Below are 115,343 nucleotides of genomic sequence, written 5' to 3' on the forward strand. Positions count from 1 at the left end.
CACTTGTTCGGGGGGGGCGAGGGCCGTCATCCCCCCCCCCCCCCCCCCCCCCCCCCCCCCCCCCCCGCCGCCCTTTCGCTCCCCACCACCCCTGTTCGGCTGCCCCCACTCCTGTTCCGGCTTCCCCCGCCGCATGTCTGTTCATGCCCGTTCGTGTGGGAATGCTTCCGCTTCCCTGTTTACAAAGCGGAATCCCGGGCGTAGCCTCCCGTGAAACCACAGGTTCGGGCATGAGGTGGAGGCGAAAGGGCATGTACGCACCGGAGCGGCAGCAGGAGATCCTCCGGCTCGCCCGGGACGGCGGCCGGGTGGACGTGGTGTCGCTGGCCGAGGAGTTCCAGGTGACGGCGGAGACGATCCGACGGGACCTGAAGGCCCTCGACCGCGCCGGTGTGCTCCGCCGGGTGCACGGCGGCGCCATCCCCGCCGGCCGGCTCGACTTCGAGCCCGACCTCGCCGAGCGCGAGTCCACGGCGGCCGACGAGAAGGACCGCATCGCCCAGGCGGCCCTGGCGGAACTGCCGGCCGACGGCACCGTGATCCTCGACGCCGGTTCGACGGTGGCCCTGCTGGCCGCGGCCATCCCGCCGGAGACCTCGCTGACCGTCGTCACCCACAGCCTGCCCACCGCGGCCCGCCTCGCCGACCACCCCGGCATCCAGCTCCACCTGGTCGGCGGACGCGTGCGGCACCGTACGCGCGCCGCCGTGGACGCCTGGGCGCTGCGCGCGTACGGCGAGATCCGCGCCGACGTGGCCCTGGTGGCCGCCAACGGCTTCTCCGCCGGCCACGGCCTGACCACCCCCGACCTCGCCGAGGCCGCGGTGAAACGGGCCGCCGTCGCCGCCGCCCGGCGCGTGGTGCTGCTCGCCGACTCCACCAAACACGGCCAGGAGCACTTCGCCCGCTTCGGTGCGCTGAGCGACGTGGACCTGTTGATCACCGACAGCGGGCTGAGCCCCGACGACGCCGCCGCCGTCGAGCAGGCCGGCCCGGAAGTGGTGCGCGCATGATCCTCACCGTCACCCCCAACCCGTCCCTGGACCGCACCTACGAGGTGCCCTCCCTGGACCGCGGCGAGGTCGTCCGCGCCACCGGCGAGCGCGTGGACCCGGGCGGCAAGGGCGTCAACGTCTCGCGCGCGGTGACGGCCGCGGGCCGGCGTACCGTGGCGGTGCTGCCGCTCGGCGGCGCCCCCGGCGCTCTCGTGGCCGACCTGCTCGACGCCCAGGGCATCGAGGTGGCGGCGGTGCCGATCGCCGGCGCCACCCGGTCCAACATCGCGCTCGCCGAGGCCGACGGCGTCCTGACGAAGATCAACGCACCGGGGCCCGAACTGTCGCAGGCCGAGCGGGACCTGCTGCTGGAGACCGTGCGGCGGCAGTCCCGCGGCGCCGACTGGATCGCCTGCTGCGGCAGCCTGCCCCGCCCGCTGGCCCCCTCCTGGTACGCGGCCCTGGTCGCCCGGGCACACGCCGCCGGCGTCCGCATCGCCCTGGACACCTCCGGACCCGCCCTCCTGCACGCCCTGCGCGAACGGCCCGACGTGGTCAAGCCGAACGCCGAGGAACTGGCCCAGGCCGTCGGACGCCCCCTGACCACCGTCGGCGACGCCCTGAAGGCCGCGGAGGAACTGCGCGAGCTGGGCGCCCGCTCCGTCCTGGCCAGCCTGGGCGCCGACGGACAGCTGCTCGTGGACGAGGCGGGCGCCTGGTTCGGCAGCGCCCGCGTGGCGGCCGTACGCAGCAACGTCGGCGCCGGTGACTCCTCGCTCGCCGGGTTCCTCGTCGCCGGCGGTGCGGGGCCGGACGCCCTCGCCTCCGCCGTCGCGCACGGCGCGGCCGCCGTCCGGCTCCCCGGCAGCGTGATGCCCGCGCCGGCCGACCTCGACCCGGACGCGGTGACGGTCACGGCCGAGGTGCCGGTGGACCGCGCGCTGCGGGAGCCGGCGTCATGACCGCCGCGTGCGTGGCCCTTCCCCGGGCGACGGGCGGGCCCGCACCCCGGACGCCCGTCGCCGCCGTCCCGGGCCGCCGTGGCCCGGACCCCCGTCCCCACCGCAGCACCCCCGCCCCCCACCGCAGCACCCCCGCCCCCCACCGCAGCACCCCCGCCCCCCACCCCGTCCTCGCCCACCACCTCACCTCCCGGGCGATACGCGAGCTAAGGAGCCCGCGATGAGCGACATGATCACCGCGGATCTGGTCGACCTCGACCTGTCCGCCGACACCAAGGAAGCGGCGGCACGAGCCCTCGCCGGGCGGATGGCGGCCCTGGGCCGGGTCACCGACCTGGAGGGCTTCCTGGCCGACGTGGCCGCCCGCGAGGCGCAGATGCCGACCGGCCTCGACGGCGGCATCGGCATCCCGCACTGCCGCAGCGAGCACGTCACCGAGCCGACGCTCGCCTTCGGGCGCAGCGCGGACGGCATCGACTTCGGGGCGGCGGACGGCCCGGCCGACCTGATCTTCCTGATCGCCGCGCCGGCGGGTGCCGACGACGCCCACCTGACGATCCTCTCCGCCCTGGCCCGGCAGCTCATGAACGCCGAGTTCACCACCGCCCTGCGATCGGCAGGGGAGGCGGGGGAGGCCGTGGCCCTGATCCGGGGCGAGGCGCCGACCGACCCCGCGGACGGACCCCGTACGGCCGACGGACCCCGTACGGCGGACGGACCATCGGGCGCCCAGGACCCCGTGGCGGACTCGGCGGCGGCCTCCGCCGAGCCCGCCACGGACAGCAGCGGCAGGACGGACGCGGCGGAGACCGGCCGGGCGTCGGGGGCGGGGACGGGGGAGCCGGCCGCACCCGGGCGCCCCTTCCGTATCGTCGCCGTCACCTCCTGCCCCACCGGCATCGCGCACACCTACATGGCCGCCGAGGCGCTGGAGAACGCGGGCCGTGAGGCGGGCGTCGAAGTCGTCGTCGAGACCCAGGGATCGGCCGGCTTCAGCCGCCTCGACCCGGCGGTGATCGCGGCGGCGGACGGCGTGATCCTCGCCCATGACGTGCCCGTGCGCGAGAAGGACCGCTTCGCCGGGAAACCCACCGTCGACACCGGCGTCAAGGCCGCCGTGAACCGGCCCGGCGAGCTGATCGGCGAGGTCCGCGCCAAGGCGGCCCGCGGCGAGGCCACCGCCGCCGCGCCCGCCGGCCGGGCGCCCGCCGAGCGCGGCCGCGAGACCGGGGAGGGGTACGGCACCGCACTGCGCAAGTGGCTGATGTCCGGCGTCAGTTACATGGTCCCGTTCGTCGCCGCCGGCGGCCTGCTCATCGCCCTCGGCTTCGCGATCGGCGGCTACGAGATCGACAAGGCGCCGTCGGTGACGGACCACTTCCTGTGGACGCAGGCCGACAGCTGGGCGGCGCTGCTGTTCCAGATCGGCGGCGTGGCCTTCGCCTTCCTCGTGCCGGTGCTGGCCGGCTACATCGCCTACGGCATGGCCGACCGGCCCGGGCTGGTGCCCGGCTTCGTCGGCGGCTCGATCGCGCTGACCATCGACGCCGGCTTCCTCGGTGGTCTGGCGGCCGGTCTGCTCTCCGGTGCCGTGGTGATGGCCGTCCAGCGGATACGCGTCCCGGCGGTGCTGCGCGGCATCATGCCGGTGGTGGTGATCCCGCTGATCTCCGCGGCCGTCGTCGGGTTCCTGATGTTCGTGGTGATCGGCAAGCCCATCGCCTCCGCCCAGCAGGCGATGACCGACTGGCTGGGCGACCTGTCCGGCGCCAACGCCGTCCTGCTCGGCGCCCTGCTCGGCCTCATGATGTGCTTCGACCTGGGCGGCCCGGTCAACAAGGTCGCCTACGCCTTCGCCACCGCCGGCATCGCCGTGTCGGACCCGAGTGACTCCGCGATGAAGATCATGGCCGCGGTCATGGCGGCGGGCATGGTCCCGCCGCTGGCGATGGCCCTGGCCACGACCGTCCGCTCCCGGCTCTTCGACGCCGCCGAACGCGAGAACGGCAAGGCCGCCTGGGTGCTGGGCGCCTCCTTCATCTCCGAGGGCGCCATCCCGTTCGCCGCCGCCGACCCGCTGCGGGTCATCCCGGCGTCCATGGCGGGCGGCGCGCTGACCGGGGCGCTGTCGATGGCCTTCGGCGCCACGCTGCGCGCCCCGCACGGCGGCGTCTTCGTGGTCCCCCTCATCGGCAATCCGCTGCTCTACCTGGTCGCGATCGCGGCGGGCGTCTGCGTCACCACGGCCCTGGTGGTCGTCCTCAAGGGCCTGCGCAAGCCGGCGCCCGGAACGACTGCCCAGGGGCCCGGCGACGCCGATGCGTCCGCCGCGGCGCCGGGGACGAAGCGGCCGGTGGCCGCGTAGGGCGTGAGCGACGTCGATACGGCGCGCTCCGGGCCGGGTTCCGACGGGACCCGGCCCGGTCGCGTCGCCCCCGCGGGCGTCGGTCTCCCGGAGGCGCGCGGGCTCCTGGTCGTGGAAATGCTCAGGAGACCTGCGCCGCGCGCAGCTCCATCGCCCGCCGGGCGGCGTCCTCGCTCTCGTACACCTCGCACATGTGCCGCCCGTCGGGCGTGGCCGTGTGCTCGACCTCCCAGAGGGAGACCTCGGCGCCGTCACGCAGCAGGAAGGCGTGCTCGTAGAGCGAGAAGCCGACGCGGGCACGGCCCGCGCGGCCGGGGCCGCCGAAGGCCTGGGTGATCCGGTGCCCGGACGCCGTCGCCAGCCGGGCGGCGAGGTCGGCGCCGGGCCGGTCCGGGTTCTCCGCGCGGCGCAGCAGCCTGCGGGCGTGGTCCGCCGAGGCGTCCGGGACGTAGGCGTGCCGCGGGGCGGGGGCCGCGGGCAGCTGCACCTGCACCGGCAGTTCGAAGTCGGGTGCGTCCGGCGGCAGGGCCAGCCGGGCGGTGGCGGTGCGCAGCTCCTCCTCGTCGACGTACACCTCGTGCTGCGGTTCGCTGCCCGGCGCGGTGTTGTGCACGATCTCCCAGAGGGTGAGCGCGGAGCCGTCGGCGAGCAGCCAGGTGTGGCGGTACGTCTCGCGGTGCAGGCCCGCGCTGTGGTGCGCGGAGTGCAGCGAACCGTCGTGCGCCAGCGCGCAGTCCAGCTGTCGTATCGTCTCGTCGGGCAGCTCGAACGAGTTCAGGGCGCGACCCAGCAGTCGCATGAGGTGCTCCTCCGGAGACTCCGGCGACTCGGGTGGTTCGTACGCTGCCGTCTCGTACGGAACGCTCAAGGTTTCTCCCGGCGTTGCTGCATGTCACCTTGTGGGTGCATACCGTAGCCCCTAGCTCGGACATCATGTCCGGGAACCGAGAAAACGTACGCACGAAAAACGAGCGGGCCGCGCGAAATGTTCCCGCGCGACCCGACGGCCACTCAAAAAACGCTGCTCAGACGGTCGTTCGACCGGTCAGACGGCGCTGCCGTCGACCCACTCGCCCCATGCCATGTTCCAGCCGTTGAGGCCGTTGTCCGGCGCGATCGTGCCGTCCGGGGAGTTCTTGACGGTCACCACGTCCCCGATCAGCGAGTTGTCGTAGAACCACTTGCCGTCGGTGGCGCCCTGCCCGCCCTGGGCGTCCCGCAGCCCGACGCAGCCGTGGCTGGTGCCCTGGACGCCGAAGGGCGGATTGCCCCGGTTGTACCAGTAGTTGCCGTGGACGAAGGTGCCGGACTGGCTCAGCCGCATCGCGTGCGGCACGTCCGGGATGTCGTACTCCCCGCCGAAGCCGACCGTCGACCCGTCCATGTGCGTCCGCTCGGACTTCTCCGAGATCACCATCTGCCCGTTGTACGTCGGCGTCTCGGCGCTGCCCGCCGAGATCGGGACCGACCTGAGGGTCTTTCCGTCGCGCACGACCGTCATGGTCTGCGTGTCCGCGTCGACCGTGGAGACCTGGGCACGGCCCACCGTGAAGGTGACGGTCTTCCGCTGCACGCCGTGGATGCCGTTCGCACCCTCGACCCCGTCCAGGTCGATCTTCATGGTGACCTTGGAGCCGGCCTTCCAGTACTCCTCGGGCCGGAAGTCGAGCCGTTGGTCACCGAACCAGTGCCCGACCACCTCCTGGCCGCTGCTGGAGGTGACCGTGATGTGCGACTGCACGTTCTTCCGGTCGCTGATCGCCTTGTCGAAGGTGAACGACACCGGCATCCCCACCCCCACCGTGGTGCCGCCGTCCGGGGTGTACGAGCCGATGAAGCTGTTGGCCGAGGAGACGGTCGTGAAGACCGAGTCGGCGGCGGACGTACGGCCGCCTGCGTCCTTGGCCCGCGCCGTGATCCGGTACTTGGTGCCGCGCTCCAGCCGCTCCTTCGGCTTCCAGCTGCCGCCGTCCGCCGACACCGCGCCCGGCACGGTCGCGCCCGTCTCGGCCACCGTCATCCGCACGTCGGTCAGCCGTCCGTCGCTGACCTTCACACCGGTCGCGTTGATCGAGGCGCCGGTCGAGCCGTCCTTCGCCGAGATCACGACCTTTGCCACCGAGGTCTTCGCGGAGTCCGCGCCGCCCTTGCCGTCCTTCTTGTCCTCGGCGCTGGCGCTCCCGCCGCAGGCGGTGAGGGCGAGGGCGCCGACGACCAGGGCGGCGACCGCCATCGGTACGCGCCGCGATGCTATGTCCGCCGTTGTCACGGGCTGCTCCAGGTTCTGGTGTGTGCGGTGTCCGCTTCAGCCCTGTAGAGGCGGTCGGCGGCTGCCGGGGTTCCCACCGGTCGCCGGGAACGGAGACGCGTGACAGAACCGGGACAATCACCCGCCCGTCCACCCAACCGGCCCCGGAACGCCGTCCGTAGAGCCTCGCGTCCGTCCCCGCGCGGCCGCTCGGGAACCACCCCGCACCGGCCGGGAGGGGACCGCCCGTCGAAGCTCCCGGCCGGTGCTGGGCGGAGGCACTCAGGGCTGCTCCCCTCCGTGCGGCTGCTCGGGAACCATCCCGTACCGGCCGGGAGGGGACCGCTCGTCGAAGCTCCCGGCCGGTGCTGGGCGGAGGCACTCAGGGCTGCTCCCCTCCGTGCGGCTGCTCGGGAACCACCCCGCACCGGCCGGGAGGGGACCGCTCGTCGAAGCTCCCGGCCGGCGCTGGGCGGAGGCACTCAGGGCTGCTCCACCCCGTACAGCTCCTCGTAGGACGGCCAGGCCCCGCCGGGCCCGTCCACCGGCCCGGCGGCCCGTACGGCGCGCACGATCGCGCGGGTCACCACGTCCGCCCCCGCCGCCAGCACCTCGTTCAGCGCGAGCGGCTCACGCGGGTCGAGGGGGTGCTCGCCGGTCGCCAGGGCGAACACCGTGTCCCCGTCGCTGAGCAGGTGCACCGGCCGCACCGCCCGGGCGATGCCGTCGTGCGAGGTGCCGGCCAGCTTCTGCGCCTGGGCCTTGGACAGGTCCGCGTCGGTGGCGACCACGGCGAGCGTGGTGTTCAACGGCGGCGGCGCGTTCCTCGCCGCGACCTCGTCGAGACGCCGCCCGGCGGCCGCATGGACGGCGGGCGCCGGATGGCGGACCCGCCCACCCCGGAACAACTCCCCGTACAGAACCCCCGTCTCCGGATCCGTCACCGACCCCGCCGCGTTGGCCACCACCAGCGCCGCCACCGTGATCCCCGAGTCCAGCACGGTGCTCGCCGTGCCGATCCCGCCCTTCATCGTGCCGACCACGGCTCCCGTGCCCGCCCCGACGCAGCCCTCGGCGACCTCCGCGCCCGGCCCGCTCGCGTGCGCCGCCTCGACCGCCGCCCGTCCCGTGGCCGCGTCCGGCCGGGCCCGGAAGTCGCCCCCGCGCCCCAGGTCGAAGACGCAGGCCGCGGGCACCACCGGCACGACATGAGAGGGGTCCGGGCCGACGCGCACCCCACGCCGGTGCTCCTCCAGCCAGGCCATCACCCCCGACGCGGCGTCGAGCCCGTACGCGCTGCCCCCGGTCAGCACCACCGCCTGCACCCTCTGCACCAGGTTCCGCGGATCGAGCGCGTCGGTCTCCTTGGTGCCGGGGCCGCCCCCGCGCACGTCCACGCCGGCGACCGCCCCGCCCTCCGGCGCGAGCACCACCGTCGTGCCCGTGAGCCACCCGTCGCCGGTCCGCGTCGCATGCCCCACCGACAGGCCGGCGACATCCGTCAATGCGTCAACTGTCATGCCGCCAGTCTCGACGAGGCACGGACCCGTCCTCGACGAGGCGCGGGCACGGTCCCGACGAGGCGCGGACGCGGTCTCGATGAGGCGCGGCCCGGTCCCGACGACGCGCAGGCACGTTCTCGACGACGCGCGGGCCCGGCCCCGAACGAGGCGCGGGTACGTCTCCGCGGGTGCAGGCGCGGGTCCCACGGGCGAGGGGCGCGGTCTCCGCGTGGCCCGGGTGCGGGCGGACGGAGACACAGGCGCGGCGGAGAATGCCCAGGCGGTATCAGGCGCCGGGCGTCACCGGCTCCCGGCGGTGGACGCTCCGCCGCGCGGTCAGCGCCACCCCCGCCGCCACGGCCAGGGCCAGGACGATCCCGGCCACGAGCACGGCCATGTCGCCGAGGAAGGTGCAGCAGATCACGAGCAGCGCTGCCGTCGGCAGGACCAGCTGCTCGGCGAGGCCCACCTTGAAGTGCCGGGCGTGCAGGGCCCACACCGTGATCAGGAAGAGCGCCGTCGGCAGGGTCACCGACGCGGACGCCGCCAGCTCCGAGATGTGCGCCTTGCCCACCGCCTGCTCCACCGCCACCTCCAGACCGGCACCGATCGCCGCGGCGGAGGCGAACACCAGGTAGTGGCCGTAGCCCCACAGGAACGACTGCCTGCTGGACCGCAGGTACCCGTGGACGGGCACGACGAAGTAGATCCACCAGGCGGCGAAGACGATCAGCAGACCGCCCGCCGCGATGGGCAGCAGCTCGCCCAGCGCGTCGTTCTCCTCGATGCCGGACTTCACCGCGACCGTGGCCGCGGCGATGGTCTCGCCGAGCACGATGATCGTGAACAGCCCGTACCGCTCGGCGATGTGGTGCGGATGCCAGGACGACGTGTGCTTGCGCTCCGCGAAGGCCGGCACGCACAGCTCCAGCACCACCATGACCAGGAACAGCCAGCCCCGCCCGCCCTCCGGCAGGAACAGCAGCCCCAGCCAACCGAGCTGGCAGACCAGCACGCCACCGGCGTACCTCAGCGCCATCGCGTTCTCCGGCGGCCCGGCGGAACGGGCCGCCCTCAGCCACTGCGTCGACAGGGCCACCCGCATGAGCACGTAGCCGAGCACCACGGCCGTCCAGTCGTGGTCCTCGAAGGCCCGCGAGACCCCGGCCGCGAGCACCAGCACACCGGCGATCTGCACCAGGGTGACGATGCGGTAGAGCACGTCGTCGTTGTCGTACGCCGAGGCGAACCAGGTGAAGTTCATCCACGCCCACCACACGGCGAAGAAGACCATCGCGTAGTTGAGGACGCCCTCGCCGGCATGGCTCTCGGCGACGGAGTGCACCAACTGGGCGCCGGCCTGGGCGACGGCGACCACGAAGCACAGATCGAAGAAGAGCTCCAACGGGGTGGCGGCGCGGTGCGCCTCGTGCCGACCGCGGGCCGTCAGCCTGCGCAGGGGCGGGCGCACGCCCGGAGCGTCGGGCGGCCCCGAGGGCGCGCTTGCGGGGGTCGGACTGGACGTCATGGTCCCCAGCAGAGCAGAGACGGTCCGGATGTGCTTGCGGACGCTCCCGTACGCCCGGAGCTGCGGGGACGGCGGAGCGCCGCCCACCGGACGGAGTGGCGAAGACGGACCATCGGCGGTCGGCAGGGACCGGGAGGGCGGGGCGTCGGCGGTCGGGAGGGGCCGGGAGGGCGGGGCGTCGGCCGTCCGGAGGGACCGGGACGGCGGAGCGTCGGCCGTCGGGCGGGTCGTACCCTGGAGCCATGAGCACCGCCCCCGATCCCGAGCCCCGCGCACCCCGGCCCGCGCTGGTCTTCGACGACCCGCTGGACCAGCAGACCTCGGACGACACCGACCACGGCTGGGGCGAGCGGACCGAACGCGACAGCGCGGCCGACCTCAAGCGCTTCCTCGACGAGAAGCCGCCCCACCACCTGTGAGTGAAGCGGGCACCCGCCCGCGCGCCCACCGTTCCCGCCGCGGGCGGCGACGGTGCTACGGGCGGTCGTGACCCGACCCGCGCTGCGCGACCAGCGCGTCGCGGATCTCCTTGAGCACCTCCAGCTCGGAGACCTCGATGATCTCCTGCGTGCTCTCCTTCGCCTTGCGACGGGCCTCCATCCTGGCCAGGTACTTCGACATGGGCAGGACCATGAGGAAGTAGACGACGGCCGCGGTGATCAGGAAGGTGAGGGTGGCGCCCAGCACCGAGCCCCAGAGGATCCGCACGCCCGTCGCACTGTCGCCGGTACCGGTGCACGGGCCTTTCAGACAGGAGCTGTAGCTGTCCAGGCTCTGGGTGCCGAACGCTCCGATCAGAGGGTTGATGACCCCCTTCACCACCGAGTTGACGATGTTGGTGAAGGCGGCGCCGATGACCACCGCCACCGCCAGATCGATGACGTTCCCACGCATCAGGAAGGCCTTGAAGCCCTGCCAGACGCTCGGCTCGTTCTTCTCGCTCACCTCGGGGGCTCTCCTCGCATGAACAGGTCCCGCCCGACCCGGGTGTGCGGCAACGAAGCGCGCACGAACGGGTCTGTCGCGGACCAGGTGGGGAACAAAACGCTCCGCAACCTACGTCAGCGTTGGGCCGTCCTGTCCAATCAGGCCCCTCGATCGAGCGACCGGAGGGCGCTGGGCGGTCGCGGGTGCTCAGCACAGCGTCACCGCCAGCCGTGCCGAGGCCCCCGCGCCGACCAGCCGGTGCGCGGTGGCGCGCGGCACCGAGACCACGACCAGCGCCCCGCCCGCCGCGGCCCCGTCCTCGGGCTCGGGCAGCTTGGTCACCCGCGCTCCGCGCGCGATCACCGAGGCGTCGCCCGTGCCGCCGTCGCCGGCCGCGACGACATCGACCCGGTCGCCCGGCCTGAGCAGTCGGACGGTGGCCGCGTCGGCGATCCGCAGTGGCGCCGTCACCAGCTCGGCGCCCTGCCGCTTGCGCACCTGCTCGGTGACCGGATGTCCCCGCGCCCGCTGGGCGTCCTGGGGACCGGCACCGGGGCCCGGGCCGGCCGCGACCAGCGCCGCGGCGGTGACGACGAGCCCGGCGGTCACCGCCCGTCGCCGGTGCCTGAGGAGCCGGTGCAGCTGCTGCCGGCCGCCGCGCACCCGCACGGGAGCGAAGTGCGGCACCTCGCAGGTGGGCGGGGCGTCGGTGCCGAGCGGCAGTGCGGCGTGACCGGTGGGACGGGACAGGGACATGGGGACCACCACCTGTGACGAGGGAACGGCTTGCGGACCCACGATGGGCCCTTTCGCCGCCGCCCGCCGGAGCCCGTGGACCACCGCCCGACTGTGGAAAACTCCGCCACCCGAACGTGACGCTCCGGTCGGTCCGGGCTTCGCCGCCCGCACAGGCCGGCCCCGCGGCCCGCCCGAGCTCCCGCCTCGCCCCGGCCCGGTCCCCTTGGCCGGCCCCGCCCCGCCTCGCCCCGCCCCGCCTCGCCCCGCCCCGCTCCATCCCGCCCCACCCGGCGCTACGGCAGCGCGATCCCCGGGTCCATGCCGCCGAGGGCCGTCGCGCACCGGCAGTCGCGCGCCCCGGTCGCCGGGAGTGCGGCCACCGTGTCGAACAGGACGCCCCGCAGCCGGTCCACGTTCGCCGCGAACACGCGCAGGACCTCCTCGTGGGAGACCCCCTCGCCGCTCTCCGCGCCGGCGTCGAGGTCGGTGACGAGGTTCAGCGAGGTGTAGCAGAGCTCCAGCTCACGGGCGAGTGCCGCTTCCGGGTGGCCGGTCATGCCCACCACCGACCAGCCCTGCGCCCGGTGCCACAGCGACTCCGCACGCGTCCCGAAGCGCGGTCCCTCGACCACGACCAGGGTGCCGCCGTCCACGGGCTCCCAGTCGCGTCCCCGGGCCGACTTCAACGCGGCGGCCCGGCCGACGGCGCAGTAGGGGTCGGCCAGCGAGACGTGCACGACCTTGGGCACCGTGCCGTCGGGCATCGGCAGCCCGTCGAAGTAGGTCGACGGGCGGGTCCGCGTACGGTCGACGAACTGGTCGGGCACCAGCAGGGTCCCGGGACCGTACTCGGGGCGCAGGCCGCCGACCGCGCACGGGCCGAGGATCTGGCGCGCGCCGACCGAGCGGAGCGCCCAGAGGTTGGCCCGGTAGTTGATCCGGTGCGGCGGCAGATGGTGGCCGCGCCCGTGCCGGGGCAGGAACGCGACCCGCCGGCCGGCGACCTCGCCGAGGAAGAGGGAGTCGCTGGGCGGCCCGTACGGGGTGTCCACCTGGACCTCGGTCACGTCGTCGAGGAACGAGTACAGACCGGAGCCGCCGATCACGCCGATCTCGGCATTCACCTTGTTCGCCATGCCCGCACCCTAGCCGCCCCGTGAAACGCCGAGGACCCCGTCGTCGGCGGACGACAGGGTCTCGGGAGGAACCGTAGAAAAGCCTCGCAGCGACGGAGCCCACGCGGCCCGTCGGCCTACCCGGCCCACGCGGTCACGGAGACCGCACGCCTGCCGGGAACTATGCGGCGGTCGAACCCGCGGAGCTGCCGGAGCCCGACGAGGAGCCCGACTTCGAGGACGAACCGGAGCCCGACGACGAACCCGAGTCCGACGAGGACGACGACGAGGAAGACGAGGACGACGCCGAGGAGGCGCCCGACTTCGAGGACGACGACGGCGAGCTGCTGGACGAGCTGCCGCGGCTGTCGTTGCGGTAGAAGCCGGAGCCCTTGAAGACGATGCCGACCGCGGAGAACACCTTCTTCAGGCGCCCCTGGCAGTTCGGGCATTCGGTCAGAGCGTCGTCGGTGAACTTCTGCACCGCCTCGAGGCCCTCGCCGCACTCGGTGCACTGGTACTGGTACGTCGGCACTTGTCTTCCTCCTGGCACTCTCACTCGATGAGTGCTAACGACGGTCCATAGTGACGCATTCCTCGGGATCAGTCCACTACGGCAGGCTCGCGGTGACCGACGCCACGTGTGACCGTACGCGCGACCTCACGCGCGCGCGGCCGGGTCGCCAGCCGCGAGCGCAAGGCCAGCAGCGTCGCCAGCGCGAGCACCGTGCCGCCCATCGGCACCAGGAACCCGGCGCCGCCCCACAGCCGGTCCTCCAGCTGGCCGGAGACGGTCACGGCCGCCGCCTGGCCGAGCGCCACGGCGCCGGTGAGCCAGGTGAAGGCCTCGGTGCGGGCGCCGGCCGGGACCAGGCCCTCGACCAGGGTGTAGCCGGTGATCAGGGCGGGCGCGACGCACACGCCGACGAGCAGGCCGAGGCCGGCCAGCACGAGCACCGAGTGCGCGGCCCACAGGCCGGACGCGGTCAGCGCCAGGGCGGTGTACCCGACCAGGAGGCGCCGCTGCGGGGCGGCCTTCCAGGCGATGGCGCCGCAGGCCAGACCGGAGAGCATGTTGCCCGCCGCGAAGACGCCGTACAGGACGCCGTTCAGCCCGGGCTCGCCGATGGACTCGGTGAACGCGGCCAGCGACACCTGCATGCCGCCGAAGACGGAACCGATGCCCAGGAAGACCACGATCAGCACGCGCACCCCGGGGATGCGCAGCGCCGGAACGTGCTCCACGCGCGCGTGGTCGCCGTCGGAGCGGCCGACCACCGGCTGGGTGCTCTTCTGCGCGGCGAACAGCAGACCGCCCACCAGGGTGAGCGCGGCCTCCGTGACCAGGCCCGCGGCCGGGTTCACGGCCGTGCACAGGGCGGTCGCCACCAGTGGGCCGAGGACGAAGGTCAGCTCGTCCGTGACGGACTCGAAGGCGGCCGCCGTGCTCATCAGGGGGGAGCCCTTGAGCTTCACCGCCCAGCGGGCCCGCACCATGGGCCCGACCTGCGGCACCGAGGCGCCGGTGGGCACGGCCGCCGCGAACAGCGCCCACAGGGGTGCGTCCGCGAGGGCGAGGACGGTCAGGGTCAGACCGGACGCCGTGTGCACCAGTACGCCGGGGAGCAGCACGGCGCGCTGGCCGTGGCGGTCGGCGAGCCGGCCGCTGTAGGGGGCGAACAGGGCCATGGAGACGCCGGTGACGGCCGCCACGGCGCCCGCGACGCCGTAGGAGCCGGAGGTGTGCTGCACGAGCAGCACGATGGAGAGCGTCAGCATGGCGAAGGGCTGGCGTGCCGCGAAGCCGGGGAGCAGGAACGTCCAGGCGCCGCGGGTGCGCAGCAGCTGCCCGTATCCGGGCCGGGCGGAGCCGGGCGCGTGCGGGTCCCTCTCCTGCGACTTCTTCGACGGGGTGACCGTGGATGCCACGGCCCGTGCCTTTCTGCCGCCTGGTAGCGCGGTTCCCGTCCATGGTTCGTGGCCGTGCGGGAGCGCCGAGAGCTGTCCTCTTGCGCGGACTGCGGTAGATGCCGGAGCCCGAAGGGGGAGGGGGCGTCCCGGCCGCCATACGGTCGCGCCAGCTCTGCGTCAGGCAGAGTTGGTTCGATCAGGTGCCGCCTTCATCGTACAGGGATCAAAGGGGCGCGGCCTGTGAAAGCGAGCACCCCTCTCCCGTTCACCTGCGATTGCCGCCCGTGTCTCCGGAGTGCAGCCAGCCGGCCAGCTTGCCGCCCTGGCCGACCGCGCGCAGCCGCGCCTCGGCGGCGTCGCGGACCGGGTCGGTGGCGACCACCAGCAGCTCGTCCCCGCGCCGCAGCCCCGTCGTGGGCAGCGGCACGAACGACTTGCCGTCGCGGACGACCAGCGTGACGGCGGACCCGGCCGGCAGCCGCAGCTCGTTGACCTCGACGCCGTGCATCCGCGATCCCTCGGGGATGGTCAGGGACAGCAGATGCCCGCGCAGCCGCTCCAGGGGCGCCGACTCGATGCCGAGGTCGGCGGCCTCGTCGGCGTTGCCCAGGCGCAGCTTGCCGGCCAGCCAGGGCAGCGTCGGCCCCTGGACCAGGGTGTAGACGCAGACCAGCACGAAGACGATGTTGAAGATCCGGCGGCTGCCGTCGACGCCCTCCACCATGGGGATCGTCGCCAGGATGATGGGCACCGCGCCGCGCAGCCCCGCCCAGGACATCAGCGCCTTCTCCCGCCACGGCACCCGGAACGGCAGCAGGGACACCACGACGCTCAGCGGGCGCGCCACCAGCGTCAGCACCAGCCCGATGACCAGGGCGGGCAGGATGTCGTCGCCCAGTTCGTGCGGGGTGACCAGCAGGCCGAGCAGCACGAACATGCCGATCTGCGCGAGCCAGCCGAGCCCGTCGGCGAAGCCGCGGGTGGCGGGCCAGTGCGGCAGGCGGGAGTTGCCCATGACCATCGAGGCGAGGTAGACCGCGAGGAACCCGCTGCCGTGGGCCATCGCGCCGGCCGCGTAGGCCGCGACGGCGATCGACATGACGGCGATGGGGTAGAGGCCGGAGGCGGGCAGCGCGACGTGCCGCAGCCCCCACGACCCTAGCCAGCCGACCGCGAGGCCGATGGCCGCGCCGATGGCCAGCTCCAGGGTGATCTCGCCCAGCAGCAGGTACCAGTGCTCGATCGGACCGGCCGCGGAGAAGGCGACCACGAGGATGACCACCGGGGCGTCGTTGAAGCCCGACTCGGCCTCCAGCGTGCCCGTTATGCGTGCGGGCAGTGGAATCCTGCGCAGCACCGAGAAGACGGCCGCGGCGTCCGTCGAGGACACCACCGCCCCCACGATCAGCGCCTGCCGCCACTCCAGCCCGGTCAGGTAGTGGGCGCCCGCCGCCGTGACGCCGACACTGATCGCGACTCCGACCAGGGCCAGCGCGGAGGCGGCCGGCAGGGCCGGTTTCGCCTCCTTCCACTTCGTGCCGAGGCCGCCCTCGGCCAGGATCACGACCAGGGCGGCGTAGCCGATGACCTGGACCAGTTCGGCGTCGTCGAACTTGATGTCGCCGATGCCGTCCTGGCCCATGGCGACGCCGATGGCCAGGTAGACGAGCAGGCTGGGGAGCCCACTGCGCGAGGAGATCCGGACCGCCGCCACGGCGATGAGCAGGACCAGTGAGCACAGGAGCAGGAGCTGGTTGAGGTGGTGGACAGTCAGCGGCCGTTCCCTTCCCTGGCGCACAGCACGGTTCACAGCACGTACCACGGCGGACGGGCGCGCCCGCGCGGTGAGCTACAAGCACACCCCCATGGCACACGCAGCCGCAGTGCTCCGCGGACAACTACTTCGTTACCTTACCTAACTCTTGACGCTTTCTTGACGCTCGCCTTGGCAAGATCGAACGCCCGTGCGCGCTCGTACCCGACTCCGCGTCAAGGGGGAGTGGGGCCTGCGCCTACAGTTGCTCCAGCGCTCAGTACAAAGCACAGCCCGCCCCTGCCGCTCGTGTTAGGACAGCAAGGACAGCGATGCCCCCCACCAAAACCGCCTCCACGGGTCAGCAGCCCGGCAAGTCCGGCAGGAAGAAGGGGCGCAAAGCGCGCCTGCTCGTCCTCGTGCTGGTACTGGCCCTCATCGGCGGCCTCGTCTACGGGGCGTACTGGTCGATCAGCACCGTCCGCGCGTCCTTCCCGCAGACCAAGGGCTCGATCACGCTCGAGGGCCTGGCGGGACCGGTCGACGTCAAACGCGACGGCTACGGCATCCCGCAGGTCTACGCCTCCTCCGACGAGGACCTGTTCATGGCGCAGGGCTACGTCCAGGCGCAGGACCGGTTCTACGAGATGGACGTGCGCCGCCACATGACCGCGGGGCGCCTGTCGGAGATGTTCGGCAAGGGCCAGGTCGACAACGACGAGTTCCTGCGCACCCTGGGCTGGCACCGGGTGGCGCAGGAGGAGTACGACGAGAAGCTGTCGCCCTCCACGAAGAAGTACCTCCAGGCGTACGCCAAGGGCGTCAACGCCTACCTGAAGGGCAAGGACGGCGCGGACATCTCCCTGGAGTACGCGGCCCTCGGGTTCACCAACGACTACAAGCCCCACGAGTGGACCCCGGTCGACTCGGTGGCCTGGCTCAAGGCCATGGCCTGGGACCTGCGCGGGAACATGCAGGACGAGGTCGACCGCGCCCTGATGACCAGCAGGCTGGGCCCCAAGCAGATCGCCGACCTGTACCCGGCGTACCCGTACGACCGGAACAAGGCGATCGTCCAGGAGGGCCGGTACGACGAGGTCACCCAGACGTTCGACGGCGGCGGGTCGTCCGGCGGCGACGGCTCCGGAACGGGCACCGGTACGGGCACGGGGTCCGGCACGGGCACAGGTACGGGGTCCGGCACGGGCACGGGGAGCGGCACGGGCACAGGTACCGGCACGGGCACGGGCACGGGCACCGGCACCGGCACCGGCACCGGCCTGGAGAGCCAACTGGCCAGCCTCCAGAACGTCCTGGACGACGTCCCCACCGCCGTCGGTGTGAACGGCAACGGCATCGGCTCCAACTCCTGGGTCGTCTCCGGTGAGCACACCATCACCGGCAAGCCGCTGCTGGCCAACGACCCGCACCTGTCGCCGTCGCTGCCGTCCGTCTGGTACCAGATGGGCCTGCACTGCCGCAGCGTCTCCGCCAAGTGCCAGTACGACGTCGCCGGCTACACCTTCGCGGGCATGCCCGGCGTGGTCATCGGCCACAACCAGGACATCGCCTGGGGCCTGACCAACTCCGGCGTCGACGTCACCGACCTGTACCTGGAGAAGATCACCGGCGCCGGCTACCAGTACGACGGCAAGGTGGTCCCCTTCGAGACGCGCGAGGAGACCATCAAGGTCGCCGGCGGCGAGTCCAAGAAGATCGTCGTCCGCGAGACCAACAACGGCCCCCTGCTCTCCGACCGCGACGACGAGCTGGTGAAGACCGGCAGGAAGGCCACCGTCGACACCTCCGCCCCCGACCGCGGTGACGGCTACGGGGTCGCGCTGCGGTGGACGGCGCTGGAGGCGGGCACCACCATGGACGCCGTCTTCGCGATCGACCGGGCGAAGGACTGGGACGACTTCCGCGAGGCCGCCACGCTCTTCGACGTCCCCTCGCAGAACCTCGTCTACGCCGACGCCGAGCACATCGGCTACACGCTGCCCGGCAAGATCCCGGTGCGCGCCGAGGACCACGACGGCTCCGTCCCGGCACCGGGCTGGAACCCCGAGTACCGGTGGACCGGCGAGTACATCGACCAGGACGAGCTGCCCTACGAGTACGACCCGGACCGCGGCTACATCGTCACCGCCAACCAGGCCGCCGTCGACGCGGACGAGTACCCGTACACGCTGACCGCGGACTGGGGCTACGGCACCCGCAGCCAGCGCATCACCTCCCTGATCGAGCAGAAGATCAAGGACGGCGGCAAGATCTCCACCGACGACATGCGCCAGATGCAGCTGGACAACAGCAGCGAGATGGCCAAGCTGCTCGTCCCCCAGCTGCTGAAGATCGACGTCGGCGACAAGGACGTCCGCGAGGCGCAGAAGCTCCTGGAGGGCTGGGACTACACGCAGGACGCCGACTCGGCGGCCGCCGCCTACTTCAACGCGGTCTGGCGCAACCTCCTCAAGCTCGCCTTCGGCAACAAGCTGCCCAAGGAACTGCGCGTCGAGGGCCAGTGCCTGTGGGTCGACCCGGTCAACACCACCGGTCCCGCGGACGAGACCAACAAGGTCCGCGAGTGCGGCCAGCGCGACGCCGACCAGGCGCAGCCCGACGGCGGCGACCGCTGGTTCGAGGTCGTCCGCAACCTGCTGGACAAGCCGAAGAGCGACTGGTGGACGACGCCCGCCAACGGCACCCGCAAGGGCGCCGACCACAACCGCGACGACCTGTTCAAGCGCGCCATGGTGGACGCCCGCTGGGAGCTGACCGCCAAGCTCGGCAAGGACATCGACTCCTGGAACTGGGGCCGGCTGCACCGCCTGTTCCTGAAGAACCAGACCCTGGGCACCGAGGGCCCCGGCTTCGTGAAGTACGCCCTCAACCGCGGTCCCTGGAAGCTCAGCGGCGGCGAGGCGGCGGTCAACGCCTCCGGCTGGAACGCGGCCGGCGGCTTCGGGGTGGTGTGGGTGCCCTCCATGCGGATGGTGGTCAACCTCGGCGACCTCGACAAGTCCCGCTGGATCAACCTCACCGGCGCCTCCGGACACGCCTACAGCGCCCACTACACCGACCAGACGGACAAGTGGGCCGACGGGGAACTGCTGCCGTGGGCCTTCTCGAAGAAGGCCGTCGACGAGAGCACGAGCGACACCCTGGTGCTCAAGCCCTAGCCCCGCACCGCTCGACGCGAGAACGGCCTCCACGCGCGCGTGGAGGCCGTTCTCGCGTCCGCCCGGGGGCCGGCGGGGAGTGTCCGCCCGCGGTCAGCGGAACCGCCGCACCCCCGAGGGCGTCACCACCGCGTCCACCGGCCGGTCGTGCGGTTCCCCTGGCACGTGCGGCACGACCTCCCAGTCGTACAGCAGCACCAGCAGCGCGGACCGCGTGTCCGCCCGCTCCAGACGTGCCAGGACCCGGTCGTACGAACCGCCCCCGCGCCCCAGCCGCATGCCGCGCGCGTCGACCGCGAGGCCCGGCAGCAGCACCACCCCGGCCCCGGTCACCGCGTCCGGCCCCAGACGCTCACCGGCGGGCTCCCACAGGGCCATCCGCCCCCCGTGCCGCACGCGCGCGAGGGACTCCTCGCCCGAGTACTCACCCCAGTCCAGGTCGTTGTCCGGCAGCAGCGCGGGCAGCAGGACGCACACGCCCCGCGCGCGCAGCGCGTCGAGGAGCGTGAGGGTGCCCGGCTCGGCGCCCACCGACACGTACGCCGCCACGGTGTGCGCCCCCGCCACCTCCGGCGAGGCGAGCGCCCGCGCGGCCAGTGCGTCCGCCGATTCCCGCACGTCATCCGCGGTCAACCTGCTCCTCGCCGCGAGGAACTCCCGCCGCAACGTGCGTTTGTCAGGTTCGCTTCCGGGGTCGATGTGACGCACTGCTCACTCCTCGAACGCTCTAATGCGCTCATATGAGCGCCACTGATTCGGAGTCACAGATTCTCCCTATTGGCACCGGATATGGTGTCGCGCATGACTCAGTCCCACCCCAGGATCAGCAAGGCTGTCATCCCCGCAGCCGGGCTCGGTACCCGGTTCCTGCCGGCAACGAAAGCCACTCCCAAGGAGATGCTGCCGGTCGTCGACAAGCCGGCGATCCAGTACGTGGTCGAAGAGGCCGTGTCCGCCGGTCTCGGCGACGTCCTCATGGTCACGGGCCGCAACAAGCGCCCCCTCGAGGACCACTTCGACCGCAACTACGAGCTGGAGTCCGCCCTCCAGAAGAAGGGCGACGCCGGCCGGCTGGCCAAGGTCCAGGAGTCCAGCGACCTCGCCATGATCCACTACGTCCGCCAGGGCGACCCCAAGGGACTCGGCCACGCCGTGCTCTGCGCCGCCCCGCACGTCGGCAACGAGCCCTTCGCGGTCCTGCTCGGCGACGACCTGATCGACCCCCGCGACCCGCTGCTGCAACGCATGATCGACGTGCAGGAGCAGCACGGCGGCAGTGTCATCGCCCTCATGGAGGTCGCTCCCGAGCAGATCCACCTCTACGGCTGCGCGGCCGTCGAGGCCACCGAGGACGGCGACGTCGTCAAGGTCGGCGGACTGGTCGAGAAGCCCGACCCGGCCGACGCCCCCTCGAACTACGCCATCATCGGCCGCTACGTCCTCGACCCGCACATCTTCGACATACTCCGCAAGACGGAGCCCGGCCGCGGCGGCGAGATCCAGCTGACCGACGCCCTCCAGCAGCTCGCGGAGGACGAGAAGGTGGGCGGCCCGGTGCACGGCGTCGTCTTCAAGGGCCGCCGCTATGACACCGGCGACCGCGGCGACTATCTGCGTGCCATTGTCAGACTCGCGTGCGAACGTGAGGATCTGGGCCCGGACTTCCGGACCTGGCTTCGCAGTTACGTAGCCGAGGAGATGTAGCGACGTTGAGCAGCACCGCGCACCGTGACGCCGGCCACGACCACACCGCGGCGGACTTCGGTCCGGACCGGCTGTGGTCGGTGCAGGAGCACCTGGACGACATCCTGGCCACCGTCCGCCCCCTGGAACCCATCGAGTTGAACCTGCTCGACGCCCAGGGCTGCGTCCTGGTCGACGACGTCACGGTGCCGCTCTCCCTGCCGCCGTTCGACAACAGCTCCATGGACGGGTACGCGGTGCGGGTCGCCGACGTCGCGGGCGCGAGCGAGGAGTTCCCCGCGGTCCTGGAGGTCGTCGGGGACGTCGCCGCGGGCCAGGCCGACCCGCCTTCCGTGGGCCCCGGCCAGGCCGCCCGCATCATGACGGGCGCCCCGCTCCCGCCCGGCGCCGAGACCGTCGTCCCCGTGGAGTGGACCGACGGCGGGCTCGGCGAGGGCCCGGCGGCCGGCATGCGCGCCCGCAGCCTCGCGCCGGAGGGGGCCGAGGGCCAGGTCCACGTGTACCGGCCGGCCGAGGCACGCGCGCACGTACGCGCCAAGGGCAGCGACGTCAGGTCCGGCGCCCGCGCGCTGGAGGCCGGCACGATCCTCGGCCCGCCGCAGATCGCCCTGCTCGCCGCGATCGGCCGCGGCAGGGTCCGCGTGCGCCCGCGTCCGCGCGTGGTCGTGCTCTCCACCGGCAGCGAACTGGTCCAGCCCGACGAGGAGCTGGCCGCCGGTCAGATCTACGACTCCAACAGCTTCGCCCTCACCGCCGCCGCCCGCGACGCCGGCGCGATCGCCTACCGGGTGGGCGCCGTCGCCGACGACGCCGAGACCCTGCGGTCCACCATCGAGGACCAGTTGGTCCGCGCCGACCTGATGGTCACCACCGGCGGAGTGAGCGTCGGGGCCTACGACGTGGTCAAGGAGGCGCTGGCACACGTCGCCGACGAGGACGAGCCGGGCAGCGGCGTCGACTTCCGCAAGCTCGCCATGCAGCCCGGCAAGCCCCAGGGCTTCGGCTCCGTCGGCCCCGACCACACCCCGCTCCTCGCCCTGCCCGGCAATCCGGTCTCGTCGTACGTCTCCTTCGAGCTCTTCGTCCGCCCGGCGATCCGCACCCTCATGGGACTCCCCGACGTCCACCGTCCCACGACCACCGCGTCGCTGACCGCCGACGAGGCGCTGTCCTCGCCCAAGGGACGCCGGCAGTTCCTGCGCGGCACCTTCGCCGGCGGCGCGGTCACCCCGGTCGGCGGCGCCGGCTCCCACCTCGTGGCCGCCCTCGCGCACGCCGACGCGCTGATCGTCGTACCCGAGGACACCGAGACCGTCGAGCCGGGCACCGAGGTCGAAGTGGTCCTGCTCGGCTGACCCCGCCCCCTTGGCGGTACCGTGTCGCGCACAGCAGGCCCACGCGCCGCACCGCGCCGGGCCCGGACCGGGAGCGCCACACGAGCATGAGTACGCAGGACCGACCCCCGCACCACGGCCAGGACGCACACGACCCGCGAGGCCGGCTGACGCACATCGACGAGGCGGGCGCCGCCCGGATGGTCGACGTGTCCGGCAAGGACGTGACCGCACGCACCGCCCGCGCGAGCGGACGCGTCCTCGTCGCCCCCCGCGTGGTCGAGCTGCTGCGCGGCGAGGGCGTCCCCAAGGGCGACGCCCTCGCCACCGCCCGCATCGCGGGCATCATGGGCGCCAAACGCACCCCGGACCTGATCCCCTTGTGCCACCCGTTGGCGCTCTCCGGTGTGAAACTGGACCTGTCGGTCGCGGACGACGCCGTGGAGATCACCGCCACGGTGCGGACGACGGATCGCACGGGTGTGGAGATGGAGGCGCTCACCGCGGTCACCGTCGCCGCGCTCACCGTGATCGACATGGTCAAGGCGGTCGACAAGGGAGCGGTCATCACGGACGTGCGGGTCGAGGAGAAGACGGGCGGCAAGTCGGGCGACTGGAGCCGGTCATGAGCTACCGCGCGCTGGTGGTCACCGCCTCCAACCGGGCCGCCGCCGGGGTCTACGAGGACACGGGCGGACCGCTGATCGCCGACGGCCTGCGCCGCTTCGGGTTCGCCGTCGACGGCCCCCGGGTCGTCCCGGACGGCGACCCCGTGGAAGCCGCCCTGCGGGCAGGCGCCGAGGCGGGCTACGACGTGATCGTCACCACCGGCGGCACCGGCATCTCGCCCACCGACCGCACCCCCGAGGCGACCCGCGCGGTGATCGACCACGAGGTCCCCGGCATCGCGGAGGCGGTGCGGGCGTACGGCCGGGAGAAGGTGCCGACCGCGGTGCTCTCCCGGGGCCTGGCGGGAGTGGCCGGCCGCACACTCATCGTCAACCTGCCCGGATCGTCCGGCGGGGTGCGGGACGGCCTCGCCGTGCTGGAGCCGCTGCTCACGCACGCGGTCGACCAGCTCCGCGGGGGCGACCACCCCAGACCGGCCGGCGACGGGGGTGCGAGCTGAACAGCGCCTCCTGGCCCGTGGAGCTGGTGGACGGCGACCTCGTCCTCCGGCCGATAAAGCTGCGCGACCAGCGGATGTGGCGCGAGGTCAACCGGCGCAACCGGGACTGGCTGCGCCCCTGGGAGGCGACCATCCCGCCGCCCACGCCCGGTGGCCCGCTGGTGAACCGGCCGACCTACCGCCAGATGGTGCGGCACCTCAGGTCCGAGGCGCACGCCGGACGGATGCTTCCCTTCGTCATCGAGTACCAGGGCCGCCTGGTCGGACAGCTGACGGTGGCCGGGATCACCTGGGGCTCGATGTGCTCCGGGCACGTCGGCTACTGGGTGGACGAGGCGGTGGCCGGCCGGGGGGTGATGCCGACGGCCGTGGCGATGGTCGTGGACCACTGTTTCCGCACCGTCGGACTGCACCGGGTCGAGGTCTGCATTCGCCCCGAGAACGCGCCCAGCCGCCGGGTCGTGGAGAAACTCGGATTCCGAGAGGAAGGGCTCAGGCCGCGTTATCTCCACATCGACGGAGCATGGCGCGACCACCTGGTCTTCGCACTCACCGCGGAGGAGGTCCCCGAGGGGCTGCTGCGACGCTGGCACCGGTCGCGGGACCGCAGCGCACGGAACTCGGGTAATTGAATAAACGTTCGAAAATGATCGGGTGGTGACCGTCCCGAACGGATAATTTCCCGGCAGCGGCGGTGTGCTGATCGCATCGATCACAAAAAAAGTTCGAAATATCAGCCAGATCGTGCGACACACCGGCCCAATTGGCGGATGGCCTCGCGCAAACCCCTCTACCGTGTGAGGCGTGAGCAGCAGTGGCCTCATCTACGCAGTCATCGTCGGGGCCTGGGCCGCCTACTTGGTGCCGATGTGGCTCCGCAGGCAGGACGAGCTGAACGAGGCCCGTCCGACGGAACGCTTCAGCACCGCCATCCGGCTGCTGTCCGGACGGGCGGGCATGGAGCGCCGGTACGCCAAGGACCTGCGGTCCCGCTCCACCGACGAGGCGGAGCCCGACGCCGACGCCCCGGACGCCGTCACCGACTCGGTGGACGTCCGGGCCTTCGCCGTGTCCAGAACCCGCCGGTACCCGCAGCCGGACGCGGGAGGACGCGCCCACGGCCGCAGGCCCGGGCAGTCCACCGACCCCGCCCCGTCCCCGGAACCCGAGCGGACCCCCGAGCCCGACCGGACCCCGGAAGCCGAACGGCCCCGGGAGCCCGAGCGGACCGAGCGGCCCGGCCAGTCCGGACAGGCACCCCGGGGCCGCGGCCGGGCGGCGCGCGGACGCGTACCCCAGGCCCGGCGCGCCCCCGAGTCACCGGCGGCCGCGGCCCGCGCCCGGCGCACCAAGGCACTCGCGCGCCGACGGCGTACGACCGTGATGCTCTTCCTCGCCTTCACGCTCGGCTCGGTCGTCGCGGCGGTCGGCGGACTCGCGTTCCTCTGGGCGCCCGGCGTGCCCGCGGTGCTGCTCAGCGCCTACATCGCCTACCTGCGTACACAGGAGCGCCGCCGGTTCGCCTTCCAGATGGACCGCCGGCAGGCCGAGGTCGCCGCCCAGCGGCTGCGCGAGGGCCGCCCCCGCAGGCGCACGCCCGCCGACCCGGCGGCCCCCGCCGGCGACCCGGACGCCGAGGAGCCGGACGAGGGGCCCGAGGCGGAGTCCGACCCGGGACTGTCGGCTCTCGCCGCGGACCGGCGCGCACTGGTCGAGCAGACCGACCACGCCGAGTGGGTCGACCAGCAGCGCGAGCGGCAGCGACGGCCCCAGGGCGACAGCTGGGACCCCGTGCCGGTACCGCTGCCCACCTACGTGACCGCGCCGGTCGCCCCCCGCGCCACACCGGACGTGGACCTCTCGGCGCCGGACGCGTGGAGCTCGGCGCGGTCCAGTGCCGTCGCCCCCGAGCAGCGGGCCCGGGCAGCCGACCCCGGCCCGGACCGCTCCGCCCCCCAGGCCGAGGAGCGACCGGAGACACCCGGCCGCAGCGGCGTCCGCCGGGCCGCGTCCGCACGCCGGGCCCGGGAACGGGGCCGGACGCCGCTCTTCGACCAGTACGAGGACGGCGACCGCCCCCGCGCCGCCAACGAATAGCCCCTGCCGGGGCCGCCCCCTCCCGGTCCCGGAAGCGATTTTTGAGCAGGCCCCACGGGGTGCTAGAGTTTCACTCGTTGCAAGGGCCTGTGGCGCAGTCTGGTAGCGCACCTCGTTCGCATCGAGGGGGTCTGGGGTTCAAATCCCCACAGGTCCACGCACATTGACGAGGTCCCGTCCGATCATCACGATCGGGCGGGACCTTCGTCGTTTCCGGGATCGAGTCCCGCCCGTCGAAGGGCCCCGGGGACGCCTCGCCGCGTCCCCGGGGCCCTTCGGCGTCCGTGTCCTACGGGACCTGGAGGGCCTTCGCGTAGCAGAGGCTGTCCTCGTGGAAGCGGTAGTAGCCGAACTTGGTGCACGGCTCGTAGCCGCTGGAGGTGTACAGAGCGACGGCCTCCGGCTGCTTGGTGCCGGTCTCCAGGACCATGCGGGTCCGGCCGGCCGCGCGGGCGTCCTCCTCCAGGGCCGCCAGGATGCGGCGGGCCAGCCCGCGGCCGCGCACCTGCTCGATCACGAACATCCGCTTCAGCTCGGCGTCCCCGTCGAGGTTGCCCTCGGCGTTGGCGTCCTGGCCGCGCCAGCCGCCGGAGGCGACCGGGACGTCGTTTTCGTCGTAAGCGACCAGGTACAGGCCGTTCGGCGGCGCGAAGTCCGACGGGTCCAGGTGCGTGGCGTCGCCGCCGTCGCCGTAGCGGACGTCGTACTCGGCCTGGACCTCGTCGTTGAGTTTCACGGCGTCGGGGTGGTCGAAGGGGACCCGGCGTATGTTCATGCTACCTACCGTATATCGATGCGAGATCCGGGATCGGGGCACCGTCCAGTGTGCCGGTATCGTGCCCTGGTGCTCACCGTGACCTCTGTGAATGTGAACGGTCTGCGCGCCGCCGCGAAGAAGGGCTTCGTGGAGTGGCTCGCCGACACCTCCGCCGACGTGCTGTGCCTCCAGGAGGTGCGGGCCGAGCCCCAGCAGCTCCCCGAGCACGTCCGTACGCCCGACGGCTGGCACGTCACGCACGCCCCCGCCGCCGCCAAGGGCCGGGCCGGCGTCTCCCTCTACACCCGCCGCGAGCCCGACCGCGTCCAGGTCGGTTTCGGTTCGGCGGAGTTCGACAGCAGCGGCCGCTACGTCGAGGCCGACCTGCCCGGTGTGACGGTCGCCTCCCTCTACCTGCCCTCCGGGGAGGTCGGCACCGAGCGCCAGGAGGAGAAGGTCCGCTTCATGGGCGAGTTCCTCGCCTACCTCAAGCAACTGCGCGAGCGCGCCGCCGCCGACGGCCGCGAGGTCGTGGTCTGCGGCGACTGGAACATCGCCCACCGCGAGGCCGACCTCAAGAACTGGCGCGCCAACAAGAAGAACTCCGGGTTCCTGCCGGAGGAACGGGAGTGGCTCGGCCGCGTCCTCGACCCGGCCGACGGCGGCTACGTCGACGTGGTCCGCGCCCTGCACCCGGACACCGAGGGGCCGTACTCGTGGTGGTCGTACCGGGGGCGGGCCTTCGACAACGACTCAGGATGGCGCATCGACTACCACCTGGCCACGGCCGGGCTCGCCGCGCGGGCCGTCAAGGGATACGTCGAGCGGGCCGCCACCCACGCCGAGCGCTGGTCCGACCACGCGCCCGTGACGGTCGCCTACGACCGCTAGGCCGGCCGGTCGCTCCACTCGTCGTCGGCGGGCTTGCGTATCCGCCGGTCCATCGCCAGGGACAGTTCCGCCTCGACCACGCTGCGGGCGAGGGGGCGCAGGCGGTCGAGGTCCTGGGTGGGGGCGTGGCGTCGGATGAGGTCGGCGAAGAGGTCGGCCAGGGCGTCGGCGTGTTCGCGGACGCGGGCGCCGGCCCGGAGGACCTCGCCGAGCGGGATGCCCTCGCGGACCAGGGCCGAGGAGACCTCCAGCAGGCGGTGGCTGATGTGGACGAGTTCGTCCCCGTCGGTGCCGAGGTAGCCGAGGTCCATCGCGGCGGCCAGGTTCTCCGGGGTGACCTCGCCCTCGAAACGGGCGGCGAGTTCCTCGGGGGTGAGGCGGACCGGGGTCTCCTCGGTGGGTTCGCCGAGGCCGAGCAGGTCGCCGACGTCGCGGCCGTGGTCGAAGGCGTCGGCGAGTTCCGCGATGCCGTTCAGGGTGTGGCCGCGTTCCAGGAGGGCGGCGATGGTGCGCAGGCGGGCCAGGTGGTGGTCGTCGTACCAGGCGATGCGGCCCTCGCGGCGGGGTGGCGGGATCAGTTTGCGTTCGCGGTAGAAGCGCAGGGTGCGCACCGTGATGCCGGCCAGCCGGGCCAGTTCCTCCATGCGGTATTCACGCTTCTCGGTCACGCCCCGACCTTAAGTCGTACCGCGGGTAACTTTCCTCGCCGCGCCCCCTACCCATGAGTACGGAGCTGTTCTACGCTCCCATTGCGCCAGTGTTCACTGGCAGAGTTCTAGGCGACGCGTGGAGGCTTTCGGGATGGCCGAGCACGAGCAGGTTCAGGGACACGTGCGGGTGGCGGTGATCGGGTCCGGCTTCGGTGGGCTGGGGGCCGCCGTGCGGCTGCGCCGCGAGGGGATCACCGACTTCGTCGTCCTGGAGCGGTCGGACAGCGTCGGGGGCACGTGGCGGGACAACAGCTACCCCGGCTGCGCCTGTGACGTGCCCTCCCACCTGTACTCCTTCTCCTTCGCCCCCAACCCCGAGTGGCCCCGCACCTTCTCCGGGCAGGAGCACATCCGCGCCTACCTGGAGCACGTGACCGACACCTTCGGGCTCCGTCCCCACCTCCGCTTCGGCTCGGAGGTGAAGAGGGCGGCCTGGAACGGTGAGCTGATGCGGTGGGAGATCGAGACCGCGAGCGGCAGCCTGACCGCCGATGTCGTGGTCTCCGCCACCGGGCCGCTGTCCGACCCGAAGGTCCCGGACATCCCCGGGCTGGAGACCTTCCCCGGCGAGGTCTTCCACTCGGCCCGCTGGGACCACGACTACGACCTCACCGGCAAGCGGGTCGCCATGATCGGTACCGGCGCCTCCGCGATCCAGATCGTGCCGTCCATCCAGCCGCAGGTGGGCCGGCTCACGCTCTTCCAGCGCACCCCGGCCTGGGTGATGCCCCGCATGGACCGGGCGATCAGCGGTGCCGAGCGGGCCCTGCACCGGGCGCTGCCCGTCACCACCAAACTGCGCCGGGGACTGCTGTGGGGCATCCGGGAGCTCCAGGTGCAGGCGTTCACCAAGCACCCGAACGAGCTGGGCTTCGTCGAGCAGATCGCCAAGCGCAACATGGGCGCCGCCATCAAGGACCCGGCCCTGCGCGCCAAGCTGACCCCCGACTACCGCATCGGCTGCAAGCGGATCCTGCTGTCGAGCACGTACTATCCGGCGCTCGCCCAGCCCAACGTCGACGTCGTCGCGAGCGGCCTCGGCGAGGTGCGCGGCTCGACCCTGGTCGCCGCCGACGGCACCGAGGCGGAGGCGGACGCGATCATCTTCGGTACCGGCTTCCACGTGACCGACATGCCCATCGCCGAGCGCGTCGTGGGCGCGGACGGACGGACGCTCGCCGAGACCTGGAAGGGCGGCATGGAGTCCCTGCGCGGGGCTTCGGCGGCCGGCTTCCCCAACTTCATGACGATCATCGGGCCCAACACCGGGCTCGGGAACTCCTCGATGATCCTGATGATCGAGTCCCAGCTGAACTACCTGGCGGACTACCTGCGTCAGATCGACGTGCTCGGTGGCACGGTCGCCCTCGACGCCCGCCCCGCCGCCGTGCGGACCTGGAACCACCGGGTGCAGGAGCGGATGAAGCGCACGGTGTGGAACACCGGCGGCTGCACCAGCTGGTACCTGGACGCGAGTGGCCGCAACACCACCGTCTGGCCCGGTACGACCGCCGAGTTCCGGCGGGTGACGCGGCGCGTGGACCTCGCCGAGTACGAGGTGCTGCGGGCGCCGGTCGCCGCGGGGTCGGCCGCCGGGGAGAACGCCGGGGAGGCCGCCGGCAAGGGCGGGGCGCGGAGCACCGGGGTGAGCGCGTGAGCCGCATCCTGCACGACGCCGCCGGGCCGTACGCCCCGCCCGCCCCCGCCCACGAGACGACCGTCGTCGCGGCCGACGGTGCCCGCCTCCACGTCGAGGTGCACGGCCGCCAGGACGCGCCCGCGGTCGTCCTCGCGCACGGCTGGTGCTGCTCGACCGCCTTCTGGGCGGCGCAGATCCGCGCGCTCGCCGCCGACCACCGGGTCATCGCCTACGACCAGCGCGGCCACGGTCGCAGCCCGGCCAGCCCGGTCTGCTCCACCGAGACCCTCGCCGACGACCTCGAAGCCGTCCTCGCGGCCACGCTGGGGCCGGACGAACGGGCGGTGGTCGCCGGGCACTCCATGGGCGGCATGACGGTGATGGCCGCCGCCGCCCGGCCCCGGGTGCGGGCGCACGTGGCGGCCGTCCTGCTGTGCAGCACGGGCAGTTCGCGGCTGGTGGCGTCCTCGACGGTGGTGCCGCTCGGCGAGGGCCGGGTGCGGACCTGGCTGACCCGGCGGATCCTCGGCTCCCGGGCGCCGCTCGGCCCGGTCACGCCGCTCGCGCGCCGCATCCTCAAGTACGGGACGCTGGGCCCCGGTTCGGGCCCGCACATGGTGGAGGCCTGTGCCCGTATCGTGCACGCCTGTCCGCGCAGGGTGCGGCACGCCTGGTCGCAGGTGCTGGACCTGCTCGACCTGGACGAGGGGGTGCGGGAGTTGACGATGCCGGTCGAGGTCGTGGTCGGCACCGCGGACCGGCTGACCCCGCCGGTGCAGGCCCGTGCGCTCGTCGCCGCCCTGCCGGACTGCGCGGGCCTGACGGAGCTTCCCGGGGTCGGCCACATGACGCCGGTGGAGGCGCCGGACCTGGTCACCGGGAAGATCCGCGCCCTCGCCGCCGCCCACATATCCACTGCATGCGATGAGCGTGCCGTACCCGCAGAGGAGAGCGCATGAGCAGGGTGAGCCTGGAAGGACGGGTCGCCGTCGTCACCGGAGCGGCGCGGGGCGTGGGGGAGTTGCTGGCCCGCAAGCTGTCCGCGCGCGGGGTCAAGCTCGCCCTGGTCGGCCTGGAGCCGGACGCGCTCAAGCAGGTCTCGGCGCGGCTGCACAGCGAGAGCGAGCACTGGCACGCCGACGTCACCGACCACGAGGCGATGGCCCGGGTCGCCGAGGAGGTGAAGCAGCGCTTCGGCAGGGTCGACATCGTCGTCGCCAACGCGGGCGTCGCCACCGGCGGGCCGTTCGTCGAGTCCGACCCGGAGTCCTGGCGGCGGGTCATCGAGGTCAACCTGATCGGCTCGGCGGTGACGGCCCGCGCCTTCCTGCCGGCGCTGCTGGAGAGCCGCGGCTACCTGCTCCAGATCGCGTCCCTCGCCGCGCTCACGCCCGCGCCGATGATGTCGGCGTACTGCGCGTCCAAGTCCGGTGTCGAGGCGTACGCGCACAGCCTGCGCGGCGAGGTCGGCCACCGGGGGGTGAAGGTCGGCGTGGGCTATCTGTCCTGGACCGACACGGACATGGTGCGGGGGGCCGACCAGGACGACGTCATGCGGGAGTTGCGGCAGCGGCTGCCCTGGCCGTCGAACAAGACCTATCCGCTCGGTCCGGCGGTCGACCGGCTCGTGGAGGGCATAGAGCGCCGCTCCGCCCACGTCTACGGGCAGTGGTGGCTGCGCGGCATGCAGGGCGTGCGCGGGTACCTGCCGGCCCTCATCGGCACCGTGGGACAGCGTGAGATGCGGCGCTTCGGGGACCGGCTGGACCACGTGCGCGTGGGCCTGGTCGGGGCCGGCGGAGCCGCCGACGAACAGCAGCGGAACACCCCCGCCACCAGCGCCGCTACGGTCCGTAAGTGATCGACATGCGCAGGGTCACCGCCCATGTGAATCTGATCGAGCGCCCGGCCGATCCGGTCGGGCCCGATCAGCACAGGAGTGAACCCACATGGGTATGAAGGACCAGTTCCAGGACAAGGCCGAGCGCATGCAGCAGCAGGGCAAGCAGCGGGCCGAGCAGGCCAAGGACCAGTTCCAGAACCGCGACCGCCGTCGCGACGAGGACGAGGTCGACCCCGCCCGTCGCCGGGCCGCGGAGGAGCGGGACCCGTCCTCGCGCCGCCGTGACGCCGACGAGCGTCTCGAGGAGAGCTACGACGCCTGACGCGTCGGGGCCGAGGTGAAGGGGCGTCCTCCCACGGGGGAGGACGCCCTTTCTCCGTGCCCGTCCCTTGTCGTGTCAGGCCCGCGGCGGCAGCGGCGGGCGGGAGCGGTCGGGTACGTCCCCGTAGCCGGGGGGCGCGGCGGGCGGGTCGGTCTCCAGCAGCTCCAGCGCCAGCCGGACCGCCTCGTCCAGCACCGGGTAGCGGCCCTCCGCCCAGTCCAGCGGGGTGCGCAGGGCCTCGACGTCGGGGGCGACGCCGTAGTTCTCCACGGACCAGCCGTAGGCGTCGAACCAGGCCGCGTTCATCGGCACCGTGATCACCGTGTCGTCGCCGAGCCGGTGCCGGCCGGTCATGCCGACGACTCCGCCCCAGGTGCGCTGGCCGACCACGGGGCCGAGCCGCAGCAGCTTGAACGCGGCCGTGATCATGTCCCCGTCGGAGGAGGTCGCCTCGTCCGCGACGGCCACCACGGGCCCGCGCGGCGCGTTGGACGTGTACGACACCGGCTGCGCGTTCCGGGTCAGGTCCCAGCCGAGGATGGTGCGGGTCAGCTTCTCGATGACGAGTTCGCTGATGTGCCCTCCCGCGTTGCCGCGCACGTCCACGATCAGCGCCGGACGGGAGACCTCCATGCGCAGGTCGCGGTTGAACTGCGCCCAGCCGGAACCGCCCATGTCGGGGATGTGCAGGTAGCCGCAGCGGCCGTCGCTCAGTCTCCGCACCACCTCGCGGCGTTTGGCCACCCAGTCCTGGTAGCGCAGCGGTCGTTCGTCGACGAGCGGTACGACGGCGACCCGCCGGGCCGGACCGGAACAGCCTTCCCCCGGGGCGAAGGTCAGCTCCACCGTGGTGCCGCCCGCGCCCGCCAGCAGCGGGAAGGGGCCCGCCGCCGGGTCGACCGGCCGGCCGTCGACGTGCGTGAGCACCGCACCCTCGCGGATGCCCGTGCCGGCCAGCGGGGAGCGGGCCTTGGAGTCGGAGGAGTCGCCGGGCAGGATGCGCTTGACCAGCCATCGCCCCTCCCGGCACACGAGGTTGGCGCCGAGCAGGCCCTGCCGGCGCTGGTAGTGCACGGGGCCCTCGTTGCGCCGGGCGGCGGAGACGTAGGCGTGGGAGGTGCCCAGCTCGCCGAGCACCTCGCGGAGCAGGTCGGCGAACTCGTCCGGGGAGGCGACCCGTTCGACCAGCGGACGGTACTGGTCCAGCACCGCGTCCCAGTCGATGCCGCACATGCCGGGGTCCCAGAAGTAGGCGCGGATCAGGCGGCCCGCCTCGTCGTAGGCCTGGCGCCACTCGGCGCCCGGGTCGACCTCGTGCAGGATGCGGCGCAGGTCGATCCAGGTGGTCGTGTCGCTGTCGCCGGCCTCGGCGGCGGGCACCGCGCGCAGGTCGCCCTCGTCGAGGACGACCAGGCGGGTGCCGTCGCCGCTGACCCCGAACCAGTCGAGGTGGTCGACCAGTTCGGACTTCCTGGCCTTGGCGAGGTTGAAGTGCTCCAGGGTCGGCCGCTCGCTCGGGTCCGCCGGGTTGGCGAAGGTCTCGCCGAGCGCGCCCGAGATCGGCCAGCGCAGCCAGACCAGGCCGCCGCCGGCGACCGGGTGCAGCGCCGAGTACTTGGAGGCGGTGACCGGGAACGGTGTCACGCGGCTCTCCAGCCCCTCCACCTCGACGGTCACCGTGCCGCCCTCGCCGGGCTCGTCGTCGAGCGGGTCCAGGCCCCCGGCGGCGGGGCGGCCCTCGGGGTTCAGGGCGAAGGGGGAGGGGGTCGCGGAGGAGAGCGGCACCAGGTAGGGGCGGCAGCCCAGGGGGAAGGACAGGTCGCCGGTGTGCACGTCGTACACCGGGTCGAAGCCGCGCCAGGAGAGGAAGGCGAGGTAGCGGCCGTCCCGGGTGAAGACCGGGTTCTCGTCCTCGAAGCGGCCGTTGGTGACGTCGACGACGAGGGGGCCCTCCGGTCCGTCGATGCGGGCCATCCTGATCTGCCGCAGCGAGCGTCCGATGCCGGGGTGCGACCAGGTGAGCCAGGCCCCGTCCGGGGAGAAGGCGAGGTCGCGCACGGGGCCGTTGTCGGACCGGACCAGCTCGGTGACGTGGCCTCCGGTGGTTCCGGTGGGGGCCGCTGAGCCGCTCGCGTCCCCGATGCCGCCCGAGTCCCCGGCACCCCTCGCGTCGCCGATGCCGCCCGCGGCCAGGGCCTGGGCGGCCTCGCCGTCCTCCTCCGAGACGTCGAGCAGCAGCAGCCGGCCGTCGTGGGAGGCGAGGGCGAGGCGCTCGCCCGCCGGGTCCGAGACCAGCTCCAGGACCCGGCCCAGCGCGCCGGACGCCAGCCGCCGGGGTGCGCGGCTCCCGGTCGCCCGCGGCAGGTGGACGATCTCGACGGCGTCCTCGCCGGCCGCGTCCGTCACGTACGCGATCCGCCCGCTCGCCCCCAGCATCTCCGGCAGCCGCACCCGTACTCCCGGGGTGTCGGCGAGGGTGCGGGCCGGTCCGTCGCGGTGGGTGAGCCAGTACAGGCTGCCGCGCACCACCACGGCGCTCGCGCGGCCCGTCTCGTCGACGGAGAGGCCGCCGACGTGCTGGGCGGCGGGCACCGGGTGGGTGCGCCGTCCCGCGCGGGGCCCGCTGAGCCGGACGTCGAGCCGGCGCGGCACCGAGCCGGGCGCCAGGCCGTCCACGATCCACAGGTCACCGGCGCACTGGTACACCACGCGGGTGCCGTCGCTCGCCGCGTGCCGGGCGTAGAAGGCGTCGTGGTCGGTGTGGCGGCGCAGGTCGGTGCCGTCGTGGGCGCAGGAGTAGAGGTTGCCGACGCCCTCGTGGTCGGAGAGGAAGGCGATCCGGCCGCCGACGAAGAGGGGGGAGTGCAGATGGCCGCCCAGGTCGGGCAGGAGCCGCCGCCCGTGCAGCCAGAGCCGGCCGGTGGCGCCGCCCCGGTAGCGCTTCCAGGAGGCGGGTTCGTGCGGCGGGGTGCCGGTGAGCAGGAGCGTCCTGCGTTCGCCGTCGAGGTCGGCGGCCTGGATGTCGGTGACCGGGCCCCAGGGGAGTTTGCGGCCGGGGTCGCCGTCCGGGTCGACCTTGTAGGCCCAGGTGAGGTGGGAGAAGGGCTCACCGTGGGAGGCGACGGCGAGGATGGCGGCGCTGCCGTCGGGCTCGGGGGGCGACCAGCCGCAGACCCGGGTGTCGAGGCCGCCCCAGTGGGTGAGCCGGCGTCCGGGGCCGCCGTCCACGGGGACGAGGTGGACCTCCGGCACCAGGCTGCGCCAGCTGGTGTAGGCGATGTGGCGGCCGTCGGGGGAGAAGCGCGGGTGGCCGGCCTTGGCGCGGTCGACGGTGAGCCGCCAGGCGCGGCCGGGACCGTCGAGGTCCGCGAGCCAGAGGTCGTCCTCGGCCACGAAGCACAACTGGTCGCCACTGAGGTGGGGAAGGCGCAGATAACTCACCCACCCCATGCTTTTCCGGGCACGGGGTACCGGCAACTTATGGGGAGCTGACAACCGTGACCCAAGCCACGTACGAAACCGTTTCGTTTCGTTAGGGGCTGGGGTACCTTTGCGGTGTACGAAACGGTGTCGTTCTGACCGTCGGCATCCGGGGAAGTGGAGAGAGAGGTGAGCGAGATGACCGAGGCAGCCACCGTGCGCCGCAGTCGGATCACTCCCGAGCGCGAGGCCGAGCTGTACGAGGCCGTGCTCGACCTGCTCCGCGAAGTCGGCTACGACGCCCTCACCATGGACGCCGTGGCCGCCCGCACCCGCTCCAGCAAGGCGACGCTCTACCGCCAGTGGGGCGGCAAGCCCGAGCTGGTCGTCAAGGCGATGCGGCACAACAAGCCGGGGCAGATCAGCGAGGTCGACACGGGCACGCTCCGGGGCGACCTGCACGCGCTGCTGGCCCGCGAGGACGACTGCACCATGGCCCAGAACTCCGCGCTGATGCGGGGCGTGGCCATGGCACTGCACCAGAACCCGGACCTGCGCCAGGCCTTCCGGGAGCAACTCGTCGAACCGGAGATGGCGGAGTTCCGGCGCCTGCTGCAACGCGCCGTCGACCGGGGCGAGATCAGAGCGGACTGCCCGGCGCTGGAGTTCCTCGTGCACATGATGGTCGGCGGCTTCGCCACCCGGACGCTGCTCGACGACCAGCCACCCACCCGGGCCTTCCTCACCTCGTACATCGACGCCGTGATGCTCCCCGCCCTCGGCGTCTCCACCACCCCCTGATCCGTCCCCCCACCCTCAGGCGATCCCCACCTGGTCCCCGACCGCATCCACCTGAGCCCCATCCGAGCCCCACCTGACGTCACCGCTCACGTCGTCGGGCTGATCCCCCCTGCCCTGAAGACCCACGACCTGACCGGGAGTACGCCCCCGTGGCAACGTTCCTCTACAAACTCGGCCGGCTCGCCTTCCGCCGACGGCACTTCGTCGCCCTCATATGGGTGGCCCTGCTGACGCTCGCCGGCGTCGGCGCGGCCAGTGCCCCGCCCGCCGGCACCACCTCCTTCTCCATCCCCGGCACCGAGGCCCAGAAGGCCTTCGACCTGCTCGAGGAGCGCTTCCCGGGACAGAGCGCCGACGGGGCCACCGCGCGTGTGGTCTTCAAGGCACCGTCCGGCGAGAAGATGACCGACGCCGGCCACAAGGCCACCGTCGAGAAGGCCGTCGCCGACCTGGCCGACGGTTCCGAGGTCGCCTCGGTCGCCGACCCCTACCAGGGCAAGGCGGTCAGCAAGGACGGCGCGATCGCCTACGCGTCGGTCCGGTACGACGTCTCCGGCATGGAGCTGGAGGAGTCCACCAAGGACGCCCTGGAGGACGCCGCGCAGCAGGCGCGGGACGCCGGGCTGACCGTCGAGGTCGGCGGTGACGCGCTCCAGGCGGTGCCGCACACCGGCGCCACGGAGATCATCGGCATCGCGGTGGCCGCCGTCGTCCTCGTCATCACCTTCGGCTCGCTGGTCGCGGCCGGACTGCCCCTGCTCACGGCCCTGATCGGCGTCGGCATCGGCGTCTCCTCCATCACCGCCCTCGCGAGCGTGCTGGAGCTGGGCTCCACCACCTCCATCCTGGCGATGATGATCGGCCTCGCGGTCGGCATCGACTACGCCCTGTTCATCGTCTCCCGCTACCGCGCCGAACTCGCCGAGGGACGTGAGCGCGAGGAGGCCGCGGGCCGGGCGGTCGGCACCGCCGGCTCGGCGGTCGTCTTCGCCGGCCTCACGGTCGTCATCGCCCTGGTGGGCCTCGCCGTCGTCAACATCCCGATGCTGACCAAGATGGGCATCGCGGCGGCCGCCACCGTCGCCATCGCGGTCCTGATCGCCCTGACGATGGTCCCCGCGCTGCTCGGTTACGCCGGCCGCCGGGTCAAGCCGACCGGTGCGAAGGGCAGGCTGCTGGGCGGCAATCGGAAGAAGGACACCGCGAAGGACACCGCGACTGACGGTGCGAAGGCCGGCGGCGGGCCCGCCAGGGCCAACCTCGGCACCCGCTGGGCGAGCTTCGTCGTCCGCCGTCCGCTGGCCGTCCTGCTGCTGGGCGTCGTCGGCCTCGGGGCCGCCGCGATCCCCGCGGCCTCCCTGGAACTGGGCCTGCCCGACGACGGCTCCCAGCCGACGTCCACCACCCAGCGCCGGGCCTACGACCTGCTCTCGGAGGGCTTCGGTCCCGGCTTCAACGGGCCGCTGATGGTCGTCGTGGACGCCAAGGGCAGCGAGGCCCCCCAGCAGGTCTTCACCGACGTCTCCGACGAGATCAAGGGACTCGACGACGTCGTGGCGGTGACCCCGGCCGCGCCCAACAAGGCCGGCGACACCGCGACGATCACCGTGATCCCCGACTCCAAGCCGTCTTCCGTGCAGACCGAGGACCTGGTGCACGCCATCCGCGACGCGGGCGGCGACATCAAGGCCGAGACCGGGGCGGAGACCCTCGTCACCGGTTCGACGGCGATGAACATCGACGTCAGCCAGAAGCTGAACGACGCGCTGGTGCCGTACCTGGTCCTGGTCGTCGGCCTGGCCTTCCTCCTGCTGATCGTGGTCTTCCGCTCGATCCTGGTCCCGCTGAAGGCGGCCCTCGGCTTCCTGCTCTCCGTCATGGCGGCGCTCGGCGCGGTCGTCGCGGTCTTCCAGTGGGGCTGGCTGTCCGGCCTGATGGGCGTCGAGGAGACCGGCCCGGTCATGTCGATGATGCCGATCTTCATGGTCGGCGTGGTCTTCGGCCTGGCCATGGACTACGAGGTCTTCCTGGTCACCCGCATGCGTGAGGCCTACGTCCACGGCGAGAAGCCGAACCAGGCCGTCGTGACCGGCTTCAAGCACGGCGCGAGGGTGGTTACAGCGGCGGCGGTCATCATGATGGCGGTCTTCGCGGGCTTCATCGGGTCCAGCGAGGCGATGGTCAAGATGATCGGTTTCGGGCTGGCGATCGCCGTCTTCTTCGACGCGTTCGTCGTCCGCATGGCCATCGTCCCGGCCGTCCTCGCGCTGCTCGGCAAGAAGGCCTGGTGGCTGCCGAAGTGGCTGGACCGCGCGCTGCCCAACGTGGACGTCGAGGGCGAGGGCCTGCGCACGGCCGAGGAGCGGGGCTCCGGCCCCGACGAGGACCGGGAGCTGGTGCGCAGCTGACCCACCCCCTCCGACAGGAGGGGCGAACGACCAGCCGGTGAGGGCTTCCGTGGGGACGGGGCTGCCCTCACCGGCTTCCTCCGTGCCGGCCCCGCGACCCGCTCGCACGGGGAGCGCACACCCCGCTAGCGTGCCCCGCATGACCACCACCGACGGCACCCCCGACGCGCCCGCCGCCCACCCCCGTTTCGCCGAGGCCCTGCGGGAGCTGGGCCTGGGTGACCTGGCGGCGCGGGCGCGGCGCTTCCCCGACGCCACCCGCACCGCCGCCGAGGCCGCCGCCGCGATCGGGTGCGAGCTGAGCCAGATCTGCAAGTCGCTCGTCTTCGCCGCCGACGGCGTGCCCGTCCTGGTCCTCATGGACGGCGCCTCCCGCGTCGACCTGGAGCGGGTCCGCGAGGAACTCGGCGCCGCCAAGGTCACCCGGGCCGGGGCCGACGTCGTGCGGGAGACGACCGGGTACGCGATCGGAGGCGTGCCGCCCTTCGGCCACCGCGAACGGACCCGGGTGCTCGCCGACCGGTCCCTGCTCGCGCACGACGTCGTCTGGGCCGCCGCCGGCACCCCGTACGCCGTCTTCCCGATGGAGCCCGAGGAGCTCGTCGCCACCGCCGGTGCCACCCTCGTGGACGTCCGCGAGCGCACCGGGTGACGCCGCCGGCCGTCGGCGCCGTGCTGCTCGCCGCGGTGACGCACGCGGGCCGGAACGCGGCGCGGGCGGTGGCGTGGTGCGCCGGGCGGCCGTGAGGAGCACCCTGGAAGCAGGTACTCCGGAGGTGACCCGTCATGATGCACACCGCAGTGGGATGGCACGTCGAGATGGAGTTCATGGAGGACGACCAGCACACGCGGGCGGTCGCGATGGTGCGGCTCCCCGACGGCAGCGAGGTCCGCGCGCACGGCCACGCCAGCCGGCACCGCGTCGACGCCCAGCAGCCGAGGGTCGGGGAGGAGGTGGCGGGAGCCCGCGCGTTGAACGAGCTGGCGATGCACCTGCTCACCAAGGCGCACGAGGAGATCGACTCGGCCTCGGGGCGGACGTCCCACCCGATCCACGTCTGAACCGGCGGCGCCCGCCGGGTCAGCCCGCCTCGATCGACGCCCGTACCGCCCGCACCAGTGCCTGGGCCCGCGGGTCGGCCGTCACCGTCTTGCGGAAGCCGTTGGTGACGTAGCCGAAGGCGATGCCCGACTCCGGGTCGGCGAAGCCGAGGGCGCCGCCGCGGCCGGGGTGGCCGAAGGACCCGGGCGACAGGAACGGCGACGCGCTGCCGTGCAGCATGTAGCCGAGGCCGAAACGGGTGGGGACGACGAGGACCCGGTCCGGTCCGGCCGACTCCTCGCGGCGGGCCGCCTCCATGGTCGCCGCGTCGAACAGCCGCACGTTCCGGGTCACGCCGTCGACCTCGCCGATCAGCGCCGCGTAGAAGCGGGCCAGCCCCTCCGCCGTCGCGATGCCGTTGGCCGCGGGGAGGGCGGCGGCCCGGTAGACGGGGTCGTTCTGGTCGGGGAACGGCGTGATCGCGGCGAAGGCGCGGCGGGTGAGGGAGTCCGGGTCCCCGTAGGCCTCGGTGACGGCGCGCTTGGGGCGCAGACGCGGCCCGCCCCCCGAGGACTCGGGCTCCTCCAGGCGCCCGACCCGTCCGGCGCGGCCCGCCGCCTCCTCCGCGGCCGGCAGCCCCACCCACAGGTCCAGTCCCAGCGGCCCGGCGATCTCGTCCGCGATCCACTCACCGGCGCCGCGTCCGCCCGTCACCCTGCGGACCAGTTCGTCGAGCAGCCAGCCGTACGTCAGCGCGTGGTAGCCGTGGTCGGTGCCGGGCTCCCACGCGGGTGCCTGGGCGGCGACGGCCCGGGGGCCCCGCAGCGGGTCGAGGGCCTCCTCGGGGGTGAGCGGGCGGTCCAGGACCGGCAGCCCCGCCCGGTGGTTCAGCACGTGCCGGACCAGCACCCGCTCCTTGCCGTGCGCCTTGAACTCCGGCCAGTACGCGCCCACCGGCGCGTCCAGGTCCAGCTCCCCGCGCCGGTGCAGCAGCAGCGGTACGGCGGCGGCGACGCCCTTCGTCGCCGAGCGCACGAGCTGGGCGGTGCCCCGGCGCCACGGCTCCGGGTCGCCGGCGTCGCCCGCGCCCTCGACGTGCTTGGTGCCGCCCCACAGGTCCACGACCTTGCGCCCGCCCCGGTACACGGCGACCGCCGCGCCCCGTTCCCCGAGCGTCGCGAAGTTCCGCGCGAACGCGTCCCGGACCGGTTCGAAACCCCCGGCCACCGTGCCGTGCACGCCCACGCCCGCTTCCGCGTCCACTTGCCGGTGTCCCTTCCGATCGCCTGCGACAGTGGGTGCAACCCTCGCCGGGCGCCCGGGATTCCTCACCCGCGCGTGGACACCGACCGCGGGTCGAAGCCGAAGGGCAGCTCCAGGCGGTGGGCGCGCATCAGCGCGTCGTCGGAGAGCAGGTCCGCCGTCGGGCCGTCCGCCGCGATCACGCCGTCGCTGAGGATCAGGGCCCGGGGGCACAGCTCCAGGGCGTAGGGCAGGTCGTGGGTGACCATCAGGACCGTGACGTCCAGGGAGCGCAGGATGTCGGCGAGTTCGCGGCGCGAGGCCGGGTCGAGGTTGGAGGAGGGCTCGTCCAGGACCAGGATCTCCGGCTCCATCGCGAGCACGGTCGCCACCGCCACCCGGCGCCGCTGGCCGAAGGAGAGGTGGTGCGGGGGCCGGTCCTTGAACTCCGCCATGCCGACCAGGCCGAGCGCCCGGTCCACGCGGGCCTCCAGCTCCGCCCCCTTCAGCCCGGCCGCCGCCGGTCCGAACGCCACGTCCTCGCGCACGGTCGGCATGAAGAGCTGGTCGTCCGGGTCCTGGAAGACGATGCCGACCCGGCGCCGGACCTCCGCCATGTTCCGCCGGTCCACGGGCAGCCCGGCGACCGTGACCGTGCCGGTGCCGCCGCTCAGGATGCCGTTGAGGTGGAGGACCAGGGTGGTCTTGCCCGCGCCGTTCGGACCGAGCAGCGCGACCCGCTCACCGCGGGCGACGGAGAAGTCCACGCCGAAGAGGGCCTGGTGCCCGTCGGGGTAGGCGAAGGCGAGGCCGGAGACCTCCAGGGAGGCGGGCACGGTGTCGGTGGCTGCGTTCACAGGGTCCATCCCAGCAGACAGACCACGAGAGCGGCGACGGGCAGGGCCAGCGCGTACGACCACTGCGCCCGGTCCGCGGTCACCTCGTCGATCACCGGCATCGAACCGGTGTAGCCGCGGCTGACCATGGCCAGGTGCACGCGCTCGCCGCGCTCGTAGGAGCGGATGAAGAGCGCGCCGGCCGACTTGGCGAGCACTCCCCAGTGCCGTACGCCCCTCGCCTCGAAGCCGCGTGACTCCCGGGCGATCCGCATCCGCCGCATCTCGTCCGCGATGACGTCCCCGTAGCGGATCATGAAGGACGCGATCTGCACCAGCAGCGGCGGCAGCCTCAGCCGCTGGAGGCCCAGCAGCAGCTCGCGCAGCTCGGTGGTGGAGGCGAGGAGCACCGAGGCGGCGACGCCCAGGGTGCCCTTGGCCAGGACGTTCCAGGCGCCCCAGAGGCCGTTCACGCTCAACGACATGCCGAGCACCTCGGTCCGCTCGCCCTCCGCCACGAACGGCATCAGGACCGCGAACGCGACGAACGGCACCTCGATCAGCAGCCGCCTCAGCAGGAAACCGGCCGGGACGCGCGCCGCGTAGGCCACCGTCGCGAGCAGCAGCGCGTACACGGCGAAGGCCCACATCGCCTCGCGCGGCGTCGACACCACGACGATCACGAACGCGAAGACCGCGGCGAGCTTGGTGTGCGGCGGCAGGCCGTGCACGGGGGAGTGTCCGTGCCGGTAGAGCCGGTGTGTGTGGCCCGCGCCCATGTCAGACCGTCGTGTCCGTGTCCGTGTCCGTGTCCGTGTGCGTGCTCGTCGGGGAGGCGTCGTCGCCGCGGCGCCTGCGCACCGACCAGAAGACCGCGCTGCCCGCGACGACCGTGACACCGACCCCGATGACGCCCGCGAGGCCGCCGGAGACGCGGGCGTTCGCGATGTCCTCGACGCCGTAGTCGGCGAGCGGGGAGTCGGAGTACGCGTGTTCCTCGGCCTTCTCGTCGATGCCCTTGTCGGCGGCGACCTTCTCCAGCCCGTCCGGGTCGGCGGAGGCGTAGAAGCTGACGAAGCCGGCCAGGACCAGCGAGGTGACCAGGCCGGTGATCCACAGGGTGCGGTGCGAGCGGGCGGGGGCGGGGGCCGGCTCGGCCGCCGGGGCGTCGACGAGTTCGCCGTGCACGCGCAGCTTGAGCCGCTGCGTCAGACCGCGCGCCCCGTACACCAGGTCCGGGCGCACGGCGATGACCGCGCCGACGGTCAGCGCGGTGATCGCGGCCTCGCCGATGCCGATCAGCACGTGCACGCCGACCATGGCGGTGGCGACCTTGCCGATGGCGATGTCGGTGGTGCCGCCGATCCAGTACAGGAAGGTGAAGGCGAGGGCGGCGGCCGGGACGGAGACGAGGGCGGCGACGAAGGAGGCGACGGTCACCGAGCGGCGGGTGCGGGGCAGGACCTTCACCAGGCCCCGGAAGAGGGCGTAGGCGACCACGGTGGTGACGATCGCCATGTCGGTGATGTTGACGCCGAGCGCGGTCAGGCCGCCGTCGGCGAAGAGGATGCCCTGCAGGAGCAGGACCACGGAGACGCACAGCACCCCCGTGTACGGGCCGACGAGGATCGCGGCGAGGGCTCCGCCGAGCAGATGCCCGCTGGTGCCGGCGGCGACCGGGAAGTTCAGCATCTGCACCGCGAAGATGAACGCCGCGACCAGCCCCGCCAGCGGAGCCGTCCTCTCGTCCAGCTCGCGCCGGGCGCCCCGAAGGCTGACCGCGATGGCGCCCGCGGCGACGACGCCGGTGACGGCGGAGGTCGGGGCGTCGATGAATCCGTCAGGTACATGCACGAGTCGATGATAGAGACCAGTTGCGACTCGTTTGCAAGAGCGAGGTAAAGGCTGATCTCACATGTGGTATTCGGCTCGAAAGGCGTGAGACGGGAAATGTGGGACATTGGACAGGGGGTGGACGCACAGCTTTCGCCGAGGTGACGCAGCGCAAGGGGCGATCCGATGTCCGTAGTCGAGCAGTACGCACGAGCCCACATCCTGACGGACGCGGACGCCCCGGACGCGGACGACGGCGGAGCGATACCCGTCGTCCTGCGCTACGACCCCGACCGCGATCCCCGGTCGGTGTGCGTCGCCCTCCCGGCGCGGGGCGGCGGCCGCGGCTTCCGCGAGTGGACCTTCGACCGGTCGCTGCTGGAGCAGGGCCTGCGCGCGCCCGCCGGGACCGGTGAGGTACGGGTCTGGCCGTGCGGGCGGGTGCAGGCCGTGGTCGAGTTCCACTCCCCGCAGGGCTGCTCGGTGGTCCAGTTCGAGACCAAGGCCCTCATGCGCTTCCTGCGCCGCACCTACACGGCGGTGGCGCAGCCGGTGGCCCACTGAGCCACCGGCCGGACGCCCGCGCGCAGGTGCCGGTCAGCCGGCGTTCTTCAGCAGCGCCGCGACGATCGGGCCCGCGGTGTCGCCGCCGTGGCCGCCCTGCTGGACCACTCCCGCCGCGGCCAGATCGCCCTTGTACGCCGTGAACCAGCCGTTGGGCTTCTTCTGCCCGTCGACCTCGGCGGAGCCGGTCTTCGCCCCGGCGCCACCGCCGACCCCGGTCATCGCCTCGGCCGCGGTGCCGTACGCCGCCGTGTAGGACATCAGCTCCCGCAGCTGGGCCAGCGTGCCCGCCGACATGGTGCGGGAGGCCGTGGCGAGCTTGCGCCCGTCCACCGACGGGGCGACCAGGTACGGCTGGTGGAAGGCCCCGGACCGCACGGTCGCCGCGACGGACGCCATGTTCAGCGGGTTCATCCGCACGCCGCCCTGCCCGATGAGGGAGGCGGCCATCGGGGCGGCGTCCTGCACCGGCACCGCGCCGTCGAAGGTGGGCACGCCCACGGACCAGTTGTTCATGGACAGGCCGAAGACCTCCTTCGCCTGCCGGGTCAGGTCGTCGTTCTCCAGCTCGGGGGCCTGGCTGATGAAGGCGGTGTTGCAGGAGCGGGCGAAGCTCGCCTTGAAGGTGCCGTCCTTGATCTCGAACTTGTCGTCGTTCTGGAACTTCCAGCCGCCGTAGCTGAAGTACTTCGGGCACGGGTGCTTCTTGTCCATCGACGCCAGGTTCTTCTCGATCAGCATCGAGGCGGTGACGACCTTCATCGTGGAGCCGGGGGCGAGCGAGCCCTGGAAGGCGGTGTTGAAGCCGTGGCCGCCGTTGGCGACCGCGAGGATCTCACCGGTGGAGGCGCGCAGCAGCACCACCGACGCGCGCGCCTTGCCGGACACCTGCTTCTCGGCGGCGTCCTGGAGGGCCGGGTCCAGGGTCGTCCGCACGGTGCCGGGCGTGCCCTCGCTCAGCTCCAGCAGCGTCTTGTCGGACACCTTCGCCGCCTCGGACTCCTTGCCGCGCACCACGCGCAGTTCGACGCCCGGGGTGCCGCCGGCCTGCTTGCCGTACTTCTCGCGCAGGCCGTCCAGGACGGTGCCGAGCGAGGGGAACCTCGCCGCCGTCAGCTCCGCGCCGTCCCGGTCCAGTGCCTTGACCGGCGGGTCCCCGGACTCCCCGGTGACGAGCCGGTCGCCGTCCCGCAGCTCCGGGTGGACGACGGCGGCGCGCCAGGCGACCCGCGGTGCGCCGTCGCCCGCCCGGCGGACGACGGTCAGGGCGCTGTCGTACGCCAGGGGCTTCGAGGTCTTCTCGTGGGCGACGACGGCCTTCACGGCGAACGGGACCCTGTCGGCCGCCGCAGTGCCCGGGGTGAGCTGGACGTCCTTGACGCGGGCGTCCTTCGCGTAGCCGGTGAGCAGGGCCTTCGCGGCCTCGGCGTCGTCGGTGGCGGCGGCCGCGGCGGCGATGTCGCCCCGCTGCCAGGCGGTGAGGAACCGCTGGGCCGTCCCGGTGACCTCGGCGGGCGACAGGGGACCCGACTCGGCCTTCTCCTCGGCCGTCGCGGACGTCGTCCGGGCGCTGCCCTCGCCGGACCCGCCGCCGTACACCGCCCAGGCGCCGAATCCGGCGCCGGCCACGACCACGGCGGCCACGCCGCCGATCACGACGGGTCTGGTGTTCCGCCGCTCACCGGCGGCCCTTCTGCTGCCCACTGCGTCCCGTTCCTCCGCGGCTCCGGCCTCCCGGAGTGCCGCGGTGCCCTGTGTGCCTCACGCTTCCAACGACGGCGACCACAGTAGGGGCACCCGTCGCGCCCGGTGCGCCTCAGCCCCCCGCCCGCAGCACGTCCGCCACGATCGGGCCGGCCGCGTCACCGCCGTGGCCGCCCTCCTCGGTCATGGCCGCCGCGGCCACGTCGTCCCGGAAGCCGGTGAACCAGCTGTTGGAGGTGGTCTGCCCGTCGACCTCCGCCGACCCGGTCTTGGCGCCGATGTCGCCGCCGAGCCCGGACATGGCCGCCCGGCCGGTGCCCTGGGTGGCGGTGAGCCGCATCATCTGCTTCAGCTGGGCGGCGGTGCCCTGCGGCAGGCCCTTGGCGGTGGCCGGCTTCCGGTCGTCCAGCTCGAACGGGACGAGGTGGGGCTGGCGGAACTCGCCGGTGATGGCGGTTGCCGTCACCGAGGCCATGTTCAGCGGGTTCATCTGGACCTGGCCCTGGCCGATGGCGTTGGCCGCGCGGTCCGGGCCGCCGGAGGCGGGGACCCGGCCGTCGAAGGAGACGATGCCGGTCTGCCAGTCGTCGCGGCCCAGACCGAAGCGCTCCTCGGCTTCCGCCGTCAGCGAGGAGTCCGTCAGCGGGTCCTCGTCGACGAGCTTGATGAAGCCCGTGTTGCAGGACCGCATGAAGGTGTTGGCCAGTGAGGCGCCCTCGTCGGCCGGCAGACCGGTGAGGTTCTTGAAGGTCTGGCTCTGCCAGGTCGCCGTGTCCGGGCAGGGCGCCGGGCCGTTCATGTCGGTCACGCCGTTGTCGATGAGCATCGCGGCCGTGATGATCTTCATGGTGGAGCCGGGGGCGACGCGTCCCTGGAAGGCCGCGTTGAAGCCGTCCGCGCGGTTGTTCGCCACGGCCAGCACCTCGCCGGTGCTCGGCCGGACGGCGACCACCGAGGACTCGCCGTACCGCTTCACGGCCTTCTCGGCCGCCGCCTGCACGCCCGCGCTGAGCGTCGTCTCCAGCTTGCCCGGCTCTCCCTCGGCCAGGGTCAGCAGCGGGGTGTCGGCCGCCTCCCGGGACTCGTGCCGGACCGCCAGCTCGACGCCGGGGGTGCCGCCCGCCTTGTCCCCGTACTTCTCGCGGAGCGTATCCAGCACCGGGCCGAGCGAGGGGTACTTCTCCTTCGTCAGCACGGTGCCGTCGCGGTCGACCGCCTTGATCGCCGGGGCCGCGGACTCCCCGGTGACCAGGGTGTCGCCGGCCTTCAGCTGCGGGTGGACCACGGCCGCCTGCCAGTCGACCAGCGCGCGTCCGGTGGTCTCCCCGCGGACCACGGTCAGCCGGCTCCGGTACGTCAGCGGCTTGCTCGCGCCCTCGTAGGCCACCTTCGCCTTCACGGTGAACGGCACACCGGTGCCGGCCGTCGTGCCCGGCGTGATCTCGACGTCGGTGATGTGCGCGTCCGCGCCGTAGGCCGTCAGCAGCGGCCCGGCGGCCGCGGCGTCGTTCGTGTAGGACGCGGCCGTCGCCGCGTCCCCCTTCTCCCAGGCCGTGAAGAACTTCTCCGCGGTCTCCCCGACCTCGTCGCCGCTCGGCGGCCCGCTCTTCCTGGTGGTCGCCCCGGCGGCCCCCGTACTGCCGTCGCCGTCCAGCGCCGACACGATGTTGTAGGCGCCGTATCCGGCCCCGCCCACCATCACCGCGAACACGCCGCCTATGACGGCGACCTTGACCCCCCTGCCCATCGGCAGTCCCTCCCCGTTCGTCCCCGTAGAAAGCCTCCAGGCGCTTTGAACATGTTCAGAAGCGCGTGTGGTGGCACTCTATGTGCGGGGAGTGACCGGCGGTACGGGTGTTTCCGGATGTTGACCGAATGGAGATCCGGCGAGATCCGGCGCCCTCAGACCCACGTGTCGAGCCACATACGTGACCGCCAGTCCTCCATCGGGATCGCCGTCCCTGTGTAGATGGGCCAGAAGTAGATGAAGTTCCACGCGATGAGCAGCACCAGCACGCCCGCCCCCGTCGCCCCCGCGACCCGCCGGGCGTCGCCGCAGCCGGGGCGGCCGATGACCGCCCCCAGCAGCATCGCCACCGCCAGGCACAGGAAGGGCAGGAAGACGACGGCGTAGAAGAGGAAGATCGTGCGCTCCTGGTACAGGAACCAGGGCAGATAGCCGGCCGCGACGCCGCAGGCGATGGCGCCCGCCCGCCAGTCCCGGCGGAAGACCCAGCGCCACAGCACGTAGAGCAGCGCGAAGCAGCCCACCCACCACAGCAGCGGGGTGCCGAGCGCCAGGACCTCGCGGGCGCACTTCTCGCCCGCGTCCACCGGGCAGCCGTCCGCTCCGGCCGCCGGGGACTCGTAGAAGTAGGAGACCGGGCGGCCCAGGACGATCCAGCTCCACGGGTTCGACTGGTAGGTGTGCGGCGAGGTCAGGTGGGTGTGGAACTCCAGCACCTGCGACTCGTAGTGCCACAGGCTGCGCCACCAGTCCGGGAAGAGCCAGGACCAGGAGCTGTCCTTGCCGTCGGTCGCCGCCCAGTCGCGGTAGTAGCCGCCGCTGCCGTCGGCGGGGGAGAGGATCCAGCCCAGCCAGGACAGCACGTACGTGACCAGCGCGACCGGCACCGTCGACAGGAACGCCCAGCCCAGGTCGTACCGGAGCACCGCCCGGTAAGGCCGGCGGGCGCCCGCGACCCGGCGGGCGCCGACGTCCCACAGCACGGCCATCACGCAGAAGGCCGCCATGACGTACAGGCCGTTCCACTTGGTGGCCGCGGCCAGACCCAGCATCAGACCGGCCGCCAGCCGCCAGGGACGCCACCCGAAGCGGAAGGTCTCGGCGGTGTCCGCGTCCGGGCGGACGCGTCCGTCGTCGTCGACGGGCAGCGAGGCGGCCAGTCTCCGCCGGGAGCGGTCCCGGTCGGCCAGCAGGCAGCCGAAGGCGGCCAGCACGAAGAACATCAGCACGCTGTCCAGCAGCGCGGTGCGGCTCATCACGAAGTGCAGCCCGTCCACCGCCATCAGCGCGCCGGCCAGGCAGCCGAGGAAGGTCGAGCGGAACAGCCGGCGCCCGATCCGGCACAGCAGCAGCACCGACAGCGTGCCGAGCAGGGCCGTCATGAACCGCCAGCCGAACGGGTCGAAGCCGAAGAGCAGCTCGCCCAGCCCGATGACGTACTTGCCGACCGGCGGATGCACGACGTACGCCGCGTCCGTCGGGATCGGGACGTCACCGCCGGAGTTCAGGATCAGGTCGTTGGCGTTCTTGTCCCAGTTGACCTCGAAACCGCGGTGGATCAGCGCCCAGGCGTCCTTCGCGTAGTACGTCTCGTCGAATATCACCGCCTTCGGGCTGCCCAGGTTCCAGAACCGCAGCACCCCCGCCAGCAGCGCCACCAGCAGCGGCCCGCCCCACGCCGACCAGCGCACGAGCCGGTCGGCGCGCGTCTTGGACAGGCCGAGGAAGACCCACAGGCGCTCGCCGGGGCGCGTGTACGGGGGCACCAGCCGGTCGCGGACGTCGTCGGACGCGGGCCCCGCCGTGTAGCCGAAGCGGCGCAGCCGCTGCTGCCAGGTGGGCCGCTCGTCGAGCGGGGCCTGCTCCTGCCGGGTGTCCGTGGAGGACGCGGTACTGGTCACCGCGCCATCGTAGGGAACCGCGCTGTGCACGTCCCGCGCATGCCCCGGACCGGCCGGGCCGCGTCCCCGTCCGCCCCCGGGAAGGCATCCGTCCGCTCCTGGGAGGATGGGGGCGTGACTGGAACCCTTGTACTGGCGGGCACCCCCATCGGCGACGTCCGGGACGCGCCGCCCCGGCTCGCCGAGGAACTGGCCGGCGCGGACGTCGTCGCCGCCGAGGACACCCGGCGGCTGCGCCGCCTCACCCAGGCGCTCGGCGTCACGCCCCGGGGGCGCGTCGTGTCCTACTTCGAGGGCAACGAGTCCGCCCGGACGCCCGAGCTGGTCGAGGAGCTGGCGGGCGGCGCGCGGGTGCTGCTGGTGACCGACGCCGGGATGCCCTCCGTCTCCGACCCCGGCTACCGGCTGGTCGCCGCCGCCGTCGAGCGGGACGTGCGGGTCACCGCGGTGCCCGGCCCGTCCGCCGTGCTCACCGCCCTCGCCCTGTCCGGGCTGCCGGTGGACCGGTTCTGCTTCGAGGGCTTCCTGCCGCGCAAGGCGGGCGAGCGGCTGACCCGGCTGCGCGAGGTGGCCGGGGAGCGCCGGACCCTCGTCTACTTCGAGTCCCCGCACCGCGTCGACGACACCCTCGCCGCCATGGCCGAGGTCTTCGGCGCCGACCGGCGGGCCGCCGTCTGCCGGGAGCTGACCAAGACCTACGAGGAGGTCAGGCGCGGCGGGCTCGGCGAGCTGGCCGCCTGGGCCGCCGAGGGGGTGCGCGGCGAGATCACCGTCGTCGTCGAGGGCGCCCCGGAGCAGGGACCCGAGGAGATCGGCCCCGAGGAGCTGGTGCGCAGGGTGCGGGTGCGCGAGGAGGCGGGCGAGCGGCGCAAGGAGGCCATCGCCGCGGTCGCCGCCCAGGTGGGCGTGCCCAAGCGGGAGGTCTTCGACGCGGTGGTGGCGGCGAAGAACACCGGAGGGCAGGGGGCGTGATCCGGCCGCCCTTGACTCGTCCCTGACCTTTCGGGCCCTTGCGCCAAGGGCGGCCCAAATCGGCTCAAACACTCGGCAGATCCGGTGCTTTTCCGCCGGTGGAGGAGTCCACTGGACGCAGGGCCGACGAAGCGGCCGGTGAACCGAGGGAGCCGGGATGAGCATGAGTGAGAGTGCGGCGCGGTCCGGACCGCACGCCGGTGCCACCGCCGTCGTCCACGAGTCGTACTCCTTCGCCTGCATGCGCTGCGGGCACGGCTGGGAGCAGTCGTTCGAGATAGGGCACCACCGGGACGCGGGCGGCAACGAGTACGTGCAGTACGTCGCGGACGGCCGCGTCGTGCCCTCCCCGCTGACCCGCCCGACCTGCGCCAACTGCGACAGCCACGTCGTACGGATCATGCGTCCGGGCCGGGTCGCGTCGGTGCGCGACACCCTGTCCGGCGGCCACCCGGAGCCGTCGGCCGGCCTCCCGGGGGTGCCCGAGCGGCCCGGGCCCGGAGCGCCGGGGCTCGCGCCCGCGCGTCGACGCCGGCACCTGACCGACCTCCTGCACGGCCTCCACCTCCACCGCAGGGCGAGCTGACCCCCGCCCCGCCTTCCGTAGGATCGGGGCATGCCTTCGAACGCCCCGGCCGACAAGAACGCGGCCCCGCCGCTCCCCGAACCCCTCCGCGTCCCGGTCGCCGACTCGCACACCCACCTCGACATGCAGTCGGGCACGGTGGCGGAGGGCCTCGCCAAGGCCGCCTCCGTCGGCGTCACCACGGTCGTCCAGGTCGGCTGCGACCTCGCGGGCTCGCGCTGGGCGGCGGAGACGGCCGCCGCCTACGAGGCCGTGCACGCCACCGTCGCCCTGCACCCCAACGAGGCACCGCGGATCGTGCACGGTGACCCTGACGGCTGGTCCCGGCAGGGGGCGCGCACGCCCGGCGGGGACGCCGCGCTCGACGAGGCCCTCGCCGAGATCGACCGGCTGGCCGCGCTGGACCAGGTCAAGGGCGTCGGCGAGACGGGACTGGACCACTTCCGCACCGGACCGGAGGGCAGGGCCGCCCAGGAGCGGTCCTTCCGCGCCCACATCGAGATCGCCAAGCGCCACGGCAAGGCCCTGGTCATCCACGACCGCGACGCCCACGCCGACGTCCTGCGCGTCCTCAAGGAGGAGGGCGCCCCCGAGCGGACCGTCTTCCACTGCTACTCCGGCGACGCCGAGATGGCCGAGATCTGCGCCGGCGCCGGCTACTACATGTCCTTCGCCGGGAACGTCACCTTCAAGAACGCCCAGAACCTGCGCGACGCCCTCGCCGTCGCCCCGCCCGAGCTGATCCTGGTGGAGACCGACGCGCCGTTCCTGACGCCGGTGCCCTACCGGGGCCGGCCGAACGCCCCCTACCTCGTGCCGGTCACGGTGCGCGCCATGGCCGCGGTGCGGGGCGTCGACGAGGACACGCTGGCGACGGCCCTCGCGGCGAACACGGCCCGCGCCTTCGGCTACTGAGCGCTACCGGGCGAGAGGGAGTGCCGCGGAAAGGCGCACGACACGCGGGACATTCACCACGCTGAGTAGTGGTGCCGCTTTGGAGAGTGACGGGCGCTCCGCTAGGTTCTGGGGGCCCGATCCGGACCCTGGAGCGTGTCGGCGTGAGCAGAACCCAGCCCGAGACCCACGAGTCGCCCGCGCCGTACGACGTGCACAGCGCGCCGACCCTGGCATACGGGGAGACCTACCGCCCCGCCCGCCGGGCGACCGGGGCGGTGCTGCCCCGGCAGGGCGCCGCGAAGGCACCGGCGCCGGTGGCGGCCGACGGCAGGGCGGCACGCCGCCGCCGGGCCCGACGGGCCGCGCGCGGGGACGGCCCCCTGCGCCGGCTGGTGCCGCGGGCCCTGGTCGTGGCGTTCCTCGCGGGCGGCACCACCGCCTTCGTCGCCAAGGACAAGGCGGTCGAGCTGACCGTCGACGGCACACCGCGCACCCTGCACACCTTCGCCGACGACGTGACCGGACTGCTCGCCGAGGAGGGCGTCCAGGTCGGCGCCCACGACGTGATCGTGCCCGCGCCGGGCACCCCGCTGACCAGCGGCGAGGACGTCACCGTCCGCTACGGACGGCCCGTGCTGCTCACCCTCGACGGCCACCGGCGCCAGCTGTGGACCACCGCGGAGACGGTGCGGGGGGCGCTGCGCGGACTCGGCGTGCGCACCGAGGGCGCGTACCTGTCCACCCCCGCCTCCCGGCGCATCGGACGCGAGGGCCTCGCGCTGGACGTGCGGACCGAGCGGGTGGTGACGGTCCTGGCGGACGGCCGGGCCCGCACCGTCCGCACCAACGCCGCGACCGTGCGCGAAGCCGTCGAGGAGGCCGGGGTGACGCTGCGCGGGCAGGACACGACGTCCGTCCCCGCGACCGGCTTCCCCCGCGACGGGCAGACCGTCACGGTGCTGCGCATCACCGGCTCCCAGGAGGTCCGCGAGGACCCGGTCCCCTTCGCCGTACGACGGACCGAGGACCCCTCGCTCCAGCGGGGCACGGAGGTCGTCGAGCAGGCGGGCACCCCCGGCCTGCGGCGGACCACGTACGCCCTGCGCACCGTCAACGGCGTCCGGGAGAAGCCCCGGCGGCTGCGCACCGAGCTGGTGCGCGAACCCCGGCCGCGGATCGTGCGGGTCGGCACCCGCCCCCGGCCCGAGTCCGTACGCGGCGCCGACCACCTGCACTGGCAGGCGCTGGCCGCGTGCGAGTCGGGCGGCCGGCCGGACGCCGTGGACCCCTCGGGCACCTACGGGGGCCTCTACCAGCTCGACGCCCCCACCTGGCACAGCGTCGGCGGCGAGGGCCGCCCCCAGGACGCGGCGCCCGCCGAGCAGACGTACCGGGCGAAGAAGCTGTACGCGCGCAGCGGCTCCGCCCCCTGGCCGCACTGCGGGGCACGACTGGAGGGGTGACGGGCGCCTCCCCGGCCGCCCGGGCGGCCACGCCGCCGCCCCCGGCTACCCTTGCGGGGTGAGCAGCCCCACCCCCGACGCCCTTCTCGGGCCCGCCGACGTCCGCGAACTCGCGGCGGCGCTCGGCGTGCGCCCCACCAAGCAGCGCGGCCAGAACTTCGTCATCGACGCGAACACGGTCCGCCGGATCGTCCGCACCGCCGAGGTACGCCCCGACGACGTGGTGGTCGAGGTGGGACCGGGTCTCGGCTCGCTCACCCTGGCCCTGCTGGAGGCCGCCGACCGGGTCACCGCCGTCGAGATCGACGACGTCCTCGCCGGCGCCCTCCCCGCCACCGTCGCCGCCCGGATGCCGGAGCGCGCCGACCGGTTCGCGCTCGTCCACTCCGACGCGATGCACGTGACCGCGCTGCCGGGCCCCGCCCCGACCGCGCTGGTCGCCAACCTGCCGTACAACGTGGCCGTGCCCGTCCTCCTGCACATGCTGGAGACCTTCCCCGGCATCGAGCGCACCCTCGTGATGGTGCAGGCCGAGGTCGCCGACCGGCTCGCCGCCGGACCCGGCAGCAAGGTGTACGGCGTGCCCTCCGTGAAGGCCAACTGGTACGCCGAGGTGAAGCGGGCCGGGTCCATCGGCCGCAACGTCTTCTGGCCCGCGCCCAACGTGGACAGCGGGCTGGTGTCGCTCGTCCGGCGCAGTGAGCCGCTGAAGACCACCGCGTCCCGGCGCGAGGTCTTCGCCGTCGTCGACGCCGCGTTCGCCCAGCGCCGCAAGACCCTGCGGGCCGCCCTCGCCGGGTGGGCGGGCTCGGCCGCCGCCGCCGAGGCCGCGCTCGTCGCCGCGGGCGTGTCGCCGCAGGCGCGCGGGGAGGCGCTGACCGTGGAAGAGTTCGCGCGTATCGCCGAACACAAGGAGTGACGATCACGTGAGCGTGACGGTCCGCGTCCCCGCCAAGGTCAACGTCCAGCTCGCCGTCGGCGGCGTGCGCCCCGACGGTTTCCACGACCTGGCCAACGTCTTCCTCGCCGTCTCGCTGTACGACGAGGTCACCGCGGCCCCCTCACCGGAGGGCCTGCGCGTCACCTGCGAGGGGCCGGACGCCGACCAGGTCCCGCTGGACCGCACCAACCTCGCGGCCCGCGCCGCGCTCGCCCTCGCCGAGCGGTACGGCCGCCGCCCCGACGTGCACCTGCACATCGCCAAGGACATCCCCGTCGCCGGCGGCATGGCGGGCGGCAGCGCGGACTGCGCCGGCGCGCTGGTCGCCTGCGACGCCCTGTGGGGCACCGGCGCCTCCCGCGACGAGCTGCTCGCGATCTGCGCCGAGCTGGGCAGCGACGTGCCGTTCAGCCTGGTCGGCGGGGCCGCGCTCGGCACCGGGCGGGGCGAGAAGCTGACCGGTCTCGAGGTCGGCGGCGCCTTCCACTGGGTCTTCGCGGTGGCCGCCAAGGGCCTGTCCACGCCGGCCGTGTTCCGCGAGTTCGACCGGCTGGGCGAGGGGCTGGAGATCCCCGAGCCGGCCGCCGACCAGGCCGTGCTGGACGCGCTCGCCAAGGGCGACCCCGCCGCGCTCGCCGTCGCCGTCTCCAACGACCTCCAGCCCGCCGCCCTCTCCCTCTTCCCGCAGCTGTCCGACACCCTCGCGGCCGGGCGGGCGGCGGGGGCGCTGGCCGCGCTGGTCTCGGGCTCGGGGCCGACCACGGCCTTCCTCGCCACCGACGCCCGCTCCGCGTCCGACATCGCCGGGGTGCTGCGGGCCTCCGGCACCTGCCGCGACGTGCGCACCGCCTGCGGGCCCGCCCCCGGGGCGAGCGTGCGGGACTGAGTCCCGGTCCGGCCGGACTACCCTGGAGGGTCGATCGTCCCCCAGGCAGGAGAGAAATGGCCGTCAACCTGGTCAATGTCGAGAACGTCAGCAAGGTGTACGGCACCCGTGCCCTGCTCGACGGGGTCTCCCTCGGCGTCTCCGAAGGGGACCGCATCGGCGTCGTCGGCCGCAACGGCGACGGCAAGACCACGCTGATCCGGATGCTCGCCAAGCTGGAGGAGCCGGACACCGGCCGCGTCACCCAGTCCGGCGGGCTGCGGCTCGGCGTCCTCACCCAGCACGACTCCCTCGACCCCGCGGCGACCGTCCGCCACGAGGTCATCGGCGACCTCGCCGACCACGAGTGGGCGGGCAACGCCAAGATCCGCGACGTGCTGACGGGCCTCTTCGGCGGCCTGGACATGCCGGGCTTCCCGCAGGGCCTGGACACCGTCATCGGACCGCTCTCCGGCGGCGAGCGGCGCCGGATCGCGCTGGCCAAGCTGCTCATCGACGAACAGGACCTCGTCGTCCTCGACGAGCCCACCAACCACCTCGACGTCGAGGGCATCGCCTGGCTCGCCCAGCACCTGCGCACCCGCCGCTCGGCCCTCGTCTGCGTCACCCACGACCGCTGGTTCCTCGACCAGGTCTGCACCCGCATGTGGGACGTGCAGCGCGGTGACGTGTACGAGTACGAGGGCGGCTACTCCGACTACGTCTTCGCCCGTGCCGAGCGCGAGCGGATCGCCGCCACCGAGGAGACCAAGCGGCAGAACCTGGTCCGCAAGGAGCTGGCCTGGCTGCGGCGCGGCGCCCCCGCCCGCACCTCCAAGCCCCGCTTCCGCGTCGAGGCCGCCAACGAGCTGATCGCCGACGTGCCGCCGCCCCGGGACAGCACCGAGCTGATGAAGTTCGCCTCCTCCCGGCTCGGGAAGACCGTGTTCGACCTGGAGGACGTGACGGTCCAGGCCGGTCCCAAGGTGCTGCTCAAGCACGTCACCTGGCAGCTCGGCCCCGGCGACCGCATCGGCCTGGTCGGGGTGAACGGCGCGGGCAAGACCTCCCTGCTGCGGGACCTCGCGAACGCCGCGTACAGCGACGGGGAGCAGCAGCCGGCAGGGGGACGCGTCAAGGTCGGCAGGACCGTCAAGCTGGCCTACCTGTCCCAGGAGGTCGCCGAACTCGACCCCACCTGGCGGGTGCTGGAGGCCGTGCAGCGCGTCCGCGAGCGCGTCGACCTCGGCAAGGGCCGCGAGATGACCGCCGGACAGCTCTGCGAGACCTTCGGCTTCGGCAAGGAGAAGCAGTGGACGCCGGTCGGCGACCTCTCCGGCGGTGAGCGCCGCCGGCTCCAGCTGCTCCGGCTCCTCATGGACGAGCCCAACGTCCTCTTCCTCGACGAGCCCACCAACGACCTCGACATCGAGACCCTGACCCAGCTGGAGGACGTGCTCGACGGCTGGCCCGGCTCGATGATCGTCATCTCCCACGACCGGTTCTTCGTCGAGCGCACCACCGACCGGGTCTTCGCCCTGCTCGGCGACGGCGCGCTCAGGATGCTGCCGCGCGGCATCGACGAGTACCTGGAGCGGCGCCGGCGGATGGAGGAGGCGGCCGCGGCCTCCGCCCCGGTGCCCGCGGCGAAGCCGGCCGAGGAGGCGCCCGAGAAGAGCGCCGCCGACGTGCGCGCCGCCAAGAAGGAGCTCCAGAAGATCGAGCGGCAGCTGGACAAGGTCTCCGAGAAGGAGGCCAAGCTGCACACCCGAATTGCCGAGAACGCCACGGACTTCGCGAAGGTGGCCGAACTCGACGCCGAGCTGCGCGAACTGGCCGGGCAGCGCGAGGAGCTGGAGATGCGCTGGCTGGAACTGGCCGAGGACGCCTAGCGGCGGCAGCGCCCGGGTGCACCCGGGGGCGCGCGTGGCGTGAAGAGGGCGTGAAGGCGCGTAACAGAGGCATCACGGGCCGGTTCTCCCTTGGGTACAGGGGCGGACGCGGCCCGGTGTGCTGTCCGGCCCGGGTGATAGAAAGGCCGTCCGAGAACTGTCTGAATGACTGCCGTCGAACGACTCCGAGGCCAGCGCGTACCCCGGGGACGTGGCCAGAAATCAGTGAGTAATAAGGGGGAACGCGCTGATGAGCCAGGAGCCGAACCAGCCGCCGCAGGGCGGCTTCGGAGCACCGCAGAATCCACCGCCGGGAGGCTTCGGGGCGCCGACCCCGCCACCTCCGCAGGGCCCGCCCCCGCCGCCCCCGCAGGGCCCGCCGTCCGGACCGCCGCCGCAGCCCGGGTACGGCTACCCGCAGCAGCCGGGGCAGCCCGGCCCGTACGGGCAGCCGGGACCGTACCACTCCGGCCCGTACGCACAGCCCCAGCAGCCGGGGCCGTACGGCGCGCAGCCCGGCTACGGGTACCCGCAGCCGCAGTTCCCGGGCGCGCCCGGCACCCCGCCGCCCGGCGGTTCCGGATCGCGCAACCCGTTCAAGGGCAAGCCGGCCCTGGTGGTGGGCGCCGCGGTCGCGGCCCTGCTCGTCATCGGCGGCAGCGTGTGGGCGGTCACCGCGAGCGGCGGCGACGACAAGGACAAGAAGCCCGTCGCCGGCAAGAGCGACGACCCGAAGCCCTCCGGCTCCGGCGACGCCCCGGTCAACCCCGGTGACGGCAGCGGCGACGGCGGCGAGGACCCCGACAACCTCAACGAGGGCCGCCAGGCGGGCGAGTCGAAGGTGCTCTGGTACAAGGAGGCGCCCGACGCCCCCGGTTCCGGCGCCGACGCCCCCGGCATGTGGGTCACCGACAAGACGGCGGTGAAGGCCGCGTACAAGCAGCTCTTCGCGTACGACGTCGGCGACGGCAAGCCCTCCTGGGACCCGGTCGCCTTCCCGGAGAAGATCTGCGCGGTCACCCCGGAGAAGACGGCCGACGACAAGATCGTCGTCGCCTACATGAGCGGCTCCAGCGACCGCGCCAAGTGCAACAAGCTCCAGGAGATCGACCTCGCCACCGGTGCGAAGGGCTGGAGCGAGGAGGTCGCCGACGGCGAGCTGTTCGACTCCACGCTCTCCGTCGAGCTGAACCTCAGCGGCACCGTCCTCATGGTCGGCCGCTCCCAGTCCGGCACCGCCTACGACGTCACCAGCGGCAAGAAGCTGTACGACAAGAAGCGGTACGGCGACTCCTGCTTCCCGGCCGGCTTCGCGGGCAGCGCCACCAAGCTCGTCCAGGTCGCCTCCTGCGGCGCGGGCGGCAACAACGCGCACGACGAGATCCAGGGCCTCGACCCGAAGACCGGCAAGGTCCGGTGGACCTACAAGTACGAGAAGGGCTGGCGGGTCGCCCGCGCCTACTCCGTCGACCCGCTCGTGATCTACGCCACCAACGAGGACAAGAAGGTCTGGAACATCTCCACCTTCACCTCCGGCGGCAAGGTCCTCCAGCAGGTCGGCGTCGACGAGGACTTCGCCCCCGAGTGCGGCTGGGCCATCCTCGAACGCGACCTCCAGGGCTGCGCGGGCGTCGCCGTCGCCGCGGGCACCCTCTACCTGCCGACCGAGGCGACCACCGGCGCCAACGAGATCGTCGCGATCAACCTCACCACCGGCAAGGAGAAGTGGCGCGTCAAGTCCCCCGCGGACGAGACGATGACGCCGGTCAAGGTCGAGGGCGACCGGCTCATCGCCTACGTCCAGCCGTCCTACGACGCGGGCGGCCGGGTCGTGTCCATCGCCACCGGCGGCGGCAGCCACGAGCCGACCGAGCTGCTCAGGAACCCGCAGGGCGTCGCGGACATCGAGAGCAGCTTCTACTCCAAGGACATCGACTGGGTCGACGGGCGGTTCTACCTCTCCAGCACCCGTCTGACCGGGAACGACGACGCCAAGGAGAAGTTGATGCTCGCCTTCGGCAAGTGACTCCTCCCGCCCGTTCCGTCCCCTCCCGAGGACCCGTCCGTCCGGGCCCGCGCCGCCGGCCCGGACGGCTCTCCCCGCCGTCTCCGCTCCCCGAGGTACTCACGCCATGACCCAGCCGCCGCCCCCGCCGCCCCACCAGCCCCCGCAGGGGGGAGGCTTCGGCCCCCCGCAGGACCAGCCGCCGCAGCCGCCGACCCCGCCGTCGGGCGGCGCGCCGAACCTCGGCAAGACGCCGGAACCGGGCTACGGCTACCCGCAGACCCCGCCGGCCGCCCCGCAGACTCCTCCGTCGGCGCCGCAGACCCCGCCCCAGACGCCGGTGGGCCCGCCCCAGCCGCAGCCCGGGTACGGGTACCCGCAGGCCCCGCCGCAGCCGCAGCCCGGTTACGGCTACCCCGGCCAGCAGCCCGGCCCGTACGGGCAGCCGCAGCAGCCGGGGCCCTACGGGCAGCCGACGCCGCCGTACGGGCAGCCCGGTCAGCCCGGCTACGGCTATCCGCAGGCGACCGTGCCGATGCAGGCGCAGGCCCAGGCGGGCGGGGCGGGACGCGGCGGAAAGATCAACGCCCAGGTGGCGATCATCGTCGCGGCCGTCGTCGCGATCGCGCTGATCATCGGCGGCGGTGTCTGGTACGCCGGCTCCTCCGGTGACAGCGGCAAGGACGACACCGCCGGCTCCAGCGGCGGCACCGGCGGCAAGGGCGGCACGGACGGCAAGGGCGGCGAGGGCGGCGAGGGCGCGCCCTCCGGCAGCGAGGAGAAGGTGCCGTCCGACCCCGCGTCCAAGGTGCTCTTCCAGGTGCCCGCGCCCGCGGTGAGCAAGGACGACAACAGCGTCGTCGTCTCCGGCTCGTGGCTCACCGACCAGGTGTACGCCAAGAGCGGCATCGCCGAGGTCGTCGGCTACGACCCCGCCAAGGGCAGCAAGAAGTGGACGATCAAGCTGGCCGGGCCCGTGTGCACGGCCACCAAGCACGTCACCGACGACGACAAGACGGTCATCGTCCACCAGCCCGCGATGCCGACCAAGGCGGAGCCCTCGCACGGCTGCACCCAGGTCGCGGTCATCGACCTGGCCGCGGGCAGGACGGTGTGGACGAAGACCGCCGGTGACCAGCCGATCTCCTTCGACAACGTCACGATCAGCGGCGACACCGTCGCGGCCGGCAGCAGCGAGGGCGGCGTCGCCTTCGGCGTGGCCGACGGCGAGGTCCGCTGGTCCCCGAAGGCGACCGACACCTGCCAGGACATGGGGTACGCGGGCGGCGAGAAGCTGGTCGCGGTGCGCCGGTGCGGGTCGTACGACGCCCGGCAGCTCAACATCCAGACCATCGACCCGAAGTCCGGCAAGGTGATCTCCGAGTACAAGATGGCCAAGGGCATCGAGTACGCGGGCGTCGTGTCGACGAACCCGCTGGTCGTCGCCGCCGACGTGGCGGACTCCGCCGGTGACGGCAGCGGCATCTCGGACCTGTTCTCCATCGACAACAAGACCGGGAAGCTGCTCAACCGCATCTCGGTGCCGGGCGACGAGTTCGGGGCCGAGTGCGACATCATCACCAAGGTCGAGCAGTGCACCGGCCTCGCGGTCGGCGGCAACCGGCTCTACATCCCGACCGAGGAGCACGAGGGCAGCGGCGAGTCCTACAGCCGCACCAACGAGGTCGTCGCCTTCGACCTCGCCACGGGCAAGCAGACCGGGCAGCGCGCGGACGCCGGCGAGGACTACACGATCACCCCGCTGCGCATGGACGGCAACAACGTGATCGCCTACAAGCGCCCGCCCTACGACAAGGGCGGCCAGATCGTCAGCATCGACGGCGGGACCTTCAAGCAGACCACGCTGCTGGAGAACCCGGCGACGGAGACGATCCGGGACGTGGAGGCGAGCATGCTGCCGGAGTACTCCGAGTACCTCTACTCGCAGGGGCGCCTGTACATGGCGCAGACGTACGCCAGCGAGCCGACCAGCGCGGACGAGAAGGAGTACCTCGCCATCGGGTTCGGCACCAGCGGCTGAGACGCGCCGCTGCGGCTTCGTGCGGCCCCGTCCCTGTTCAGGGGCGGGGCCGTTCCCGTGGGGGCGCGCGCCGGCGGGGCGTGGCGCCGGGGGCCGGCGATCCGGGGCGGTTATCACCGGTAGGGCAGCGCGACGTCGAGCCAGCGTGTAGCTTCCGGGGCAGGCCGGGTGACTGGGGGGTTGCTCCATGGGAGTGAGGCTCATGGTGGTCGACGACCACCGACTGCTCGCCGAGGCGCTGGCCTCGGCGCTGAAGCTGCGGGGGCACCGGGTGCTCGCCGCGGCGGCGCCGGCCGCCGGGGCGGCGGAGCTGGTGATCAGCCGGGCGCCGGAGGTGTGCCTGCTGGGGACGGCGACGCCGGCCGAGCCGGGGATCTTCGATCCGGTGGTGCGGATCAAGCGGGAGCGTCCGCAGGTGGCGGTGCTGGTGCTGGGCCCGGTGCCGAACCCCCGCGGGATCGCGGCGGCGTTCGCGGCGGGGGCCTCGGGGTACGTCCGGCACGACGAGCGGATAGAGGGCGTCGAGCGGTCGATCATGAAGGCGCGGGCCGGGGAGGCGGCGGTGGCGCCGTCGTTGCTCCAGGGTGCCTTCGGTGAGTTGCTGAATCCCGCGGCGCAGCCCGACGACGAGGGACAGCGGCTGCTCCAGATGCTGACGCCGAGGGAGGTGGAGGTGCTGGTGCGGGTCGCCGACGGCGAGGACACGCGGCTGATCGCGGCGGGGATGGGGATCGCGCCGTCCACGGCCCGGACGCATGTGCAGCGGGTGCTGATGAAGCTGGGGGTGGGGTCGCGGCTGGAGGCGGCGGCGCTGGCGGCTCGGACGGGGTTGCTGGAGCGGGCGGGGGCCTCCGGCGGTTGAGCGGGGGCCTGGGGCGGTGGTGCGGGTGCCTCCGGCGGTGGTGCGGGGTGCCTGCGGCGGGCTGTGCGGGTTCGGTGGGGGTGCGGGTGCCTGCGGCGGGCTGTGCGGGTTCGGTGGGGGTGCGCGTTGCCTGCGGCGGGCTGTGCGGGTTCGGTGGGGGTGCGCGTTGCCTGCGGCGGGCTGTGCGGGTTCGGTGGGGGTGCGCGTTGCGCGGTGCGGTGGTCTTGGGGTCGGGGCCGGGCCGGGGGGTGTCCGTCCTCGGAACGGCGCGGAATCGGTCGGGGAACGGGGTGGCCCTCGTTGACGCGCCAACCGCTGCGGGCGGACACCCCCCGGCCCGGCCCCTTCTCGCCGTACGCGGCTCTCCGTCCGCGCAGCGGCACCCCTGTAGCGCCGGGGAGGGGCCCGGGGGTGCGGCCGGCGCCCCCGGGGACTGTGAGAACCCTGTCACTCCTCGGCAGCGGGGGGCGGGGGAGCCGTCGGGCGCAGCTTCAGCCAGGCCAGGAAGAACAGGCCGAGGAGCAGCATGCCCAGGCCCGTCCACAGGTTGATGTTCACTCCCTCGGCCTTGTCGATGTCGTCGTCGGACGCCACGAGGCCCGCGATCGTCACGATGACGCCGTAGACCACGAACAGGCCGCCGATGATGCGCCGGATGTCGAACAGCCGCGCGGCGGTGACGGACTTGGTCTCCAGCTCGGAGACCTCGTCCTGGACGTTCTTGTCGGAGTAGGAATCGGACATGCTCTCTCAATCCTCCCGCGGTCAGAACGAGAACGGGATGTAGCAGGCGGCGGCCAGGACGACCGCCCCCCAGCCCAGCAGTGCCGGCTTGCGGTACCACGCGTCGTCGCCCTCGGCGGGCGGCTCGGTCATGCCGGGAGACGTGGTGCCGTAGACCAGGCCCTGGAGCTCGGCGGTGGGCTTCGGGGCGGTGAACAGGGAGACCGCGACCATGACGACCGCGCCGGCCACGAAGCCGGCGATCGCCGAGACGAAGTTGGCGCCCTGGTCGGAGGGGATGTCGATGATGCCCTGCTTGTAGATGACGAAGTAGTTCACCATCGCCGCGGTGGTGCCGGCGATCAGGCCCCAGAAGCCGGACTTCATGGACGCCCGCTTCCAGAACATGCCGATGATGAAGACCACGAACATCGGCACGTTGAAGAAGGAGAAGAGCGTCTGGAGGTAGCTCATGATGTTGGAGAAGGACGAGGCCAGGAACGCCGTGCCGATGGAGGCCAGGACGCCGATCACCGTGATCAGGCGGCCGAAGCGCACGTAGTAGCCGTCCTCGCGGCCCTTCACGACGTACTTCGCCCAGATGTCGGTGGTGAAGACCGTGTTGAAGGACGAGACGTTCGCCGCCATGCCCGCCATGAACGCGGCCAGCAGGCCGGTCACCGCGATGCCCAGGACGCCGTTGGGCAGCAGCTGCTGCATCAGGTACGGGATGGCGTCGTTGTACTGGAGGTCGGAGCCGGGGGTGCCGATCTTCGGGACGAGGACCGCGGCGACCAGGCCCGGAATCATCACGACGAAGACGATGAAGATCTTCGGGAAGGCGGCGATGAGCGGCGTGCGCTGGGCCGCCGAGAGGTTCTTCGCCGACAGGGCGCGCTGCACCTCGGCGAAGTTCGTCGTCCAGTAGCCGAAGGACAGGACGAAGCCGAGGCCCAGCACGATGGTCAGCCAGTTGGCGCCCAGCGGGTTGTCGCTGCCGATGCCCGTGCCGCCCCACGCGGTCATGAAGTCGCCGCCGCGGGACTGGGTGAGGGAGTCGGACAGGCCGTCCCAGCCGCCGACCTTCTTCAGGCCCAGGATCGTGATCGGGATCAGGCCGGCCAGGATCACGAAGAACTGGAGGACCTCGTTGTAGATGGCCGAGGAGAGGCCGCCGAGCGTGATGTACGCCAGGACGAAGAAGCCGGCGACCACGATGGCCACCCACTGGGGCCAGCCCAGGAGGGCCTCGACGACGATCGCGAGGGCGTAGAGGTTGACGCCCGCGATGAGGATGGCGGCGACGGCGAACAGGACCGAACTGAGGAGGTGCGCGGCCCGGTCGAAGCGCAGGAGGAGGAACTCCGGGACCGAGCGGACCTTCGAGCCGTAGTAGAACGGCATCATCACCAGGCCCAGGAAGACCATCGCCGGGATGGCGCCGATCCAGTACCAGTGGGTCGTGTAGACGCCGTACTGGGCGCTGTTGGCGGCCATGCCGAGGATCTCGGTGGCGCCCAGGTTGGCCGCGACGAAGGCGAGGCCGGTGACCCAGGCGGGCAGCGAGCGGCCGGACAGGAAGAAGTCGAGGCTGGTCTTGACGGAGCGGCGGGCGGCGAAGCCGATGCCGAGCACGACGACGAAGTAGATCCCGAGGATCGTGTAGTCGAGCCAGTTGGTGGGGAGTCGAAGCTCCGCGGCTAGATGTGTGGGGGTATGCATACGAACTCGCTTCGTTGCGCGAACTGGTCCGGAGCGGAACCTACGCCTCCGCGTTCAGTAATTGAACACTTCTGGTGACGTTCTTTGTTTGATTGTGATGAGCGGCGGGGCTGGTGAGTTGTGGCGTGTTATGTTTGATTGTGTTGAGTGATTGGGTGCGGGTGTAGAGGAGTGCGGCAGTGAAGAAGACCTCGACCCGGCTGGCCGACGGTCGCGAGCTCGTCTACTACGACCTGCACGACGACGCGGTCCGCGACGCCGTGGACCGTCGTCCGCTGGAGCCCACCGTCACCACCTCCGAGGTCCGCCGCGACCCGCTGCGCGGCGACTCGGTCGCCATCGCCTCGCACCGCCAGGGCCGCACCTACCACCCGCCCGCCGACCAGTGCCCGCTGTGCCCCACGCGGGGCGAGCGGCTGAGCGAGATCCCGGACTCGTCGTACGACGTGGTGGTCTTCGAGAACCGCTTCCCCTCGCTGGCCGGCGACTCCGGGCGCTGCGAGGTCGTCTGCTTCACCTCCGACCACGACGCGTCCTTCGCCGACCTGAGCGAGGAGCAGGCCCGGCTCGTGCTCGACGCCTGGACCGACCGGACGTCGGAGCTGTCGCATCTGCCCTCCGTGGACCAGGTGTTCTGTTTCGAGAACCGGGGCGCCGAGATCGGCGTGACGCTGGGTCACCCGCACGGGCAGATCTACGCCTACCCCTTCACCACCCCCCGCACCGCCCAGATGCTCCGTTCGCTCGCCGCCCACAAGGACGCCACCGGCGGGGAGAACCTGTTCGACGCGGTCCTGGAGGAGGAGCTGGCCGGTGAGCGGGTCGTCCTGGAGGGCGCGCACTGGGCCGCCTTCGTGCCGCACGCCGCGCACTGGCCGTACGAGGTGCACCTCTACCCCAAGCGCCGGGTGCCCGACCTGCTCGGGCTCGACGAGGCGGCTCGCACAGAGTTCCCCCAGGTCTATCTGGAACTGTTGAGGCGCTTCGACCGGATCTTCGGTGAGGGCGAGCCTCCGACGCCGTACATCGCCGCCTGGCACCAGGCGCCGTTCGGGCACCTGGAGGACTTCGAGGGCGTGGTGCGGGACGACTTCGCGCTGCACCTGGAGCTTTTCACCATCCGCCGTACGTCCGGCAAGCTGAAGTTCCTCGCGGGCTCCGAGTCGGGCATGGACGTGTTCATCAACGACGTGCCCCCGGAGTTCGCGGCCGAGCGACTGCGAGAGGTAGCGAGTTCATGAGTGGGAAGTACCTGGTGACGGGCGGTGCGGGCTATGTCGGCAGCGTCGTCGCCCAGCATCTGCTGGAAGCCGGTCACGAGGTCGTCGTGCTCGACAACCTCTCGACGGGCTTCCGCGAGGGGGTCCCGGCGGGCGCCGTGTTCGTCGAGGGGGACATCCGCGACGCCGCCAAGTGGCTGGACGCCACCTTCGACGGGGTGCTGCACTTCGCCGCCTTCTCCCAGGTCGGCGAGTCGGTCGTGAAGCCCGAGAAGTACTGGGACAACAACGTCGGCGGCACCATGGCCCTGCTGGAGGCGATGCGCACGGCGGGCGTGCGCCGGCTCGTCTTCTCCTCCACGGCCGCGACCTACGGCGAGCCGGAGGAGTCCCCGATCGTCGAGTCCGCGCCCACCAGGCCCACCAGCCCCTACGGCGCCTCCAAGCTCGCCGTGGACCACATGATCACGGGCGAGGCGAAGGCCCACGGGCTGGGCGCGGTCTCGCTGCGCTACTTCAACGTCGCGGGCGCCTACGGGGCGTACGGCGAGCGCCACGACCCCGAGTCCCACCTGATCCCCCTGGTCCTCCAGGTGGCGCAGGGCCGGCGCGAGGCCATCTCCGTCTTCGGCGACGACTACCCGACCCCCGACGGCACCTGCGTGCGCGACTACATCCACGTCGCCGACCTGGCCGAGGCCCACCTGCTGGCCCTGGGCGCGGCCGTCCCCGGCGAGCACCTCATCTGCAACCTGGGCAACGGCGCCGGCTTCTCCGTCCGCGAGGTCGTCGAGACCGTCCGCCGGGTGACGGGCCACCCGATCCCGGAGGTCGTCGCGGAGCGCCGCGGCGGCGACCCGGCGGTCCTGGTGGCGTCGGCCGCCACCGCCCGCGAGAAACTGGGCTGGAACCCGTCCCGCGCGGACCTCGCGGGGATCGTGGCGGACGCGTGGGAGTTCGCGCAGCGGCGCGCGGACCAGGACTCGACGAAGGGCTAGGGGTCAGGGCATGGGCGAGGCTGTCGCGGAGACCGTCGGCGAGCGGTTCCGGGAGCTGTACGGGGCGGACCCGGAAGGGGTGTGGGCGGCGCCGGGCCGGGTCAACCTCATCGGCGAACACACCGACTACAACGACGGCTTCGTCATGCCGTTCGCCCTGCCGCACACCGCGGTCGCCGCCGTCTCCCGGCGCGACGACGGCATCCTGCGCCTGCACTCGGCGGACATCGCCGCCGCACCCGTCGAGCTGCGGGTCGCCGACCTGGACCCCGGCTCGGACAGGTCATGGACCGCCTACCCCTCGGGCGTCGTCTGGGCGCTGCGCGAGGCCGGTCACGAGCTGACCGGCGCCGACATCCACCTCGCCTCGACGGTCCCCTCGGGCGCCGGGCTCTCGTCCTCGGCTGCCCTGGAGGTCGTCGTGGCCCTCGCGTTGAACGACCTGTACGCCCTCGGCCTGCGCGGCTGGCAGCTGGCCCGGCTGTGCCAGCGGGCGGAGAACGTCTACGTCGGCGCCCCGGTCGGCATCATGGACCAGACCGCGTCCGCCTGCTGCGAGACCGGGCACGCCCTCTTCCTCGACACCCGAGACCTCTCCCAGCGCCAGATCCCCTTCGACCTCGCGGCCGAGGGCATGCGCCTGCTCGTCGTCGACACCCGCGTCAAGCACTCCCACAGCGAGGGCGAGTACGGCAAGCGCCGCGCCGGCTGCGAGAAGGGCGCCGCGCTGCTCGGCGTCGACGCGCTGCGGGACGTGGCGTACGAGGAGCTGGACGCGGCGCTGGAGCGGCTGGCCGACGACGAGGAGGTGCGCCGCCTGGTGCGCCACGTCGTCACCGAGGACGAGCGGGTCGAGCGGGTGGTGGCGCTGCTGGAGTCCGGCGACACCCGCGCCATCGGCCCGGTCCTGGTCGAGGGCCACACCTCGCTGCGCGACGACTTCCGCATCTCCTGCCGGGAACTGGACCTGGTCGTCGACACGTCCCTCGCGGCCGGCGCCCTCGGCGCCCGCATGACCGGCGGCGGCTTCGGCGGCTCGGCCATCGTCCTCGTGGAGGCGGCCGACGTCGACGCCGTCACCAAGGCGGTGGAGGAGGCGTTCGCGGCGGCGGGCCTCACCGCTCCGCGGGTCTTCGAGGCGGTGCCCTCGGCGGGGGCGCGGCGCCTGGTCTGAGCCCGGCTACCCGAGCCGCTTCACCAGCGTGTACTCCGTGATCCCCGGCGGATAGTCGGGGATCACGCAGACCACCTCGTACCCCTGCCCGCGGTAGAAGTCCGGTGCCTGGAAGTCCCAGGTCTCCACCCGGGACGCCGAGCAGCCCCGTTCCCGGCGGGCCACGCGCTCCGCCTCCGCCAGCAGCGCGGAGCCCAGCCCGGCGCCGCGGTGGCGGTCGGCGACCCACAGGTAGGTCACGTGCAGCCAGGTCGCCCAGGTGTGGCCGACGAGGCCGCCGGCCAGCGCACCGGCCTCGTCCAGGACCCAGACGTGCAGCGGGAATTCGCGTTCGTGAGCGGTTCCGCGCAAGGAACGCAGCACCGGGGAGGCCGCCGTGTTCGTCTCCCGCAGGCGGGTGCGCAGCAGATCACGCCGTGCCTTGTCCACTTCTGTCACAAGACGAAACATGCGGCTCACCATAAACGTGCCGGACTGTCAGTTCTGCAAATAGCCTTCCGCTCCCGGCGCCCGCCCGTACTCTGATGGACAGCACCGGTGGGGGCCGGTGCCGTTCAGGGGGCGAGACAGCCGGGTACGACGCCCGGGACGGGGGCAGTGGTGGTTGCGCGGCGGCGGCCGTGCGGCCGCGGCGTCCTGTCCCGGAGCACCGAACGCACCGTCGGGCACGGGACTCCGGGCGTCGTACCCGTGCCGGTGGCGTCTTCCGACGACGGACAGACGATGGGTATCCCCTGCTCCTGGAGGAGCTCGGGGGAGGGGGTTTCGTGGTTCGTATCCGAGTCCTGGTCGTCGACGACCATCGCATCTTCGCCGAGTCGCTGGCCGCCGCCCTGGCCGCCGAACCCGACGTCGACGTCTCCGCGGCCGGCAGCGGTCCGGCCGCGCTGCGCTGCCTGGAGCGGGCCGCGTCCGAGGGGCGGCGGTTCGACGTGCTGCTCGTCGACGCCGACCTCGGCGGCCGGGTGCCCGGCGCCCGGCCGGCCGTGCCGGTGCGGGACGGCAACGAGGACGGCCTGGTGGACGGGATCTCGCTGGTCAGCGGGGTGCGGACGGCGCAGCCGGGAGTGCGGACCGTCGTCCTCGCCGAGAAGGACGACCCCCGGCGGGCGGCCCTCGCGCTGGGCGCCGGCGCCTGCGGGTGGGTGGCCAAGGACTGCTCCCTGTCACGGCTGCTCAGCGTCATCCGGGGCGTCCTGCGCGACGAGACGCATCTGCCGCCCGCCCTGCTCACCGGCGTCCTGCGGGAGCTGACCGCCGCCCGCAAGCACCGCACCGAGAGCGAACGGCTGGTGGAGTCGCTGACCCCGCGCGAACGCGAGGTGCTGCGCTGCATGGTGGCCGGGCTCGGACGCAAGGCCGTCGCCGAGCGGCTGTTCCTGTCCCCCCACACCGTCCGCACCCACATGCAGAACGTGCTGGGCAAGCTGGGCGTCCACTCCACCCTCGCGGCCGTGGCACTGGCCCGCCGGGCTGGGGTGGGACCGGTGGACCTGGGGCCGGCCGAGCGGATCGGGTCGCGGGAGAGCACCAGCGCCTGACGGGGCCGGTGAACACCGGCCGGCGGCCGGGGCGGCGGCGCCTCAGCCGGGGATGTTGTCGAACGGTGCGGTCAACTGGCGCAGCAGTGCCGCCAGTTCGCTGCGCTGGGCGCGGGACAGCTCGGCGAGGATCGCGCGCTCCTGGTCCAGCAGGCCCGCCAGGGACCGGTCGGCGCGGTCCCGGCCCTCGTCCGTGAGCCGGACCAGCACGCCGCGCCGGTCGCTGGGGTCGGGCAGGCGCTCCACCAGGCCCTTCTTGGCCAGGCGGTCGATCCGGTTGGTCATCGTGCCCGAGGTGACCAGGGTCTGCGTGAGGAGCTGGCCCGGCGAGAGCTGGTACGGGGTGCCCGCGCGGCGCAGCGCCGTCAGGACGTCGAACTCCCACGGCTCGAGTTCGTGTTCGGAGAAGGCCAGCCGACGTGCGCGGTCCAGGTGCCGGGCGAGCCGGCTGACCCGGCTCAGCACCTCGAGCGGTTCCACGTCGAGGTCCGGGCGCTCCCGGCGCCACGCTGCGACCAGCCGATCGACCTCGTCCTCCATGACGATCAGTGTAGTGGTTGTGTCGATGTGAAGTCTCTTGACCTCAACTCTCTTGACGTCGAGATAGTTGCTCGGTGACGCTGGGTACCCGCCCCGCACGCGACCCTGGAGGCTCCATGCCCGCCACCACCCCCACCTGGGACCCCGCCCAGTACCTGCGCCACGCCGGGCACCGCGCCCGCCCCTTCGCCGACCTCCTCGCGCGCGTGCCCGACCTCGCCGAGGCGGAGGGCGCCTCCGCGAGGCCGCCCCGCATCGCCGACCTCGGCTGCGGCCCCGGCAACGTCACCGTCCTGCTCGCCGACCGCTGGCCCACCGCCCGCATCACCGGCTACGACAACTCGGCGCGGATGCTCGAACGCGCTCGGGAGCACGCCGGACCCACCCCCGGGGGCGGACACCTCGACTTCGCCCCCGCCGACGTCCGCACCTGGACGCCCGCCGAGCCGTACGACCTCCTCGTCAGTAACGCCACCCTCCAGTGGGTCCCCGGCCACGCCGACCGCTTCCCCGACTGGATCGCCGGCCTCGCCCCCGGCGGCGTCCTCGCCTTCCAGGTGCCCGGCAACTTCGACGCCCCCAGCCACCGCCTGATGCGCGAGATCGCCCACTCCCCGCGCTGGCGGGACCGCCTCGCCGGCACCCTGCGCCACGACGGGGCCGTCCTCACCCCCGAGGCCTACCTCGACCGCCTCACCTCGGCCGGCTGCACCGCCGACGTGTGGGAGACGACGTACGTCCACCTGCTGACCGGCGAGGACGCCGTCCTCGACTGGGTGAAGGGGACCGGGCTGCGGCCCGTGCTCACCGCGCTCGACGACGACCCCGAGGCCCGCGACGCCTTCGTCGCGGAGTACCGCACCGCGCTGCGCGCCGCCTACCCGGCCGGGGCGCACGGCACCCCGTTCCCGTTCCGCCGCGTCTTCGCCGTGGCCCGCACGCAAAGGGGCCGCTGACCACCCCCGCGGAGGCAGCCGCGCCACCCCGAGCGGCGGACCGGACGGGTCACACCACCCCGTCCGCCACCAGCGCCTCGATGTCCTCCGCGGACAGGCCCAGCTCGCCGAGGACGGCCCGCGTGTGCTCGCCCGGCGCGGGCACCGCCTCCATGCGGGGCGCCCCGCCCGTCGGACCGGGAGGCGCCAGGGCCGGTACGGGCCCCACCGGGGTCGGCACCTCGTGCAGGCGCCCGCGCGCGGCCAGTTGCGGGTGCGCCCACACCTCGTCGAGCGTGTTCACCCGGGCGCTCGCCACCGGCACCGCGCCCAGCAGGTCCATGGCCTCGGCGCTCGTCAGCTCCGCGAAGCGGGCGGCGACGATCCGGCCCAGCGTCTCGCGGTGCGCGTTGCGGGCGGCGTTGGTCGCGTAGTCGGGGTGGCCGGCCAGCTCCGGCCGCTCCAGGAACCGCTCGCAGAAGCCGCGCCACTCGCGCTCGTTCTGGATCGCCATCATGACGACCTTGCCGTCGCCCGCCGTGAACGGGCCGTAGGGGTGGATCGTGGCGTGCGCGGCACCCGCCCTCGGCGGCGGTTCGGCCCCGTCGAGGGCGTAGTACAGCGGGAAGCCCATCCACTCCACGGTGGCCTCCAGCATCGACACGTCCAGATGCGTGCCCCGCCCGGTCCGCCCGCGTTCCAGCAGCGCGGCCAGGATCGAGCTGTACGCGTACATCCCGGCGGCGATGTCCGACACCGAGACGCCCACCTTGGCCATCTCCTCCGGCGTGCCCGTGACCGACAGCAGCCCCGACTCCGCCTGCACCATCAGGTCGTACGCCTTGCGGTCCGCGTAAGGGCCGGGAGCGCCGTAACCGGAGATGTCGCACACGATCAGACCGGGGTGCCGGGACCGCAGCTCCGCCGCGCCCAGGCCGGCCCGGGCCGCCGCGCCCGGCGCCAGGTTCTGCACGAAGACGTCGGCGCCCGCGATCAGCCGGCGCAGCACCTCCGCCCCGCGCGGGTCCTTGATGTCCAGGGTGAGGGACTCCTTGTTCCGGTTCACCCAGACGAAGTGCGAACTCAGACCCCGTGCCCGGGCGTCGTAGGCGCGGGCGAAGTCCCCCGTGCCCGGACGCTCCACCTTGATCACCCGCGCGCCGAGGTCCGCGAGCTGGCGGCTGGCGTAGGGAGCGGCCACCGCCTGTTCGAGCGCGACGACGGTGACTCCGCGGAGCGGCTGCATACGTGGTTCCCCCGGTGTGCCGCTAGCTCTTGCGGTGGCCGATCAGCCGCGGCCTGGGCTCCAGACCGTCCAGCCCGTGCCACGCCAGGTTCACCAGGTGCGCCGCCACCTCCGCCTTCTTCGGGCGGCGCACGTCCAGCCACCACTGCCCGGTCAGCGCCACCATGCCCACCAGCGCCTGCGCGTACAGCGGGGCCAGCTTGGCGTCGAAACCCCGGTTCTTGAACTCGCGGCCCAGGATGTCCTCCACCTGGGTGGCGATGTCCGAGATGAGGGAGGCGAAGGTACCCGTCGACTGCGGGATGGGGGAGTCGCGGACCAGGATGCGGAAACCGTCCGTGTACTCCTCGATGTAGTCCAGGAGCGCGAAGGCCGCCTGCTCGCACAGCTCCCGCGGATGACCGGCGGTCAGGGAACTGGTCACCATGTCCAGCAACCGCCGCATCTCACGGTCCACCACCACCGCGTACAGCCCCTCCTTGCCGCCGAAGTGCTCGTACACCACCGGCTTGGAGACCCCGGCCTTCGCCGCGATCTCCTCCACCGACGTGCCCTCGAAACCCTTCTCGGCGAAGAGGGTGCGACCGATCTCCAGCAGCTGCTGGCGGCGCTCGGCACCGGTCATCCGGGTGCGGCGCGCGCGGCGCGGCTTGTCATTGCTCGGAGTGCTGGAGTCGGTCGCCACAGCGACCATCATGCCGCCTCGACGGTTTCCTTCCGGCGGCGGGAGCCGCCTTCGTCCGTGTTCCGCCGGGAATCGATACGCGAGCGTGACGGCCACCGCACGTCGTAGGCCCAGCCGAGCTGCTCGAACCAGCGGATCAGACGCGCGCTCGAGTCCAGCTGGCCGCGCATCACGCCGTGCCGCGCCGAGGTCGGGTCGGCGTGGTGCAGGTTGTGCCAGGACTCACCGCAGGACAGGATCGCCAGCCACCACACGTTGCCCGAACGGTCCCGCGACTTGAACGGGCGCTTGCCGACCGCGTGGCAGATCGAGTTGATCGACCACGTCACGTGGTGCAGCAGCGCCACCCGCACGAGTGACCCCCAGAAGAACCCCGTGAACGCCCCCCACCACGACATCGTGACCAGCCCGCCGATCAGCGCCGGGAGGGAGAGCGACACCAGCGTCCACAGGACGAACTGGCGGGAGATCGCACGCAGCGCCGGGTCCTTGATCAGGTCCGGGGCGTACTTCTCCTGCGAGGTCTGCTCCTCGTCGAACATCCAGGCGATGTGCGCCCACCACAGGCCCTTCATCAGGGCCGGGACCGTCTCCCCGTACCGCCACGGCGAATGCGGATCGCCCTCGTGGTCGGAGAACTTGTGGTGCTTGCGGTGATCGGCCACCCAGCGGACCAGCGGACCCTCGACGGCCATCGAGCCCGCGATCGCCAAGGCGATCTTCAGCGGCCGTTTCGCCTTGAAGGAACCGTGGGTGAAGTGACGGTGGAAGCCGATGGTGATGCCGTGGCAGCCCAGGAAGTAGAAGAAGACCAGCAGGCCCAGATCCAGCCAGCTCACACCCCACCCCCAGGCCAGCGGCACCGCCGCCACCAGCGCGAGGAACGGGACGGTGATGAACAGCAGCAGCATGATCTGCTCGACGGACCGCTTCTGCTCACCGCCCAGCGTGGCGGACGGCGCGGCGGTGCCGTCGGGATTCTTCGAAGCGTCTGGGATCACATCGGAACTCGTGGTCATGCGCGTCCCCTGGGGGGTCGAGGGTGATGTCCGGTGCCGGGTCTCGGTATCCGTGTGCTCGTTCCTACGGTTCCGTAACCTACGGCGACGTAAGTATGGCAGCGCGTGGTGCCGCGGCAAGAGCCCCAGAGCCTGCGCGTCCCGGCCGACACCTATCCTGGGGGTCGGTCGGACAGCGCGGTCCGCTCTGATTACTTCCCGGACGTCCGGCCCGGTAAGCGGCGCCCGCCGCGCGAGACGGCCGTCCGGGTCCCCTCCCAGACGAGCTTCAACACTGCAAGGAGCCGCACCTGTGAGCAGTGCCGACGACCAGACCACCGTGACGACCAGCAGCGAACTGCGCGCCGACATCCGCCGGCTGGGTGATCTCCTCGGAGAGACCCTGGTGCGGCAGGAGGGCCCCGAGCTGCTGGAACTCGTCGAGAAGGTGCGCCGCCTGACCCGAGAGGACGGCGAGGCCGCCGCCGAGCTGCTGCGCGGCACCGAACTGGAGACCGCGGCCAAGCTGGTCCGCGCCTTCTCCACGTACTTCCACCTCGCCAACGTGACCGAGCAGGTCCACCGCGGCCGGGAACTGGGCGCCCGGCGCGCCGCCGAGGGCGGACTGCTCGCCCGGACCGCCGACCGTCTGAAGGACGCCGACCCCGAGCACCTGCGCGACACCGTCCGCAACCTCAACGTCCGGCCCGTCTTCACCGCCCACCCCACCGAGGCCGCCCGCCGCTCCGTCCTCAACAAGCTGCGCCGCATCGCCGCGCTCCTGGACACCCCGGTCATCGCGTCCGACCGGCGCCGCCTCGACACCCGCCTCGCCGAGAACATCGACCTCGTCTGGCAGACCGACGAACTCCGCGTCGTCCGCCCCGAGCCCGCCGACGAGGCCCGCAACGCCATCTACTACCTGGACGAACTGCACGCCAACGCCGTCGGCGACGTCCTGGAGGACCTCACCGCGGAGCTGGAGCGGGCCGGCGTCAAGCTCCCCGACGACACCCGCCCCCTCACCTTCGGCACCTGGATCGGCGGCGACCGCGACGGCAACCCCAACGTCACCCCCCAGGTCACCTGGGACGTCCTCATCCTCCAGCACGAGCACGGCATCAACGACGCCCTGGAGATGATCGACGAGCTGCGCGGCTTCCTCTCCAACTCCATCCGCTACACCGGCGCCACCGAGGAACTCCTCACCTCCCTCCAGGCCGACCTCGAACGGCTCCCCGAGATCAGCCCCCGCTACAAGCGCCTCAACGCCGAGGAGCCCTACCGGCTCAAGGCCACCTGCATCCGGCAGAAGCTGGAGAACACCAAGCAGCGCCTCGCCAAGGGCACCCCCCACGAGGCCGGCCACGACTACCTCGGCACCGCCGAACTCCTCGACGACCTGCGCATCGTCCAGACCTCCCTGCGCGCCCACCGAGGCGGCCTCTTCGCCGACGGCCGCCTCGCCCGCACCATCCGCACCCTCGCCGCCTTCGGCCTCCAGCTCGCCACCATGGACGTCCGCGAGCACGCCGACGCCCACCACCACGCCCTCGGCCAGCTCTTCGACCGGCTCGGCGAGGAGTCCTGGCGCTACGCCGACATGCCCCGCGAGTACCGCACCAAGCTCCTCGCCAAGGAACTGCGCTCCCGGCGCCCCCTGGCACCCACCCCGGCACCCGTCGACGCCGCCGGGGAGAAGACCCTCGGCGTCTTCCAGACCGTCCGGCGCGCCCTGGAGGTCTTCGGCCCCGAGGTCATCGAGTCCTACATCATCTCCATGTGCCAGGGCGCCGACGACGTCTTCGCCGCCGCCGTGCTCGCCCGCGAGGCCGGCCTCATCGACCTGCACGCCGGCTGGGCGAAGATCGGCATCGTGCCGCTCCTGGAGACGACCGACGAGCTGAAGGCCGCCGACACCATCCTGGAGGACCTCCTCTCCGACCCCTCCTACCGGCGCCTGGTCGCCCTGCGCGGAGACGTCCAGGAGGTCATGCTCGGCTACTCCGACTCCTCCAAGTTCGGCGGCATCACCACCTCGCAGTGGGAGATCCACCGCGCCCAGCGCCGCCTGCGCGACGTCGCCCACCGCTACGGCGTGCGGCTGCGCCTCTTCCACGGCCGCGGCGGCACCGTCGGCCGCGGCGGCGGCCCCTCGCACGACGCGATCCTCGCCCAGCCCTGGGGCACCCTGGAGGGCGAGATCAAGGTCACCGAGCAGGGCGAGGTCATCTCCGACAAGTACCTCATCCCGGCCCTGGCCAGGGAGAACCTGGAGCTGACCGTCGCGGCCACCCTCCAGGCCTCCGCCCTGCACACCGCCCCCCGCCAGTCCGACGAGGCCCTCGCCCGCTGGGACGCCGCGATGGACGTCGTCTCCGACGCCGCCCACGCCGCCTACCGCAAGCTGGTCGAGGACCCCGACCTGCCCACGTACTTCCTGGCCTCCACGCCGGTCGACCAGCTCGCCGACCTGCACCTGGGCTCGCGGCCCTCCCGCCGCCCCGGCTCGGGCGTCTCGCTCGACGGACTGCGCGCCATCCCCTGGGTCTTCGGCTGGACCCAGTCCCGGCAGATCGTCCCCGGCTGGTACGGCGTGGGCTCCGGCCTGAAGGCCCTGCGCGAGACCGGCCTGGACACCGTCCTGGACGAGATGCACCAGCAGTGGCACTTCTTCCGCAACTTCATCTCCAACGTCGAGATGACCCTCGCCAAGACCGACCTGCGCATCGCCCAGCACTACGTCGACACCCTCGTGCCGGACGAGCTGAAGCACGTCTTCGACGCCATCAAGGCCGAACACGAACTCACCGTCGCCGAGGTCCTGCGCGTCACCGGCGAGAGCGAACTCCTGGACGCCGACCCGGTCCTGAAGCAGACCTTCGCCATCCGCGACGCCTACCTCGACCCGATCTCCTACCTCCAGGTCGCCCTCCTCGGCCGCCAGCGCGAGGCCGCCGCCGCGGGCGAGGAAGCCGACCCGCTGCTCGCCAGGGCGCTGCTCCTCACCGTCAACGGCGTCGCCGCCGGCCTGCGCAACACCGGCTGACCTGCCCCGCACGCACGACGGTGCCCCCGCGCTCACCAGGAGCACGGGGGCACCGTCACGTCGTACGCCCGGACCTCACACCACGAGGAACGCCGCCGTCAGCAGGGCGATCCCCGCCCCGGCCATCACCCACGCCGCCCGCGTCCGCCGCAGACCCCCGGCCACCACCACCGACGCCAGCAGCAACGCCCCGCCCAACGGCACCCAGGCATAGAGCACCCCGGCCGGCCCCGACCGCACCGCGTCGTCACTCCCCGGCTTCATCACCACGCTGTACGTCCGCCCCTGGCGCACGGCGACCGAGTCCTCCAGAACCACCCGCCCGCGCGCCTGCGACCCCGCCGACACCGGCGCGTAGGACCCACTGCACACACCCCCGCCGCACCGCGTCACCTCGACGGTGCCCTGCTCCCGGCCCTTGGTCAGCAGCACGTGCTGCGCCGTGCCCCAGGACGCCCAGACCCCGGCGATCAGGATCACCACCGTCACCGCGCCCATCGCCGCGACCCGGCCCAACCGCAGCAGGGCGGAGGAGACCTGACGGGAATGGGCGGCGGCGGAGGCGGGCATGGCCGGGATCATTGGCCATACCTGCACGCCCGGTCAACTCGCCCGTACGCCATCACCGGACAAGTCGGGAGTTGTACGCCAGGAGCCGGAGGTCAGCAGTCGTGCGTCAGGAGCCGGAGGTCAGGAGACGTGCGTCAGGAGTTGTACGCGCTCTGAGCCCGCTCCAGGCCCTCGATCACCAGGGCCTCGACCGCGTCCGCCGCCCGGTCCACGAACCAGTCCAGCTCCTTGCGCTCCGTCGACGAGAAGTCCCGCAGCACGAAATCGGCCACCGGCATCCGCCCGGGCGGCCGCCCGATCCCGAACCGCACCCGGTGGTAGTCCGGCCCCAGCGCCTTCGTGATCGACTTCAGCCCGTTGTGCCCGTTGTCCCCGCCGCCCAGCTTCAGCCGCAGCACGCCGTAGTCGATGTCCAACTCGTCGTGCACCGCCACGATGTTGCCGACCGGAACCTTGTAGAAGTCCCGCAGCGCCGTCACCGGCCCGCCCGACACGTTCATGAACGACATCGGCTTCGCCAGCACCACGCGCCGGCTGCCCGGCCCCGGCGGCCCGATCCGACCCTCGACCACCTGAGCCTGCGCCTTGCCGTGCCGCTTGAACCGCGCCCCGATCCGCTCCGCCAGCAGGTCCGCCACCATGAAACCGACGTTGTGCCGGTTCGCGGCGTACTCCGCTCCCGGATTGCCGAGTCCGGCCACCAGCCAGGGCGCCCTCGCGTCCGTCGTCACGTCCCCGTCTCCTTCGTGTCCGCCATGGCCGTCCGCCATGGCCGTCCGCACAGACGCGTCGGCCGCTGCCCCCACGGGAACAGCGGCCGACGTACGTTGACCGTGAGGGAGGGATCAGGCCTCCGCGGCCTCGTCACCCTCGGTCTCGCCCTCGGCGGCCGGCTCCTCGGCCTGCGCGGCCAGGACCTGCAGCACCACGGCGTCGTCCTCGACGGCCAGCTTCACGCCGCTGGGCAGCTTCACGTCCTTGGCGAGGACCGAGGCACCGGCCTCCAGACCCTGCACCGACACCGTGACCTGCTCGGGGATGTGCGTGGCCTCGGCCTCGACCGGCAGCGCGGACAGGACGTGCTCCAGCAGGAAGTTGCCCGGCGCCAGCTCACCCTCGGTCTGCACCGGGATCTCGACGGTCACGGTCTCGCCGCGCTTCACCAGCTGCAGGTCGACGTGCTCCAGGAAGCCCTTGATCGGGTCGCGCTGCACGGACTTCGGGATCGCCAGCTCGTTGGACTTGCCGTCGACGTCCAGCGCGATGAGGACGTTCGGCGTACGCAGCGCCAGCAGCAGCTCGTGGCCCGGCAGCGTCAGGTGGATCGGGTCGGAACCGTGGCCGTACAGCACACCGGGAACCTTGTTGTCACGACGGATACGACGGGCGGCACCCTTGCCGAACTCGCTGCGCGTGGCGGCGGAGATCTTCACCTCGGACATGATCACTCCTCGTAGAGGTAGAAAGCGGACGTGGTCACCCGGCCACGAACGGCCTGCTACGAAGAGCGCGTCGATAACGGACCGCCACACCCGCGAAAACGGGTGCGGCCTCCCTCGCCGAGCAACTTCAGCAGTCTACTCGGAGAGGGAGGCCGCACCCAAAACGATCAGCCACGACGGCCCGCGGCGAACGGCGCGGACCGCACGCCGCTACTGCTCGTCGAACAGGCTCGTCACCGAACCGTCCTCGAACACCTCGCGCACCGCACGCGCGATGGTCGGCGCGATCGACAGCACCGTGATCTTGTCCAGCTCCAGCTCGTTCGGCGTCGGCAGCGTGTTGGTGAACACGAACTCGCTCACCTTCGAGTTCTTCAGCCGGTCCGCCGCCGGACCCGACAGCACACCGTGCGTGGCCGTCACGATGACGTCCTCCGCACCGTGCGCGAACAGCGCGTCCGCCGCGGCGCAGATGGTGCCACCGGTGTCGATCATGTCGTCGACGAGGACGCAGATACGTCCCTTCACGTCACCCACGACCTCGTGCACCGTGACCTGGTTCGCCACGTCCTTGTCGCGCCGCTTGTGCACGATGGCCAGCGGCGCGCTCAGACGGTCGCACCAGCGGTCCGCCACCCGCACCCGGCCGGCGTCCGGCGAGACCACCGTCAGCTTCGAACGGTCCACCTTCGCACCCACGTAGTCCGCCAGCAGCGGCAGCGCGAACAGGTGGTCCACGGGACCGTCGAAGAAGCCCTGGATCTGGTCCGTGTGCAGATCCACCGCGAGGATCCGGTCCGCACCCGCGGTCTTCATCAGGTCCGCGATCAGACGCGCCGAGATCGGTTCACGTCCGCGGTGCTTCTTGTCCTGCCGCGCGTAACCGTAGAACGGCACGATGACGGTGATGGAGCGGGCCGACGCGCGCTTCAACGCGTCGATCATGATCAGCTGCTCCATGACCCACTTGTTGATCGGGGCCGTGTGGCTCTGGATCAGGAAGCAGTCCGCACCGCGCGCCGACTCCTGGTAACGCACGTAGATCTCGCCGTTGGCGAAGTCGAAGGCCTTCGTCGGAACGACCCCGACACCCAGCTCGTGGGCGATCTCCTCGGCAAGCTCGGGGTGGGCGCGGCCGGAGAAGAACATCATCTTCTTCTCGCCGGTCGTCTTGATCCCGGTCACAGCACGTTCTCCTCAGAGGTTTCGCAGCTGAGCGTCACGGGCGCTCTCCCGACTGGCCGCGGGGGCGTCTCAGCTGGTGGGGTGCGGATGTGCACCTATCACGGTACGCCGTGTTCGACGTGCCGGTTTCCGGTCAGCCCTCGCCGCCGGCCTCCCCGGAGACCGCCTCGGCCGCCTTCGCCGCCGCGCTCCCCGGTCGCTTCCGAGCCACCCAACCCTCGATATTCCGCTGCTGGCCACGGGCCACGGCCAGCGAACCGGGCGGCACGTCCTTCGTGATCACCGAGCCGGCGGCGGTGTAGGCGCCGTCCCCGACCGTGACAGGAGCCACAAACATGTTGTCCGATCCCGTCTTGCAGTGCGAGCCGACGGTCGTGTGGTGCTTGGTCTCCCCGTCGTAGTTCACGAACACGCTCGCGGCCCCGATGTTCGAGTACTCGCCGATCGTCGCGTCACCCACGTAGGAGAGGTGCGGCACCTTCGTGCCCTCGCCGATGGAGGCGTTCTTCGTCTCGACGTACGTACCGATCTTGGCCTTGAGCCCCAGACGGGTACCGGGACGCAGATACGCGTACGGGCCCACGGTCGCCTCGGGGCCGACGGCCGCCGAGACCGAGACGGTGTTGTCCACGCGGGCACCGGCGCCGACCCGCGTGTCCGTGAGCCGGGAGTTCGGCCCGACCTCGGACCCCTCGGCGAGGTGGGTGGAGCCGTGCAGCTGCGTGCCCGGGTGGACGATCACGTCCTGCTCGAAGGTCACCGTCACGTCGACCCAGGTGGTCGCCGGGTCCACGACCGTCACGCCGGCCAGCATCGCCCGCGTCAGCAGCCGGTCGTTCAGGATCCGACGGGCCTCCGCGAGCTGCACCCGGTTGTTGATCCCGGCGATCTCCCGGTGGTCCCCGGCGACCGACGCGCCGACCCGGTGCCCGGCCTCGCGCAGGATGCCGAGGACGTCGGTGAGGTACTCCTCGCCCTGGCTGTTGTCCGTACGCACCTTGCCGAGCGCGTCGGCGAGCAGCTGCCCGTCGAAGGCGAAGACACCGGAGTTGATCTCGCGGATCGCCCGCTGCGACTCGGAGGCGTCCTTGTGCTCCACGATCGCGGTGACGGCACCGGAGGCCCCGTCCCGCACGATCCGGCCGTACCCCGTCGCGTCCGGCACCTCGGCGGTCAGCACGGTGACGGCGTTCCCGTCGGCGGTGTGCGTGGCGGCGAGGGCCTGGAGCGTCTCGCCGGTCAGCAGGGGCGTGTCACCGCAGACGACCACGACCGTGCCGTCCACGGTGCCGCCCAGTGCCTCCAGCCCCATCCGCACCGCGTGCCCGGTGCCGTTCTGCTGCTCCTGGACGGCGGTGCGTACGTCGGGGGAGACCTCGGCGAGGTGGGCGGTGACCTTCTCACGGGCGTGTCCGACGACGACGACCAGGTTCTCGGGGCCCAGCTCGCCTGCGGCGGCGAGCACATGACCGACGAGGGAACGGCCGCACAGCTCGTGCAGGACCTTGGGGGTGGCCGACTTCATACGGGTGCCCTCACCCGCTGCGAGGACGACGACGGCTGCCGGGCGAATGGCGCTCACGGGATGCCCTTCGGCTTTTCGGGGGGTGGGGGTGGACATCCGCAGGATACCGGGGTGGTGGGTGGGGGGCATGAGTGCGGGCCCTGACAACGGCTTTCGCCGGTCAGGACCCGAACCCAGGCGGTGTGCGCTGTGGCTCCCCCGCAAGGATTCGAACCTTGTCCTGCTGGTACCAAAAACCAGTGTGCTGCCAGTTACACCACGGGGGACAGCGCATCAGACCTTACCGGAGTCGCATCTGCGCGGAAGTCACGATGCCGCTCCACCAGCCTTCGATGCGGTTGTACAGTTCGGCGCCCTTGGCGACCCCCACGACCAGGCAACCCCGATAGCTGTCGCCGGTGTTCTTTCGGACGGTCTTGGGGTTGTGCCGCTTGAGGGTGGGCCTGGCGAACGCCGAGACATCGATTCCGGCAATGCCCGCCCAGTGCTCGTGGGCCGCCGTGACATCCGCCGATTCGTGGATGAGGATCCGGTAGGTGAGACGGTCGCGGCTCACGCCGAGCAGGTCGAGCCAGGCCAGGTAGACCTCGATCACTCCCGGGTCGCTGTTCACGAAGACGACCCGCTCGCGTCGGTCGTACGGTTTGCTCTTGGCGCCCTCGGCCCAGTAGAGCGCCACGCCGGTCAGGAACAGCTCCCTGTCGCTGAGGCCGCCGGCTTCTTGCTCGGCCGCGGCCCGCACGCTCTCGCGCTCCGATTCCTGTGCCTCGCGCAGGCGCGTGAGGCCGGCCTTCATGAGGGACCTCTGTTCTTCCGGGGTGTATCGAGGTTCGGGTTTCGGAAGGTCCCGCACCCACAGCGACACCGAACTCCTGGAGCAGCCCAGCTCGGCCTCGATCTGGTCGTACGTCCATCCCCGGAGGCGTAGCTCGCGCGCTTTGGCCCTGACGTCGTCCTTCGCGTTCGGCCGCTTGGTCCACTCCGGCGGCGGCTCCCCCTTCACCAGCTGGTTGAGGATGTCGTTGTTGAAGACCTTCAGCTCGTCGCGGATCTGCCGAAGGCTGTAGCCGGCGCGCCGCAGCGCCACCGCCCGTTCCCGCAAGCCCTCGAAGTCCGCGTACTTGTTCCGTGGAGGTGCCATGGGCATACCGTCCGGCCGGAATCTTCGCGTCGGGAGGTGAACGGCCCAGGGTTCACCAGTTCGAGGGATATCGCGTCCTATCGTTTGTCGAAAGTCACCGGAAATGGGGCGCCCGCCGCCCGTAGGCTGGGAGGCATGACCACGACGGGGGAAGAACACGCACCGGCCCGGGGTGGGCCTTGGTGGTGGGACAGGCGGCGCGGTGCGGTGCTCGATGTGAGCCTCGGCGCCGTGTCCGCGTTGGAGTGCGCGGCGGAGGGGGTCCCCTTCGCGCGGGACGCGGGGATTCCGTTGGCGGCGGGGGTCGTCTTCGGGTTGCTGGCCGGCTCGGTGCTGGTGCTGCGGCGGAGGTGGCCGATCGCGGTCGTGCTGGTGGGGATCGCCATCACGCCCGCCGAGATGGGCTTCCTGCTGGGTGTCGTCGGCCTGTACACGCTGGCGGCGTCGGAGCTGCCGCGGCGGATCATCGGGTCGCTGGCCGGGATGTCGTTCCTGGGGACGCTGATCGTGACGTTCGTACGGCTGCGGCAGGACATGGCGCGGGACGGTGTGGACTTCGGGGACTGGTTCTTCCCGTTCGCGTCGATCGGGACGTCCCTGGGCGTGACCGCTCCGCCGCTGCTGCTGGGTCTGTACGTGGGGGCGCGGCGCCGGTTGATGGAGAGCCTGCGGGAGCGGGCGGACAGTCTGGAGCGGGAGCTGCAGCTGCTCGCGGAGCGGGCGGAGGAGCGCGCGCAGTGGGCCCGCAACGAGGAGCGGACGCGGATCGCGCGCGAGATGCACGACGTGGTCGCGCACCGGGTGAGTCTGATGGTGGTGCATGCGGCCGCGTTGCAGGCCGTGGCGCGGAAGGACCCGGAGAAGGCGGTGAAGAACGCCGCGCTGGTGGGGGACATGGGGCGGCAGGCGCTGACGGAGCTGCGGGAGATGCTCGGGGTGCTGCGCAGTGGCGGGGAGGGTGTGCGCGGGGAGCGGGCGTCGGTTCCGCTGGCGGCGGTGGGGGCGGCCGCCGCGGCGGCGGCGTCGCGGGCCGCGGGGGACGGTGAGGGGCCCGGCGACGGGCCGTGTCTGTCCGAGCTGGACGAGTTGGTGGGGCAGTCGGAGGCGGCCGGGATGGTCGTGAACCTGTCGGTGGAGGGGGAGGAGCGGTCGTATCCGCCCGAGGTGGAGTCGACGGCGTTCCGGGTGGTGCAGGAGGCGTTGACCAACGTGCACAAGCACGCGGCCGGTGCGAAGACGTACGTGCGGCTGGCTCACCGGGTCTCGGAGATCGCGATGCAGGTGGAGAACGAGCCGCCGCCGGAGCTGGCCTCCGCGTCGTCGGCGCGGTTGCCGTCGGGGGGCAACGGGCTGGTGGGGATGAAGGAGCGGGTGGCGGCGCTGGGCGGGGTGTTCGTGTCCGGCCCGACGGACGCGGGGGGTTTCCGGGTGTCGGCGGTGATTCCGGCGTCGTCGGCGGCGTTGTAGTCCGCGGGTCAGCCGGTGGTGAGGCGGGTCGGCTGGGCGCCGGCGACGAGGGTGGCGAGGGCCTGGTCGATGTCCGGGCCGAGGTACCAGTCGCCGGTGTGGTCGAGGGCGTAGACGCGGCCTTCGGCGTCGATGGCGACGAGGGACTGGCTGTCGGTCTCGATGCCGAGGGGGCAGGTCCGGGTGGAGAGGGCGCGGCCGAGGTCGCCGAGGGTGCGGGCCATGTGGAGGCCGTGCAGGGGGTCCAGGTGGAGGACGGCGGGGGCGATCTGGCGGCCGGGGCCGGTGGGGGCGATGTGGAGGCCGCCGAATTCGGCCCAGGCCTCGACGGCGGCGGGGAAGACGGTGTGGCGGTGTCCCGCGGGTGAGGTGTGCTCGCGCAGGGTGTCGGCCCAGATCTCGGCCTGCTTGATGTCCCAGCGTCCGGGCAGCCAGCCGGCGTCGCGCAGCGCGGCGTCGACGGGGACGGGGAAGCGGGTGGTGGAGGTGCGGTCGGCTTGCATCGGCCCTTGGTTCGTTTCGGTCGGCTCTGGTGGCTCTGGCGGCTCTGTTTTCGGTGGTGGTGGTGGCCGGGGGTCAGCCGTCCTGCGTCGTGGGGTCGACGACGCGGACGCCGAAGTGGGCGCTGAGGGCGGTGCAGGCGCGGCACGGTGCGGCGAAGCTGCCGTGCAGGGGGTCGCCGTCCTCGCGGATGCGGCGGGTGGTGAGCTTGGAGTGCTTGAGCGTCTTGCGTGCCTCGCCGTTGGTCATGGGCTTGCGCGCGGCGCGTTTGCTGCGGGCGGCGTCGGCGGTGGCCAGGTGCCGTGAGATGAGGATCGTCTCGGCGCAGCGGCCGGTGTAGCGGTCGCGTTGGCCGCTGGTGAGGGTGTCGAGGAAGTCCTGTACGAGAGGGTGCAGGGCGGGCGGTGCGTCGGCCCGGGTGGCGGTGCCGGTGAGGGTGGTGCCGCGGACCGACAGGGCGGCGGCGACGGTGGGGAGGATGCCGTCGCGGCGGTGCCGGAGGACCGGCGCGTGGTGGGCTTCCGTGCTGCTCCAGCCGACGCGGGGGTCGCCGCCGCGTGGTCCGTCGGACCGTCCGGTGTCGGGTCCCGTCTGTGTCGCACTCATGATCGTTTCCCCTCCTGAGCATCCCCCCGGAGGTCACAGAGTGCCAAATCCCGTGGCGGCTGCGGAAGCTGGGGCGTGGCGACACGCCCGGGTACGGGCGGTGCGTCACGGGAGGGTGACGGCTGGTCACGGAAGCGGAGGCGGGCGTGTCGGGCCCGGGGTCCGCTGCCGGTGACCCCTCTTGCCGTACCGCATAGGCTGTCGGCACCGCGATCGCGTGCGGTGGAAGAGACAGTCCAGACAGATCAGACAGACGCCGCAGGGGGCAACCGCCATGACGACAGGTCGGCTCGGGCAACAAGCCGCGCCGCCGAACGCGGCCTATGCCGGACAGGTCGTGCATTTCCCGGATCCGGTGCGGGCGGCCCGTCACCCGAGAGGGGTACGGGTGGACGAGGGTGGTTACCCCGTCTTCTCGCCGTACGCGCGCGCGGTCGCGGAGATCGCGGATCCGCCGGAGGGGTTCGGCGTCGACGAGCTGCGGCTGACGGACTACGTGTCGGCCAATGCGGCGCTGTCGGCGTCGGGGCACGAGCTGTGGGACACGGTGCCCGCGGTGGCGACGCCGCACGGCTGGACGTGGCACCACGTGGCCGGTTCGCGGCGGATGGAGCTGGTCCCGGTCGAGGTGAAGGCGCTGTTGCGGCACCACGGCGGGATCGCGACGGCGGCGGTGGACCAGGGCAAGCGGGGCACGCGGCCGTTGCAGGAGACGCGTCCGGCGCACTTCGGTCTGCCGAAGTCGGGGGTGGCCGTGTCGGAGCAGCAGGTGCAGGAGGTCGAGGAGGATCTCGGGTACCGGTTGCCGGGCGCGTACCGGTCGTTCCTGAAGGCGGCGGGCGGCTGCGCCCCGGTGGGTACGGCGCTCGACGCGGAGCTGGGGCTGCTGGTGGACCAGCCGTTCTTCACGGTGCGTGAGGAGGCGGCGGTCAACGACCTGATCTATGTGAACAAGTGTCTGCGGGACCATCTGACCAAGGACTACCTGGGTGTCGCGTTCGTCCAGGGCGGTCTGCTCGCGGTGAAGGTGAAGGGCGAGCGGCTGGGTTCGGTGTGGTTCTGCGCGTACGACGACGTTCGGGACGCGGACCCCGCGTTGCCGCCCGCCGAGCGGGTGGAGCGGTTGCTGCGGCCCTGCGGTGAGGACTTCGACGCGTTCCTGTCGCGGCTCGCGGGCTCTCCGCCGGAGCTGGAGACGGTGGCGAACCTGATGGTGGACGGCGGGTTCGCGCGTGCGGTGCCGGTGGCGTCGGTGGCCGCGGCGTCTTCGGCGTCTTCGGTAGGGGAGTGAGCTGGCGATGGTGACGTTCGCGCAGGCGCAGGAGCGCGCGGAGGAGTGGGTCAACGGCGAGGTGCCGTCGTACCAGCACCGCGAGGTGCGGGTGCGGGAGTTCGACCTCGGCTTCGTGGTGTGGGCCGAGGACCGGGCGGACGGGCCGCGTTCGGACGGGGGTGCGCAGCGGCTGGTGATCGCGCGGGACAGCGGTGAGGCGACGTTGTGGCCCGGGCTGCCAGTGGGCGAGGTCATCCGCCGGTACGAGGAGGAGTACGGCCGTCCGGAGGAGGCCGCGGAGCCGGTGCCGGCGCCCGCGGCGCGGGTGGACCTGAATCAGACGTCGTTCCTGCTGAGTCCGCCGGAGTGGTTGCAGGAGGCGGCGGACAAGCTGGGTATTCCGGATCGGCGGCAGGGGGGCGGCGCGGCCGCCGCCGGTGCCGACGCGGGGCCCGGGGCGCTGCCCGAGACGCAGGCCGGGGTGCCGACGGCGCCCGCGCCGTCCGCGTTCCCCGCCGCGCCGCCGGCTCCCGCGGCCTCGGCCGACGCGCAGTCGAGCGGTGCGGTGTGGCCGGCCGCCGGGTCCGGTGGTGCCGGCTCGTCCGCGGCGGGAGCGCCGGCCGGGGCGACGCCCTGGGCGGGGACGGACACCAACGCGGACGCCGGTGAGGACCGTTCGGTGCCGCTGCCGGAGACCGTGTTCGCGCCGCCGCTGAGCAGCGTCGACCGCGACGTGCCGCCGCCCGCGGCGACGCCGGAGGCCAAGACGGCGCTGCTGTCGGGGGGCAGCGGGCTGCCGCCGACGGCGGTCGCCCCGGCGATCGAGGACCCGAACGCCTCGGCCGCGCCCGCGGGAGCGGGTACGCCGCCGCCCGCGTCGCCGCCGCAGCCGTCGGCGGGCACGGGTGCGGGTGCGTCCGGCACGCCGGACCGGTCGCTCTCGCCGGACGCGGGGGACATCGCCGACGCGGCGACCAGCAAGGCGTCGCCGCCGCCGCGCCGGGGCGGTGGTTCCACCACCCCGCCTCCGCCGAGCGCGCCGGGCGTGCCGGGCGTGCGCCCCGGAGGTACGCCGCCGCCGTCCGCGCCGGGAGCGCCGGCGGGTGGTTACGTGCCGACGCAGCTGGTGTCGTCGCTCGGCCCCGAGGGTCCGGGCAACGGCCCCGGTACGCCGCCTCCGCCGAACGCGCCGCAGCCGCCCGCCGGTCAGGGTGCGCCGGGGACGCCGCCTCCGCCGAGTGCGCCCGGCGGCACGCCCCCGGGCGGGGTGCACCACGCCGCCACGATGCTGGCCGACCCGGGCCGGACGGGTGGCGGTGCGCCGCGGCAGCCCGGGCCTCCCGCGCCGCCCGCGCCTCCGGGTGCGCCGGGCGGCCCCGGGGTGTCCGGCGGTCCGGGCACGCCTCCGTTTTCCGCGTCTCCGGGTGGGCCGGGTACGCCGCCGCCCCCCGTGGCTCCGGGTGCGCCGGGCCGCCAGGGTTCCTCCGGTGGCGCGGGCGGTGCCGTGCACCACGCCCAGACCGTGCTGGCCGCGCCCCCGGTGGGCGGCCCGGGTGCGCCTCCGCCGCCGCCCGGTGCTCCGGGCGTCCCCGGCGCCGCACAGCCCATGCCGCCCGGCGCCATGCCTCCGCCCGGCGGGCCGGTGCCCGGGCAGCCGCCCGCGTACGGCTACCCGCAGCCGCCCGCCGGTCTGCCGACGGTCGGCCCGGGTTACCAGGCCGTGCTGCGGTACCGCGCCCATGACGGCTCCGAGCAGCAGCTGATCCGGCGTTCGGCGCCGGGTACGCCGCACCCGGAGTGGCAGATCTTCCACGAGCTGCGCGCCATGAACGTGCCGCCGGACCAGGTGCTGGAGCTGCACACGGAGCTGGAGTCGTGCGAGCTGCCGGGCGCGTACTGCGCACGGATGATCCGCGAGCAGTGGCCCCAGGCGCGGATCACCTCCATCGCCCCGTACGGCACGGACCACGCGAGCCGGCAGCAGGGCATGCAGCAACTACTGGAGCATCAGGGCGAGTTGCACCAGGTGGCCGACGGGCCGGCCCGGCCGGCGCCGGTGCGCGCCCCGCTGCCGCCCGTGCAGCCGGTGCCGCCGGTGCCGCCGGAGGTCATCGGGCAGGAGCTGGGCGGCGCGTTCGGTCCGGGGGTCTTCCGGTTCGAGCAGGCCGCGGTGTCGCGTCAGGGTGTGCCGCCGGTCGTGGCGCACACGCTGGTCGCGGCGGGCCTGCCGATGGACATGGGCCCGTTCTTCTGGGCGCAGGCCCAGCCGGGCCGACCGGTGCCGACGCTGGCGGAGCTGGCGGCCGAGCGGGGGGTGCAGCCGGCCCCGGACGCCGGTTCGTACCTCGTCGTGGGCAGTGACTTCGGCCGGGCGATCTGCGTGCAGTACGGCACGGCGGCCATCGTGGCGGTGCCGGTGGAGGCCGGTCCGGGCGGGGCGCCGGTGCCGCCGCAGTTCGTCAACACGGGGCTGCCGGAGTTCGCGCGCAGCCTGGCCCTGCTGGGCCGTATGTGGCGGCTGCGGTTCGGGCTGAACCAGGAGCAGGCGGGCCGCTGGACGGTGGACTTCCAGGCTCAGCTGGCCGCGCTCGACCCGGCGGCGCTCGGCTCGCCGGAGAGCTGGTGGTCGGTGCTGCTGGAGCAGATGTGGGACGGGCTGCTGTGACGGTTCGTCACCGCTGACGCGTCCGTCGGGTGGGGCCCGGTCGTCCTGAGGGGCGACCGGGCCCCACCCGTTTGTGTGCGGTGTGTCGCATTATGTTGGGTTACGCCCGATCCATAAAGTCGGTCGGGTCCATTCAGTGCGGCAGGTTCACCGCAGGGGTGATGAGCATGAGCAGCGCATCGGCGTCTCCGCACGACTTCGCGACCGTACGCGGGTGGGACCGCGGTTACCGTCCCGAGCAGGTGGAGGCGTGTGCCGCGGCCCTCTCCGAGGAGCGCGACGCGGCCTGGGAGCGGGCGGCCCGGCTGACCGTGCTCGCCCGGGAGATGGGGGAGGAGCTGGCGGAGCTGCGGGAAGCGGCCGCCCACCTCACCTCGCAGGACTACGCGGCGCTCGGAGAGCGGGCGCGGCGCCTGTTCCTGCTCGGTCAGGAGGAGGCCGAGGCCGTACGGGAGGGGGGCCGGGGTGCGGCGGAGCGCCTGGCGGAGGAGGCGCGGGCGTACGCGGCCGGCCTGCACGAGGCGGCGCGGGCGCACGCCGACGCCGTGCGGGCCGAGGCCGACGAGCGGGCCCGGCAGCGGCTGCTCGCGGCGCGTGCGGAGGCCGACGAGGTGCGCGTCGAGGCGCGGCGGGAGGTGCGGTCGGGGCGTGCGGAGGCGCTCGCGGCCCTGCGGGAGATGCGCGGGCGGACCACCGGGATGCTGGCCGAGCAGGACGGGGAGCACGCCGGGCGGCGTGCCGCGGCCGAGCGCGAGCACGACGAACGGGTGCGGGCGCTGGACGCCCACCACGCGGAACTGGTGGCCCGCGCCGAGCAGGGCGTGGACGAGGCGCGGCGGGCTCTGGCCGCCGCCGAGGAGGCCGCGACGCGGCGGCAGGAGGAGGCCCGGGCCCGGGCGGCCGAGGTGCTCGCCGAGGCCCGGGCGCGGCAGGAGCGGATCGCCCGTGAGACGGAGCGGGTGCTGCGCGAGCACGGGGAGCGGTGGGACGAACTCCAGGCCCAGATGGCTTCCGTGCGCAGCAATCTCAGTTCGCTGACGGGGCGGGCGGTGGAGTGAATGGGGAGTGAGTGCGGGGTGAGTGGGGGGCCGGCTCCCGGCCGCGGCTCCGGGAGCCCCGCGCCTCACTCGCCCCGGCGGACCGCTCCGGCCAGGATCCAGCCCTCCACGGCCTCGTAGGCGCGGCGCTGTTCCTCCGCCTTGCGCCGGCCCGACAGCACCGTCCCCAGCCAGCCGAAGGCGAAGCCGAGCGGGATGGTGACCAGGCCCGTGGTGGTGAACGGGAACCAGTTGAAGTCGGCGTCGGGGAAGGCGGAGACGGGTGAGCCGGAGACCAGGTTGGTGCCCGGCATCAGCAGCAGGACGGCCAGCGAGCCGCCGATCAGGGTGCTGAGCAGTCCGGTGCGGGTGTAGCGGCGCCAGAAGAGGCCGTAGACGAGGGCGGGGGCGAGGGCCGAGGCGCCCAGGCAGAAGGACAGGGTGACCAGGGGCTGGAGGCTGCGGTGCTGGACGAGGGTGGCGAGGACGATCGCGGGGACGCCCACCGCCAGGGCCGAGACGCGGGCGAGGGTCATCTCGCGGCGCGGTGACAGTTCCCGTACGCGGGCGGCGAACACGTCGTGGGCGAGGGAGTTGGCGCAGGCGAGGATCATCCCGCCGACGGAGGCGAGCAGGGTGAGGAAGACGGCTGTGGTGACCGTCGTGAACAGGAACGTCTCCGCCGCGGAGACCTGGGCGCCGAACGCCGCCTGGGAGCCCAGCAGGTAGGCGGTGTTGCCCTGCGGGTCGACGCCCATGACGGTCTCCCGTCCCACCAGGGCCGCCGCGCCGAAGCCGACGACCGTGATGACCAGGACGAACAGCGCCACGGCCGACACCGCCCAGGACATCGAGCGGCGCACCTGGCGGGCCGAGGACGCGGTGTACATGCGCATGGTGACGTGGGGGAGGCAGGCGCCGCCGAGCACGACGGTCAGGTGCGCGGTGACCATGTCCAGCTCGGGGTGCGGTCCGCCCGCGAACTGGAGGCCGGAGTTCAGGAACGCCTCGCCCGCACCGCTGCGGTCCGCCGCCGCGTCGAACAGGGCGCCCGGGTCCCAGTCGAAGCGGTTCAGGATCAGTACGGTGACCACGGCGCCCGAACCGAGCAGCATCACGATCTTGAGGATCTGGATGAGGGCGGTGCCCTTCATCCCGCCGATCGCGGCGTAGCTGATCATCAGTACGCCCAGGCCGACGATGCAGCCGGTCTCCAGCGACTCGCCGGAGAAGCCGAGGACGAAGGCGAGCAGTTGGCCGGCGCCCGCGAGCTGTACCAGCATCAGCGGGAGCAGCGCCGCGAGGGTCACCGCGCAGGCGGCGACGCGGACGCCGCGTCCGGGCATCCGCCGGGCGAGCGCGTCGCCCATGGTGAAGCGGCCCGCGTTGCGCAGGGGTTCGGCCAGCAGGAACATCAGCAGCATCAGCGACAGGGCGGTGCTGAGCGCCAGGACGACGCCGTCGTGGCCGAAGAGCGCGATGACGCCGCTGGTGCCGAGCACGGTCGCGGCCGAGATGTAGTCGCCGGCGATCGCCAGGCCGTTGCGCATCGGGGACAGCGAGCCGTAGCCGGTGTAGAACTCGTCGAGGTCGTCCCGGTCGGGGCCGGTCATCACGCACAGCAGCAGCGTGATGGTGGCGACGGTGGTGAAGCCGACCAGGGACATGGTCTGGGCGTTGCCGCTGAACTCCGTCATCGTGCCGCCCCCCGCCGGGCGTCCAGTTCGGCCTCCTTGCGGATGCGGTCCGCGAGCGGGTCGACGCGCCGGCGGGCGGTGTGCTCGTACAGGGCTATCGCCAGCCAGGTGACGGGCAGTTGGACCAGGGCGAACATCAGGCCGGTGGGGATTCCGCCGACGAGGGACCCGGTCATGAGGCCGGGCACGTAGGCGGACAGGAGCAGGAACAGGGTGAAGTAGCCGAGCGCGGTGAGCGTGGCGGTGCGGCGCTGCCGGCGGTAGGCGCTGCGCAGGACCCGCAGGTCGCTGTGGTGCCCGAGCGCGGTCCGGCGCGGCGCCCGCCGGGAGGCGGGGGCGGCGAAGGGGGACGGGGCGGGGGCGTGGGACGGGTAGGGCGGTCGTGGCTGCGAGGGTGGTGGGGGCCGGTGCGGGTACGACGGGGACGGGTCGTAGGACATCCCGGTTCTCCTTGCGCGGCTCGGGTCCGGTGCGGCGGACCGCAGGGAGGTGGGGGGCGGCGGGCCACGCACGTTACTCGCCGGTCACGTGGGGCGCTGCGTTTTGGCCCAACTGGTCGGCCGGTATGCGCCGAGCGGTCCGACCGGGCGGTGTTACCCGCGTCGACCTGGGCTTTTCCGGGGGGTGCCGGCCCGTGGGACCTCAGTCCTTCAGTACCGGGAACCGGCGCGGCGCCACCACGAGCAGCACCAGGAACGCCAGCGCCGCCGCACCCGCGGCGCCCCAGTAGACCGCGTGCACGGCGTCGGCGATCGCCCGCCGTACGGGCTCGTGGGCGGCCCCCGAGTCCAGCGCCCGCGTCACCGAGTCGAGCGCGCCGGCCCCGTGCTCACCGGCGCCTGCCTCGACGGTCCCGTGCTCGTCGTTCCCGGGGGCGGCGCCCGTCCCGCCCAGCCGCGCCGCCAGCACCCCGTTGGCGATCGCGCCGAAGGCCGCCGCGCCGAGCGTCTGTCCGGTCTGCCGGCAGAAGAGGATCGAGGCGGTCGCGGTGCCCCGCTCCGACCAGCCGACCGTGGCCTGGACCCCCACGATGAGCGGCAGCTGGAACAGGCCGAGCGCGGCGCCGAGCAGCAGCATCAGCAGGGCCGGCTGCCAGGCCTTACCGGGGTAGGGCAGGAAGGGGAAGGCGAACAGGAGCAGGGCCGCGGCGCCGATGCCGAGCGCCGCCGTGTTCCGGAAGCCGATCCTGCGGTACACGTGCTGGCTCAGGGCCGCCGACACCGGCCAGCTCAGCGTCCACACGGAGAGCACGAAGCCGGCCGCCACGGGCGCCAGACCCAGCACCGACTGTGCGTAGGTGGGCAGGAACACGGCCGGCGCCACCATCAGCACGCCCAGCGCGCCGAGCGCCAGGTTCACCGCGGCGATCGTACGGCGGCGCCACACCCAGCCGGGGATGATCGGCTCCACCGCCCGGCGCTCGATCACCACCACGGCGGCCAGCAGCGCGAGACCCGCCCCGAACAGGGCGAGCGAGGGCACCGACAGCCACGGCCAGGCGACCCCGCCCTGCACCAGGGCGGCCAGCAGCACACCGCCGCAGGCGAAGACGGCCAGCGCGCCCGCCCAGTCGACCCGTGCGCGCGCGGTCCGCCGCTCCCGGGCCGGCTCGTGCAGGTGACGGACGATCAGCCACAGGGCCAGCGCGCCGACGGGCAGGTTGACGAGGAAGATCCAGCGCCAGTCGGCGTAGGCGACCAGCAGCCCGCCGAGGCCGGGGCCGGTGACCGCGGAGACCGCCCACACCGTGGACAGCCTGGCCTGGATCTTCGGCCGCTCCTCCAGTGGGTACAGGTCGGCGGCGAGGGTCTGCACGGTGCCCTGGAGGGCGCCGCCGCCCAGCCCTTGCAGGACCCGGAAGGCGATCAGCGCGCCCATGTTCCAGGCGAGCGCGCACAGCAGGGAGCCGAGGAGGAACAGCGCCGCCCCCGCCACCAGGACCGGTTTGCGGCCGAAGGTGTCGGAGAGCTTGCCGTAGACGGGCAGCGTGACGGTGACGGCCAGCAGGTAGCCGGAGAAGAGCCAGGAGAAGAGGGAGAAGCCGCCGAGGTCGCCCACGATCTGCGGAACGGCGGTGGAGACGATCGTGGCGTCCAGCGCCGCCAGCGCCATGGCGAGCATCAGGGCCGCGACGACCGGGCCCCGCCGGTCCGGGCCCGTGCCCCGCTCGGCGCCGTGTGTCGCCGGCCTGGTGCTCTCCACGCCGTCCACGCCGTCCACCCGGGTGCCCTCCCTTTGCGTTCCCCCTGCATCCATCCGCCGGGATCAGCTTGCCACTCGATACCGGTGCGACGGCAGGGTGAGGCTCGGTGCGACCAAGGGGGGAGGCCTACCCCGAGACCGCCTCCCCCGGAGGGTGGACTGCCCCTAGGGGTACCTCCGTACCAGGGGTCGGGGAGGGTTCGTACCGACGGAGGACGAGACGGCCCGCGCGCGTCCTTAGTCTGGCTTTACGCCGCTGGGGGGCGGTGAACCGGACCTGCGGGGGTGGGGTTTTCCCCCGGGGAAGAGTGCGCTGAACCTCAGCGCGCCCGACCCCTGGTTCCGGCCAGACTTCTCGACGTAGCAGCGACACGTTCCCCGCACCACGTCCACGCACCACGTTGACGCACCACGTCCACGCGAAGCGGTAGCGCGCGGCGTCCACCGCCGGCACCGGCGGCCCGGACGATGACCGACATAGGAGACTTGACATGACATCGGCCGTAACCATTCCCAGGCACGGGGACACTGGAGGGCGTACGGCCGTTGCCGCGCGAGCGCGGCAGGTCGTGAAGGCCTACGGGTCGGGCGAGACCCGGGTCGTCGCCCTCGACCACGTGGACGTGGACATCGCCCGCGGCCAGTTCACCGCGATCATGGGCCCGTCGGGGTCCGGCAAGTCGACGCTGATGCACTGCCTGGCCGGCCTGGACACCGTCACCGGCGGCAAGATCTACCTGGACGAGACCGAGATCACCGGCCTGAAGGACAAGAAGCTCACGCAGCTGCGCCGGGACCGGATCGGCTTCATCTTCCAGGCCTTCAACCTGCTCCCGACGCTGAACGCGATCGAGAACATCACGCTGCCCATGGACATCGCCGGCCGCAAGTACGACCGCGCGTGGCTGGACCGCGTCGTCGAGACCGTGGGGCTCGCCGGGCGGCTGAAGCACCGGCCGAACCAGCTCTCCGGCGGCCAGCAGCAGCGCGTCGCGGTGGCACGGGCACTGGCCGCACGGCCCGAGATCATCTTCGGTGACGAACCGACCGGAAACCTCGACTCGCGGGCCGGCGCCGAGGTGCTCGGCTTCCTGCGCCGGTCGGTCACCGAACTGGGGCAGACCATCGTGATGGTCACCCACGACCCGGTCGCCGCCAGCTACGCGGACCGGGTGCTGTACCTCGCCGACGGCCGCATCGTGGACGAGATGTACGAGCCGACCGCGGACACCGTCCTCGACCGCATGAAGGACTTCGACGCCCGGGGGCGCACGTCATGACCGTCCTCAAGACCTCGATGCGCAACTTCTTCGCGCACAAGGGCCGCATGGCGCTCTCCGCGGTGGCCGTGCTGCTGTCGGTGGCGTTCGTCTGCGGCACCCTGGTGTTCACCGACACCATGAACACCACCTTCGACAAGCTCTTCGCGGTCACGTCGTCGGACGTGACGGTCCTGCCGAAGGACGCCGAGAGCGAGGAGACCCCGCAGAACGGCGTGCCCGCGGCGCTGCCCGCGTCCGCCCTGGAGCAGGTCCGCAAGGCCGAGGGCGTCGAGTCCGCCGAGGGCGCGGTCGCCTCCATGAACGTGACCGTCGTCGACGCCGACAACGACAACGTGGGCGCCACCAGCGGCGCCCCGACCATCGCCGGCAACTGGACCAAGAACGACCTGCGGTCGATGGAGATCACCTCCGGACACGCCCCCCGCGGGCCGACCGAGGCCATGGTCGACGCCGACACCGCCGACAAGCACGACCTGAAGCTCGGCGACGAACTGCGCACCATCGCGCAGACCGGCGACTTCAAGGCGAGGATCGTCGGCATCGCCTCCTTCACGGTGACCAACCCCGGTGCCGCCGTCGTCTACTTCGACACGGCCACCGCCCAGCGCGAACTGCTCGGCGCCACCGGCCGGTTCACCCAGTTCAACGTCACCGCCGCGGACGGCGTCTCCGACGCGCGGCTCAAGCAGAGCGTCTCCGGGGCCACGGACGGCACCTTCAAGGTGCAGACGGCGAAGGAGAACTCCGACGAGAACCGCAAGGAACTCGGCGAGTTCATGAACGTCATCAAGTACGCGATGCTCGGCTTCGCCGGGATCGCGTTCCTGGTCGGCATCTTCCTGATCATCAACACCTTCTCCATGCTGGTCGCCCAGCGCACCCGCGAGATCGGCCTCATGCGGGCCGTCGGCTCCTCCCGGAGCCAGGTCAACCGCTCGGTGCTGGTCGAGGCGCTGCTCCTCGGCATCGTCGGCTCGGTCCTCGGCGTCGCCGCCGGTGTCGGGATCGCCGTCGGCCTGATGAAGCTGATGTCCACGGCGGGCATGAACCTGTCCACCGACGACCTGACCGTCAAGACGGCCACCCCCGTGGTCGGCCTGGTCCTCGGCATCGTCGTCACCGTCCTGGCCGCCTACCTGCCCGCCCGCCGCGCCGGCAAGATCTCCCCGATGGCCGCCCTGCGCGACGCCGGTACACCCGCCGACGGCAAGGCCGGCTGGATACGCGGCCTGATCGGCCTGGTCCTCACCGGTGGCGGAGCCGCCGCCCTGCTCGCGGCCGCCGGCGCCGACAAGGCGAGCGAGGGTTCGATGATGCTCGGCGCGGGCATCGTGCTGTCCCTCATCGGCCTCGTCGTCGTCGGGCCGCTGCTGGCCGGCATCGTGGTCCGGGCGATCAGCGTGGTGCTGCTGCGGGCCTTCGGCCCGGTGGGCCGCCTCGCCGAGCGCAACGCCCTGCGCAACCCGCGCCGCACCGGCGCCACGGGCGCCGCCCTGATGATCGGCCTCGCGCTGGTGGCCTGCCTCTCGGTGGTCGGCTCCTCCATGGTCGCCTCGGCCACCAGCGAGCTGGACAAGACGGTCGGCGCGGACTTCATCGTCCAGGGCAGCCAGCGGATCGTCCCGCAGGCCGAGCAGGCGATGCGGGAGACACCCGGCCTGGACCACGTCACCCGCTACAAGATGCTCGACGCCACCCTGACCTCGCCCGACGGCAAGAAGGACGACGAGGGCATCACGGCCGCCGACCCGACCTACGCCGAGGACGTGAACCGCGCGACGACCGAGGGCAAGCTCGCCGCGGCCTACGGCACCGACGCCATGTCGGTCGGCTCGGACTACGCGACCGAACACGACGTGCACGTCGGCGACACGATCTCCGTCGCCTTCAAGGGCGGCGAGACCGCCCGGCTGAAGGTCGCCGCGATCACGTCCGACGACGTGGCCATCGACCAGGGCGCCCGGTACATCAGCATCGAGACGATGCGGAAGTACCTGCCGGCCGACAGCGTCCCGCCGAACACGATCATGTTCGCCAAGGCGGCGGAGGGCCAGGCGGACCAGGCGTACGCGGCACTGAAGAAGTCGATGGACCCCTACCCGCAGTACCAGGTGGCCGACCAGACCGACTACAAGCAGGAGCTGAAGGACCAGATCGGCCAGCTGCTGAACATGGTCTACGGCCTGCTCGCCCTGGCGATCATCGTCGCCGTCCTCGGCGTGGTGAACACGCTGGCCCTCTCGGTGGTCGAGCGGACCCGCGAGATCGGCCTCATGCGGGCGATCGGCCTCTCCCGCCGCCAGCTGCGCCGGATGATCCGCATGGAGTCCGTCGTCATCGCCCTCTTCGGCGCCCTGCTGGGCCTGGGGCTGGGCATGGGCTGGGGCGCCACGGCGCAGAAGCTGCTCGCCCTGGAGGGACTGAACGTCCTCGACATCCCCTGGCCGACGATCATCGGCGTCTTCGTCGGCTCGGCCTTCGTGGGCCTGTTCGCGGCGCTCGTCCCGGCCTTCCGCGCGGGCCGCATGAACGTCCTGAACGCCATCGCGACGGAGTAGCGACCGCAAGCCACCGCACACGGGGGTTGCGGGGGAGCGCCCGGCGCCGGAAGTCCTGAGGACTCCGGCGCCGGGCGCTTTCGCGGTGCGGGGAGGGCGGCGGGTCCGGTGTGCTTCGGGTGTCTCGGTGGCGGGGGTTCCCGCGGGGCGGGAGGAGCCAGGCTGCCGCGTCCCGCGGGTCCGCCCAGGTGCCCCGCACCTGGGCGGACGGCTGGATGGCGGGTCCGGCGTACATCCAGGGGTGGCGGGACTTTTCGCGGGGCGGAGATCGGGGCGCCCACGCGCACACCGCACGACGCGGCGGCGGGCGTCGTCCACAGGCCCCGGCGCCGGTCCGCCCGGCGTCGTACGCTGGAGACCCCCGGCCCTCATCCCGCCGGGTTACTCGCGTTGCACTACACCCCAGGACGGAAGCGCCCCCTCCATGAGCCTGCACGGTCTGCTCGACGCCGTCGTCAAGGACACCGCCCTCGCGGAAGCGATCTCGGCGGCCGCAGACGGCAACCGCATGCACGTCGACCTGGTCGGCCCGCCCGCCGCCCGCGCCTTCTCGGTCGCGGCGCTGGCCCGCGAGACCGGCCGCCCCGTGCTGGCGGTGACGGCGACGGGACGCGAGGCGGAGGACCTGGCGGCGGCCCTGCGCTCCCTGCTGCCGCCGGAGGGGGTCGTGGAGTACCCCTCCTGGGAGACCCTCCCGCACGAGCGCCTCAGCCCGCGCAGCGACACCGTCGGCCGCCGCCTGGCCGTCCTGCGCCGCCTCGCCCACCCCCGCGCCGACGACCCCGAGACCGGACCCGTCTCGGTCGTCGTCGCGCCCGTGCGTTCGGTGCTCCAGCCGCAGGTCAAGGGCCTCGGCGACCTGGAGCCGGTGGCGCTGCGCTCCGGACAGAGCGCCGACCTGGAGGAGGTCGTCCAGGCCCTGGCGGCAGCGGCGTACGCGCGCGTGGAGCTGGTGGAGAAGCGCGGCGAGTTCGCCGTGCGCGGCGGCATCCTCGACGTCTTCCCGCCCACCGAGGAACATCCGCTGCGGGTGGAGTTCTGGGGCGACGACGTCGAGGAGATCCGCTACTTCAAGGTCGCCGACCAGCGCTCCCTGGAGGTCGCCGAGCACGGCCTGTGGGCCCCGCCCTGCCGCGAGCTGCTGCTCACCGACGACGTGCGCGAGCGGGCCCGCGTCCTCGCCGAGGACCACCCCGAGCTGGGCGAACTGCTCGGCAAGATCGCCGAGGGCATCGCCGTCGAGGGCATGGAATCCCTGGCCCCGGTCCTCGTCGACGACATGGAACTGCTGCTCGACGTGCTGCCCAAGGGTGCGATGGCCGTGGTCTGCGACCCCGAGCGGGTGCGCACGCGGGCCGCCGACCTGGTGGCCACCAGCCAGGAGTTCCTCCAGGCCTCCTGGGCGGCCACCGCGGGCGGGGGCGAGGCGCCGATCGACGTGGACGCGGCCTCGCTGTGGTCCATCGCGGACGTCCGGGAGCGGGCCCGCGAGCTGGACATGATGTGGTGGTCCGTCTCGCCCTTCGCCGCCGACGACGCGCTGGAGGACGCCGACACCCTCAAGCTCGGCATGCACGCCCCCGAGACCTACCGCGGGGACACCGCGAAGGCACTGGCCGACACCAAGGGCTGGCTCGCCGACGGCTGGCGCGCGGTCTACCTCACCGAGGGCCACGGCCCGGCCGCGCGCACCGTCGAGGTCCTCGGCGGCGAAGGCATCCCGGCCCGCCTCGACAACGACCTCACGACCCTCGGCCCCTCCGTCGTGCACGTCTCCTGCGGCTCGGTCGACCACGGCTTCGTCGACCGGGCGCTCAAGCTCGCCGTCCTCACCGAGACCGACCTGACCGGCCAGAAGGCCGCGGGCCGCGAGGGCGCCCGGATGCCGGCCCGGCGCCGCAAGACCATCGACCCGCTCACCCTGGAGGCGGGCGACCACATCGTCCACGAGCAGCACGGCGTGGGCCGCTACATCGAGATGGTCCAGCGCACCGTGCAGGGCGCCACCCGCGAGTACCTGGTGGTGGAGTACGCCCCCGCCAAGCGCGGCCAGCCCGGCGACCGGCTGTACATCCCCACCGACCAGCTGGAGCAGATCACCAAGTACGTCGGCGGCGAGGCGCCCACCCTGCACCGCCTCGGCGGCGCGGACTGGACCAAGACCAAGGCCCGCGCGAAGAAGGCGGTCAAGGAGATCGCCGCCGACCTGATCAAGCTCTACAGCGCCCGCATGGCGGCACCGGGGCACGCCTTCGGCGCGGACACCCCCTGGCAGCGCGAGCTGGAGGACGCCTTCCCGTACGCAGAGACCCCGGACCAGCTCACCACCATCGCCGAGGTCAAGGAGGACATGGAGAAGACCGTCCCCATGGACCGCCTGATCTGCGGCGACGTCGGCTACGGCAAGACGGAGATCGCGGTCCGCGCCGCCTTCAAGGCCGTCCAGGACGGCAAGCAGGTCGCCGTCCTCGTCCCGACGACCCTGCTGGTGCAGCAGCACTTCGGCACGTTCAGCGAGCGGTACGCGCAGTTCCCGGTGAACGTGCGGGCGCTGTCCCGCTTCCAAAGCGACACCGAGGCGAAGGCGACCCTGGAGGGGCTCCGCGAGGGCTCGGTGGACCTCGTCATCGGCACCCACCGGCTCTTCTCCTCCGAGACGAAGTTCAAGGACCTGGGCCTGGTCATCGTCGACGAGGAGCAGCGCTTCGGCGTCGAGCACAAGGAGCAGCTGAAGAAGCTCCGCGCCAACGTCGACGTGCTCACCATGTCCGCCACCCCCATCCCGCGCACCCTGGAGATGGCGGTCACCGGCATCCGCGAGATGTCGACGATCACCACCCCGCCGGAGGAGCGCCACCCGGTGCTGACCTTCGTCGGCCCCTACGAGCACCGGCAGATCGGCGCCGCCATCCGCCGCGAGCTGCTGCGCGAGGGACAGGTCTTCTACATCCACAACCGCGTCGAGTCCATCGACCGCGCGGCGGCCAAGCTGCGCGAGATCGTCCCCGAGGCGCGCATCGCCACCGCCCACGGCCAGATGTCCGAGCAGGCCCTGGAACAGGTCGTCGTCGACTTCTGGGAGAAGAAGTTCGACGTCCTGGTCTCCACGACCATCGTCGAGTCCGGCATCGACATCTCCAACGCCAACACCCTCATCGTCGAACGCGGCGACAACTTCGGCCTCAGCCAGCTCCACCAGCTGCGCGGCCGGGTCGGCCGGGGCCGCGAGCGCGGCTACGCCTACTTCCTCTACCCGCCGGAGAAGCCGCTGACCGAGACCGCGCACGAGCGGCTCGCCACCATCGCCCAGCACACCGAGATGGGCGCGGGCATGTACGTGGCGATGAAGGACCTGGAGATCCGCGGCGCCGGCAACCTGCTCGGCGGTGAGCAGTCCGGCCACATCGCGGGCGTCGGCTTCGACCTGTACGTGCGCATGGTCGGCGAGGCCGTCGCCGACTACCGCGCCTCCCTGGAGGGCGGTGTGGAGGAGGAGCCGCCGCTGGAGGTCAAGATCGAGCTGCCGGTCGACGCGCACGTCCCGCACGACTACGCCCCCGGCGAGCGGCTGCGGCTCCAGGCGTACCGGTCCATCGCCTCCGCCAACAGCGAGGAGGACGTCAAGGCCGTACGCGAGGAACTCGTCGACCGCTACGGCAAGCTGCCGGAACCGGTGGAGAACCTGCTCCTGGTGGCGGGGCTGCGCATGCTCGCGCGGGCGTGCGCCGTCGGTGAGATCGTGCTCCAGGGCAACAACATCCGGTTCGCGCCGGTGGAGTTGCGCGAGTCGCAGGAGCTGAGGCTGAAGCGGCTCTACCCCGGCAGCGTCATCAAGGCGGGCGCCCACCAGGTCCTCGTACCGCGTCCGAAGACCGCGAAGGTGGGCGGCAAGCCGCTGGTCGGGCGCGAGTTGCTGGGCTGGGTGGGGGAGTTCCTGACCTCGATCCTCGGGTCGTAGTCGGTCGCGGGTCCGGCGGGTGGTGACCAGCCGCCGGTCCGGCGGGCCGTGCACCTGCCCGGGGCGCCGTCCACGCGCGAAGCCGGCCACGGGGACAGGTCCCGTGGCCGGCTTCGGTGTGTGCGCGGCGCGGAAGTGCTCTACCGCTGATCGGGGCCGCCCTGCTCGCGCCCGAAGCCGAGTTTGCCCTCGGCCTGCTGCTGCGCGGAGTCGACCTGCTTCTGGTACTTGCCACCGGTCCTCTGGTTGACCTGCTGCTCGGCGGCGTCGGACATCTTCCTGGACCTGTCCTTGTCCTTGCCGGCCATGCTCTTCATCTTGTCGAGGATGCCCATGCAGAGCTCCTTCCGGGGACGTGACTCACAGTCGACCGTACGACAGATATGTCCCGTATGCCCACTAGAGCCCAGTAAAGGCCCCTATGGTCTGGACCTCTCCGTCGCTACGGTGGTACGGCGAACGGCAAGGGGAGGGCACGCATGACGCGGCACAGCAGGATCCGTACCGGAGGGGCCGCGGTCGCGGTCCTCGCCCTGGCGCTGGTCACCGGTTGCGAGAGCTCGGTCGGTGAGGGGTCCTCGCCGCCCGGTGGCGGCGCCGAGGCACCGGCGGGGGGACGGGCCGTCAGCCCTCTGCGCAACCCGGACGGAATCAAGCCCGGCCTCGCCCCGATCACGGGCGACGCCCAGGAGGCGGCGGCCCGGGACCTCATCGACGGCCTGCGCACCAAGGGGCGCGGCCCCCGCACGGGCTACGACCGCGACGAGTTCGGGTACGCGTGGATGGACTCGGTGGAGGGCGTACCGCTGGCGAGGAACGGTTGCGACACACGGAACGACCTGCTGAAACGCGACGGCCAAGAGCTGCGCTTCCGTTCCGGCTCCGACTGCGTGGTCGTCGCCATGACGCTGGACGACCCGTACACCCGCACCACCATCGAGTGGCGCAAGCAGGACGCGAGCGAGGTCCAGATCGACCACGTCGTGCCCCTGTCCTACAGCTGGCAGATGGGCTCCTCGCGGTGGGCGGAGGGCAAGCGCGAACAACTGGCCAACGACCCGCTCAACCTCCTCCCCGTCGAGGGCCGCGCCAATTCCGCCAAGCGGGATTCCGGCCCCGCGTCCTGGCTGCCGCCGAACAAGTCGGTCCGGTGCGCGTACGCGGTGCGGTTCGCCCAGGTCGCCGTCAAGTACGAACTCGCGGTGACCGCACCGGACCGGCAGGCGATGCTGCGGCAGTGCGGCGGCTGACGCGGGGGAGTCGGGGTCGGGGGGTCGGGGGGTCGGGGGCTCGGCCGGCGCTGACCTCGGGCCGTCGGCCGCGCCGAAATCCGCTTCCGGGTCGTCGGCCGTCCTGTCTACGGTGACCGCATGGAGCTGAAGATATCGAGCCTCGCCGAACGCCCGGAGATGGTGGACCGGGTCCGCGCCATGGCCGACAGCTGGCCCGCCTTCGCCGTGGAGGACCTGTCGGGCAACGCCCACTACCCGCGCATCGCCGCCGAACTGCCGGAGTACGTGCAGTTCGCCGAGGACGAGCACGGCGAGGTCGTCGCCCACGGCCACAGCGTGCCGTTCGCCCTGCACCGCGAAGGGCGCGGCACCCTGCCCGCCCGGGGGTGGGGCGAGGTGCTCGTCTGGGCCTTCGGCGACCTGCGCCGGGGCGAGCCCACCGACACTGTCAGCGCCATCTCCGTCGTCGTCGCCCCGCACGCGCAGGGACGCGGTCTCTCCGGCCGGATGCTCGCCGCCATGCGGGACAACGCCCGCGCCCGCGGCTTCCGCGAGGTCGTCGCCCCTGTCCGCCCCAGCGCCAAGCACCTCGAACCGCACGCCCCCATCGAGGAGTACGCCCGCCGCCTGCGTCCGGACGGTCTGCCCCACGACCCGTGGCTGCGCGTCCACGCCCGGGCCGGCGCCACCCTCGACTCCGTGGCCCCGGCCTCCATGACCGTCTCCGGTTCGCTGGAACAGTGGCGGAGCTGGACAGGGCTGCCCTTCGACACCGCCGGGGACGTCGAGGTCCCCGGCGCCCTGGTGCCGGTGCGCTGTGAACCGGAGCGCGGGTACGCGGTGTACGTTGAGCCGAACGTGTGGATGCGGCACCCGTTGTGACCTGACGAGGCATGCCCCCCGGGCCCCCGCCCCCCTCCTCCCGGCCCCCCGGCCCCCCTCGGGCCCGTGCGGCGGTCGCGGCCCGGCGACCCGCGCCGTGTGCGGTGGTCTTCTGGGCTCGCGGCCGCCGGGAGGGCGGCCGGAACCCGGTGGCCGGACGCCGACGGTCAGAAGTTGCCGTTGCCGAGCAGCTCGCCGTCGGCGTCGTAGACGGTGACGAGGCCGTTCTCGCTCTGCTTCCAGTCCGCGAACGCGGAGGCGATGAGGTTGGCCGGGCCCGTTCCCTCGCCCATGATGCCGCCGGTGAAGTCGGTGTAGACGTCGGCCGAGTCGAGGACGTCGTTCTGCTCCTCGGCACCCTGCACCTTGGTGACGTGGGACACGGCGTCCTTCTCCGCGGCGGTCCCGTTCTTCCCCACGAACGCCTTGAACTGCTCGGCCTGGGACGCCTTCTCGACGGCCTTGTCCTCGGCGGGCTTCGCGTCGGCCTTGCCGTCCGCCTTCGCGTCGCCGTCCGTCTTCGCGTCACCGTCCGTCTTCGCGCCGCCGGGATTCTCGTCGGCGCCGACGGAGGTCCGGGCGTCGCCCTTGTCGTCGCCGCCTCCGTCACCGGCGTTCGCCGACACCGCGCCGATGACGACGAGCCCCACCACGGCGCCCAGCGCGACCTTGGTCTTCATACCCATGACTGTGTCCCCTCCCGATGCGGCAACCGCCCTCTCCCGGAGGCTGCTCGTTCGCGAGGTCAATAAGAACAAACTCTGTGAACCGAGTCAACAGCGTTCACGGCAGTGCACGCGTTCACGCCGTGAACCACCCGCACGCCGTCACGTCGGTATGCTCGGCGTCACAAGCGACGAGGGGAGTCGGGCGGGTGCAGGACAACGCGACGGAAGTGACCGCGGCCGGGATCGCGAGGCTCGCAGGCGTCGGCCGAGCTGCCGTGAGCAACTGGCGCCGTCGGCACGCCGACTTCCCTCGGCCGGTGGGGGGAACCGAGACCAGCCCCTCCTTCGCCCTCGCCGCGGTGGAGGGCTGGCTGCGCGAGCACGGCAAACTCGCCGAGGTCCCGCTCCGGGAGCGGGTCTGGCAGCAGCTCGCCGGGCATCCGGCGGGCCCGGTCACCGCACTGACGCACGTAGGTTGCGTCCTGCTGCTCATCCACGACCGCCCGCCGCTCTGGCTGAACGCGAGCGCCGGCTCCGACGCACGGCTCGCGGCGATGCTGCCCGAGGCGCTGGAGCAGGTGCTGACCCCGCGTTTCGGGCCGGCGCGCCGGGGCCGCGGCGGCCGCTGGGGTGGAGAGGGCGCACGCCCCGCCGCGGGAGCGTCCGCCGCCGGAGCGTCCGCCGCGGGAGCGTCCGCCGCCGAAGCGTCCGCCGCCGGAGCGTCCGCAGGTGTGAACGCGCCTTCGGGGGGTGGAGCGTACGCCGCGGTTCACACGCGGTCCGCGTCCGTCGCCGGTCACACGCAGCCCGCGTCCGCCGCTGTTCACGCGCAGTCTGAAGCTGCCACCGTTCACACGCAGCCCGCCGTGACGCCGTCGACCACTGTGAACAGCTCACCGCCGGTTCACGACTCACCGCCGCTTCACGACTCACCGACCGTCCACAGCCGGGTGGCGAAGCCCCGCACCCCGTCCGTCTCCACCCCGTCCGCCCCCATCCCGCCCGCCCCCGCCTCGGCGACCCCCGCTCTCGACACCCTCACGGGCCCCGCCCTCCTCCCCTCCGCCCCCCTCCTCCGAGGCGCCGCGGAACTGGCCTCCGAGCTCGGAGCCCGGCAGACCTTCGAGTTCCTGCTCGGCCGGCACCTCGACGCCAACCCCCGCCAGTACACGCTCACCCCCGCCGACCTCGCCGGCCTGATGGCGGACCTCGCCGGCCCCGCCCGTACCGTCCTCGACCCCGCCTGCGGCACCGGTGCCCTCCTGCGCGCCGCCGCACCGGACGGCCCGGCCTCCCGGCCAGAACAGGCCGACCAGCGACTGCACGCCCAGGACGCCGCCCCGGACCTCGCCGCGCTCACCGGGCTCCGGCTCGCCCTGCACACCCGGGCCGGCATCCGCGCCGCCGCCGGCGACACCCTGCGCGCCGACGCCTTCCCCGAGCTGCGCGCCGACGCCGTCCTGTGCCACCCGCCGTTCAACGAGCGCAACTGGGGACACGACGAACTCGCCTACGACCCACGCTGGGAGTACGGCTTCCCGGCCCGCACCGAGTCCGAGCTGGCCTGGGTGCAGCACGCCCTCGCCCGCCTGCGGGACGGCGGTACCGCCGTCCTCCTCATGCCGCCCGCCGCCGCCTCCCGCCGCTCCGGCCGCCGCGTCCGCGCCGACCTGCTGCGCCGGGGCGCGCTGCGGGCCGTGGTCGCGCTGCCGGTCGGCGCGGCGCCGCCGTACAACATCGCGCTCCACCTGTGGGTGCTGCGCCGGCCCGACAAGGCACCCGCGCAGCCTGAGGTGCTGCTCGCCGACGTGGGGCAGTTCGCCGGCGAGGGACGGGGCGGCCCCGACTGGCGGGCCGTGCGGGACGCCGTACTGGACGCCTGGCGGGACTTCGACGGCGCCGGGCGCCTCGACGAACGGCCCGGCCTGGCCCGTTCGCTGCCCGTCATCGCCCTCCTCGACGACGACGTCGACCTCTCACCCGCCCGCCACCTGCCGCCCCCCACGGCCACCGACGGCGCCGGACGCCTCACGGACGTACGCGAACGCCTCGGCGAGACCCTGCGCCTGACCGCCGACCTCACCCCCGCCCCCGCCCCCGCCCACGACCCCGCACAGCCCGCACCCCGCTGGCCGCTCACCACCGTCGGCGAACTCGTCCGCGGTGGCGCCCTGGTGGTGCGCACCGGCACCCACGGCGGCCACGCGCGCGTGCCCGTGCTCACCGACCACGACGTCCTCTCCGGCACCGGCCCCTCCGGCACCCTCCCGGAGAGCGACGAGGAACCCGTGCTCACCGAACCCGGCGACGTCGTCGTCCCGGTCCTCGGCGGCGGCTCCGTCGCGCGCGTGGTCGACGACGCCACCGCCGGCGCCGCCCTGGGGCGCAACCTGGTCCTCCTGCGCCCCGACCCGGCCGCGCTCGACCCCTGGTTCCTCGCCGGCTTCCTGCGCGGCACCGCCAACAACCGCCAGGCCAGCAGCTACGCCTCCACCGCCACCCGCCTCGACGTACGCCGCCTCCAGCTGCCCCGGCTCCCGCTCGACGCCCAGCACCGCTACGGCGCCCGCTTTAGGGCCCTCGACGAGTTCGACCGGGCCCTCAAACGCGCGGGCCGCCTCGGCGACCAGCTCGTACGGGGCATGTACGACGGGCTCACGGACGGCTCCGTGACCCCGGACTGACGACCCGTCCGGCGGCCTTGTCCACGCCCCAGGGACGGCCCGCCCGACGGCCCGCCCGACGGCCCGTCCAGCCGCCCGGGCACGGGAAGTGACCAGCACGACAACGGTTCGGTACAACCCGGGACCGCTTGTCCGTGTCGGCCTATACGCTCGACCCCACACGGGACCTTCCGGTGTGTCCGCCTCATCAGGTCTTCAGGAGAAGTCATGCACGGCCAGGGCTTTGTGCCGCCACCGCCGCCGCGCCGCCCCCACACCGCGGTGCTGGTCCTGCTGCGCGTCTTCTTCGTGGCGCTCCCCCTGCTGAGCCTCGGGTTCCTCGCCTGGATATCGACCCTCTACGCGGCGATCGTCTCCCGCAGACCGCGCGACTGGTGGGCATTCGGCACGTCGGCCGTCATCCTGGTGATCAGCTTCAGCCTGCTCGCCACGGACGACACGGACGACTTCAGCACGCCCAAGGGCACCACGGGCATGGTCATCCTGCTGCTCAACGCCTGCGCGTGCGCCGGCTACTTCCTCTACGCGGACATCCGGCACCACCAGGCGCCCCTCCACACCGGCTACCCGCCCCCCGGGCCCCCGGCCACCGGATACGGACACCCGCAGCCCGCGTACCCCTACACCCCCGTACCCCCGCAGGCGGCCCCGCAGCAGCCTCCGCCCCCGTACCGGACCCCGCAGCCGCAGACACCCACCCCGCCCCCCACGCCCCCGCGCACCCCCCAGCCCGCCCGCATCGACCAGGTCCGCGCCGAACTCGACGAGCTGAGCGACTACCTCCGCAAGCACGACGGCAGCGGCAGCGGCAACGGCGGCCAGGAGAACGCCAGGTGACCGTGGCGGCGGGACGCGTCGTCGCCGACCGGTACGAACTGTCCACGCTCATCGGACAGGGCGGCATGGGCCAGGTCTGGACGGCCTACGACCGACGGCTCGACCGGCGCGTCGCCGTGAAGCTGCTGCGCCCCGACAAGGTGGCCGGCCAGGAGGCCGAGGAACTGCGCCGCCGGTTCGTGCGCGAATGCCGGGTGACCGCGCAGGTCGACCACCCCGGCCTCGTCACCGTGCACGACGCCGGCAGCGAGGGCGAGGAGCTGTTCCTCGTCATGCAGTACGTCGACGGCGCCGACCTCTCCGACCACCTCGCCGAACACGACCCCTACCCCTGGCAGTGGGCGGTCGCCGTGGCCGCGCAGCTGTGCGCCGTACTGAGCGCGGTGCACGCCGTGCCGATCGTCCACCGCGACCTCAAGCCCCGCAACGTGATGGTGAAGCAGGACGGCACCGTCACCGTCCTCGACCTCGGCGTCGCCTCCGTCATGGACGCCGACACCACCCGCCTCACCCACACCGGCACCCCCATAGGCTCGCCCGCCTACATGGCGCCCGAGCAGGCGATGGGCGGCGCCGTCGGCCCCTACACCGACCTCTACGCACTCGGCGTGCTCCTGCACGAACTGCTCAGCGGAGACGTCCCGTTCGCGGGCTCCACCGCCCTCGGCGTCCTCCACCGGCACCTGTACGAGCCCCCGCTGCCCGTACGCCGCCTCCGCCCCGAGGTCCCCGAGGCGCTCGAAGCCCTGGTCCTGCGCCTGCTCGCCAAGGACCCCCAGCACCGGCCCGCCTCCGCCCAGGAGGTCTACGAGCACCTGGCACTGCTGCTGCCCGCGCGCGGCATGCCCACCGGCGGTCCCCTCGACCCCACCCGCCCCTTCGTGCGCCCGCACGCCCCCTGGCCGGACCGGGCCCGCACCCCCGCGCCGCAGCCGACACCCGTCCCGCCCGTCGCCGAGGCCGAGAAGCCGGACGTCGCCCGGGCCGTCGACGACGTCAAACGCCTCCTCGGCGAGGGCCGCATCACCCAGGCCGTCGACATCCTCGGCGCGATCCTGCCCGTCGCCGCAGCACAGCACGGCGAGCGCTCCCCGGTCGTGCGCACCCTGCGCAAGCAGTACGCGGCCACCCTCCTGGACGACGGCCAGTACCGGCGCGCCCTGCCCGAGCTGCGCCGCCTCGCCGACGAACGCGCCGCCGAGGCCGGCCAGGCCGACCCCCAGTCCCTGCGCCACCGCTACGACGCCGCCCAGTGCCTGGAGCAGCTCGGCGAACCGGCCGCCGCCCTCGCCGAATACCGTGCCCTGCTGCCGTACTACGAGAACCAGTACGTCGCCGGCGACCCCGACCTCGCCCACGACGTCCGCCGCCGCATCGGCCACCTGCTGCTCGCCCTCGGCGACCGCGCCGCCGCCCACGAGACACTGGTGCGGCTGCTGCACGACGTGGAGCGCCTGCACGGCCCCGGCCATCCGGTGGCGGCCGAGGTCCGGCGCACCCTCCAGTGGCTCGGCCAGGTACGCGGCTGACGACCGCGCCCCCGCTCGACGGACCCCTCGGGCGGCGCGGCGGTGCCCGAAGTCCCGGTGAATCGTTGGTCGAATGGGTTGGCCAGAGCCGGGCCACTGCCTACCATCGATCATCGCAAGACTTTGTGCACCGTCGCACAATCTCCAACGGGAGGCTTCCTTGCACCGCCGCCGTCGCACCGCGCTCCTGCTCACCGCCGCGATCGCCGCCGCGGCGCCCCTGCTCACCGCCTGCGGCAACGACGCGCATCCGGGAGCGGCGGCCGTCGTGGGCGACCAGCGGATCACCGTCGCCCAGCTGGAGAACCGCGTCGACGAGGTGCGCGAGGCGCAGCGGGCCGCGGTCCCGGACGACACCCAGTACCAGCAGGTCGTCGCCCGCACCGGCACCCTCACCCGCGACACCCTGCACAGCATGGTCCTGGACCGGGTCCTGCACCGCGCCGCCCAGGACGCGGGGGTGACCGTCAGCCGCGGTGAGGTGCAGAAGATGCGCGGCGGACTGGAGGAGCAGGCCGGCGGCGCCAAGGAGCTGGAGACGGTCTGGCTTCAGCAGTACGGTGTCGCCCCCGAGCGCCTCGACGAGAACCTCCGTCTCCAGCTGGAGGCCCAGAAGCTCGCCGAGAGCCTCGGCACCGACACCAGCCGCCCCGAGTTCTGGCAGGCCCTGTCCAAGGCCTCGGCCAAGCTCGACGTCGACCTCAATCCGCGCTACGGCGACTGGGACGTCCAGAAGAGCAGCCGCGTCGACGCGAAGACGCCCTGGCTGCGGGAGATCACGGCACAGCGCACCCAACAGACGGCGTAACGGTCCTGCCCGGAGCCGGCCTGCCCCCGACGGACAGGCCCGGTCGACCAACCGGCGGAAAACCGGTGCGGGCACCCCGTGCTCGCATCCCTGTGGACATGCCCCTGTGGACAGCCCCTGTGGACAACTCAGGGCGCTGTCCGCCGCGTGCGTTACGTTTCTGATCGTGAACGCAATCAGCCCCGACGCCGCTCCCGGCACCGCCCCCGACCCCGGCCGCATCGTCCTGCTCACCACGAGCCACCGCGTGGCCCCCGGCCTGCTGTCCTGGCCCGCCTGGCAGGCCCTGCGCACCGCCGACCGCGTGCTGTGCGCCGACGCGGCGCACCCCCAGCTGCCGTACCTGCGCGAGGCGGGCATACGGGTCGACGAGGGGGCCCCGACCGCCGAGGAACTGGTCGCGGCCTGCGCCGGCGGCCGGACCGTGGTGGTCGTGGCGACCGGCGAGGGCGACCCCGCGCTCACCGACGGACTGGCCCGCCTCGCCGGCTCCGGCCGCCTCACCATGCCCGACCTGGAGCTGCTCCCCGCCTCCTACGACCTCCCGGGCGCCCGCCTCCTCGACCTCGTGCAGGTCATGGACCGCATCCGCGTCGAATGCCCCTGGTCGTCCCGGCGGACCCACGAGGGCCTGGCCAAGTACGCCATCGAGGAGGCGTACGAGCTGGTCGAGGCCATCGAGGACGGCGACCGCGACGAACTCCGCGAGGAGCTGGGCGACGTACTCCTCCAGGTCGTCTTCCACGCCCGCATCGCCGAGGAGGACCCCGACGCCCCGTTCTCCGTGGACGACGTGGCCGGCACCATCGTCGGCAAACTGATCCACCGCCACCCGCACGTCTTCGGCGACGAGACGGCGACCACCCCCGAGGAGGTCAGGGAGCACTGGCTGCGCACCAAGGCCACCGAGAAGCAGCGCACCTCGGTCACCGAGGGCGTCCCGCTCGGCCAGCCCGGCCTCGCCCTCGCCGCCAAGCTCGCCTCCCGGGTCCGCACGGCGGGCCTCGCCGTCCCCCTTCCCACCGGCGAAGGCGTCGGCTACGAACTCCTCGCCCTCGCCGCCCGCGCCGAGTCCGAGGGCACCGACCCGGAGGCGGCCCTCAGAGCGGCGGCCCGCACCTACCGGGACGCGATCAGGGAGGTCGAGGCCGCCGGGGGTTGAGCCGGTCAGGCAGCGGTGAACCGCACCGGGAGGTCACGCAGCCCTCGCATGATGAGCCCTCCTCGCCAGCGCAGGTCGTCAGGAGCTGCCGCCAGTTGCAGATCGGGAAGGCGTCGTAGCAAGGTCTCCAGGGCCGTGCGGCCTTCGAGCCGGGCGAGCGGCGCGCCGAGGCAGTAGTGGATGCCGTGCCCGTATCCGAGGTGCTGGTTGTCACGACGGGTCAGGTCGACGATGTCCGGTTCGCCGAAGCGCGCAGGGTCACGGTTCGCGGCAGCGAGGACAACGAGCACGGGATCACCTGGCGCGATGCGTTGACGCCCGATGGTCAGGGCTTCAGTCGCGAAGCGCCAAGTAGCCAGTTCCACGGGCCCGTCGTAGCGGAGCAGCTCCTCGATGCCGCTGTCCAGCAACGCCGTATCGCCCCGTTCGATCGATTCCTGCAGCCGAGCTCTCTCCCGAGGGTGCCGCATTAGCGTGTACACGCCATTACCGATGAGGTTGATGGTGGTCTCGAAACCTGCGAACAGAAGCACGAAGCACATCGCGGCGGCCTCGTTCTCGGTGAGGTGTTCGCCGTGGTCGGACGCCCGGATGAGGCCGGAGATCAGGTCCTCGCCGAGGTCGTCGCGCTTGCGGTGGATGAGTTCCGCGAGGTAGGCGCGGATCTTCTTGACGGAGCGCGCCACACCGCCTCGTTGCCCACCACCGTGGCGGATCATCATGCCCGCCCAGTCGCGCAGGTCGTTCTGATCCTCGCGAGGAACGCCCAGCAGGTCACAGATGGCGTAGATGGGGAGCGGAAAGGCGAAGTCGTGGATGAGTTCCGCTTCGCCCTGTGAGGCGAATCCGTCGATGAGCTCGTCCGTCAGACTCTGCACACGGGGCGCGAACTCCGCGATGCGCCGCGGCGTGAACGCCTTGGAGACGAGGCGGCGCAGGCGCGTGTGGTCCGGCGGATCGATGTTGAGCAGATGCGTCATGAGGTTGGCGCTGCGCTCACCCGGAATGCCGGTCTTGCTCTTCCTTCCGGCGTCTTCGGCGTGATGCTCGGGGTTCTTCGAAAGCCGGCCGTCGGCGAGAGCCTCGCGCGCGTCGCTGTACCGGGTCACCAGCCACGCCTCGACCCCGCTGGGCAGCTTGGTCCAGTGGACGGGGGAGTGCTGACGCAGCCAGGCATAGGCCGGGTACGGGTCACTGGCGAACTCCCAGGTGAAGAGCTCAGGGGCGGTGCTCGGAACATTCACGGCACGACCGTAGCGGGACAGGGCCGTCGTGTGCTCATGGCGACAGGAGAAGAACCGATACATCAGGACATAGGTGATCAGTGGGAGTTTTCTCCGTTTGTCCGTGCGCTCTCGCCTTCGGACATTACATTCCCCGTAAAACGCAAGGGGCCCCAGAGCTGGCCAGAGCTCCGGGGCCTTGCCAGCCGTGAAGGGGCTGACGTGTTCAAAGCTATCGCCATGGATGTGCCCTCGGCCAACCACGGGCCGGGGCCGAAACGTACTGTTCGAGCGGCACTCATGCTGCGAGTGTCGACACAGGAACAGGCCCGGGGGTACGGCCTCGGTGTCCAGGAGAGTGCGGGGCGCGCTTACATCGCTGCTCGGGCGGCGTGGACTCTCTCTCCGGAGTCCGTCTTCCGGGACGAAGGCGTGTCGGGAGCCACCGTCGCGCGCCCCGGCATGTTGCGCCTCGAACAGGCTGCCCGGCAGGGCGATATCGACGTCGTCGTCGTACACAGCTTTGACCGCATCGGCCGTACGGAGCAGGCGTTCTGGGCGTGGATCTGGGCCATGGAAGACCTTGGGATCCGGTTCGTATCAGCCACCGAGGACATCGACGCCGCCACGGACTCCGGACGTCAGCAGTTGCAGCGCTGTGCCGTGAGAGCCGAAGCTGAACGTGACCTCCTTCGCGAGCGCACCCAGGGCGGGCGTCAGCGCAAGGCTCTCGACGGCGGATGGGTAGGTGGCCCACCGCCCTGGGGTTACGCCATCGACAGGGCCGGCGGGCACCGTTCCACGCTCGTCGTCGACGAGAGCGAAGCGCGTGTGGTCCGCGATGCGGTGAGCCTCGTCGTGGACGAGTCCCGCAACGTCTCCGAGGCGGCCCGGGAGCTGAACGACCGCGGACAGCTCACCCGCAGCGGTCGACCGTGGACCGCTTCCAACCTCCACCGACGTCTTCGGTGCTCGGCTCTCCTCAAGGGGGAGGTCGTCTTCCGTAACCCGGAGGGCGAGGGCAGCAACAGCACCAGGCTGGACGAGAACGGTGTCCCTGTGCACGGAGCAAGTGTGGTTCTCGCGGTTCCTCGCCTCATCAGCGAGGAGCGGGCGGACGCGTTGCTGCGTTCCCTGAGGCAGGGTGGCCACTCCGTGCACGCCGAAGCGGGGCACTACCCGTTGACCGGCCGGATCATCGGCGCATGCGGCCACGGATACGTCGGCTCCTTCAGCAAATCCAATGCCACCCGCTACTACCGGTGCGGCGGAGCCAACAACGGCAAGGGCCCGGCGACGAACTGCTCCGACCCGTACCTGACAGCCGACGCTGTCGAAGGGGCCGTGTGGAGCAGGGTCGAGGTACTGCTGACGGAACCGCGCATCCTGGATGCGGCTCGGAGCAGGCTGCTCCCGTATCCCGGTGACATCGGCAAGCAAGGTGAGCGGGTGGCTCGTTTCGCGGACTCGCTCCGGGAGAAGGAGGATCTCCTGGCTCACGCCACGACGGCTTTGACCGCATCCGGCCTCGACCAGGCAGTGAAGGACGCGGCCTTGCGGCAGCTCACGGAGGACGTGCGCAGCGCCACGGCGCTGCTCGCAACGGGGCGGCTGGTGCTCGCGGGCCAGGAAGCCGCAGCCGAGGCCGCTCGGTCGGTTCTGCACCCGCCCCTGCCGGCCGGGGGAGCACCTCACCTCGACCTGGCCGGGATGGCAGTGGTGATCGACCTTCTGAACATCAGGGTGAAGCCTCTCGGAGAGGTGCGGAGGCGCTCTGGGGTCAAGTGCAAGGTGACGGAGTGGCACGAGCGGACCGGGACGCCCGTCCCCGAGGCGGTGGCGGAGTCCGAATGGCCGGTGATCGAGGCGCTCATGGCCGCGCACTTCCCGCGCCGCCAGTTCGTCCGCGGAGCCGTGGATGTCCGGACGCAACTGAACGAGGCTCTGCACCGGTTGCGCACGGGCTGCCTGTGGGACGAGCTCCCTGAGTGCCACGGCCCCTGGCAGCTTGCCAAGGACAGGCAGAACACCTGGTTCAGGAAGGGCTTCTGGCCCCTCCTCATGGACGAGCTGAACCGCCGTGGAGAGCCCACCCCGGTTCGACGTGAGCCGCAGGTGCCACCGCTCGAGGTCACAGGGGCCGTCGTGTCCGAGCTGTTCAAACATGACACGCGCTCAACTTTGTGATCTTCACGTGATCTGCGCGGCATGAACTTGTGACAAGCGATCATCTGCCTATACGTTCACGGATCAACGTGGCCCCCAGTCTCACGGCCGCGCGATCCCCGTTGTCTCGTGAAAGGTCTTCGCATGCTCTCCGGGAACGGTCGTCACCGCCGCCCCCGCCAGGCACCCGCCCTGGTCGTCGCCGCCGGAGTGACGGGCTCCGCCATCGCGATCCCGCTGCTCGGCGCCACCGGCGCGCACGCGGCCGACGGGGCGAACTGGGACCGGGTCGCCGAGTGCGAGACCGGCGGCTCCTGGAGCCAGAGCAGCGGCAACGGCTACTACGGCGGGCTACAACTGTCCCAGGACGTCTGGGAGCAGTACGGCGGCCTGGAGTACGCGTCGAGCGCCGATCAGGCCAGCCGCTCCCAGCAGATAAGAATCGCCGAGAAGTTGCGCGCGGACCAGGGCATCGCCGCCTGGCCGACCTGCGGGCTGCTCGCGGGCCTGGGCAACGACCCGGGCACGCCGGCCGGCGGCG

95 protein-coding genes and 2 tRNA genes (1 of these 97 only partly in view) are annotated in these 115,343 nt (G+C 72.7%); 54 read left to right on the forward strand and 43 right to left on the reverse strand.

The genetic code is table 11. The features are described from left to right. The first annotated feature begins 251 nt into the window (after positions 1-251). From AC07FV_RS30475 to AC07FV_RS30485, 3 genes are all read left to right on the forward strand, one after another. Positions 252-1,013, forward strand: a complete 762-nt coding sequence (locus AC07FV_RS30475) for a DeoR/GlpR family DNA-binding transcription regulator (protein WP_479090709.1) — start codon at positions 252-254, stop codon at positions 1,011-1,013. Further along, positions 1,010-1,957 (forward strand): 1-phosphofructokinase, encoded by a 948-nt coding sequence (gene pfkB / locus AC07FV_RS30480; protein WP_479090711.1) that lies wholly within the window; start codon positions 1,010-1,012, stop codon positions 1,955-1,957. Before AC07FV_RS30475 ends, pfkB begins: the two co-directional genes overlap by 4 nt. Positions 1,958-2,177: 220 nt before the next feature. Next, positions 2,178-4,322, forward strand: a complete 2,145-nt coding sequence (locus tag AC07FV_RS30485; protein WP_479090713.1) for a PTS fructose transporter subunit IIABC — start codon at positions 2,178-2,180, stop codon at positions 4,320-4,322. Between the two features lie 121 nt (positions 4,323-4,443). Here AC07FV_RS30485 and AC07FV_RS30490 read toward each other — a convergent pair whose 3' ends face one another. The 4 genes from AC07FV_RS30490 to AC07FV_RS30505 all read right to left on the reverse strand — a co-directional run bounded on the left by AC07FV_RS30490 (position 4,444) and on the right by AC07FV_RS30505 (position 9,600). After that, positions 4,444-5,190 carry a DUF6227 family protein gene (locus AC07FV_RS30490; protein WP_479090715.1) on the reverse strand — a complete coding sequence of 249 codons (747 nt, stop codon included), beginning with the start codon at positions 5,188-5,190 and terminating at the stop codon, positions 4,444-4,446. A 177-nt stretch (positions 5,191-5,367) separates the two neighbouring features. Then, entirely contained in the window at positions 5,368-6,591 is a 1,224-nt protein-coding gene (locus AC07FV_RS30495) for a L,D-transpeptidase (protein ID WP_479090717.1), read from the reverse strand. A gap of 461 nt (positions 6,592-7,052) precedes the next feature. Further along, positions 7,053-8,090, reverse strand: coding sequence for a P1 family peptidase (locus AC07FV_RS30500; protein ID WP_479090718.1), 1,038 nt, complete (start codon positions 8,088-8,090; stop codon positions 7,053-7,055). Between the two features lie 268 nt (positions 8,091-8,358). After that, the gene (locus AC07FV_RS30505) at positions 8,359-9,600 is read right to left on the reverse strand and encodes a low temperature requirement protein A (protein ID WP_479090719.1); all 1,242 of its coding nucleotides are present in this window, start codon (positions 9,598-9,600) and stop codon (positions 8,359-8,361) included. A gap of 242 nt (positions 9,601-9,842) precedes the next feature. Here AC07FV_RS30505 and AC07FV_RS30510 point away from each other — a divergent pair, with 242 nt between their 5' ends. After that, on the forward strand, positions 9,843-10,019 hold the full coding sequence (locus tag AC07FV_RS30510) for a hypothetical protein (protein ID WP_391970959.1): 177 nt from the start codon (positions 9,843-9,845) through the stop codon (positions 10,017-10,019). A gap of 55 nt (positions 10,020-10,074) precedes the next feature. Here the strand turns inward: AC07FV_RS30510 and mscL are convergent, their stop codons facing one another. The 6 genes from mscL to AC07FV_RS30540 all read right to left on the reverse strand — a co-directional run bounded on the left by mscL (position 10,075) and on the right by AC07FV_RS30540 (position 16,101). Beyond that, positions 10,075-10,545, reverse strand: coding sequence for a large conductance mechanosensitive channel protein MscL (gene mscL / locus AC07FV_RS30515; RefSeq protein WP_383649037.1), 471 nt, complete (start codon positions 10,543-10,545; stop codon positions 10,075-10,077). 189 nt (positions 10,546-10,734) lie between these two features. Further along, positions 10,735-11,214: a hypothetical protein gene (locus AC07FV_RS30520; protein ID WP_479090909.1), complete on the reverse strand. Its 480-nt coding sequence runs from the start codon at positions 11,212-11,214 to the stop codon at positions 10,735-10,737. A 344-nt stretch (positions 11,215-11,558) separates the two neighbouring features. Further along, positions 11,559-12,401: an S-methyl-5'-thioadenosine phosphorylase gene (locus AC07FV_RS30525; protein WP_479090720.1), complete on the reverse strand. Its 843-nt coding sequence runs from the start codon at positions 12,399-12,401 to the stop codon at positions 11,559-11,561. Positions 12,402-12,561: 160 nt separating this feature from the next. Continuing rightward, a complete protein-coding gene (locus tag AC07FV_RS30530; RefSeq protein ID WP_479090721.1) occupies positions 12,562-12,915 on the reverse strand; it encodes an FmdB family zinc ribbon protein in 354 nt (117 codons plus the stop codon). A gap of 68 nt (positions 12,916-12,983) precedes the next feature. Next, positions 12,984-14,309, reverse strand: a complete 1,326-nt coding sequence (locus tag AC07FV_RS30535) for an MFS transporter (protein WP_479090723.1) — start codon at positions 14,307-14,309, stop codon at positions 12,984-12,986. Between the two features lie 247 nt (positions 14,310-14,556). Continuing rightward, positions 14,557-16,101, reverse strand: coding sequence for a potassium/proton antiporter (locus AC07FV_RS30540; protein ID WP_479090725.1), 1,545 nt, complete (start codon positions 16,099-16,101; stop codon positions 14,557-14,559). Between the two features lie 275 nt (positions 16,102-16,376). On the opposite strand from AC07FV_RS30540, the gene AC07FV_RS30545 reads away from it, so the two are divergent. Further along, positions 16,377-19,223: a penicillin acylase family protein gene (locus AC07FV_RS30545; protein WP_479090726.1), complete on the forward strand. Its 2,847-nt coding sequence runs from the start codon at positions 16,377-16,379 to the stop codon at positions 19,221-19,223. A 93-nt stretch (positions 19,224-19,316) separates the two neighbouring features. On the opposite strand, the gene AC07FV_RS30550 is transcribed toward AC07FV_RS30545, so the two are convergent. Continuing rightward, complete coding sequence (locus AC07FV_RS30550) at positions 19,317-19,931, reverse strand: 5-formyltetrahydrofolate cyclo-ligase (RefSeq protein ID WP_479090728.1); 615 nt, start codon at positions 19,929-19,931, stop codon at positions 19,317-19,319. Between the two features lie 93 nt (positions 19,932-20,024). Here AC07FV_RS30550 and galU point away from each other — a divergent pair, with 93 nt between their 5' ends. From galU to AC07FV_RS30585, 7 genes are all read left to right on the forward strand, one after another. Next, complete coding sequence (galU, locus tag AC07FV_RS30555; protein WP_356608994.1) at positions 20,025-20,927, forward strand: UTP--glucose-1-phosphate uridylyltransferase GalU; 903 nt, start codon at positions 20,025-20,027, stop codon at positions 20,925-20,927. A gap of 71 nt (positions 20,928-20,998) precedes the next feature. Further along, positions 20,999-22,282, forward strand: a complete 1,284-nt coding sequence (gene glp / locus AC07FV_RS30560; RefSeq protein ID WP_479090910.1) for a molybdotransferase-like divisome protein Glp — start codon at positions 20,999-21,001, stop codon at positions 22,280-22,282. 86 nt (positions 22,283-22,368) lie between these two features. Then, on the forward strand, positions 22,369-22,890 hold the full coding sequence (moaC, locus tag AC07FV_RS30565; RefSeq protein WP_356608992.1) for a cyclic pyranopterin monophosphate synthase MoaC: 522 nt from the start codon (positions 22,369-22,371) through the stop codon (positions 22,888-22,890). Further along, positions 22,887-23,390: a MogA/MoaB family molybdenum cofactor biosynthesis protein gene (locus AC07FV_RS30570; protein WP_479090729.1), complete on the forward strand. Its 504-nt coding sequence runs from the start codon at positions 22,887-22,889 to the stop codon at positions 23,388-23,390. Before moaC ends, AC07FV_RS30570 begins: the two co-directional genes overlap by 4 nt. 17 nt (positions 23,391-23,407) lie before the next feature. Continuing rightward, positions 23,408-24,022: a GNAT family N-acetyltransferase gene (locus tag AC07FV_RS30575; RefSeq protein WP_479090731.1), complete on the forward strand. Its 615-nt coding sequence runs from the start codon at positions 23,408-23,410 to the stop codon at positions 24,020-24,022. 172 nt (positions 24,023-24,194) lie between these two features. Beyond that, positions 24,195-25,487 carry a divisome protein SepX/GlpR gene (gene sepX / locus AC07FV_RS30580; protein WP_479090732.1) on the forward strand — a complete coding sequence of 431 codons (1,293 nt, stop codon included), beginning with the start codon at positions 24,195-24,197 and terminating at the stop codon, positions 25,485-25,487. A gap of 83 nt (positions 25,488-25,570) precedes the next feature. Further along, positions 25,571-25,644: transfer RNA gene (locus AC07FV_RS30585), tRNA-Ala, on the forward strand. Positions 25,645-25,776: 132 nt separating this feature from the next. On the opposite strand, the gene AC07FV_RS30590 is transcribed toward AC07FV_RS30585, so the two are convergent. Then, a complete protein-coding gene (locus AC07FV_RS30590) occupies positions 25,777-26,262 on the reverse strand; it encodes a GNAT family N-acetyltransferase (protein ID WP_479090734.1) in 486 nt (161 codons plus the stop codon). A 69-nt stretch (positions 26,263-26,331) separates the two neighbouring features. Here AC07FV_RS30590 and AC07FV_RS30595 point away from each other — a divergent pair, with 69 nt between their 5' ends. Then, a complete protein-coding gene (locus AC07FV_RS30595; RefSeq protein ID WP_479090735.1) occupies positions 26,332-27,135 on the forward strand; it encodes an exodeoxyribonuclease III in 804 nt (267 codons plus the stop codon). Here the strand turns inward: AC07FV_RS30595 and AC07FV_RS30600 are convergent. Beyond that, the gene (locus AC07FV_RS30600) at positions 27,132-27,803 is read right to left on the reverse strand and encodes a MerR family transcriptional regulator (RefSeq protein WP_383649011.1); all 672 of its coding nucleotides are present in this window, start codon (positions 27,801-27,803) and stop codon (positions 27,132-27,134) included. The genes AC07FV_RS30595 and AC07FV_RS30600 overlap by 4 nt on opposite strands. A 133-nt stretch (positions 27,804-27,936) precedes the next feature. Here AC07FV_RS30600 and AC07FV_RS30605 point away from each other — a divergent pair, with 133 nt between their 5' ends. The 4 genes from AC07FV_RS30605 (at position 27,937) to AC07FV_RS30620 (ending at position 31,649) form a co-directional block, all read left to right on the forward strand. Continuing rightward, on the forward strand, positions 27,937-29,502 hold the full coding sequence (locus AC07FV_RS30605; protein ID WP_479090737.1) for a flavin-containing monooxygenase: 1,566 nt from the start codon (positions 27,937-27,939) through the stop codon (positions 29,500-29,502). Further along, on the forward strand, positions 29,499-30,443 hold the full coding sequence (locus AC07FV_RS30610; protein ID WP_479090739.1) for an alpha/beta fold hydrolase: 945 nt from the start codon (positions 29,499-29,501) through the stop codon (positions 30,441-30,443). Before AC07FV_RS30605 ends, AC07FV_RS30610 begins: the two co-directional genes overlap by 4 nt. Continuing rightward, complete coding sequence (locus AC07FV_RS30615) at positions 30,440-31,345, forward strand: SDR family oxidoreductase (protein WP_479090741.1); 906 nt, start codon at positions 30,440-30,442, stop codon at positions 31,343-31,345. Before AC07FV_RS30610 ends, AC07FV_RS30615 begins: the two co-directional genes overlap by 4 nt. An 88-nt stretch (positions 31,346-31,433) precedes the next feature. After that, positions 31,434-31,649 carry a hypothetical protein gene (locus AC07FV_RS30620; RefSeq protein WP_361013830.1) on the forward strand — a complete coding sequence of 72 codons (216 nt, stop codon included), beginning with the start codon at positions 31,434-31,436 and terminating at the stop codon, positions 31,647-31,649. Between the two features lie 75 nt (positions 31,650-31,724). Here the strand turns inward: AC07FV_RS30620 and AC07FV_RS30625 are convergent, their stop codons facing one another. Then, entirely contained in the window at positions 31,725-35,099 is a 3,375-nt protein-coding gene (locus AC07FV_RS30625; RefSeq protein ID WP_479090743.1) for a S41 family peptidase, read from the reverse strand. A gap of 168 nt (positions 35,100-35,267) precedes the next feature. Between AC07FV_RS30625 and AC07FV_RS30630 the strand changes: the two genes are divergently transcribed. The 4 genes from AC07FV_RS30630 (at position 35,268) to AC07FV_RS30645 (ending at position 39,340) form a co-directional block, all read left to right on the forward strand. Continuing rightward, positions 35,268-35,870 (forward strand): TetR/AcrR family transcriptional regulator, encoded by a 603-nt coding sequence (locus tag AC07FV_RS30630; RefSeq protein ID WP_479090745.1) that lies wholly within the window; start codon positions 35,268-35,270, stop codon positions 35,868-35,870. A 149-nt stretch (positions 35,871-36,019) separates the two neighbouring features. After that, complete coding sequence (locus AC07FV_RS30635) at positions 36,020-38,278, forward strand: MMPL family transporter (protein ID WP_479090746.1); 2,259 nt, start codon at positions 36,020-36,022, stop codon at positions 38,276-38,278. A gap of 139 nt (positions 38,279-38,417) precedes the next feature. Then, positions 38,418-38,930: a YbaK/EbsC family protein gene (locus AC07FV_RS30640; protein ID WP_479090747.1), complete on the forward strand. Its 513-nt coding sequence runs from the start codon at positions 38,418-38,420 to the stop codon at positions 38,928-38,930. Between the two features lie 134 nt (positions 38,931-39,064). Then, entirely contained in the window at positions 39,065-39,340 is a 276-nt protein-coding gene (locus tag AC07FV_RS30645; protein ID WP_383648978.1) for a DUF1876 domain-containing protein, read from the forward strand. Between the two features lie 19 nt (positions 39,341-39,359). Here AC07FV_RS30645 and AC07FV_RS30650 read toward each other — a convergent pair whose 3' ends face one another. The 4 genes from AC07FV_RS30650 to AC07FV_RS30665 all read right to left on the reverse strand — a co-directional run bounded on the left by AC07FV_RS30650 (position 39,360) and on the right by AC07FV_RS30665 (position 43,252). Then, a complete protein-coding gene (locus AC07FV_RS30650; protein WP_479090911.1) occupies positions 39,360-40,565 on the reverse strand; it encodes a serine hydrolase domain-containing protein in 1,206 nt (401 codons plus the stop codon). 83 nt (positions 40,566-40,648) lie between these two features. After that, positions 40,649-41,428 carry an energy-coupling factor ABC transporter ATP-binding protein gene (locus AC07FV_RS30655; protein ID WP_356608958.1) on the reverse strand — a complete coding sequence of 260 codons (780 nt, stop codon included), beginning with the start codon at positions 41,426-41,428 and terminating at the stop codon, positions 40,649-40,651. Then, on the reverse strand, positions 41,416-42,177 hold the full coding sequence (gene cbiQ / locus AC07FV_RS30660; protein ID WP_479090749.1) for a cobalt ECF transporter T component CbiQ: 762 nt from the start codon (positions 42,175-42,177) through the stop codon (positions 41,416-41,418). The genes AC07FV_RS30655 and cbiQ overlap by 13 nt, the downstream gene beginning before the upstream one ends. Before the next feature lies 1 nt (position 42,178). Next, the gene (locus AC07FV_RS30665; protein WP_479090751.1) at positions 42,179-43,252 is read right to left on the reverse strand and encodes an energy-coupling factor ABC transporter permease; all 1,074 of its coding nucleotides are present in this window, start codon (positions 43,250-43,252) and stop codon (positions 42,179-42,181) included. Positions 43,253-43,417: 165 nt separating this feature from the next. On the opposite strand from AC07FV_RS30665, the gene AC07FV_RS30670 reads away from it, so the two are divergent. Then, complete coding sequence (locus AC07FV_RS30670) at positions 43,418-43,795, forward strand: SsgA family sporulation/cell division regulator (protein WP_479090753.1); 378 nt, start codon at positions 43,418-43,420, stop codon at positions 43,793-43,795. 33 nt (positions 43,796-43,828) lie between these two features. Here the strand turns inward: AC07FV_RS30670 and AC07FV_RS30675 are convergent, their stop codons facing one another. The 3 genes from AC07FV_RS30675 to AC07FV_RS30685 all read right to left on the reverse strand — a co-directional run bounded on the left by AC07FV_RS30675 (position 43,829) and on the right by AC07FV_RS30685 (position 49,147). Continuing rightward, complete coding sequence (locus AC07FV_RS30675; protein ID WP_479090755.1) at positions 43,829-45,499, reverse strand: penicillin-binding transpeptidase domain-containing protein; 1,671 nt, start codon at positions 45,497-45,499, stop codon at positions 43,829-43,831. Positions 45,500-45,611: 112 nt separating this feature from the next. Continuing rightward, positions 45,612-47,246 carry a penicillin-binding transpeptidase domain-containing protein gene (locus AC07FV_RS30680; protein ID WP_479090756.1) on the reverse strand — a complete coding sequence of 545 codons (1,635 nt, stop codon included), beginning with the start codon at positions 47,244-47,246 and terminating at the stop codon, positions 45,612-45,614. Positions 47,247-47,401: 155 nt separating this feature from the next. Continuing rightward, positions 47,402-49,147, reverse strand: a complete 1,746-nt coding sequence (locus tag AC07FV_RS30685) for a dolichyl-phosphate-mannose--protein mannosyltransferase (protein WP_479090758.1) — start codon at positions 49,145-49,147, stop codon at positions 47,402-47,404. Positions 49,148-49,261: 114 nt separating this feature from the next. On the opposite strand from AC07FV_RS30685, the gene rsmI reads away from it, so the two are divergent. The 10 genes from rsmI to AC07FV_RS30735 all read left to right on the forward strand — a co-directional run bounded on the left by rsmI (position 49,262) and on the right by AC07FV_RS30735 (position 61,670). Then, on the forward strand, positions 49,262-50,119 hold the full coding sequence (rsmI, locus tag AC07FV_RS30690; protein WP_383648967.1) for a 16S rRNA (cytidine(1402)-2'-O)-methyltransferase: 858 nt from the start codon (positions 49,262-49,264) through the stop codon (positions 50,117-50,119). Between the two features lie 157 nt (positions 50,120-50,276). Further along, a complete protein-coding gene (locus AC07FV_RS30695; protein ID WP_479090759.1) occupies positions 50,277-50,705 on the forward strand; it encodes a hypothetical protein in 429 nt (142 codons plus the stop codon). Between the two features lie 30 nt (positions 50,706-50,735). Next, positions 50,736-51,620: a TatD family hydrolase gene (locus AC07FV_RS30700; protein WP_479090761.1), complete on the forward strand. Its 885-nt coding sequence runs from the start codon at positions 50,736-50,738 to the stop codon at positions 51,618-51,620. A 143-nt stretch (positions 51,621-51,763) separates the two neighbouring features. Next, complete coding sequence (locus tag AC07FV_RS30705) at positions 51,764-53,065, forward strand: ubiquitin-like domain-containing protein (protein WP_479090763.1); 1,302 nt, start codon at positions 51,764-51,766, stop codon at positions 53,063-53,065. A gap of 58 nt (positions 53,066-53,123) precedes the next feature. Beyond that, complete coding sequence (gene rsmA, locus AC07FV_RS30710; protein ID WP_479090765.1) at positions 53,124-53,984, forward strand: 16S rRNA (adenine(1518)-N(6)/adenine(1519)-N(6))-dimethyltransferase RsmA; 861 nt, start codon at positions 53,124-53,126, stop codon at positions 53,982-53,984. 7 nt (positions 53,985-53,991) lie between these two features. Next, positions 53,992-54,891, forward strand: a complete 900-nt coding sequence (locus AC07FV_RS30715) for a 4-(cytidine 5'-diphospho)-2-C-methyl-D-erythritol kinase (RefSeq protein WP_479090766.1) — start codon at positions 53,992-53,994, stop codon at positions 54,889-54,891. Between the two features lie 56 nt (positions 54,892-54,947). Beyond that, positions 54,948-56,762, forward strand: a complete 1,815-nt coding sequence (locus tag AC07FV_RS30720) for an ABC-F family ATP-binding cassette domain-containing protein (protein WP_479090768.1) — start codon at positions 54,948-54,950, stop codon at positions 56,760-56,762. A 250-nt stretch (positions 56,763-57,012) separates the two neighbouring features. Beyond that, a complete protein-coding gene (locus AC07FV_RS30725; RefSeq protein WP_479090770.1) occupies positions 57,013-58,788 on the forward strand; it encodes an outer membrane protein assembly factor BamB family protein in 1,776 nt (591 codons plus the stop codon). 106 nt (positions 58,789-58,894) lie between these two features. After that, complete coding sequence (locus AC07FV_RS30730) at positions 58,895-60,808, forward strand: outer membrane protein assembly factor BamB family protein (protein WP_479090772.1); 1,914 nt, start codon at positions 58,895-58,897, stop codon at positions 60,806-60,808. Positions 60,809-60,995: 187 nt separating this feature from the next. Further along, a complete protein-coding gene (locus AC07FV_RS30735) occupies positions 60,996-61,670 on the forward strand; it encodes a helix-turn-helix transcriptional regulator (protein WP_356608926.1) in 675 nt (224 codons plus the stop codon). A gap of 447 nt (positions 61,671-62,117) precedes the next feature. On the opposite strand, the gene AC07FV_RS30740 is transcribed toward AC07FV_RS30735, so the two are convergent. Both AC07FV_RS30740 and AC07FV_RS30745 read right to left on the reverse strand, forming a co-directional pair. Further along, positions 62,118-62,414, reverse strand: coding sequence for a hypothetical protein (locus AC07FV_RS30740; protein ID WP_479090774.1), 297 nt, complete (start codon positions 62,412-62,414; stop codon positions 62,118-62,120). Positions 62,415-62,435: 21 nt separating this feature from the next. Beyond that, complete coding sequence (locus tag AC07FV_RS30745) at positions 62,436-64,115, reverse strand: sodium:solute symporter family protein (protein WP_479090776.1); 1,680 nt, start codon at positions 64,113-64,115, stop codon at positions 62,436-62,438. A gap of 179 nt (positions 64,116-64,294) precedes the next feature. Here AC07FV_RS30745 and galT point away from each other — a divergent pair, with 179 nt between their 5' ends. The 3 genes from galT to galK are packed head-to-tail and all read left to right on the forward strand — an operon-like array spanning position 64,295 to position 67,507. Next, complete coding sequence (galT, locus tag AC07FV_RS30750; protein ID WP_479090778.1) at positions 64,295-65,356, forward strand: galactose-1-phosphate uridylyltransferase; 1,062 nt, start codon at positions 64,295-64,297, stop codon at positions 65,354-65,356. Next, positions 65,353-66,333, forward strand: a complete 981-nt coding sequence (gene galE, locus AC07FV_RS30755; RefSeq protein ID WP_479090779.1) for a UDP-glucose 4-epimerase GalE — start codon at positions 65,353-65,355, stop codon at positions 66,331-66,333. The genes galT and galE overlap by 4 nt, the downstream gene beginning before the upstream one ends. Positions 66,334-66,343: 10 nt before the next feature. Next, complete coding sequence (galK, locus tag AC07FV_RS30760) at positions 66,344-67,507, forward strand: galactokinase (RefSeq protein WP_479090780.1); 1,164 nt, start codon at positions 66,344-66,346, stop codon at positions 67,505-67,507. A gap of 6 nt (positions 67,508-67,513) precedes the next feature. On the opposite strand, the gene AC07FV_RS30765 is transcribed toward galK, so the two are convergent. Continuing rightward, positions 67,514-67,969 (reverse strand): GNAT family N-acetyltransferase, encoded by a 456-nt coding sequence (locus AC07FV_RS30765; RefSeq protein WP_479090782.1) that lies wholly within the window; start codon positions 67,967-67,969, stop codon positions 67,514-67,516. 305 nt (positions 67,970-68,274) lie between these two features. Between AC07FV_RS30765 and AC07FV_RS30770 the strand changes: the two genes are divergently transcribed. Beyond that, the gene (locus tag AC07FV_RS30770) at positions 68,275-69,048 is read left to right on the forward strand and encodes a response regulator transcription factor (RefSeq protein ID WP_479090783.1); all 774 of its coding nucleotides are present in this window, start codon (positions 68,275-68,277) and stop codon (positions 69,046-69,048) included. A 42-nt stretch (positions 69,049-69,090) separates the two neighbouring features. Here AC07FV_RS30770 and tamR read toward each other — a convergent pair whose 3' ends face one another. Next, on the reverse strand, positions 69,091-69,588 hold the full coding sequence (tamR, locus tag AC07FV_RS30775; RefSeq protein ID WP_055417342.1) for a MarR family transcriptional regulator TamR: 498 nt from the start codon (positions 69,586-69,588) through the stop codon (positions 69,091-69,093). A 116-nt stretch (positions 69,589-69,704) separates the two neighbouring features. Here tamR and AC07FV_RS30780 point away from each other — a divergent pair, with 116 nt between their 5' ends. Next, a complete protein-coding gene (locus AC07FV_RS30780) occupies positions 69,705-70,544 on the forward strand; it encodes a trans-aconitate 2-methyltransferase (RefSeq protein ID WP_479090785.1) in 840 nt (279 codons plus the stop codon). Between the two features lie 49 nt (positions 70,545-70,593). Here the strand turns inward: AC07FV_RS30780 and AC07FV_RS30785 are convergent, their stop codons facing one another. The 3 genes from AC07FV_RS30785 to AC07FV_RS30795 are packed head-to-tail and all read right to left on the reverse strand — an operon-like array spanning position 70,594 to position 73,473. Beyond that, a complete protein-coding gene (locus AC07FV_RS30785; RefSeq protein WP_479090786.1) occupies positions 70,594-71,769 on the reverse strand; it encodes a CaiB/BaiF CoA transferase family protein in 1,176 nt (391 codons plus the stop codon). Between the two features lie 22 nt (positions 71,770-71,791). Further along, the gene (locus tag AC07FV_RS30790) at positions 71,792-72,466 is read right to left on the reverse strand and encodes a TetR family transcriptional regulator (RefSeq protein WP_479090787.1); all 675 of its coding nucleotides are present in this window, start codon (positions 72,464-72,466) and stop codon (positions 71,792-71,794) included. After that, positions 72,463-73,473 (reverse strand): acyl-CoA desaturase, encoded by a 1,011-nt coding sequence (locus AC07FV_RS30795; protein ID WP_479090788.1) that lies wholly within the window; start codon positions 73,471-73,473, stop codon positions 72,463-72,465. The genes AC07FV_RS30790 and AC07FV_RS30795 overlap by 4 nt, the downstream gene beginning before the upstream one ends. Before the next feature lie 292 nt (positions 73,474-73,765). Here AC07FV_RS30795 and ppc point away from each other — a divergent pair, with 292 nt between their 5' ends. After that, positions 73,766-76,501, forward strand: coding sequence for a phosphoenolpyruvate carboxylase (gene ppc / locus AC07FV_RS30800; protein ID WP_479090789.1), 2,736 nt, complete (start codon positions 73,766-73,768; stop codon positions 76,499-76,501). A gap of 75 nt (positions 76,502-76,576) precedes the next feature. Here ppc and AC07FV_RS30805 read toward each other — a convergent pair whose 3' ends face one another. From AC07FV_RS30805 to AC07FV_RS30835, 7 genes are all read right to left on the reverse strand, one after another. Then, complete coding sequence (locus AC07FV_RS30805; protein WP_479090791.1) at positions 76,577-77,083, reverse strand: hypothetical protein; 507 nt, start codon at positions 77,081-77,083, stop codon at positions 76,577-76,579. A gap of 122 nt (positions 77,084-77,205) precedes the next feature. After that, positions 77,206-77,841 carry an aminoacyl-tRNA hydrolase gene (gene pth, locus AC07FV_RS30810; RefSeq protein ID WP_479090793.1) on the reverse strand — a complete coding sequence of 212 codons (636 nt, stop codon included), beginning with the start codon at positions 77,839-77,841 and terminating at the stop codon, positions 77,206-77,208. Positions 77,842-77,916: 75 nt separating this feature from the next. Then, positions 77,917-78,513, reverse strand: coding sequence for a 50S ribosomal protein L25/general stress protein Ctc (locus AC07FV_RS30815; RefSeq protein ID WP_479090794.1), 597 nt, complete (start codon positions 78,511-78,513; stop codon positions 77,917-77,919). A 210-nt stretch (positions 78,514-78,723) separates the two neighbouring features. Then, the gene (locus AC07FV_RS30820) at positions 78,724-79,698 is read right to left on the reverse strand and encodes a ribose-phosphate diphosphokinase (protein ID WP_356608896.1); all 975 of its coding nucleotides are present in this window, start codon (positions 79,696-79,698) and stop codon (positions 78,724-78,726) included. Positions 79,699-79,831: 133 nt separating this feature from the next. After that, a complete protein-coding gene (gene glmU / locus AC07FV_RS30825; RefSeq protein WP_479090796.1) occupies positions 79,832-81,280 on the reverse strand; it encodes a bifunctional UDP-N-acetylglucosamine diphosphorylase/glucosamine-1-phosphate N-acetyltransferase GlmU in 1,449 nt (482 codons plus the stop codon). A gap of 133 nt (positions 81,281-81,413) precedes the next feature. Further along, positions 81,414-81,489: transfer RNA gene (locus AC07FV_RS30830), tRNA-Gln, on the reverse strand. Positions 81,490-81,503: 14 nt separating this feature from the next. After that, positions 81,504-82,364 carry a hypothetical protein gene (locus tag AC07FV_RS30835; RefSeq protein WP_479090798.1) on the reverse strand — a complete coding sequence of 287 codons (861 nt, stop codon included), beginning with the start codon at positions 82,362-82,364 and terminating at the stop codon, positions 81,504-81,506. Positions 82,365-82,499: 135 nt separating this feature from the next. On the opposite strand from AC07FV_RS30835, the gene AC07FV_RS30840 reads away from it, so the two are divergent. Beyond that, complete coding sequence (locus tag AC07FV_RS30840; protein WP_479090799.1) at positions 82,500-83,831, forward strand: sensor histidine kinase; 1,332 nt, start codon at positions 82,500-82,502, stop codon at positions 83,829-83,831. 8 nt (positions 83,832-83,839) lie between these two features. Here the strand turns inward: AC07FV_RS30840 and AC07FV_RS30845 are convergent, their stop codons facing one another. Continuing rightward, positions 83,840-84,334, reverse strand: a complete 495-nt coding sequence (locus AC07FV_RS30845) for an SUKH-3 domain-containing protein (RefSeq protein ID WP_479090801.1) — start codon at positions 84,332-84,334, stop codon at positions 83,840-83,842. A gap of 73 nt (positions 84,335-84,407) precedes the next feature. Beyond that, complete coding sequence (locus AC07FV_RS30850) at positions 84,408-84,938, reverse strand: YwqJ-related putative deaminase (RefSeq protein WP_479090803.1); 531 nt, start codon at positions 84,936-84,938, stop codon at positions 84,408-84,410. 274 nt (positions 84,939-85,212) lie between these two features. Here AC07FV_RS30850 and AC07FV_RS30855 point away from each other — a divergent pair, with 274 nt between their 5' ends. The 3 genes from AC07FV_RS30855 to AC07FV_RS30865 all read left to right on the forward strand — a co-directional run bounded on the left by AC07FV_RS30855 (position 85,213) and on the right by AC07FV_RS30865 (position 89,934). Next, positions 85,213-86,229: an SMI1/KNR4 family protein gene (locus AC07FV_RS30855; RefSeq protein WP_479090805.1), complete on the forward strand. Its 1,017-nt coding sequence runs from the start codon at positions 85,213-85,215 to the stop codon at positions 86,227-86,229. A 7-nt stretch (positions 86,230-86,236) separates the two neighbouring features. Next, a complete protein-coding gene (locus AC07FV_RS30860; RefSeq protein ID WP_479090806.1) occupies positions 86,237-88,876 on the forward strand; it encodes an SUKH-4 family immunity protein in 2,640 nt (879 codons plus the stop codon). Positions 88,877-89,043: 167 nt separating this feature from the next. Then, the gene (locus tag AC07FV_RS30865) at positions 89,044-89,934 is read left to right on the forward strand and encodes a cellulose-binding protein (RefSeq protein ID WP_479090807.1); all 891 of its coding nucleotides are present in this window, start codon (positions 89,044-89,046) and stop codon (positions 89,932-89,934) included. Between the two features lie 65 nt (positions 89,935-89,999). Here the strand turns inward: AC07FV_RS30865 and AC07FV_RS30870 are convergent, their stop codons facing one another. From AC07FV_RS30870 to AC07FV_RS30880, 3 genes are all read right to left on the reverse strand, one after another. Beyond that, positions 90,000-91,610 (reverse strand): sodium/solute symporter, encoded by a 1,611-nt coding sequence (locus tag AC07FV_RS30870; protein WP_479090808.1) that lies wholly within the window; start codon positions 91,608-91,610, stop codon positions 90,000-90,002. Further along, a complete protein-coding gene (locus AC07FV_RS30875; RefSeq protein ID WP_479090809.1) occupies positions 91,607-92,050 on the reverse strand; it encodes a DUF485 domain-containing protein in 444 nt (147 codons plus the stop codon). The genes AC07FV_RS30870 and AC07FV_RS30875 overlap by 4 nt, the downstream gene beginning before the upstream one ends. A 202-nt stretch (positions 92,051-92,252) precedes the next feature. Then, the gene (locus tag AC07FV_RS30880) at positions 92,253-93,812 is read right to left on the reverse strand and encodes an MFS transporter (RefSeq protein WP_479090913.1); all 1,560 of its coding nucleotides are present in this window, start codon (positions 93,810-93,812) and stop codon (positions 92,253-92,255) included. Positions 93,813-94,303: 491 nt separating this feature from the next. On the opposite strand from AC07FV_RS30880, the gene AC07FV_RS30885 reads away from it, so the two are divergent. The 3 genes from AC07FV_RS30885 (at position 94,304) to mfd (ending at position 101,611) form a co-directional block, all read left to right on the forward strand. After that, positions 94,304-95,092 (forward strand): ABC transporter ATP-binding protein, encoded by a 789-nt coding sequence (locus tag AC07FV_RS30885; protein WP_383647741.1) that lies wholly within the window; start codon positions 94,304-94,306, stop codon positions 95,090-95,092. Then, on the forward strand, positions 95,089-97,653 hold the full coding sequence (locus AC07FV_RS30890) for an ABC transporter permease (protein WP_479090810.1): 2,565 nt from the start codon (positions 95,089-95,091) through the stop codon (positions 97,651-97,653). The genes AC07FV_RS30885 and AC07FV_RS30890 overlap by 4 nt, the downstream gene beginning before the upstream one ends. A gap of 424 nt (positions 97,654-98,077) precedes the next feature. Further along, on the forward strand, positions 98,078-101,611 hold the full coding sequence (gene mfd, locus AC07FV_RS30895; RefSeq protein WP_479090812.1) for a transcription-repair coupling factor: 3,534 nt from the start codon (positions 98,078-98,080) through the stop codon (positions 101,609-101,611). 140 nt (positions 101,612-101,751) lie between these two features. Here mfd and AC07FV_RS30900 read toward each other — a convergent pair whose 3' ends face one another. Further along, positions 101,752-101,946, reverse strand: coding sequence for an antitoxin (locus tag AC07FV_RS30900; protein ID WP_479090814.1), 195 nt, complete (start codon positions 101,944-101,946; stop codon positions 101,752-101,754). A gap of 144 nt (positions 101,947-102,090) precedes the next feature. Here AC07FV_RS30900 and AC07FV_RS30905 point away from each other — a divergent pair, with 144 nt between their 5' ends. Together AC07FV_RS30905 and AC07FV_RS30910 are read left to right on the forward strand one after the other, a co-directional pair. Next, positions 102,091-102,861 carry an HNH endonuclease family protein gene (locus tag AC07FV_RS30905; protein ID WP_479090815.1) on the forward strand — a complete coding sequence of 257 codons (771 nt, stop codon included), beginning with the start codon at positions 102,091-102,093 and terminating at the stop codon, positions 102,859-102,861. Between the two features lie 120 nt (positions 102,862-102,981). Continuing rightward, a complete protein-coding gene (locus AC07FV_RS30910) occupies positions 102,982-103,725 on the forward strand; it encodes a GNAT family N-acetyltransferase (RefSeq protein ID WP_479090817.1) in 744 nt (247 codons plus the stop codon). A 167-nt stretch (positions 103,726-103,892) separates the two neighbouring features. On the opposite strand, the gene AC07FV_RS30915 is transcribed toward AC07FV_RS30910, so the two are convergent. Then, positions 103,893-104,411 carry a hypothetical protein gene (locus AC07FV_RS30915; protein ID WP_479090818.1) on the reverse strand — a complete coding sequence of 173 codons (519 nt, stop codon included), beginning with the start codon at positions 104,409-104,411 and terminating at the stop codon, positions 103,893-103,895. Between the two features lie 188 nt (positions 104,412-104,599). Between AC07FV_RS30915 and AC07FV_RS30920 the strand changes: the two genes are divergently transcribed. The 5 genes from AC07FV_RS30920 to AC07FV_RS30940 all read left to right on the forward strand — a co-directional run bounded on the left by AC07FV_RS30920 (position 104,600) and on the right by AC07FV_RS30940 (position 111,413). Next, a complete protein-coding gene (locus AC07FV_RS30920) occupies positions 104,600-107,077 on the forward strand; it encodes an N-6 DNA methylase (RefSeq protein WP_479090819.1) in 2,478 nt (825 codons plus the stop codon). Between the two features lie 207 nt (positions 107,078-107,284). After that, a complete protein-coding gene (locus tag AC07FV_RS30925) occupies positions 107,285-107,914 on the forward strand; it encodes a hypothetical protein (RefSeq protein WP_479090820.1) in 630 nt (209 codons plus the stop codon). A gap of 38 nt (positions 107,915-107,952) precedes the next feature. Further along, positions 107,953-109,443, forward strand: a complete 1,491-nt coding sequence (pkaE, locus tag AC07FV_RS30930; protein WP_383647930.1) for a serine/threonine protein kinase PkaE — start codon at positions 107,953-107,955, stop codon at positions 109,441-109,443. A 160-nt stretch (positions 109,444-109,603) separates the two neighbouring features. Then, positions 109,604-110,251: a SurA N-terminal domain-containing protein gene (locus AC07FV_RS30935; protein ID WP_383647762.1), complete on the forward strand. Its 648-nt coding sequence runs from the start codon at positions 109,604-109,606 to the stop codon at positions 110,249-110,251. Positions 110,252-110,417: 166 nt separating this feature from the next. Continuing rightward, positions 110,418-111,413 carry a nucleoside triphosphate pyrophosphohydrolase gene (locus AC07FV_RS30940; protein ID WP_479090821.1) on the forward strand — a complete coding sequence of 332 codons (996 nt, stop codon included), beginning with the start codon at positions 110,418-110,420 and terminating at the stop codon, positions 111,411-111,413. Between the two features lie 5 nt (positions 111,414-111,418). Here AC07FV_RS30940 and AC07FV_RS30945 read toward each other — a convergent pair whose 3' ends face one another. Continuing rightward, positions 111,419-112,657 carry a cytochrome P450 family protein gene (locus AC07FV_RS30945; RefSeq protein WP_479090823.1) on the reverse strand — a complete coding sequence of 413 codons (1,239 nt, stop codon included), beginning with the start codon at positions 112,655-112,657 and terminating at the stop codon, positions 111,419-111,421. A 201-nt stretch (positions 112,658-112,858) separates the two neighbouring features. Here AC07FV_RS30945 and AC07FV_RS30950 point away from each other — a divergent pair, with 201 nt between their 5' ends. Then, entirely contained in the window at positions 112,859-114,823 is a 1,965-nt protein-coding gene (locus AC07FV_RS30950; RefSeq protein WP_479090825.1) for a recombinase family protein, read from the forward strand. A 123-nt stretch (positions 114,824-114,946) separates the two neighbouring features. Continuing rightward, positions 114,947-115,343: the 5' portion of a transglycosylase family protein gene (locus AC07FV_RS30955; RefSeq protein ID WP_479090827.1), read on the forward strand. 644 nt of this gene lie beyond the right edge of the window; 397 of the gene's 1,041 nt are visible here — the first part of the coding sequence; the start codon lies at positions 114,947-114,949; its stop codon lies off the right edge, out of view.

The organism is Streptomyces sp. NPDC045956 (genome assembly GCF_056430705.1).

Coding starts and splice junctions, on each gene's coding strand:
- AC07FV_RS30475 (WP_479090709.1), top strand. CDS start 252: ATGTACGCACCGGAGCGGCAGCAGGAGATCCTCCGGCTCGCCCGGGAC.
- pfkB (WP_479090711.1), top strand. CDS start 1,010: ATGATCCTCACCGTCACCCCCAACCCGTCCCTGGACCGCACCTACGAG.
- AC07FV_RS30485 (WP_479090713.1), top strand. CDS start 2,178: ATGAGCGACATGATCACCGCGGATCTGGTCGACCTCGACCTGTCCGCC.
- AC07FV_RS30500 (WP_479090718.1), bottom strand. CDS start 8,090: ATGACAGTTGACGCATTGACGGATGTCGCCGGCCTGTCGGTGGGGCAT.
- AC07FV_RS30505 (WP_479090719.1), bottom strand. CDS start 9,600: ATGACGTCCAGTCCGACCCCCGCAAGCGCGCCCTCGGGGCCGCCCGAC.
- AC07FV_RS30510 (WP_391970959.1), top strand. CDS start 9,843: ATGAGCACCGCCCCCGATCCCGAGCCCCGCGCACCCCGGCCCGCGCTG.
- AC07FV_RS30525 (WP_479090720.1), bottom strand. CDS start 12,401: ATGGCGAACAAGGTGAATGCCGAGATCGGCGTGATCGGCGGCTCCGGT.
- AC07FV_RS30545 (WP_479090726.1), top strand. CDS start 16,377: ATGCCCCCCACCAAAACCGCCTCCACGGGTCAGCAGCCCGGCAAGTCC.
- galU (WP_356608994.1), top strand. CDS start 20,025: ATGACTCAGTCCCACCCCAGGATCAGCAAGGCTGTCATCCCCGCAGCC.
- moaC (WP_356608992.1), top strand. CDS start 22,369: ATGAGTACGCAGGACCGACCCCCGCACCACGGCCAGGACGCACACGAC.
- AC07FV_RS30570 (WP_479090729.1), top strand. CDS start 22,887: ATGAGCTACCGCGCGCTGGTGGTCACCGCCTCCAACCGGGCCGCCGCC.
- AC07FV_RS30590 (WP_479090734.1), bottom strand. CDS start 26,262: ATGAACATACGCCGGGTCCCCTTCGACCACCCCGACGCCGTGAAACTC.
- AC07FV_RS30605 (WP_479090737.1), top strand. CDS start 27,937: ATGGCCGAGCACGAGCAGGTTCAGGGACACGTGCGGGTGGCGGTGATC.
- AC07FV_RS30615 (WP_479090741.1), top strand. CDS start 30,440: ATGAGCAGGGTGAGCCTGGAAGGACGGGTCGCCGTCGTCACCGGAGCG.
- AC07FV_RS30620 (WP_361013830.1), top strand. CDS start 31,434: ATGGGTATGAAGGACCAGTTCCAGGACAAGGCCGAGCGCATGCAGCAG.
- AC07FV_RS30625 (WP_479090743.1), bottom strand. CDS start 35,099: ATGGGGTGGGTGAGTTATCTGCGCCTTCCCCACCTCAGTGGCGACCAG.
- AC07FV_RS30630 (WP_479090745.1), top strand. CDS start 35,268: ATGACCGAGGCAGCCACCGTGCGCCGCAGTCGGATCACTCCCGAGCGC.
- AC07FV_RS30640 (WP_479090747.1), top strand. CDS start 38,418: ATGACCACCACCGACGGCACCCCCGACGCGCCCGCCGCCCACCCCCGT.
- AC07FV_RS30645 (WP_383648978.1), top strand. CDS start 39,065: ATGATGCACACCGCAGTGGGATGGCACGTCGAGATGGAGTTCATGGAG.
- AC07FV_RS30655 (WP_356608958.1), bottom strand. CDS start 41,428: ATGGACCCTGTGAACGCAGCCACCGACACCGTGCCCGCCTCCCTGGAG.
- cbiQ (WP_479090749.1), bottom strand. CDS start 42,177: ATGGGCGCGGGCCACACACACCGGCTCTACCGGCACGGACACTCCCCC.
- AC07FV_RS30670 (WP_479090753.1), top strand. CDS start 43,418: ATGTCCGTAGTCGAGCAGTACGCACGAGCCCACATCCTGACGGACGCG.
- AC07FV_RS30680 (WP_479090756.1), bottom strand. CDS start 47,246: ATGGGCAGGGGGGTCAAGGTCGCCGTCATAGGCGGCGTGTTCGCGGTG.
- AC07FV_RS30695 (WP_479090759.1), top strand. CDS start 50,277: ATGAGCATGAGTGAGAGTGCGGCGCGGTCCGGACCGCACGCCGGTGCC.
- AC07FV_RS30700 (WP_479090761.1), top strand. CDS start 50,736: ATGCCTTCGAACGCCCCGGCCGACAAGAACGCGGCCCCGCCGCTCCCC.
- AC07FV_RS30720 (WP_479090768.1), top strand. CDS start 54,948: ATGGCCGTCAACCTGGTCAATGTCGAGAACGTCAGCAAGGTGTACGGC.
- AC07FV_RS30725 (WP_479090770.1), top strand. CDS start 57,013: ATGAGCCAGGAGCCGAACCAGCCGCCGCAGGGCGGCTTCGGAGCACCG.
- AC07FV_RS30730 (WP_479090772.1), top strand. CDS start 58,895: ATGACCCAGCCGCCGCCCCCGCCGCCCCACCAGCCCCCGCAGGGGGGA.
- AC07FV_RS30735 (WP_356608926.1), top strand. CDS start 60,996: ATGGGAGTGAGGCTCATGGTGGTCGACGACCACCGACTGCTCGCCGAG.
- AC07FV_RS30740 (WP_479090774.1), bottom strand. CDS start 62,414: ATGTCCGATTCCTACTCCGACAAGAACGTCCAGGACGAGGTCTCCGAG.
- AC07FV_RS30745 (WP_479090776.1), bottom strand. CDS start 64,115: ATGCATACCCCCACACATCTAGCCGCGGAGCTTCGACTCCCCACCAAC.
- galE (WP_479090779.1), top strand. CDS start 65,353: ATGAGTGGGAAGTACCTGGTGACGGGCGGTGCGGGCTATGTCGGCAGC.
- galK (WP_479090780.1), top strand. CDS start 66,344: ATGGGCGAGGCTGTCGCGGAGACCGTCGGCGAGCGGTTCCGGGAGCTG.
- AC07FV_RS30765 (WP_479090782.1), bottom strand. CDS start 67,969: ATGGTGAGCCGCATGTTTCGTCTTGTGACAGAAGTGGACAAGGCACGG.
- tamR (WP_055417342.1), bottom strand. CDS start 69,588: ATGGAGGACGAGGTCGATCGGCTGGTCGCAGCGTGGCGCCGGGAGCGC.
- AC07FV_RS30780 (WP_479090785.1), top strand. CDS start 69,705: ATGCCCGCCACCACCCCCACCTGGGACCCCGCCCAGTACCTGCGCCAC.
- AC07FV_RS30785 (WP_479090786.1), bottom strand. CDS start 71,769: ATGCAGCCGCTCCGCGGAGTCACCGTCGTCGCGCTCGAACAGGCGGTG.
- AC07FV_RS30790 (WP_479090787.1), bottom strand. CDS start 72,466: ATGATGGTCGCTGTGGCGACCGACTCCAGCACTCCGAGCAATGACAAG.
- AC07FV_RS30795 (WP_479090788.1), bottom strand. CDS start 73,473: ATGACCACGAGTTCCGATGTGATCCCAGACGCTTCGAAGAATCCCGAC.
- AC07FV_RS30805 (WP_479090791.1), bottom strand. CDS start 77,083: ATGATCCCGGCCATGCCCGCCTCCGCCGCCGCCCATTCCCGTCAGGTC.
- pth (WP_479090793.1), bottom strand. CDS start 77,841: ATGGCGGACGGCCATGGCGGACACGAAGGAGACGGGGACGTGACGACG.
- AC07FV_RS30815 (WP_479090794.1), bottom strand. CDS start 78,513: ATGTCCGAGGTGAAGATCTCCGCCGCCACGCGCAGCGAGTTCGGCAAG.
- AC07FV_RS30835 (WP_479090798.1), bottom strand. CDS start 82,364: ATGGCACCTCCACGGAACAAGTACGCGGACTTCGAGGGCTTGCGGGAA.
- AC07FV_RS30840 (WP_479090799.1), top strand. CDS start 82,500: ATGACCACGACGGGGGAAGAACACGCACCGGCCCGGGGTGGGCCTTGG.
- AC07FV_RS30845 (WP_479090801.1), bottom strand. CDS start 84,334: ATGCAAGCCGACCGCACCTCCACCACCCGCTTCCCCGTCCCCGTCGAC.
- AC07FV_RS30850 (WP_479090803.1), bottom strand. CDS start 84,938: ATGAGTGCGACACAGACGGGACCCGACACCGGACGGTCCGACGGACCA.
- AC07FV_RS30855 (WP_479090805.1), top strand. CDS start 85,213: ATGACGACAGGTCGGCTCGGGCAACAAGCCGCGCCGCCGAACGCGGCC.
- AC07FV_RS30860 (WP_479090806.1), top strand. CDS start 86,237: ATGGTGACGTTCGCGCAGGCGCAGGAGCGCGCGGAGGAGTGGGTCAAC.
- AC07FV_RS30865 (WP_479090807.1), top strand. CDS start 89,044: ATGAGCAGCGCATCGGCGTCTCCGCACGACTTCGCGACCGTACGCGGG.
- AC07FV_RS30870 (WP_479090808.1), bottom strand. CDS start 91,610: ATGACGGAGTTCAGCGGCAACGCCCAGACCATGTCCCTGGTCGGCTTC.
- AC07FV_RS30875 (WP_479090809.1), bottom strand. CDS start 92,050: ATGTCCTACGACCCGTCCCCGTCGTACCCGCACCGGCCCCCACCACCC.
- AC07FV_RS30885 (WP_383647741.1), top strand. CDS start 94,304: ATGACATCGGCCGTAACCATTCCCAGGCACGGGGACACTGGAGGGCGT.
- AC07FV_RS30890 (WP_479090810.1), top strand. CDS start 95,089: ATGACCGTCCTCAAGACCTCGATGCGCAACTTCTTCGCGCACAAGGGC.
- mfd (WP_479090812.1), top strand. CDS start 98,078: ATGAGCCTGCACGGTCTGCTCGACGCCGTCGTCAAGGACACCGCCCTC.
- AC07FV_RS30900 (WP_479090814.1), bottom strand. CDS start 101,946: ATGGGCATCCTCGACAAGATGAAGAGCATGGCCGGCAAGGACAAGGAC.
- AC07FV_RS30905 (WP_479090815.1), top strand. CDS start 102,091: ATGACGCGGCACAGCAGGATCCGTACCGGAGGGGCCGCGGTCGCGGTC.
- AC07FV_RS30910 (WP_479090817.1), top strand. CDS start 102,982: ATGGAGCTGAAGATATCGAGCCTCGCCGAACGCCCGGAGATGGTGGAC.
- AC07FV_RS30915 (WP_479090818.1), bottom strand. CDS start 104,411: ATGGGTATGAAGACCAAGGTCGCGCTGGGCGCCGTGGTGGGGCTCGTC.
- AC07FV_RS30925 (WP_479090820.1), top strand. CDS start 107,285: ATGCACGGCCAGGGCTTTGTGCCGCCACCGCCGCCGCGCCGCCCCCAC.